We start from the raw sequence: 113,722 nt of genomic DNA, 5'->3' as shown, positions 1-113,722 counted from the left end.
GGGGATGAAGCCGCTGGCACCGAACTCCCGGGCGCGTTGCACCACGGCCGGTTCTTCTTGGGCCGAGATCATCACCACGGGCACCTGGGGATACTGGCCCCGCAGGAGGACCAGTCCGGAAAAGCCATAGGCGCCAGGCATGTTGAGATCGAGCAGGACCAGATCCCAGTCGGTGCGCTCGGCCAGGCAGGCCTGGAGTTCGGCGATGTCGGCCACTTCGGTGAGCCGCGCCTGGGCGCCCAGGCCCAGGGTGAGCGCCTGCTGCAGCGCGCTGCGAAACAGCGGATGATCATCGGCGATCAATATCTGATAGGCAGCCACCATGGTGTAGCCTTCCTTGTTGTCGTGAGAGCCTGCTCAACGCTTGCTGCGCGTTGGCCAAACGGCGGTGGACATGACCTCGGGACGCTTATCTACCCTGCGCAAACGTCGCGCCCTCGGTCATCTTCACCTGGTTCGTCTCCAGCTCGTGAGCCTTGGAACAGCCTCCGAGGTCCGCGCAGACCAGCAGCCTGGCGTGCCGGCTGCATGCGAGATCGCGCCAGCATGCCGAACGGCGCGGACGGGGGCAAGGGCGAGTGGACCACAGACGGTAGGCAAGGCCCGGCGGTTGCGGCACAGTTGCGCTTTTTTGCCCAAGAGACACCCGATGCCCAGCGCCGCCCTGCGTGCCGACCTGCTCATGCTGCTCACCGCCATCATCTGGGGCAGCGCCTTCATCGCCCAGACCGGTGGCATGGAGCACATCGGTCCCTTCCTCTACACCGGCCTGAGATTCGCCCTGGGTGCCCTCACCCTGCTGCCGCTGCTGCTGTTCCTGCGCCGCCGCGGTCGCCAGCAACGCCTGACCCGCGACACCTTCAAGGGCGGACTGCTGATGGGCCTGGTGCTGACCCTGGGGATCAATCTGCAACAGGTCGGCCTGCTGTTCACCAGCGTGACCAATTCCGGCTTCATCACCGGGCTCTATGTCATCGTGGTGCCACTGCTGGGCCTGCTGCTGGGCCAGCGCAGCCATCTGGGGACCTGGATCGGTGCCAGCCTGGCGGTGGTCGGCATGGGGCTGCTGAGCATCGGCGACAACTTCCACATCGCTTCGGGCGATCTGCTGCAACTGGCTGGCGCCCTGGCCTGGGGTATCCACGTCCTGCTCGTGGGCCACTACTCCAGCCGCCACGACGCCACCGTACTGTCGATCCTGCAATTTATGGTCTGCGCCGTGCTGAGCCTGCTGCTGGCGCTGGCCTTCGAGCCGCTTCAGCCGGCCCGGATCGCCCTTGCCCTGCCTGACCTGCTCTATGGCGGCGTGATCGCCGCCGGCATCGGCTACACCCTGCAGGTCTTCGCGCAGCGCGGCGCCATTGCCTCCCACGCGGCGGTCATCTTTTCCCTGGAAGCGGTGTTCGCTGCCGGCTTTGGCGCCTGGCTGCTGGGTGAGGCCCTCAGCGACCGTGGCTACCTCGGCTGCGCCCTGATGTTCGCCGGCATGCTGGCGGCCCAGCTCTGGCCACGCCAGGCGCCGGTCGAGGTCAAGCCGGTCAACTAGCGCGCAGCGCCTTCAGCTGCTGGCTCGCCGGGCTGTCCGCCGCCAATGGCAGATGATGCTTGGCGTCCAGATAGCGCTCACTGAAGACATCCAGATAGGCCTCCAGCAGCCGCCCGGCAGGCGCCTCCCCGGCCAGCTCCAGGCACAGGGCCGCGACCTCGGCGGTGCACAGGTGCTCGCCGCGGGTGGAGCGCCGCAGACCGTAGCGGGACAGGGCGGTGGGCTGGAAGCTCAGCACCGGCAGGCTGTCCAGGTACGGACTCTTGCGGAACATCTTGCGCGCCTCGGTCCAGGTGGCATCCAGCAGCACGAACAGTGGTCGCTGGCCGGGGGCCAGTGGCAGGCTTTCGACTACCCGACCCGGGTCGGCGTATTCGCCGGGAAATACCAGCAATGGCTGCCACTCGGGCTGCCTGAGCAGCTCAGGCAACGCCGGATCCACTGCCGTGCGACTCCAGCCGAAGGCATGGGTATCGGCCACCACGTCGGCGATCAGCCAACCGGTGTTGCTTGGCTTGAGCGGCTCCACGTCATGCATCAGCAGGCACATCCCGGCGCGGGTCTGACGCAAGGGGCGCAGGTCGCAGAGGCAATGGGTGGGCGCCAGCCGGCACGCCGGACAGCGTGCCATGCGCGAGCCGCGGGCGATGAAGGGCTTGATGCTGCGCGCCAGGCGCTCCTGGCGCAGGCGGGCCACGGCATGGGGAGGGTTGTCGCTGATCGGGGTCATGCCGGGCTCACGGGAAAAAGCGCAGTTTACCAGAGCGATCGGGATGCCCGCGGCGGCCAGGCGGGTTACCCTGCGTAGACGCCTTGCGAACCCCCGCCCGCGACCACGGTCGAAACGGGCTCCTCTACGCTGGAGAACACGATGCCTCGTTTTGCTTTGCTCGCCCTGACCCTCGCCCTGCCCTTCGCCGCCCAGGCGGCTGAGTCGCTCAAGGACCACGAGCTTAACCAGATGCTGCGCAAGGTCGCCACCGAGAGCAGCCAGGGCACCCCGCGCGCCATCAACGAAGACATCCTCGACCGCGGCTACACCGTGCAGGGCAAGCAGCTGATCAATAGTCTCAGCGTCCGTCCGGCCCATGCCGCCCGCATGCGCGAGAATCCGGCCACGGTACGGGTGCAGCTCGCCGAGAGCGTCTGCCAGAACAACGGCTATCGCCAGTTGCTGGCGCGCGGCGCCACCCTGGTCTACGACTTCACCGAATACCAGACCAACAAGCCAGTCATGGTCGAGCGCTTCCAGGCCGCCGACTGCGGCCTGGGCAAGTAAGCGGAGGGTCGCAGCATGACCGAGGACAGCGACGACAGCTACCTGGCCCGTCACGTGGAGCCCAGCGCCGCGGATCTCGGTCAGCGTATCGACGAATTGCTGGAACATGCCCTGCCCGGCGGCAGCCCAAATCTGGGCCTGTACCGCGAGATGCTGGTGACGGTGGTGCGCATGGCGCAGACCAACCCGGCACGCTGGGACGCCAAGATCATGCTGCAGACGCTGAAGGAATTGGAGCAGGCCTTCCGCACCCTGGAGCGCTTCCGCCGGCGGCGCAAGGTCACGGTGTTCGGCTCAGCGCGGACCCGGATCGATCACGGCCTCTACGCCCTCGCCCGCGAATTGGGTAGCGCCCTGGCCCGCCGCGACATGATGGTCATCACCGGCGGCGGTGCCGGCATCATGGGTGCGGCCCACGAGGGCGCCGGGCCCGAAGCCAGCCTGGGTTTCAACATCACCCTGCCCTTCGAGCAACGTGCCAATCCGACCATCGAAGGCACGGATCACCTGCTGTCCTTCCACTTCTTCTATGTGCGCAAGCTGTTCTTCCTCAAGGAGGCGGACGCGCTGGTGCTCTGCCCCGGAGGCTTCGGCACCCTGGACGAGACCTTCGAGGTACTCACCCTGATCCAGACCGGCAAGAGCCCGCTGGTGCCGCTGGTGTTGCTGGATACGCCCGACGGCCACTTCTGGGACGACGCCCTGGCCTATCTGGAGCGCAATCTGCTGGAGGAAGGCTACATCCTGCCCGCCGATCTCAAGCTGGTGCGCCTGGTGCGCTCGCCCGAGGCGGCCGCCGCCGAGATCGAGCACTTCTATGGCAACTATCATTCCACGCGCCGACGCGACGGCCATTTCCATATCCGCCTCAAGCACCCCGTGACCCCCGCCTGCCTGCAACGCCTGGCCGCCGACTTCGGTGATCTGTGCCGCACCCCGGGCTTCACCCAGCTGTCGCCGGGTGAAGGCGAGGCCGACGAGGCGGAATTCTCCCACCTGACGCGCCTCACCTTCGACTTCCACGGCCGCCACTACGGCCGCCTGCATGAACTGGTGGACGAGCTCAATCGGCCGGAGCATTGGGTGGCCTGAGGTGAAAATGTAGGTTGGCGCTGAGCACAGCGAAGCCCAACGAACCCAGGCCTCCAAGTGAATGTTGGGCTTCGACGATAAAGCCGTCTCAACCCAACCTACGTCACCAGCCCGCAGATTGGCGCTAAGTACAGCGAAGCCTAACGTTCCCTGGTACCAGAGCCGAGATGGTCTGCAATGTGCCCACCGCGAACCTGCGCGACCGAAGTTGATCGTTGCTATCGCGGCCACGGGCCGCTCCTACAGTCAAATCAGGGCCTGTAGGAGCGGCCCATGGCCGCGATGGCTCTGAACTCGATGCGTTTCCTGGCAAGCGCACGGGAATGGCGAATCCTTTTCCCCTCGGGCATGACCGCGAAGCGCGCCCTCACCCCAACCCTCTCCCTGAGTGAGAGAGGGTTAGCCGTTTTCCGCAATCAGCCGCTCACCGGGGGGCGGAATGGACCTGCAGGCTGGCGCTGAGCGTAGCGAAGCCCAACAGCACTAGCCACAACCCACTATCGCCGACTCAACACCCGATTGATCCCATCCATGGCGTAACCACGGTAGGCCAGAAAGCGGCCCTGCTTGGCGCGCTCCTTGGCATTGGCGGGGGGCGTACCAAATTTCCTGCGCCAGACGTCTTCCAGTTGCGCCTGCCAGTCGACGTCCGCCTCGCGCAGCGCGGCTTCCACCTGATCCCGTTTCAAGCCGCGTTGCCCTAGCTCTTCGCGAATGCGCATGGGGCCATAGCCGGCGCGAGCACGGCTGGCGATATAGCTCTCCAGATAGCGGCTCTCATCGAGCAGACCGTCCTCGGCCAGCCGCTCCAGTACCGGACCGAGCAGACTTTCCTCGGCTCCGCGCCGACGCAGCTTGCGCGATAGCTCTTCGCGGCCATGCTCGCGGCGTGCCAGCAGGTCCATGGCCGCGAAGCGGATGGCAGCGGTGGTGTCCAGCGGATTGCCCACGAGTAATCTCCCCTATGCAAAAACCCCCGCACGGGGCGGGGGTCGTTTCAAGCGTGGTACCTGATCACAGATCGATATCAGCGTCTTCTTCAGCAGCCACTTCGGCCTTCTGATTGGTCGGCTGGCTCAGCAGCTTCTCGCGGATCGCCTTGTCCACGGCGCCCTTGATCTCGGGATTGTCTTCCAGGAACTTGGCGGCGTTGCCCTTGCCCTGGCCGATCTTGCTGCCCTGGTAGCTGTACCAGGCGCCCGACTTCTCGATCAGACCCAACTGCACACCCAGGTCGATGATCTCGCCGTTCAGGTAGATACCCTTGCCGTAGAGGATCTGGAACTCGGCCTGGCGGAACGGCGGGGCCACCTTGTTCTTGACCACCTTGACGCGGGTTTCGCTACCGATCACCTCGTCGCCTTCCTTCACCGCGCCGATCCGGCGGATGTCCAGACGGACCGACGAGTAGAACTTCAGGGCATTACCGCCAGTGGTGGTTTCGGGGTTGCCGAACATCACGCCGATCTTCATGCGGATCTGGTTGATGAAGATGACCAGGCAGTTGGCGTTCTTGATGTTACCGGTGATCTTGCGCAGCGCCTGGGACATCAGACGTGCCTGCAGACCCACGTGCATGTCACCCATCTCGCCTTCGATCTCGGCCTTGGGCACCAGGGCCGCCACTGAGTCGACGATAATCACGTCTACCGCGTTGGAGCGCACCAGCATGTCGGTGATTTCCAGCGCCTGCTCACCGGTGTCCGGCTGGGACACCAGCAGGTCGTCGACGTTGACACCCAGCTTGCCGGCGTAATCCGGATCCAGCGCGTGTTCGGCGTCGACGAAGGCGCAGGTGGCACCCTGCTTCTGGGCCTGAGCGATGACCGACAGGGTCAGCGTGGTCTTACCCGAGGATTCGGGACCGTAGATCTCGACGATCCGGCCCTTGGGCAGACCACCGATGCCAAGGGCGATGTCCAGCCCCAGGGAGCCGGTGGAAATCGCCGGAATAGCCTGACGCTCGTGATCGCCCATGCGCATCACGGTGCCCTTGCCGAATTGCTTTTCAATTTGTCCCAAGGCCGCGGCCAGGGCGCGCTTTTTGTTGTCGTCCATTAGATTCCTCTCGGAGAAAGAAGGGCCAGACGGCCGTGGATACCTGTATAAGTGAACAGTATTAAACCATAGTCGCCTCTCGGTTGCTACACCTGAGAGGCTTTTTCCTCGGCCAATAACACCAGTAAAACCTGTAGCGCGCGGACCTGGGTCTGCTGACGCACGGCAGCGCGATCGCCGGCAAAGACCTGGCGTTCGGTGCGCAGTTTTTCCCCATCCAACCAGGCCAGCCAGACCGTTCCGACCGGCTTGCCGGGCACCGCGCCACCCGGCCCGGCGATGCCGCTCACCGCCACGGCGAAGCGCGCCTCGGCGCGCCGCTGGGCGCCATGGACCATGGCCGTCACCACCTCTTCGCTGACTGCGCCAACTTGTTCGAACAGGGCGTCGGGTACGTCCAGCTGCAGGGTCTTCTGCCGGTTGGAATAGGTGACGAAGCCGGCCTCGAACCAGGCGGAGCTACCAGCGACCCGGGTGATCGCCTCGGCGATGCCACCACCGGTGCAGGATTCGGCGGTGGTCACCTGGGCGCCGGCCGCCTGCAAGGCTTCGCCCAGTTGCAGGGCCAGACTGTCGAGGGAATCCATCAAGACCTTCCTTTGCGAAAAAGACATAAAAGGTGACCGCGGCAAGCGACTGCCTACGGCGACCACTGGTCGGCCTGCACCTTAGACCGGCTTGCCGGCCCGCGTGAGAAAAGATTTACTGAAACCGGTTTCAGGCACCTACAAAATCCTAACAGCGGTACGCCATGAACGATGTCTATCTCCCCGGTCCGCGCGCCACCCGCGCGACCATCGCCGAAGTGGCCAGCGCTGCCGGCGTATCCAAGGCCAGCGTGTCACGCTACATCAGCGGTGATCGTCGCCTGCTGTCAGATTCCCTCGCCGCCCGCATCGAGCAGGCCGTGGTCGCCCTCGATTTCCAGCCCAACCAGATGGCCCGTGGCCTCAAGCGCGGACGCAGCCGACTGATCGGCATGCTGGTGGCCGACCTGCTCAACCCCTACTCCACCGCCGTGATGCACGGCGTCGAGACGGCCTGCCGCCAGCAGGGCTATTCGCTGCTGATCTGCAACACCGACCAGGATGCCCGCCAAGAGCGCCAGCAGCTGGCCGCCCTGCAGTCCTACAGTATCGAAGGCCTGATCGTGAATACCTTCGGCCAGCATGCCGCCGACCTGCAGCACCTGGGCAGCCGTCTGCCGCTGGTGCTGCTGGACCGCGAGTTGCCGGGCGTCGAGGCCGATCTGGTCGGCCTCGACAACCACCAGGCCATCGAACTGGGGGTGGCACACCTGCGCGAGCAGGGCTATCGCGACCTGCTGCTGGTGAGCGAGCCCTTGGACGGGACCAGCTCGCGCCTTCAGCGCCTGGGCGCCTTCGATGCGGCCCTGGCCGAGCACCCTGACTGTCGTGGCGGACACTGTGGCGAGGCCGACAACGCCCTGGCGCTGCAAGCCGCCCTGGCCGCCTTCCTCGCCAGCCCCGGCCCCGGCCCCAAGGCCCTGCTCACCGCCAATGGCGTGGCGACCCTGGCGACGACCCTGGCCCTGCAGGCCCTGGGTGAGCCCTTGTTCGAACGCCTTGGCCTGCTGGCTCTGGATGATCTGGATTGGTTTCCCCTGGTTGGTGGTGGCATCAGCGCCCTGGCCCAGCCTACCCATGCCCTGGGCGTAGCCGCCTTCGAGCGCCTGCAGCGACGCATCGACGGTGACCGCAGCGCGCCATTCCAGCAGACCTTCGGCGCGGAGTTGCGCGTCCGCCAGTCGACTCGCGCCAGGGCCTGAGGGCACCTTTCGCATTTTTATCCGTCATTTGTTGAAACCGGTTTCAGGAGAATAACAATGCTACCGGAGATCGCCATCACCACCTCGGCCTTTGGCGCCGACGGGGTCCGTACCCAGGGTCAGGCCGCCTGGCTCGACCTGATCGCCGCCGCGGGGGCCAGCCATGTGGAAATCCGCGCCGAGCTGTTCACCGATACCCCCGATTTCACCGCCCTGGGCGCGGCCATCAAGGCCGCCGGCCTGGGCTGCGTCTACTCCGTTCCCCTGGAGCTCTGGCCCGAAGCCGGAGCGGCCCTGTCGCCGCGCCTGCCCACGGCACTCGCCGAAGCGCGTCAGCTGGGCGCCGATACCCTCAAGGTGTCCCTCGGTCACTATCGCACCGCGGCAGACCTGCAGTCCCTGGCCGAACAGCTGGCGGGCGACGGTCCGCAGTTGCTGGTGGAAAACGACCAGACCGCCCAGGGAGGACGGGTCGAGCCGCTGCGCGCCTTCATCCAGGCCGCCCGTGCCAAGGGCCTGCCGGTCGGGCTGACCTTCGATGTCGGCAACTGGCGCTGGCAGGACGAAGACCCCCTCCAGGCCGCACGGCTGCTCGGCCGGGACGTCCGCTACCTGCACTGCAAGGCGGTGCGCCGACGTGCTGGCGGCCTGCATGCCGTGCCCCCGGAAGCGGCCGATCTGCTGGCCTGGCAGAGCCTGATGGTCCACTTCCCCGCCGGCCTGCGGCGCGCCATCGAGTTTCCCCTCATGGGGGCCGATCTGCTGGCCGAGACCCGCCGCCAGGTAGCGGCCCTGCGCACCTTCGATAGCCAGCAGCGGGAGGAGCGCCAGCATGGCTGACTTCGACATCCTCGCCTTTGGCGAAACCATGACCATGTTCGTCGCCGAGACCCCTGGCGAGCTCGCCACGGTCGGCCAGTTCGGCAAACGTATCGCCGGCGCCGACAACAACGTGGCGATCGGCCTGAGCCGCCTGGGCTTCAAGGTCGCCTGGCTGTCGCGGGTCGGTGACGACTCCTTCGGCCGCTTCGTGCGCGCCAGCCTCGAAGCCGAGGGCCTGGACTGCAGCCGCCTGAAGGTCGATCCGCAGCATCCCACCGGTTTCCAGCTCAAATCCCGCGTTTCCGATGGCAGCGACCCGGTCGTCGAGTACTTCCGCCGTGGCTCGGCGGCCAGTCACCTCAACATCGAGGAAGATTTCGACCCCAGCCTGCTGCGGGCGCGCCATCTGCACGCCACCGGCATTCCCCCGGCCCTGTCGCCCAGCGTCCGCGCCTTCAGCCGCCATCTGCTGGAAGCCATGCGGGGTGCCGGACGCAGCATCTCCTTCGATCCCAATCTGCGGCCTTCGCTGTGGGACAGCGAGGCACAGATGCGCCGCGAACTCAACGAACTCGCGGCGCTGGCCGACTGGGTGCTGCCCGGACTGGCCGAGGGCCGCCTACTGACCGGCTATGACACCCCGGCGGACATCGCTGCCTTCTATCTCGACCGCGGGGTCAAGGCCGTGGCCATCAAGCTCGGCCCCGAGGGCGGCTACTGGCGCACACCCGAGGCCGAGGGTGAGGTACCCGGCGTCGCCGTGGCCGAGGTGGTCGACACCGTCGGCGCCGGCGATGGCTTCGCCACCGGCTTCGTCAGCGGCCTGCTCGACGGCCTCGACGTCGCCGCCGCCGTCGCCCGGGGCAACTGGATCGGCGCGCGCGCCGTGCAGGTCGTCGGCGACATGGAAGGACTGCCCCACCGTCACGAACTACCCTGATCTACACCCCTACAAGAACAATCAAGCAGGTGACCTCATGAACGCCTCTTCTCTCGCTCCACGCCGCTGGTGGTATCTGATGCCAGTGGTCTTCATCACCTACAGCCTGGCCTACCTCGACCGGGCCAACTACGGTTTCGCCGCCGCCTCGGGCATGGCCGATGACCTGGGCATCACCCCGGCGATGTCCTCCCTGCTCGGCGCCTTGTTCTTTCTCGGCTATTTCTTCTTCCAGGTGCCCGGCGCCATCTATGCCGAAAAGCGCAGCGTCAAGCGACTGATCTTCTGGAGCCTGATCGCCTGGGGCGGCCTCGCTACCCTGACGGGCATGGTGCCCAACGTCACCCTGCTCATCGCCATCCGCTTCCTGCTCGGCGTCGTCGAAGCGGCGGTGATGCCGGCGATGCTGGTCTATCTCTGCCACTGGTTCACCAAGCGTGAGCGCTCGCGGGCCAATACCTTCCTGATCCTCGGCAACCCGGTGACCATTCTCTGGATGTCGGTGGTCTCGGGCTATCTGATCCATGCCCTGGACTGGCGCTGGATGTTCATCATCGAAGGCCTGCCGGCGGTGATCTGGGCCTTCATCTGGTGGCGCCTGGCCGCCGAGCGGCCCAAGGATGCCAAGTGGCTCGCCGCTGAGGAAAAGGCCCGCCTGGAAGAGGCGCTGAAGGCCGAGCAGCAGGGCATGAAGCCGGTCAAGAACTACGCCGAAGCCTTCCGCTCGCCCAAGGTCATCCTGCTGTCGCTGCAGTACTTCTGCTGGAGCATCGGCGTCTATGGCTTCGTCATCTGGCTGCCATCGATCCTGCGCCAGGGCGCCCACCTGGACATCGTCCAGGCCGGCTGGCTGTCCTCCCTGCCCTATCTGGCTGCCGTGCTGGCCATGCTCGGGGTGTCCTGGGCCTCGGACCGCATGCAGAATCGCAAGCTGTTCGTCTGGCCGCCGCTGCTGATCGCCGCCCTGGCCTTCCTGGGTTCCTTCGCCCTCGGCACCCAGCACTTCTGGTGGTCCTATGCCCTGCTGGTGGTCGCCGGGGCCTGCATGTACGCCCCCTACGGCCCCTTCTTCGCCATCGTCCCCGAGATCCTGCCGGGCAACGTCGCCGGCGGCGCCATGGCGCTGATCAACAGCATGGGCGCCCTGGGCTCCTTTGCCGGCTCCTATCTGGTGGGCTACCTCAATGGTGTGACCGGGGGTCCCGGGGCCTCCTTCGGCTTCATGGGCGGCGCCCTGCTGGTAGCGGTGGTCCTTACCCTGCTGCTGCGTCAGGAACCAGCCAGCCGCACCGCGGCGCTCAAGCCCGCCACCAGTCACTAGAGGAATACCCTGCGCATGAAAAAGAAGGTGATCCATTACAAGGCCCTCTCGCCCGCCCTGACCGCACGGCTGAGCGAGGCCTTCGACCTGGAGTACATCGACGTCAAGGCACCGGGCGGCGAAGCCCGGCTGCGTGAGCGTCTGCCCGACGCCCAGGGCCTGCTCGGCTCCAGCTTCAAGCTGACCCCCGAGCTGCTGGACCTGGCACCCCGACTGGAGGCCATCGCCAGCGTCTCGGTCGGCTTCGACAGCTATGACCTGCCCTATCTGCAACGCCGCGGCATCCTGCTGTGCAACACGCCGGACGTCCTGACCGAAAGCGTGGCCGACGCCGCCTTCGCCCTGCTGCTCGCCACAGCGCGGCGCATCGTCGAGCTGGCGGACTGGGTACGTGCCGGCCAGTGGCAGGCCAGTCTGGGCGAAGCGCATTTCGGCTGCGACGTCCATGGCAAGACCCTGGGCCTGGTCGGCATGGGCCGCATAGGCCAGGCCATTGCCCGCCGCGCCCACCTGGGCTTCGGCATGCAGGTCAACTACACCGCCCATGCCGCCAAGCCCGAGGTGGACGAGCGCTACGCTGCGCGTTTCCTGCCGCTGCCCGAGCTGCTGGCGAGTTGCGACTTCCTCTGCGTCACCGTGCCCCTGAGCGACGAGACCCATCACCTGCTGGGTGCCACCGAACTCGCTCGGCTGCCGGCGCACGCCATCCTGATCAATGTCTCGCGCGGCCCGGTGATCGACGAAGCCGCCCTGATCGCCGCCCTGCAGGAAGGCCGACTGCGCGGCGCGGGGCTGGATGTCTTCGACCGCGAGCCGGTGGCGCCGGACTCGCCCCTGCTGCAACTGCCCAATGTGGTGCCGACACCGCACCTGGGCTCGGCGACCCACGAGACCCGCGAAGCCATGGCTCGCTGTGCTGTGGACAATCTGCTAACCGCCCTCGCCGGTCAGCGCCCGGCCAACCTGGTCAATCCGGAGGTCTGGCAGGGCCGCGAGTGAGTCTTGGCCGTCATTTGCGGTCAGATGAACATCAACCCCCCACGGAGAACGCCCATGACTGCCTTCGACGATCCCCAAGCCTTCGTCAACCGCGTGCGCGAGCAAGCCGCCGATGCCGAGCGCAGCGGCGACATCCCGCGCTTGCTGCAACTAGTCAACGAACTGGCCACCGCCTTCGAACGCCAGGCCCATAGTACGGCGCAGGACAACGCCGGCGTGGTCCGGGCGGTGGAGGAATTCGAACGGCACGAAGGCACCTGATTTCGCCTTCTACCCAAGAGCCCGGCTGTTCGCCCTTCAGGTACCGTGACGGACCAGCGCCCCGAGGCCTAGCATCCAGTGCCTATCGCGACCCACTCCCTGCTTGGCCGGCTGCTGCAGCTGGTCCCGCGGGACACCCCTGCTCCCTTGCGCTACCTGGGCGCAGCCGTGCTTATTGCCATCGCAGCAGGCATCCGGCTGAGCCTGGGAATCGACAGCCTGCCCTATCTGGTCTTCATTCCCTTCATCATGACGGCCGCCTTCTGGTTCGGCCTAGGCCCCGGCCTCTTCGCCACCCTGCTCTCGGTCCTGCTGGCCGAGACACTGTTCGTCAAGGCGCCCGCCTACTTCGCTTTGTTTGGCGAGCGCTGGGTGTCCCATGCCCTGTTCGTGCTGGTGAACGTCACGATGGCGGTGGTCTGCGTCGCCCAACGCCGTAGTCTGGAATCCCTCTATCGCGTTGCCGGCAACCTCGGTGAAGAAGTCACCCTGCGTACTCGCCAACGCGACCTCATCTGGCAGGCCAGCCCCGACCTGCTCTGCACGGCGACCCTGGAGGGTGAGCTGCTGGATCTCAATCCGGCCTGGACCAACACCCTGGGCTGGAGCGAGGAGCAGCTGCACCAGGAACCCTTCATGGCCTTCGTCCATGCCGAGGACCGCGCGCCTACCGAAGCCGCCCTCGCACGCCTGAAGCTGGGTGAGCCGGTCTTCGGCTTCGAGAATCGCTATCGGCATCGCGAGGGCGGCTATCGCTGGCTGTCATGGAATTCGGTAGTGCAGGATGGCCTCATCTATTCCACGGTGCGCGAGGTCACCGCCATCCGCGAGCAGCAGGAAGCCTTGCGCCAGGCCGAGGAACAGCTGCGCCAAAGTCAGAAGATGGACGCCGTGGGCCAGCTCACCGGCGGTATCGCCCATGACTTCAACAACCTGCTGACCGGCGTAATCGGCAGCCTCGACATGCTCACTCTGCGGATCAACCAAGGTCGTTTCGCCGATCTCGAACGCTATACCGGTGCAGCCAAGGGCTCCGCCGAACGCGCCGCGGCCCTCACCCATCGGCTACTGGCCTTTTCGCGGCGCCAGGCATTGGACCCTAGCGCCACCCAGACCAACGATCTGGTGCTGGGCATGGAAGAACTCATACGCCGTTCGGTCGGCACCCAGGTGGAGATCCACATCGAACTCGCCGAGGCGCTCAACCTCATCCTCTGCGACCCCCACCAGCTGGAAAACGCCCTGCTCAATCTCTGCATCAATGCGCGGGATGCCATGCCCGAAGGCGGCACGCTGCGCATCGTCACCGCCAATCGCCGCCTGACCGACACCCAGGCAGCCGCCCTGGAGCTGCCACCTGGCGACTACGTGACCCTGGCCGTGCTCGACACCGGCTCGGGGATGCCACCCGAAGTCCTGGCCCGCGCCTTCGATCCCTTCTTCACCACCAAGCCGGTCGGCATGGGCACTGGTCTTGGCCTGTCGATGATCTACGGTTTCGCCAAGCAATCCGGGGGCGTTGCCCACATTGCCTCGGCGCCAGGCGTGGGCACTACCGTCACCCTCTACCTGCCGCGCCTGGTGGCGGCGCCCGCCCTGCCGGTCGAAACGCCGCCATCGCCGCAGGCGCGCTATCCCGAGGGGATGACGGTTCTGGTGGTGGACGACGAGCCCATGGTGCGGATGCTGGTGGACGAAGCGCTGCGCGAACACCAGATCCGCACGCTGGAGGCGAAGGATGGCGCCACTGCCTTGCAGGTGCTGGAATCCGATACGCCCCTGGATCTGCTGATCACCGACGTCGGCCTGCCGGGCGGTCTGAACGGCTGCCAGCTCGCCGCCCTAGCCCGCGAGCGTCGCCCCGGTCTGATGACCCTGCTGATCACCGGCTACGCCGAGACCGACCTGCCGGGCGACCCCCTGCCCACCCCAGACGTCCAGGTGCTGGTCAAGCCTTTCACCCTGGACAGACTCCTGACCCAGATCGATCTGTTGCTGGCTTCCCGCGAGCAGCCGCCGTCGGCGTGACGGCGCGCCTCTGAGCCGAGCGGGGCCGACAAACGCCGCGAGTTGTTGGACAATACCCGGCTATTCAACGGCAACCGGATCGAAACACCCGCATGAGCGATCTCTCCGCGCACACGCCCATGATGCAGCAGTACCTCAAGATCAAGCATCAACATCCCGAGCAGCTGCTGTTCTATCGCATGGGCGATTTCTACGAGCTGTTCTATGACGACGCCCGGCGTGCCGCCAAGTTGCTCGACATCACCCTGACCGCGCGCGGCGCCTCGGCCGGCAAGTCCATCCCCATGGCCGGCATTCCCTTCCACTCCGCCGAAGGCTACCTGGCCAAGCTGGTCAAGCTCGGCGAATCGGTGGTGATCTGCGAGCAGATCGGCGATCCGGCCACCAGCAAGGGGCCGGTGGAACGTCAGGTGGTGCGCATCATCACCCCGGGCACCGTCAGCGACGAGGCCCTGCTCGACGAGCGCCGCGACAACCTGCTGACTGCCGTGCTGGGCGACGAGCGTCTGTTCGGCCTGGCCGTGCTCGACATCGCCAGCGGCCGCTTCACCGTGCAGGAACTGGCCGGCTGGGAGACTCTGCTGGCGGAGCTGGATCGCCTCAACCCCGCGGAACTGCTGATTCCCGACGACTGGCCTGCAGACCTGCCCGCCGAGAAGCGGCGTGGCGTACGCCGCCGGGCGCCCTGGGACTTCGATTGCGACTCGGCGCTCAAGAGCCTCTGCCAGCAATTCGGTACCGGCGACCTCAAGGGCTTCGGCTGCGACAAGCTGGGCCTGGCCATCGGCGCCGCTGGCTGCCTGCTGGCCTATGCCAAGGAGACCCAGCGCACCGCCCTGCCCCACCTGCGCAGCCTCAGGCACGAGCGCCTGGACGACACCGTCATCCTCGACGGCGCCAGTCGCCGCAACCTGGAGCTGGACGTCAACCTGGCCGGTGGCCGCGACAACACCCTTCAGTCGGTGGTGGATCGTTGCCAGACCGCCATGGGCAGTCGCCTGCTGACCCGCTGGTTGAATCGTCCCCTGCGCAATCGTGCGGTGATCGAAGCCCGCCAGGACGCCATCACCTGCCTGCTGGAAGGCTATCGCTTCGAAACGCTGCAGCCGCAGCTCAAGGACATCGGCGACCTGGAGCGCATCCTCGCCCGCATCGGCCTGCGCAACGCCCGCCCGCGCGACCTCGCCCGCCTGCGCGATGCCCTGGCCGCGCTGCCGACGCTGCAGGAAGGGCTGACGCAGATGATCGCGCCGCACCTGCTCGACCTCGCGCGCAGCATCCAGACCTATCCGGAACTGGCCGCCACCCTGGCCCGCGCCATCATCGACAACCCGCCTGCGGTGATCCGCGACGGCGGCGTCATCAAGCGTGGCTACGACAGTGAGCTGGACGAACTGCAGACCCTGAGCGAGAACGCCGGCCAGTTCCTCATGGACCTGGAGGCCCGCGAAAAGGCCCGCACCGGCCTGCAAGGTCTCAAGGTCGGCTACAATCGCGTCCACGGCTACTTCATCGAGATTCCCAGCCGGCAAGCCGAATCGGCGCCGGCCGACTACATCCGTCGCCAGACCCTCAAGGGCGCCGAGCGCTTCATCACTCCCGAGCTCAAGGCCTTCGAAGACAAGGCCCTGTCGGCCCAGAGTCGCGCCCTGGCGCGGGAAAAGGCCCTTTACGAGACGCTGCTGGACGAGCTCATCGGCCACCTGGCGCCCTTGCAGGACAGCGCCGCGGCTCTGGCCGAGCTGGACGTCCTGGCCAACTTCGCCGAGCGCGCCCTCAACCTGGACCTGAACAAGCCGCGCTTCGTCGAGGAGCCCTGCCTGAAGATCGGCCAGGGTCGCCACCCGGTGGTGGAACAGGTGCTGGAAACGCCCTTCGTCGCCAACGACGTCACCCTCGACAACGACACCCGCATGCTGGTGATCACCGGCCCGAACATGGGCGGTAAATCCACCTACATGCGCCAGACGGCGCTGATCGTGCTGCTGGCCCATGTCGGCAGCTTCGTCCCGGCGGCCAGCTGCGAGCTGTCCCTGGTCGACCGCATCTTCACCCGTATCGGCTCCAGCGATGACCTGGCTGGCGGCCGCTCCACCTTCATGGTGGAGATGAGCGAGACCGCCAACATCCTGCACAACGCCAGCGAACACAGCCTGGTGCTGATGGACGAGGTAGGACGCGGCACCAGCACCTTCGATGGCCTGTCCCTCGCCTGGGCTGCGGCCGAACAGCTGGCACGGCTGCGTGCCTGGACGCTGTTCGCCACCCACTACTTCGAGCTGACGGTCCTGCCGGACGGCCAGCCGAGTGTGGCCAACGTGCATCTCAACGCCACCGAGCACAACGACCGCATCGTCTTCCTGCACCATGTGCTGCCCGGTCCGGCCAGCCAGAGCTACGGCCTGGCCGTGGCGCAACTGGCGGGCGTTCCGGAAGACGTCATCCTGCGGGCGCGCGAACACCTCGCTCGCCTGGAAGCGGCCAGTTTCAATGGAGAGGTGGGTACGCCGCTGCCGGTGAGCGCGCCGGCCAAGGGCCGCCCGCTGCAGGCCGATCTGTTCGCCAGCGCCATCCATCCTCTCATCGAGGAACTGGAACGCCTGCAGCCGGACGACATCACACCCAGACGGGCCTTGGAGCTTATCTACGAATGGAAAAAGCGTATCTGAGTTAACGGATACGAGGGTTCCGGCAATGCTGCTAGAATCCGCCGCCTTAGCCTGAGGAGAACGAGCAGATGACCTTCGTCGTCACTGACAACTGCATCAAATGCAAATATACCGACTGCGTGGAAGTCTGCCCGGTGGACTGCTTCTACGAAGGCCCCAACTTCCTGGTGATCCACCCGGACGAGTGCATCGACTGCGCCCTGTGCGAACCCGAGTGCCCGGCCCAGGCGATCTTCTCGGAAGACGAGGTTCCGGCCGGCCAGGAAGCCTTCATCGAACTCAACAGTGAGCTGGCCAACATCTGGCCGAACATCACGGAGAAGAAGGAAGCCCTGCCCGACGCCGCGGAGTGGGACGGCAAGACCGGCAAGCTCGCCCAGCTGGAACGCTAGGTCCTGCGGGAAAAGCCCCGGCAATAAAAAAGGGGGCGGATCACTCCGCCCCCTTCGTCCCTGTCCCTGAATTCCTGTCACCGTCCTGGTGAACCTCGTCCTGAGGTGTTCCCGATCCGCTTCCTGCCGATCCGTGTCGTCCCAGACACAGCGCCGATAGTACTCCTCTCCCGAACGCTGGCAATCTGCCACAATTTGACCTTCCACACCGCTTCGCTGCCGCGCTGGTAACGAAAAATCGTTATGCAGTAAGCACTTGAAGATCGTTCGTGTGGGCCAAGCGATGCTTTCCGGCAGGCCCAAGCGACTCCTGCTTACGTGCGCTGTAAGCCACGACTTACAGCAGCGCACAGAAAAAAGCCCGGAATAATCCGGGCTCCGTTTGGCTGACATTCAGCTAGGGATGATCAGAACAACGAATCACTCGACAGGCCGTTGCGCTCGAAGATTTCCCGCAGCCGCTTGAGGGCCTCGACCTGGATCTGCCGTACCCGCTCGCGGGTAAGGCTGATTTCCTGCCCCACCTCTTCCAGGGTGCAGGCCTCGTGACCACGCAGGCCAAAGCGGCGCACCACCACTTCACGCTGCTTCTCCGGCAGCTCCAGCAGCCACTGGTCGATGCTCTGGTTGAGATCCGAGTCCTGCAGCAATTCGCAAGGGTCGGTGGGACGATCATCGGTCAGGGTATCGAGCAGAGTCTTGTCGGAATCCGGCCCCAGCACCATGTCCACCGAGCTGATCCGCTCGTTCAGGCCCATTACCCGCTTGACGTCCGCCACCGGTTTTTCCAGCAACGCCGCGATTTCCTCGGGCGAAGGCTCGTGGTCGAGCTTCTGGGTCAGTTCCCGTGCTGCACGCAGGTGCAGGTTGAGCTCCTTGACCACATGGATCGGCAGGCGAATGGTACGGGTTTGATTCATGATCGCCCGTTCGATGGTCTGCCGGATCCACCAGGTGGCATAGGTGGAGAAGCGGAAGCCCCGCTCGGGGTCGAATTTCTCCACGGCGCGAATCAGACCCAGGTTGCCCTCCTCAATCAGATCGAGCAGCGACAGCCCACGGTTGATATAGCGCCGCGCGATCTTCACCACCAGGCGCAGGTTGCTTTCGATCATGCGCTTGCGACCGGCGGGATCACCGCGTTGCGCGAGCCGCGCGAAATGCACCTCTTCCGCCGGCGAGAGCAGTGGCGAGAAGCCGATTTCATTGAGATAGAGCTGCGTGGCGTCGAGCGCTCGGCCATAGTCGGCCAGCTTCGCCCCACGCAAGACCTGATTACCGCGCCCGGAGAGCGCCTTGGTCATGGCGGAATCGGCGGATTCCTCATCGAAGGGATTGGAATCGAGAAGCAGGACATCATCTCCGAGATCGTACTCGGTTTCTTGTTTGTTCTGGATCATCTTGAGTAACCCTTGCTCGTCTGTGCTTCGAGCCCGGGCGTATCGATACGTTGCCGATGCGCCATGACTCGCCCCCAAAGAGCTGCGGGAACGAGTCGGCACCTAGCGAATCAGCGATTGGGCAGGAATTGCAAAGGATCCACCGGTTTGCCCTGACGGCGAATCTCGAAATGGAGCTTGACCCGGTCGGTCCCGGTCGACCCCATTTCGGCAATGGTCTGTCCTATCTTGACACGCTCACCTTCCCGAACCAGCAACCTACGATTGTGACCGTAGGCACTGACGTAGGTTTCGCTGTGTTTGACGATAACCAGTTCACCATAACCGCGTAAACCATTTCCCGCATAGACAACGGTACCGTCGGCGGCGGCCATCACGGGCTGGCCTTCCTGTCCGGCGATGTCTATTCCCTTGTTTAGACTGCTGCTGGCGGAGAAGCGACTGATGAGGGTACCTTTCGTCGGCCAGGCCCAACCGGACGCGGATTGCGGGACGTCGCGGGTAGGTGTCTGGGCCGGTGTGACCGGCGTCGGGGGCGGTGCAGCAGGCAGATTGGGCGTCACCACCGGGGTAGCGGCAGTGGGATTGGAGGTCACCGGCGGCGGAATGGGCACCGGGGTCGCGACGGGAGTGCCTGGCGCCGGATTGGAGGCTGCCGGGACGGGGCGGCGGATGACGCGACTGGAACTGCTGGCGCTGGATCCGTTGCCAAAGCGGATCACCTGACCGACATGGATGACAAAGGGCGCACTGATCCCGTTCTGGGCGGCCAGGGCGCGCCATTCCCAGCCGTTGCGAGAGGCAATGGAAAACAGGGTGTCGCCGCGCTTGACGCGATACTGACCGGAGGTGACCTGGAGAACGCTGCCACGGCCATCGCCGCGGTCGATCACCGGCGCTCGTGAACCGTTGCTCGAACAGCCCGTCAGCAGCAGGGCGACGAGCACCGCCGCCAGCCAGCCTGACCGCCCTCGTCCTGGAAATCCTTGCGCTCGGGCCTTCACCCGTTCCTCCCGCAGAGTCTGATCATCTAGCGTCCGGCCATCCTGCCGGCCTCAAGCGGCCGTAGCCGTCAAGCTGCCTTGGAGCGCGGTACCGGGGTAACGTTCCCTGTCGCTCACTGGGCCAGGGGTCCGTTGAGCAGCGGTACGAAGCGTACGGCATTGAGTTCGTGGCGTACGAAGCCTTCGTCTTCGCGCACGATCAGCAAGAGCTTCTGCTCCTCATCGGCGCCGACCGGGATCACCAGGCGGCCGCCGGGTGCCAGCTGGTCGAGCAGTGCCTGGGGGATCTCCCGCGCAGCCGCCGTGACGATGATGCCATTGTAGGGCGCTAGCGCCGGCCAGCCTTCCCAGCCATCGCCCCAGCGGAACACCACGTTGCGCAGGTTGAGTTCGAGCAGGCGTTCCTTGGCCCGGTCCTGCAGCGACTGGATACGCTCGACGGAAAATACCCGCTCCACCGTCTGCGCCAGGATGGCGGTCTGATAGCCGGAACCGGTACCGATCTCCATGACCTTGTCCAGGGGGCCGCCGGCGAGCAGGAGCTCGGTCATGCGTGCCACCATGAAAGGCTGGGAAATGGTCTGGTTGTGGCCGATGGGCAGTGCCGTGTCCTCGTAGGCCCGATGGGCCAGGGCCTCGTCGACGAACAGGTGACGCGGCGTGCGGCGAATCACCTCCAGCACCTGGGCGTTGGACAGCCCCTCTTCGTAGAGGCGCTGGATGAGCCGCTCCCGGGTGCGCTGGGACGTCATGCCGATGCCGTGTCTTTGCATATGCTCTTGCCCCTGAGTCATGCCAGCAGCTCCGTCAGTGCCGACAGGCCGGCGAAGCCCTCGCGGAAGGTGCGATCGAACTGTAGCGGCGTCACCGACACATAGCCTTCCAGCACCGCATGGAAGTCGGTTCCCGGCCCGCCATCCACCGCATCGCCCGACACCGAGATCCAGTAGCCAGCCTTGCCGCGCGGATTGATCTCGCGCACCGGCGGCTTGGCCTGGGCTCTGTGACCCAGGCGGGTCAGCTGCAGGCCCTTGATCTGCTCCAGCGGCAGATCCGGGATATTGACGTTGAGCACGGTGCGCGGCGGCAGGTCGAAGCTTTCGTGCAGGGCGACGATACGGGCAGCGATCTCCGCTGCCACCGCCATGTTGTCGGGGCTGCGTGAAACCAGTGAAAAGGCCAGGGCCGGGCGAGCGAGAAAACGCCCTTCCATGGCCGCGGCCACGGTGCCGGAATAGAGGACGTCGTCGCCCAGGTTCGCGCCGAGATTGATACCGGCCACCACCATGTCGGGCGTTTCCTCCAGCAGGCCATTGAGGCCGAGGTGGACGCAATCGGTAGGCGTGCCGTTGACGCCCAGGTAGCCATTGGGCAGGCGCTGCGGATGCAGGGGGCGGTCCAGCGTCAGGGCACTGCTCACACCGCTCATGTCATAAAGCGGCGCGACCACCTGGCACTCGTAGTCCGCATGGGCGGCGAGCGCGGCATGCAGCGCGGCGATACCGGGGGCCAGCACCCCATCGTCGTTGGCGATCAGAAGTCGCATGGATGTTCCGTCTGCCCTGCCTCGCCAAGCGTTACCAGCTCGCGAACCACTGCGGTGGCAAAACAGCCGGCCGGCAGGACGAATTCGAGTTGCAGAATGTCAGGAGCCGGATAATGCCACGTCAGGCCGCCGATGGGGAGGCGCAGGATGCGCCGTTCATGCGAGAGGCCGGCACCGGCCAGCCAGGCGGGCAGCTCTCCAGCGGCCCTCGCCACCTCCTGTTCCAGGGCGGCGGCAGGGCCCTGCACGGGCGATTCGCCGGCGCCCCAGAGCGGGCCGGTGGGGTGCAGATCGAGCGCTGCCAGGCGCGGGTCCGTCAGATCGGCGGCGGTCGCCGGGAAGTGGCTGCGGCTGTCGGTAAAGGCCAGCAGATCCCCCCCCTGCGCCCGATTCCAGGAGCCTTCGGCGACGCGCCCGGCCAGCACCTGATTGAACAGCCAGCTGCGCGCGGCGGACAGCGTACGCGAACGCCGGTTGCGCTGCTCGGGTAGGCGCTGTTCACGGGCGCATTGCTGGGCGTCGACCAGATTGCCGCCCTCATAGCCAAAACGTTGCGGACCGAAATAGTTGGGCACGCCTTCGGCGGCGATGGCCTGCAGCCGAGCCTCCAGCGCCGCGGGATCGGCCTTGAGTCCGGTCAGGCGCAGGCGGAAGCCATTGGCGGCATGGGCGCCGCGTTGCAGCTTGCGCCGGTGCCTACCCTGCTGGAGGATCACCAGCGTCTCGTCGCAGGCGGCCGCAAGATCCGGATCGGCCTTGCCGGGCAGGTGCAGGCTGAACCACTGGCGGGTCAGCGCCTGGCGATCCTTGAGGCCGGCGTAGCTGATCGCCCGCTGCGGCACGCCGGCCGCCCGCGCCAGGCGGCGCACCGCCTCTTCGGTATTGAGGCCACGCTTCTCGACCCACAGCCAGAGGTGCTCGCCATCACCGCTCAGCGGGATGTCCAGTACCTCGTCCACCTGGAAGTCCTCGGCGCTGGCCTTGAGAATCGCCTGGCCACAGGGCTCGCCATGGGCGCGCGGCCCGAGTAGCTGGTCTTCGGTCATAGCGGCAGCAACAGGGCCACGGCGTGTACGGCGATGCCCTCTTCGCGCCCGACGAAACCCAGGCGCTCGGTGGTGGTGGCCTTGACGTTGACCTGGCCCAGCTCGACCTGCAGGTCCTCGGCGATGGCCTGGCGCATGGCCTCGATGTGCGGCGCCATCTTCGGCGCCTGGGCCGCGATGGTGCCGTCGACGTTGCCGACCTTCCAGCCCTGCTCGCGCACCAGGCCGACTACATGGCGCAGAAGCACCCGGCTGTCGGCACCCTTGAAGCGCGGATCGGTATCGGGGAAATGCTTGCCGATGTCGCCCAGGGCCGCGGCGCCCAACAGGGCGTCGGCCAGGGCATGCAACAGCACGTCGCCATCGGAGTGGGCGACCAGGCCATGGTGGTGGGGAATACGAATGCCACCAAGGGTAATGAAGTCGCCCTCGCCGAAGGCGTGAACGTCGAAACCGTGACCTATGCGCATGAAGAAAGACGCCCTGGAAAATGACAGGGCGTCGATTCTACCGGCTGGGGACGGCTCCCGTCGCCCTCAGGGGGTCGACAGGGCCGCCGCATGATGCCGCAGATGGTCGTCGATGAAGCTGGCGACGAAGAAATAGCTGTGGTCGTAGCCCGGCTGCAGGCGCAGTTCGAGGGGATGGCCGACGGCACCCGCCGCCCGTTGCAGGGCCTGGGGCTTGAGCTGTTCGGCAAGGAAGCTGTCCTGCTCGCCCTGGTCGACCAGCAACGGCAGACGCTCCTCGGCCTTTTCCAGTAGCGCACAGGCGTCCCACTCCGCCCAGGTGCTGCGATCCTCGCCCAGATAGTTGGAGAAGGCCTTGTGGCCCCAGGGGCAATCCAGCGGATTGACGATGGGCGAGAAGGCCGACACCGAGCGATAGCGGCCCGGATGACGCAGGGCGCAGATCAGGGCGCCATGGCCGCCCATGGAATGCCCGCTGACGCCACGGCGATCCGAGACCGGGAAGTTGGCCTCGATCAGCGCCGGCAGTTCCTCGACCACGTAGTCGTGCATGCGGTAGTGCCTGGCCCAGGGCTGCTGGGTGGCGTTGATGTAGAAACCGGCACCCAGGCCGAAGTCCCAGGCCTTGTCGGGGTCGTCCGGCACGCCCTCGCCACGCGGACTGGTGTCCGGCGCCACCAGCACCAGACCCAGTTCGGCCGCCAGGCGCTGCGCCCCGGCCTTTTGCATGAAGTTCTCGTCGGTACAGGTCAGCCCGGACAGCCAGTAGAGCACCGGCAGATCGCTACGAGCTTCCGCCTGGGGCGGCAGATAGACGGCGAAGGTCATGTCGCAGTCGAGACTGCGGGCACGGTGGCGATAGCGTTTGTGCCAACCGCCGAAACTCTTGTTGCTGGAGAGCAGTTCGAGACTCATGGTCATCTCCCTCGGAAAGAAGGCGCCCGTGGGCGCCCTCTCGGCGATCAGTAGTGGACGACGGTGCGGATGCTCTTGCCTTCGTGCATCAGCTCGAAGGCTTCGTTGATCTGCTCCAGGCCCATCGTGTGGGTGATGAAGGTATCCAGCGGAATCTCGCCGCTCTGCGCCTTGCGCACATAGCCGGGCAGCTCGCTACGGCCCTTGACGCCACCGAAGGCGCTGCCGCGCCAGACGCGACCGGTCACCAGCTGGAACGGCCGGGTGCTGATCTCCTGGCCGGCACCGGCCACGCCGATGATCACCGACTCGCCCCAGCCCTTGTGGCAGCACTCCAGGGCCGCACGCATCAGGTTGACGTTGCCGACGCACTCGAAGCTGTAGTCGACGCCGCCGTCGGTCAGCTCGACGATGACTTCCTGGATCGGCTTCTGGTGATCCTTGGGATTGACGAAGTCGGTGGCGCCCAGTTCACGGGCGATGTCGAACTTGGAGGGGTTGATGTCGATCGCGATGATGCGGCTGGCCTTGGCCATCTTGGCGCCGATGATGGCGGCCAGGCCGATGCCGCCCAGACCGAAGACGGCGACGGTGGCGCCCTCTTCCACCTTGGCGGTGTTGAGCACGGCACCGATGCCGGTGGTGACGCCACAGCCCAGCAGGCAGACCTTTTCCAGCGGCGCCTCGGCGGGGATCTTGGCTACCGACACCTCTGGCAGCACGGTGTACTCGGAGAAGGTCGAGCAGCCCATGTAGTGGTAGATCGGCTCGCCGTTGTAGGAGAAGCGGGTAGTGCCATCGGGCATCAGGCCCTTGCCCTGGGTCGCGCGTACCGAGCTGCAAAGGTTGGTCTTGCCGGATTTGCAGAATTTGCACTGGCCGCACTCGGCGGTATACAGCGGGATGACGTGATCGCCGACGGCGACCGAAGTCACGCCCTCGCCCACTGCTTCGACGATGCCACCGCCTTCGTGACCCAGGATGCAGGGAAAGACGCCCTCGGAATCCTGGCCGGACAGGGTGTAGGCATCGGTATGGCAGACGCCGGTGGCGACGATGCGGATGAGCACCTCGCCGGCCTTGGGCGGCTCGACGTCCACTTCGACGATCTTCAGAGGCTCATTGGGCGCGAAGGCTACAGCGGCGCGGGACTTGATCATGCTCGACTCCAGTCAGACGAAAAAACGAGGTGACCAGTTTAGACGCCAGAAATCCTGGAACAATCGGGCATACTGGAATTCATTTTTGCCACAGGGAAACAATCATGGGCTGGGAAGGCATCGATGAGTTCGTCGCGGTGGCAAATACCCTGCACTTTGGCCAGGCCGCCGATCGCCTGGGCACCTCCACTTCCCACGTCAGTCGCCAGGTGGCACGGCTGGAGGAGCGCCTGCAGGCTCGGCTGCTCTACCGCAGCACCCGCAGCGTGGCCCTCACCGAGGCCGGCCACACCTTCCTGCAACACTGCCGTCGCCTGCAGGAGGCCCGCGACGAAGCCCTGCGCGAGGTCAGCGACCTCTCCAGCCAGCCCAAGGGGCTGATCCGCATGACCTGCGCCGTGACCTATGGCGAGCGTTTCGTCGTGCCGCTGGTCAATGACTTCCTTGCCCGTCATCCCGAGGTGAGCCTGGAGCTGGACCTGACCAATCGCACCGTCGACCTGCTCCACGAGGGTTACGACCTGGCCATCCGCCTGGGTCGCTTGGCCGATTCCCGCCTGGTGGCGACGCGGCTGGCGCCGCGGGAGCTCTACCTGTGCGCCGCCCCCAGCTATCTGGAGCGCTTCGGGGCGCCCCATACCCTGTCGGAACTGAGCCGCCATCGCTGCCTGGTCGGCACCAGCGACATCTGGAGCTTTCGCGAAAACGAGCGCGAGGTGTTGCACCGCGTCCAGGGCTCCTGGCGCTGCAACAGCGGCCAGGCGGTATTGGACGCCGCGCTGCGTGGCTTCGGTCTGTGCCAGCTGCCGGACTACTACGTGCAGCCGCATCTGGCGCGCGGCGAGCTGCGCGCGCTGTTGGACAACCGTCAGCCGCCCAATAGCGCGGTATGGGCCCTGTATCCGCAGCGGCGCTTTCTCTCGCCGAAGATTCGCCTGCTGGTGGAGCACCTCAAACAGGGACTGGGCGCGGAGCGCCTGGGCGGCCGCTCCCTATCCAGGGGGTGAGCATCGCTGGCTCGCTTTCTGATCGAGGCGTTGCTGCAGGCCTGAGTCCTAGGCCTCGGCGAAGACAACCTGCAGTCGCTGCAGGTCTTCGGGGGTGGTGACCTTGATGTTGTCCACCCGGCCCTCGACCAGACGCGGCGCATGGCCGGCCCATTCCATGGCCGAGGCCTCGTCGGTGATGGCGGCGCCCGCCGCCAGGCCGGCGCAGAGGGCATCACGCAGAGCGCCGAGGCGGAACATCTGCGGTGTGTAGGCTAGCCACACCTGGCTGCGATCCACGGTTTCGCTCACCCGGCCATCACGTCCGACACGCTTGAGGGTATCCCGCGCCGGCACGCCCAGCAGGCCACCCACCGGATCCTGGGCCAGTTCGGCCAGCAGCCGATCCAGGTCATCACGTCGCAGATTGGGCCGCGCCGCGTCATGCACCAGCACCCAGTCGCCGTCGGTGGCACCCTGCTCGGCTAGCAGCAGCAGGCCGCCGAGTACCGAGTCGGCGCGCTCGCGACCGCCCGGTGCACGAAGGATACGGGCATCGGTGGCGCAGGGTAGCGTCGGCCACCAGGGATCTTCCGGCGCCAGGCTCACCGCCAGCCCGCGTAGACGGGGATGATCGAGAAAACAGTCGAGGGTGCGCTCCAGCAGGCTGCGGCCGCACAGGTCGAGGTATTGCTTGGGCCGGTCGGCACGCATTCGCGCGCCCACACCCGCGGCGGGAATGACCGCCCAGAAGGAAGGCAGAAGGGACATTATTTGGATTGCAGGAAGAGGGTTTCGCCTTGTTTGACCATGCCGAGTTCGTGGCGGGCACGCTCCTCGACGGTCTCCATGCCTTTCTTGAGCTCGACGACCTCGGCTTCGAGGATCTCGTTGCGCTCCAGCAGGCGTTTATTCTCGCCATTCTGGTCGGCGATCTGCTGCTTGAGTTCGTGCACCTGGGCGAAGCTGCCATCACCAACCCACAGGCGATACTGAAGACCGCCAAGCAGCAGGAGCAGGAAGGGGAACAGCCAGTAGGGACTTCGCATGGGTGGTAACGGATTCGCGGGCGGCAGATGCCGCAAAGGCGGCGGCAGAAACGAAAACAGGATAGAAGCCCGGCTCTACGCTTGTAAACTGGGCATCTATCCTGTGGTCCGGCAGACGAGCCAGGAGGCAACGACCTGAATCGTCGCCTCCACGTTCACGCAGCTCTTAGCTACGGAACTCGGCACGGCCGCGGTACGGTGCCTTGGCACCCAGTTGCTCTTCGATACGCAGCAGCTGGTTGTACTTGGAAACGCGGTCGGAACGGCACAGCGAGCCGGTCTTGATCTGACCGGCGGCGGTACCTACGGCCAGGTCGGCGATGGTGGAGTCTTCGGTCTCGCCGCTGCGGTGGGAGATCACTGCGGTGTAGCCGGCGGCCTTGGCCATCTGGATGGCTTCCAGGGTCTCGGTCAGGGAGCCGATCTGGTTGAACTTGATCAGGATCGAGTTACCGATTCCCTTCTCGATGCCTTCCTTGAGGATCTTGGTGTTGGTGACGAACAGATCGTCGCCCACCAGCTGTACCTTGCTGCCGATCTTGTCGGTCAGGGCCTTCCAGCCCGCCCAGTCGGACTCGTCCATGCCGTCTTCGATCGAGATGATCGGGAACTTCTCGGTCAGCCCGGCCAGGTAGTCGGCGAAACCGTTGGCGTCGAAGGCCTTGCCTTCACCGGACAGGTCGTACTGGCCGTCCTTGTAGAACTCGCTGGAGGCGCAATCCAGGGCCAGGGTCACGTCGGTGCCCAGCTCGTAGCCGGCGTTCTTCACCGCTTCGGCGATGGCAGCCAGGGCATCGGCGTTGGAGGCCAGGTTCGGTGCGAAGCCGCCTTCGTCACCCACGGAAGTGCTCAGGCCACGGGCCTTGAGCACGGCTTTCAGGTGATGGAAGATCTCGGCACCCACGCGCAGGGCGTCGGCGAAGCTCTTGGCCCCGACCGGCTGGACCATGAATTCCTGGATGTCGACGTTGTTGTCGGCATGCTCGCCGCCATTGATGATGTTCATCATCGGCACCGGCATGGAGTACTGGCCAGGGGTGCCGTTCAGGTTGGCGATGTGGGCGTAGAGCGGCAGGTCCTGGTCTTCGGCGGCGGCCTTGGCAGCTGCCAGGGACACGGCCAGGATGGCGTTGGCGCCCAGCTTGGCCTTGTTGTCGGTACCGTCCAGCTCGATCATGGCGCGGTCCAGCGCCTTCTGGTCGCTCGGATCCTTGCCCAGCAGTAGGTCGCGGATCGGCCCGTTGATGTTGCCTACGGCCTTCAGCACGCCCTTGCCTAGATAACGGCTCTTGTCGCCGTCGCGCAGCTCCAGTGCCTCGCGCGAACCGGTGGACGCGCCGGACGGCGCGGTAGCGCGACCGACGATACCGTTGTCCAGGATTACGTCCGCTTCAACGGTGGGGTTGCCGCGGGAATCCAGGACCTCACGTCCCTTGATGTCGACGATGTTAGCCATTTTTGTATCGATCTCCATGTTACCGGTCATTGACGGATCAGCCTTCGGCTGCGCGCGGGCCTTTTGGTTCAGCCGCCGCTTAGGCAGTTTCGATCGGCGTGAACGACTTCACCAGCTCGTCCAGTGCCTTGAGCTGGGCCAGGAAGGGCTCCAGCTTGTCCAGGCGCAAGGCACAGGGGCCGTCGCACTTGGCGTGTTCGGGATCCGGATGGGCTTCGAGGAACAGACCGGCCAGGCCCTGGCTCATACCGGCCTTGGCCAGGTCGGTGACCTGGGCACGGCGGCCGCCGGCGGAGTCGGAGCGCCCGCCCGGCATCTGCAGGGCATGGGTCACGTCGAAGAACACCGGGTAGCCAAAGCTCTTCATGATGCCGAAGCCGAGCATGTCGACCACCAGGTTGTTGTAGCCGAAGGAGGAACCACGCTCGCAGAGGATCAGCTGGTCGTTACCGGCTTCTTCGCACTTGGCGAGGATGTGCTTCATCTCCTGGGGCGCGAGGAACTGGGCCTTCTTGATGTTGATCACGGCATCGGTCTTGGCCATGGCCACGACCAGATCGGTCTGCCGCGAGAGGAAGGCCGGCAGCTGGATGATGTCGCACACCGCCGCCACCGGGGCAGCCTGGTAGGGCTCGTGGACGTCGGTGATCACCGGCATGCCGAAGGTGGCCTTGAGCTCTTCGAAGATGCGCAGGCCAGCCTCCATGCCGGGACCACGGTAGCTGGTTACCGATGAGCGGTTGGCCTTGTCGAAGCTGGCCTTGAAGACATAGGGGATACCCAGCTTCTCGGTCACCTTGACGTATTGCTCGCACACCTGCATGGCCAGGTCACGGGATTCCAGCACGTTCATGCCGCCGAAAAGCACGAAGGGCTTGTCGTTGGCGATCTCGATGTTGCCGACGCGGACGATCTTCTGAGCGGTCATGATCAATCCTTCTTGGCGTAGCGCAGGGCGGCGTTGACGAAGCCGCTGAACAGCGGATGGCCATCACGCGGGGTGGAGGTGAACTCTGGGTGGAACTGGCAGGCGACGAACCAGGGATGATCCGGGGCTTCCACCACTTCCACCAGGGCACCGTCGCCCGAACGACCGGAGATCTTCAGGCCGGCGGCCTGGATCTGCGGCAGCAGGTTGTTGTTGACCTCGTAGCGATGACGATGGCGCTCGACGATAACGTCCTGGCCATAGCAGTCATGTACCTGAGTGCCGCTGATCAGCTGACATTCCTGAGCGCCCAGGCGCATGGTGCCGCCCAGATCGGAGCCTTCGGTGCGGATCTCGGTGGCGCCGGTGGAATCCTGCCATTCGGTGATCAGGCCGACCACGGGGTGACCGCTGGCCTTGTCGAATTCGGTGGAGTTGGCGTCTTTCCAGCCCAGCACGTTACGGGCGAATTCAATGACCGCCACCTGCATTCCCAGGCAGATGCCCAAATAGGGAATCTTGTTCTCGCGGGCGTACTGCACGGTGGCGATCTTGCCTTCCACGCCGCGCAGGCCGAAGCCGCCGGGAACGAGGATGGCATCGACGCCCTTGAGCAGATGGGTACCCTGCTGCTCGATGTGCTCGGAATCGATGTAGCGCAGGTTGACCTTGGTGCGGCTCTGGATGCCGGCGTGGTTCATGGCCTCGATCAGCGACTTGTAGGCGTCGAGCAGCTCCATGTACTTGCCGACCATGGCGATGGTGACTTCCTGCTCGGGATTGAGCTTGGCATCCACCACGCGATCCCACTCGGACAGATCGGCCGGCTGGCACTCCAGGCCGAAGCGCTCGATGACGAATTCGTCCAGACCCTGGGCGTGCAGCACCGAAGGGATGCGGTAGATGGTGTCGACGTCTTCCAGGGAGATGACCGCGCGCTCTTCGACGTTGGTGAAGAGGGCGATCTTGCGACGGGAGGAGCTGTCGACAGTGTGGTCGGAACGGCAGATCAGCACATCGGGCTGCAGGCCGATGGAGCGCAGTTCCTTGACCGAATGCTGGGTCGGCTTGGTCTTGGTCTCGCCGGCGGTAGCGATGTAGGGCACCAGGGTCAGGTGCATCAGCATGGCGCGACGCGCCCCGATCTCTACCCGCAGCTGGCGGATGGCTTCGAGGAAGGGCTGCGACTCGATGTCGCCGACGGTACCGCCGATCTCCACCAGGGCCACGTCGGCATCGCCAGCGCCCTTGATGATGCGCCGCTTGATCTCGTCGGTGATGTGCGGGATCACCTGCACGGTGGCGCCCAGGTAGTCGCCGCGGCGCTCCTTGCGCAGCACGTCCATGTAGATGCGACCGGTGGTGAAGTTGTTGTTCTGGGTCACGGTGGTGCGGATGAACCGCTCGTAGTGGCCCAGGTCCAGGTCGGTTTCGGCGCCGTCATGGGTGACGAACACCTCGCCGTGCTGGAAGGGGCTCATGGTGCCGGGATCCACGTTGATGTACGGATCCAGCTTGAGCATGGTGACCTTCAGCCCTCTCGCTTCCAGAATGGCGCCCAGGGAGGCCGAGGCGATGCCTTTCCCCAAAGAAGAAACAACACCGCCCGTGACGAAAATAAAGCGCGTCATGAAAATTCCTAGAATCTGCGTTGAGGCGGAGAGCCGCCGATGAAAGCGAGAGCGGTCGGCCTGGCGCCGGACCAATGCACACCGTCCACTCGGGGCGAGCGGAAAATGCGGTATAAGACGGGAGCGTAGTCTAGCCTAAAGGTCATCTCAGCTCAAACCCACCCATGCCGTCTGCGGGCTGCCACTCAAGCCGCCCTCCCCCTGGCAGAGCACTCAGACCAGGCAGATTGGCCACGGCCAGCAGTTCGTCGCCTCGCCAGAGCAGCGGCAAACGGCCGCGCAGGAACGGCGGCACCGCCTGCTCATTGAGCAATCGCTTGAGATCACGGGCGCCCCGACCAGGGATCCGCAGCCGCTCGCCCCCCTGTCGATAGCCGATCCGCCAGCCGGATTCGGCAGGCCGACCGACGAATATCAGCCGGCCATTGCCCCCGAGCTCCAGGGTGGTTTCCTGTCCGTTTAAGGCCGCAGGTAGCGGCTCGGCCTGCCAGGCATCCGGCACCCACCAGATCCGCCCAGCGCCACGGCGCACGCTGCCGCCTTCCAGACGCCAGCAGGGATCGCTGGCCTCCCCTCCCTCGCGCAGCGCCTGCCAGCCGGCCCAATGGGCGCTGTCAGGCTGGCGCGTCAGACGTTCCAGCCAGGCGCGCAAGGCATTGCGCTGGCGTGCCTCGCTCAGGGCCTGCAGGGGCGCCAGAGCCAGGCTTGGCAGCGGCACCCAGGCAAAGGGCTGCTCCCCTCGCCGAGCCCGAAGCAGATCCAGGCTGGCCAGCTCGCCCAGCAGCTCATCGGCCTCGGCCAGATGCCGAGCGCTGCGCGCCATGACCTGGTCGATACCTGGCCAGCGAGTGCGCAGCCGGGGCAGCACCTCGTGTCTCAGATAATTGCGATCCAGCTGGATGTCGGCGTTGCTGGGATCCTCGATCCAGTCCAGCTTTTCGTTCCGGGCATAGGCCAGCAGCGCGGCCCGTGGCTCGTCCAGCAAGGGGCGCCAGAGGCGACCGGCAGCCAGCGGCCGCGCATCCGGCATGCCGGTCAGCCCCTTCACACCCGCGCCACGCACCAGGCGATGCAGCAGCGTCTCCAACTGATCGTCGCGGTGCTGGCCGAGCACCAGACAGCCCTCCGCGGGCAGGACCCGTGCGAAGGCGGCATAGCGCGCCTCGCGCGCGGCACGTTCGAGACTGGCTGCCTGATCGGTGCGCACGTGCAAGATATCGAGGGGAACCGCCAATGCCTGACAGACCTGGGCGCAGTGACTGACCCAGGTATCCGCGACGGCTTGCAGGCCATGGTGCACGTGTATCGCCTGCAGCTCGACGAGCAGGCCACGCTCGCGCAGGCGCGCGAACAGGTGCAGCAGGACGGTGGAGTCGAGTCCGCCAGAGAAACCCACCCGCCAGTGACGAGTGGGCGGCTGCCGCTCCAGCCGGGCGTGCAGCCGATCCAGCAGACTCATGGAGGCGGGATCAGGAAATGCCGTAGCTCATCAGGCGCTCGTAACGACGCTCCAGCAGTGCCGGCAGATCGTAGCCCTTGAGTTCGTCCAGCTGTTCCAGCAGCGCGGTGCGCAGGCTGGCGGCCATGGCCTGGGGATCGCGATGGGCACCGCCCAGGGGCTCGTCGATCACTTGGTCGACGATGTTCAGGCTCTTCAGCCGCTCGGCGGTGATGCCCATGGCCTCGGCGGCATCGGGGGCCTTCTCGGCGGTCTTCCACAGGATGGAGGCGCAGCCTTCCGGCGAAATCACCGAGTAGGTGGAGTGCTGGAGCATGTTGAGCTGATCGCAGACGCCAATGGCCAGGGCGCCACCGGAACCACCTTCGCCGATCACGGTGGCGATGATGGGAGTCTTCAGACGCGCCATGACGCGCAGGTTCCAGGCGATGGCCTCGCTCTGGCCACGCTCTTCGGCGTCGATGCCCGGGTAGGCACCGGGGGTATCGATGAAGGTCAGGATCGGCATCTTGAAACGCTCGGCCATTTCCATCAGACGGCAAGCCTTGCGATAGCCTTCCGGACGCGGCATGCCGAAGTTGCGCCGCACCTTCTCGCGCACTTCGCGGCCCTTCTGGTGGCCGATGATCATTACCGGACGGTCTTCCAGGCGGGCGACGCCACCCACGATGGCCGGATCGTCGGCGAAGTGACGGTCGCCATGCAGCTCTTCGAAATCGCTGAAGAGGTAGCTGATGTAGTCCAGGGTGTAGGGACGCAGCGGATGACGCGCCAGACGGGCCACCTGCCAACTCGACAGGTCGCTGAAGATGCTCTTGGTGAGCGCCTGGCTCTTCTCCTGCAACCGGGCGATCTCGTCACTGATGTTCAGCGCATTGTCGTTACCGACCAGTCGAAGTTCTTCGATCTTGGCCTGGAGATCGGCGATGGGCTGTTCGAAATCGAGATAGTTCGGGTTCATGGGCATCCGTTATTGCAATCTAGAGCCAGGGGCCGGGGCGCCTACCTTAAGGGATCGGACGAGACAGGTCGAGACTCCTGCCGCGTCACTGGCACCCGCCGCTGGCGAGGGTTGGGACGGAACGCACGAGGCGCTCGGGCTTAACGATAGTTGAGAAAGACGTTCTCCCTGCCGAACTGGTCACGCAGGGTTTGAATCAGGCCATCAGCCGGGTCGATCCGGTAATTCTCGCCGAACTGCAGCAAGGCACGCGCGGTGGGGCCCTGGTAGTCGATGGTGACCGGACAGGCACCACGGTGACGACCGCAGAGTTCACCCAGCCAGCGTAGCCGGTCACCGGCCAGGGACTCGCTGCGCACGGCGATCCTCAGGCTTTCCGCCAGGGCGGTACGGGCCTCCTCCAGGCCCAGCACCCGCTTGGCGCGCAGCCGCAGGCCGCCGGAGAAATCGTCCTGGCTGACCTCGCCCTCGACGATCACCAGGGCATCGGTCTGCAAGAGCGCCTGGGCCGCGTTGAAAGCCTCGGCGAACAGCGAGGCCTCGATGCGCCCGGAACGGTCGTCCAGGGTGACGAAGCCCATTTTGTCACCACGCTTGTTCTTCATCACCCGCAGGTTGACGATCAGCCCGGCCACGGTCTGGGTCTCGCGCGAGGGCTTGAGGTCGACGATGCGCTGACGCGCCAGCCGGCGCACCTCGCCTTCGTATTCCTCGATGGGGTGGCCGGTCAGGTACAGCCCCAGGGTTTCCTTTTCTCCGCGCAGGCGCTCCTTGAGATTGAGCTCCCGGGCGCGCCGGTGATTGGCATAGACATCGGCCTCGGGTTCGGCGAAGACGCCACCGAAGAGGTCGACATGACCGCTGTTGTGACTGCGGGCGGTCTGCTCGGCCGAGGCGATGGCCTCTTCCATGGCCGCCAGCAGCACGGCGCGGTTCTGGTCGATGGTCGCCTGATAGGCCTTGATCTCGTCATGGTAGTGCGGCCCCAGGCGATCCAGTGCGCCAGAGCGGATCAGGGCTTCCAGGGTGCGCTTGTTGATGCGTTTGAGGTCCACCCGCGCGCAGAAGTCGAACAGGTCCTTGAAGGGTCCTTCGGCACGTGCCTCGACGATGGCCTCCACCGGCCCCTCGCCCACACCCTTGATGGCGCCCAGGCCGTAGACGATGCGCCCGCCCTCGTTCACGGTGAACTTGAACTCGGAGATGTTCACGTCCGGCGTGTCGATGCGCAGCTTCATGTGGCGGCATTCCTCGATGAGGATCACCACCTTGTCGGTGTTGTGCATGTCCGCCGACAGCACCGCGGCCATGAAGGGTGCCGGATAGTGGGTCTTCAGCCAGGCGGTCTGGTAGGAGACCAGACCATAGGCGGCCGAGTGGGACTTGTTGAAGCCGTAACCGGCGAATTTCTCCACCAGGTCGAAGATATTGCCCGCCAGCTCACCATCGATGCCGTTATTGGCGCAGCCCTCGATGAAGCCGCCGCGCTGCTTGGCCATCTCCTCGGGCTTCTTCTTGCCCATGGCCCGGCGCAGCATGTCCGCCTGGCCCAGGGTGTAGCCGCCCATGACCTGGGCGATCTGCATCACCTGTTCTTGATAGAGGATGATGCCATAGGTCGGCGCCAGCACCGGCTGCAGGCCATCATACTGGTAGTCCGGATGCGGATAGGCCAGCTCGGCGCGACCGTGCTTGCGGTTGATGAAGTCGTCCACCATGCCCGACTGCAGCGGACCGGGTCGGAACAGCGCCACCAGGGCGATGAGGTCTTCCAGGCAGTCCGGCTTGAGCTTCTTGATCAGCTCCTTCATGCCGCGGGATTCCAGCTGGAAGACGGCAGTGGTCTCGGCCTTCTGCAGCAGGGCGTAGGTAGGCTTGTCGTCCAGCGGGATGAAGTCGATGTTGAGCGGCTCGCGCCCCTCCTCTACTTCCGTGCGGTTGATGGTCTCCAGCGCCCACTTGATGATGGTCAGGGTGCGCAGGCCGAGGAAGTCGAACTTGACCAGGCCGGCCTGCTCGACGTCGTCCTTGTCGAACTGGGTCACCAGGCCGTTGCCGTCCTCGTCGCAGGCGATGGGTGAGAAGTCGGTCAGCTTGGTCGGGGCGATCACCACGCCCCCGGCGTGCTTGCCGGTACCGCGGGTAATGCCTTCCAGCTTCAGGGCCATGTCCCAGATTTCCTTGGCGTCCTCGTCGGTCGCCAGGAAGTCGCGCAGCGGCTCCTCCTGCTCGAAGGCCTTCTGCAGGGTCATGCCCACTTCGAAGGGGATCATCTTCGACAGGCGATCGGCCAGGCCATAGGACTTGCCCTGCACCCGCGCCACGTCGCGCACCACCGCCTTGGCCGCCATGGTGCCAAAGGTGATGATCTGGCTCACCGCCTCGCGGCCGTACAGGTCGGCCACGTATTCGATCACCCGGTCACGACCGTCCATGCAAAAGTCGACGTCGAAGTCGGGCATGGAGATCCGCTCGGGGTTCAGGAAGCGCTCGAACAGCAGGTCGTAGGCCAGCGGATCCAGGTCGGTGATCTTGAGCACATAGGCCACCAGGGAGCCGGCACCCGAGCCCCGGCCGGGACCGACCGGTACGCCGTTGTTCTTCGCCCACTTGATGAAGTCCATCACGATGAGGAAGTAACCGGGGAAGCCCATCTGGATGATGATGTCGAGCTCGAAGTTGAGCCGGTCGACGTACTCCTGGCGCTTTTCCTCGTAGTTCGGCGTGGTCTCGCGCGGCCAGAGCACGGCCAGGCGCTCCTCCAGGCCCTCGAAGGACACATGGCGCAGGTAGTCGTTGATGGTCATCCCGTTGGGAATCGGGAAGTTGGGCAGAAAGTACTTGCCCAACTGGATTTCGATGTTGCAGCGCTTGGCGATCTCGACGGTGTTTTCCAGCGCCTCGGGCAGGTCGCTGAACAGCTCGGCCATCTCGGCCGCCGACTTCAGGTACTGCTGGTCGCTGTACTTGCGCTCGCGCCGGGGATCGTCCAGCGGACGGCCCTCGCCGATGCAGACGCGGGTCTCGTGGGCTTCGAAGTCCTCGGCCTTGAGAAAGCGCACGTCGTTGGTCGCCACCAGGGCGCCACCGCAACGATCGGCCAGGGCCACCGCCGCATGCAGATGCTCTTCGTCACCCGCTCTTTCGGTGCGCTGGATCTCCAGATAGAAGCGATCCTGGAAGACCTGCTGCCATTCCTCGAAGAGCTGATCGGCTAGGGCCAGATCGCCTTCGAGCAGCGCCAGACCGATCTCGCCCTCCTTGGAACCGGACAAGGCGATCAGCCCCTCGCTGGCCTCCTTCACCCAATCGCGCTGGATGACGATCTGCCCGTCTTGCTGGCCTTCCTGAAAACCGCGAGACAGCAGTTCGGTAAGGTTGCGATAGCCCTTGGCGTTCATGACCAGCAGGGTCATGCGGCTCAGGGGGGCGTCGCCATCGCGACCGGCCATCCAGATGTCGGCGCCAGCGATAGGCTTGATCCCGGCGCCCATGGCGGCCTTGTAGAACTTGACCAGCGAACAGAGGTTACCCTGGTCGGTCACCGCCACCGCCGGCATCCCGGCTGCTTCAGCGGCCTTGACCAACCCCTTCACTCGCACGATCCCGTCGACCAGGGAGTATTCCGTGTGTAGACGCAGGTGGACGAAGGATGCGGACATGGCAGAGACCCCTTGATGCATGAGGCGCGGGATTGTACTGGATTGTCGACCTGGGGTCAGACCGCCGCGACGGCCGTCAGTAGGTCGCGACGATCTGGGTCGAGGCCTGGGTCTCGAGAACGAGCCAGGCCTCGCGTACCGGTGCGAAGGAGCGCCGATGGATGGGCGTGGGGCCCAGGCGCCTGAGCGCGTCGAGGTGCTCGGCGGTGGGATAGCCCTTGTGTCCGGCCAGGCCATAGCCCGGATAAAGGACATCGAGCGCCTGCATTTCGCGGTCGCGGCTGACCTTGGCCAGAATGGACGCCGCGGCGATTGCCGGGACCTGGCTATCGCCCTTCACCACCGGTGCACTGGGCACCGCCAGTTTGGGGCAGCGATTGCCGTCGATCAGCGCCAGACGCGGCTGGACTTGGAGGCCCTCCACCGCCCGCTGCATGGCCAGCATGGTGGCATGCAGGATGTTCAGGCGATCGATCTCGGCGACCTCGGCGCGGGCCACGCACCAGGCCAGGGCCTTTTCCTGGATCTCGTCGAACAGGGCTTCGCGGCGCGTCAGCGACAGCCTCTTCGAATCGTTCAGGCCCAGGATGGGCTTGCCCGGATCGAGGATCACCGCAGCGGTGACCACGGCGCCACACAGCGGACCGCGACCGACCTCGTCGACCCCGGCGACCAGCGCCTCGACCAGATTGAAATCCAGGCCCAGCTGCATCAGCTGCGCGCCCGCAGGAGATCCAACACGGCGCCGGCCGCCTGGACCGAGGCATCGCGCCGCAGGCTGTGATGAATGGTTTCGAAGCTGTCGGTCTGCTGCTGCGGCCGCTCCAGCAGCGGCAGGAGTTCAGCCACCAGCCGCTCCGGCGATGCCTCGTGCTGGATCAGCTCAGGCACCAGCTTGCGTCCTGCCAGCAGGTTGGGCAGCGAAATGTAGGGGCTTTTCACCAGCTGCTTGAGAATCAGATAGGTCAGGGGCGCCACCCGATAGGCCACCACCATGGGCCGTTTGAACAGCAGTGTCTCCAAGGTCGCGGTGCCCGAGGCGATCAGCACGCCATCACAGGCGGCCAGCACTTCATGGGAACGTCCATCGGTCAGCAGCAGCGGCAAGGGCGGTCGACCTTCCAGCAATTGCTCCACCTGAGCCCGTCGTGCGGCGTTGGCACAGGGTAAGACGAAACGCACACCAGGACTCACGGCCAGCAACTGGGCGGCGGCGTCGAGGAACAGCGCACCGAGGCGCCCTACTTCGCCACCGCGACTGCCGGGCAACAGAGCCACGACCTGCCCCTGTTCCGGCAAACCCAGGGCCTGCCTGGCGGCCGCGCGGTCGTTATCCAGCGGGATGGTGTCGGCCAGTGGATGCCCGACGAAACGCACCGGCACCTGCTGCTCTTCGTAGAAACGGGCTTCGAAGGGAAACAGGGTCAGCATCAGGTCGCAGCCATCGCGAATCTTCAGCACCCGCTTCTGTCGCCAGGCCCAGACCGAGGGACTGACGTAATGCACCGCTGGAATGCCTGCGCGGTGCAGCTGGGCCTCGATCTCGAGGACGAAATCCGGGGCATCGATACCGATGAAGACGTCGGGGCGGGCATCGAGCAACTGGGCGATCAGCGCCTTGCGCCGGCCCAGCAGTTCGCGCAGCCGGCCGAGCACCTCGACCAGCCCCATGACCGCCAGGCGCTCCATGGGAAACTCGGACACCAGCCCTTCGGCTTCCATCCGCGGACCACCGACGCCCATGAAGGAGATATGCGGATGCTGCTCGCGCAGCGCCTGCATCAGGCCAGCGCCCAGCAGATCGCCCGACGCCTCCCCTGCCACCAGCGCCACACGCAGCGGGCGCTGGGCGAACTCAGCGGGTGATGCCACGCGTCGCACTCAGGATGGAGTCACGGAATACCGCCACCTCGGGAAACTGCTGGGCCACCGGCTCCAGCTCTCGCATGGCGTCATCGACGGTCAGCCCCTGGCGATAGACTACCTTGTAGGCGCGGCGCAATTCCTTGATGGCCTCGGCCGAGAAGCCGCGCCGCCGCATGCCTTCGAAATTCATGCTACGGGCTTCGGCCGGGTTACCGAACACCGTGACATAGGCCGGTACATCCTTGCCGATGGCCGTGCCCATGCCGGAAAAGCTGTGGGCGCCAATACGGCAGAATTGATGGACCAGGGTATAGCCGGAGAGAATCGCCCAATCGTCGACATGCACGTGCCCGGCGAGGGCCGTGTTGTTGACCAGGATGCAGTGATTGCCGATCACGCTGTCATGGCCGATGTGCACATAGGCCATCAGCAGATTGTGATCGCCAATGGTGGTCTCTTCCCGATCCTGCACGGTACCGCGATGGATGGTGACCCCTTCGCGGATGGTGTTGTGATCGCCGATGCGCAACCGGGTCGGTTCGCCCTGATACTTGAGGTCAGGCGTATCCTCGCCGATGGACGAGAACTGGAAGATGCGATTGTGACGTCCGATCATGGTCGGACCCTTGAGGATGACGTGAGGCCCGATGACGGTACCCTCGCCTACCTCCACATCTGGCCCGATGATCGACCAGGGGCCGACCTGGACATCGGCAGCGAGCCGTGCCTTGGGGTCGACGATAGCCCTGGGGTCAATCAACGTCATAGCTTGCGTTCCGCGCAGATGATCTCGGCCGAGCAGACCGGCTTGTCGTCCACACTGGCCCGACATTCGAATTTCCAGATGCCGCGCTTGGTGCTGATGAAGCGAGCGTCGAGCATCAGCTGATCACCCGGCGTCACCGGCTGGCGAAAACGCAGCTTATCCGATCCGACGAAGTAGTACAGGGTGCCGTCGGCCGGCGAGGAATTCATCATCTTGAAGCCAAGGACACCGGCTGCCTGCGCCATGGCCTCGACGATCAGCACGCCCGGCATGATCGGGTGCTGGGGAAAGTGGCCGGTAAAGAACGGCTCATTGATGCTGACGTTCTTGTAGGCACGAATGCGCTTGGCTTCGATATCCAGCTCCAGCACGCGATCCACTAACAGAAAGGGATAGCGATGCGGGAGATATTCACGGATCTCGTTGATGTCCATCATGGTCGGGGAAGGCCTGTTCAGAAAGGGGAAACATCCGATGCAGAATCAAGCATCAGAAGCAGCGTCATCCCGCGAGGTCACGGTAGCAACGATTTTTTCCAGATGTTGCAGACGGCGAGCCATGTCGTCGAGGTGACGAATCCGCGCGGCGCTTTTCTTCCACTCACCGGCCGGCTGCATGGCCGTACCGGAGGAATAGGCACCGGGCTCGGTAATCGAGCGAGTCACCATGGTCATACCGGTGACGAACACGTTGTCGCACACCTCGATATGACCGACCATGCCCACGCCGCCGGCGATGGTGCAGTGTTTGCCGATCTTGGTACTGCCAGAGATGCCGACACAGGCGGCCATGGCGGTGTGCTCACCGACCTGGACGTTGTGCGCGATCATGATCTGGTTGTCGAGCTTGACGCCATTACTGATGATCGTGTTCGCCAGGGCGCCACGGTCGATGGTGGTATTGGCCCCGATCTCGACGTCGTCGCCGATCAGCACCCCACCCAGCTGGGCGATTTTTTGCCACTGGCCGCGCTCGCTGGCGAAGCCGAAGCCTTCCGCGCCGATCACGGCGCCGGATTGCACCACTGCTCGTTCGCCGATGATCACGTCGTGATAGAGCGTGACCCGTGGCGCCAGCCAGCTGTCTGCACCAATGACGCTGCGCGCACCCACTACGCAGTGAGCTCCCAGACTCACGCCAGCACCGATGTGCGCCTGTGCCTCAATCACCACATAGGGGCCAATGGCCGCCGTCGGATCGACCTGGGCATCCGCAGCGACGAGCGCCGTAGGATGGATGCCGGCCGCGCTACGTGGCTTGCGGTCGAACAGATGGGACAGCCGTGCATAGGCCAGATAGGGATTGGCCAGGATAAGGGAATCGCCGGCATAGCCGTCGGCGTCCTTTTCCGTGAGCAGCACCGCCCCAGCCTGGGTGTCGGCCAGATAGCGGCGATACTGCGGATTGGCAAGAAAACTCAGCTGGTCAGCACCGGCCTCTGGCAGGGTAGCCAGGCCGGTTACCAGGCGCTCGGGCGAACCGCGTAATTCCACGGTCAACTGGCGGCTTTCCAGCCATTGCGCCAGCTCGCCCAGCGTAAAGGTCGTATGGCTCATTAACGACCCGCGTTCATGCGCTCGATGACTTGGCGCGTGATGTCGTACTGCGGCTTCACGTCCACCACGGCACCGCGCTCGAGCACCAGATCGTAATCACCCTTCTTCAGCACCTCTTCCACGGCTTTGTCCAGGCGCGGCTTGAGCAGCTTGAGCATGTCTCGGTCGGACGCGGCCTTGGCATCGTTGAGTTCCTTGGACTGGAACTGGAAATCCCGGGCTTTCTGGCGGAAATCATTTTCCAGACGGGTGCGCTCAGCCTGGGCCATCTTGTCACCGCCCTTGTTGAGCTTGTCCTGGATGTCCTTGGCCGAGCCTTCCAGATTCTTCAGCTTGTTCAGCTGAGGACCGAATTTCTTTTCGGAATCGACCGCGTACTTCTTGGCGGCGTCCGACTCCAGCAGGGCCATCTGGTAGTTCAGCACGGCGATCTTGGTGTCGGCGAAAACCGGAGCGGCAACGAGAACGGCAGCGAACAGAGCGTAACGGGTGTACTTGTGCACAGTTGACTCCTGCGTAAAGCGCAAAGGTGTAACCTGGGTCAGAACGTCTGACCCAGCGAGAACTGGAAGACCTGCGGATCGGAGTTGGTCGGCTTCTTGACTGGAACGCCGAGGCTGAAGCTCAGCGGACCCAAGGCAGTAACCCAGGTCACACCGACGCCGACGGAGCTGGCCATGTTGGAGAAGCTGACGTCGCCGCAGTTTTGTGTCGAGTTCAGGTAGCACTTGGTGCTGAACACGTTACCCACGTCCCAGAACAGCACGGTTCGCAGGGACTTCTGATCCTTCACGAAGGGCAAGGGGAAAAGGTATTCCACACCACCGGTGATCAGGACATTGCCACCGAAGGCCTCATCGTTCTCCCGATCGCGGTAGCCCTGACCTTGATCAGCGTAAGTCGCCGGGTTCCTCGGTGGCGTGGTCCGCGGACCCAGACTGCTGTCCTCGAAACCCCGTACAGAGTTGAAGCCGCCCGCGTAATAGTTCTCGTAGAACGGTAGGCCGTCGGTACTGCCATAGCCGTCACCATAGCCCAGCTCGGTATGGAAGCGCAGCGCCGTATTGTCGGTCAACGGAGTGAACAGCTGGCCGCGGTAGTCGAGTTTGTAGAAGCTCAGGTCGCTGCCCGGGATGGTGATCTGACCGGTCAGGCTCTGGGAAGCACCCCGGGTCGGCAGGACACCGCGGTTCAGGGTCGAGCTCGACCAGCCGATGCTGGCCTTGAAGTTGGTGAAGTTATCCCCTTCGCGCTGGACGAAATCGTAGATCTCGTCGGCACTGTATGTACCAGGATTGATCTCGTCTTTCTGCACGCTCAGACCATAGGTCAGACGCGAGGTCTCGCTGATCGGATAGCCCAGGGTGACACCGCTACCCAGGCTGTTGATCGAGTAGTAGGAGACGTCACTGTCGTACAGTTTGCTGTAGTCGGTGCTGCGATAGAAGATGTTGTAACCCAGGCTCACGCCGTCCGGGGTGAAGTACGGGTCGGTGAAGCTGAAGTTGTAGCGACTCTGGTACTGGGAACGGGTCAGACCGATGCTGACCTGGTTGCCGGTACCCAGGAAGTTGTTCTGGCTGATGGAGCCACCGAGGATCAGACCGGCGCTCTGGGCGAAGCCGATGCTGGCTGTGATGGAGCCCGACGGCTGCTCTTCGACGTTGTAATTGACGTCGACCATGTCGTCGGTGCCAGGCACCTGGGGCGTCTCGACCTTGACTTCCTTGAAGTAGCCCAGGCGCTCGAGGCGGGTCTTGGACTGGTCGATGAGGTAGGTGGAAGCCCAACCGCCCTCCATCTGACGCATCTCGCGACGCAGCACCTCGTCCTCGGTCTTGGTGTTGCCGCGGAAGTTGATGCGGTTGACGTAGGCACGCTTGCCCGGGTCGACCACATAGGTCAGAGAAACGCTGTGGTCGTCGTCATGGGGCTCGGGCAAGCCGTTGACGTTGGCGAAGGTATAGCCTTCGTTGCCGAGTCGACGAGTGATCAGATCCGAAGTGCTGGTCATGACCTTGCGCGAGAAGACCTGGCCCGGCTGGACCAGCATCAGTTTGCGCAGTTCGTCTTCCGGCACCTTGAGGTCGCCGGACAGCTTGACTTCACGAACGGTGTACTTCTGCCCTTCGTTGACGTTAACCGTGATGTAGACGTGCTTCTTGTCGGGCGTGATGGACACCTGGGTCGAGGTGATGTCCATGTTGATGTAGCCGCGATCCAGGTAATAGGAACGCAGACGCTCGAGGTCACCCGCCAACTTTTCCCGGGAGTATTTGTCATCGTTACGGAAGAAGGACAACCAGTTGCTCGGCTTGAGCTCGAACAGCGAGGTGAGATCGTCTTCGGCAAAGACCGTGTTGCCCACCACGTTGACGTGGGAGATGGTCGCGACCTCGCCCTCGTTGATGGTGATCTTCAGCTGCACCCGGTTGCGAGGCTGGGGCACCACTTCGGCATCGATGCTGGCGGAATAACGGCCCTGGGCGACGTACTGGCGCAGCAGTTCATTACGCACCCCTTCCAGCGTCGCACGCTGGAAGATCTCACCCTCGGCGAGACCAGCCTGCTTGAGACCCTTCATCAGGTCGTCGCTGGAGATCGCCTTGTTGCCTTCCAGGGTGATACTGGAAATGGAAGGACGCTCGACCAGGTTAACGACCAGGACGTTACCGTCACGACCCAGCTGGATATCCTGGAAGAATCCGGTACGGAAGAGGGAACGGGAAGCCTCGGCCAATTTGTTGTCGTCAACGGCCTCGCCCACGTTCAGCGGCAAGGCGCCAAAGACGCTGCCGGACGATACACGTTGCAATCCGTTGACGCGGATATCGGAGATGGTGAAGGACTCGGCGTGTACCTCGCCGATCATCAGCGCGGCTATTACCGCAGGTAGCAGCAGGCGTTTCATGAGTCCCTTTTATTCCAACTGGCAAATAAAGAATCTGCCGCACTGGGCGGCAGATTCGGCAATCAGCAGAGTGTCAGAGGCGACCGAGGTCATTGACCAAGGCCAGCAGCATCACACCCACGACGAGGCTAATACCGATCTGCATGCCCCATGTCTGCACACGCTCGGACAAGGGCCGCCCGCGAATCCACTCGACGAAGTAGAACACCAGGTGACCACCGTCGAGCACAGGGATAGGCAACAGATTCAGAACCCCCAGGCTTATGCTCAGGTACGCCAGAAAATTGAGGAAATCCCCCAGGCCTGACTGAGCCGAAGCGCCCGCCACTTTAGCAATGGTTATCGGCCCGCTCAAGTTTTTTACCGACAGCTCTCCCAAGAGCATCTTCTTCAGGGAAACCAGCGTGAGCACGCTCATCTGCCAGGTTCGGCCGATGCCTTCACCCACGGCGGCCACCGGTCCATAGCTAATTTCGCGAACCATGTCCGCTGGCCATTTGACCGGCGCCACACCGGCGCCCAGATAGCCGGACTCGGTAGCATCGACATGGCGCGCCCCAAGGCGAAGGGAAACGTCCTGCTGCCGACCCTGGCGTTCGTAAGTCACCTTGACCTGCTGATTGGGATGGGCTCGCACCCAGTCCACCGCCTGCTGCCAGTCCTTGATGGCCGTCTCGTTCAACGCGAGCAGACGGTCGTCGGTCCGCAGGCCAGCGGCCTGGGCAGGACCCGCCGGATCCAGTTCGGCGAAGACAGCAGGGATTTCTGGCCGCCAGGGTTTCAGGCCCAACGCCTGAATCGGATCGGGATCTTCCGCACCGCGTAGCCAGGAGTGGAGTTCGATGACGCTATTCTGCTCCGCGGTGGTCCCTGGAAGCGTATAGCGGATGCGCAGCGGACCGCTTTCACCCAGACGATCGACCAGACGCAGGTTGACGGCGGACCAGCTGTCCACGGCAGCGTCATCGATCGCGGTCAGCTCCGCCCCGACCGGGATGCCGGCAGTCGCAGCCGGTGTATCGGCTGCTATCGCCCCCACGACCGGACGCGGTTGCTGGGAGCCCAGCATGGCCAGCAACCAGAAGAACAGGATGGCTAGCAGGAAATTGGCGATCGGACCAGCGGCCACGATGGCGATGCGCTGGCGCACCGTCTTGCGGTTGAAGGCGGCATGCTGCTCTTCGGGCGGGACGGGTGCTTCGCGCTCGTCCAGCATCTTCACGTAGCCACCCAGGGGGATGGCCGCCACCACGAATTCGGTACCGTACCGGTCGTGCCAGCGCAGCAGTGGCTTGCCGAAGCCTACGGAAAAGCGCAGGACCTTGACGCCGCACCGACGCGCGGTCCAGAAATGGCCATACTCGTGAATGGTCACCAAGACGCCCAGGGCGATCAGGGTTCCCAGTATCGTATAAAGGATGGACATTGGCTGCCTCCGCTACCTCAGTGTGCAGATTCTGCGGACTCGCAGGCCAGGTGTCGAGGCGCGGGATCAGCGCCTCGACAACCACTCCTGGGCCAGCTGCCGAGCGGTATTGTCGGCCGCGAAGACCGCTTCCAGATCGGCGGCCGGACAGGGCTCGACCCCCTTGAGCACCGACTCGATCAGTTGCGGGATCTCGGTAAAACCGAGTTGACCCGCGAGAAAGGCCTCGACGGCGACCTCGTTGGCGGCATTGAGCGTCGCCGGCATGCAACCGCCCGCCTGAGCGGCTTCGCGCGCCAAGCGCAGACAGGGAAAGCGCGCTTCATCGGGCCGCTCGAATTCAAGCCGGCCGATGTCGAACAGGTCCAGGGGCGCCACCCCGGAACCGATACGCTCCGGCCATGCCAGGGCATGGGCGATGGGAGTGCGCATGTCGGGGTTGCCGAGCTGAGCCAGCACCGAACCGTCTACATAGTCCACCAGAGAGTGGATGACGCTCTGGGGGTGGATGACCACCTCGACCTGATCCGGTATCGCCTCGAACAGCCAGCAGGCTTCGATCAGCTCCAGCCCCTTGTTCATCAGGGTGGCCGAATCCACCGAAATCTTGCGCCCCATCGACCACTTGGGGTGAGCGCAGGCCTGATCCGGTGTCACTCCGATCAACTCTTCGGCCGGTGTCTCACGGAACGGGCCGCCTGAGGCCGTGAGCAAGATTCGGCGCACGCCCTTGCGGGCCAACCCCGGCGTCGCCGGATCGGCCAGGCACTGGAAAATCGCATTGTGCTCGCTGTCGATGGGCAACAGGGTCGCGCCGCTGGCCTGCACCGCCTCAATGAAGAGGGCGCCACTCATGACCAGGGCTTCCTTGTTGGCGAGCAGCACGCGCTTGCCGGCCTTGACCGCGGCCAATGTCGGCTTGAGTCCCGCCGCCCCGACAATCGCCGCCATGACGGTGTCGACCTCGGGATGGGCAGCGATGAACTCCAGACCCGCCTCCCCTACCAAGATCTCAGGGAGCGCCTGGGCGCCCTGCAGCAGACCGGCCAGCCGGTCGGCGGAGGCCTGGTCCGGCACGGCGGCGTAGACCGGCTGGAAGCGACGGCAGAGCTCGGCCAGCTCGTTCAGACGGCGATGGCCGCTGAGGGCAAGGATCTGATAACGGTCAGGATGCTGCGCCACGACATCCAAGGTGCTGGCGCCGATGGATCCCGTGGCACCCAGGACGCAGAGCCGCTGGACGTTCACTGGACACCCCAGCCAGCCCACCAGAGCAGCAAGGCGAACAGCGGGACGGCGGCGGTAAGGCTGTCGATACGATCCAGCACGCCGCCGTGCCCTGGCAGCAGCTGACTACTGTCCTTGAGTCCGGCCTGACGCTTGAACATGCTTTCGGTGAGGTCACCCACCACGGAGATCAGCACCACGCAGGCGGCGCCAAGGAGCGCCTGCAGCAGGTCACCAAAACCCCAGCCGCGGACCAAGCCCAGCACCAGAGTGGCCACCAGCGCGGCGGCCAAGCCACCATAGAGCCCTTCCCAGCTCTTGCCCGGACTTACGGCTGGCGCCAGCTTGCGCTTGCCAAAGGCCCGTCCGGAAAAATAGGCGAAGATGTCGGCGAGCCACACCAGCATCATCACTTCGAGAATCAGCAGATTGCCGCCCGGCGCTGCCTTGAGCAGCATCAGTCCTTGCCAGGCCGGCACCAGCACTACCAGCCCGATCAGCAGACGTCGCCAGGAAGCCTGCCAGGCCCGAGCGCTATCGGGATAGGTCAGTACCAACACGGTCGCGTACAGCCACCAGGCGAGACTGATGAACAGCAGGCCGTGCGCGCCGGCAGGCATCCACCAGCAAAGCAGCAAGGCCAGGGCGACCACGGCGGCATAGGCGCAACGCAGTGGCTGAGCCTCCAGCCCCGCCAAGCGCGCCCATTCCCAGGCACCCAAGACAACGACCGCACCGATGAACAGAGCGAAGGCTGCTCCTTCCAGCCAGAAGAATCCGGCCAGCGCGATGGGCAGGAGCACCATCGCCGTGATAACTCGCTGCTTCAGCATTAGGCGCGTAGCTCCGCTTCCACCTGTTCGCAGGTCCTGCCGAACCGCCGTTGGCGGGTGGCAAAGTCGGCCAGGGCGGCGTGCATGGCCTCGTGCTTGAAGTCCGGCCAGAACAGGTCGGAGAAATACAGCTCGGCATAGGCGATCTGCCAGAGCAGGAAGTTGCTCACCCGCCGTTCTCCGCCAGTACGGATGCAGAGGTCGGGCAAAGGTAGATCGGCGGTCGCCAGGCAACCCTGCAACAGTTCCGGCGTGATGGCCGCGGGCTGTAGAGTGCCCTGCTGAACCTGCAGCGCCAGTTGCTGGGCAGCCTGGGTGATATCCCATTGCCCGCCATAATTGGCCGCGATCTGCAGCACGAATCGGGTGTGGTGGGCGGTGAGCGCCTCGACTTCCGCCATGGCAGCCTGCAGTTCCGGATGGAACAGCGAGCGATCGCCAACGATGCGCAGCCGAATGCCGTTCTGGTGCAGCTTCTTGGCTTCCCGCCGCAAGGCGGAAAGGAAAAGCTCCATCAGGGCGCCAACCTCGTCGGCCGGACGCCGCCAGTTCTCGCTGGAAAAGGCGAACAGCGTCAGCACCTCGACGCCCGCATCGCCGCAGACCTCGATCACCGCCCGAACAGCGTCCACTCCGGCTTTGTGACCGGCGACCCCCGGCAGCAACCGACGGCGCGCCCAGCGATTGTTCCCATCCATGATGATCGCCACATGACGTGGCACCACCTTGCCTGGCTTGCTCATGCCCATGCTACATCCCAACCGTTGTCAAACAGCCATCAAGTCGGCTTCCTTGGCCTCCAGAGCCTTGTCCACCTCGGCGACGAATTTATCAGTCAGCTTCTGGACTTCATCCTGAGCACGACGATCCTCGTCTTCACTGATTTCTTTTTCCTTGAGCAGGTCCTTGAGCTGAGCCAGGGCATCGCGACGGATGTTGCGCACGGAGACCCGTGCCTGTTCGGCTTCGGCACGCGCCTGCTTGGTGAAGCCCTTGCGCGTCTCTTCGGTCAGCGCCGGCATCGGCACGCGAATGGTGGTGCCCGCAGTGGCCGGATTGAGGCCCAGGTCCGAGGTCATGATCGCCTTTTCCACGGCCTGGATCATGCTCTTGTCGAACACGTTCAAGGCCAGGGTCCGCGAATCCTCGACGTTGACGTTGGCGACCTGACGCAGCGGGGTATCGCTGCCGTAGTAAGACACCATGACGCTGTCCAGGATGCTCGGGTGAGCACGCCCGGTACGGATCTTGGCAAAGGCGTGGCCCAGGGCTTCCAGGGTCTTGGTCATGCGCGCCTGCGCATCCTTCTTGATCTCGTCAATCATGCTGCTCCCTCCTCGATCAGGGTACCCTCGCCACCACCCACCACGATGTTGAGCAGGGCGCCGGGCTTGTTCATGTTGAAAACCCGCAGGGGCATGTTGTGATCACGGCAGAGACAGATAGCCGTGAGATCCATGACGCCCAGCTTGCGGTCGAGCACCTCGTCGTAGGTCAAGCGCTCGAACTTTTCGGCATTGGGATCCTTGAAGGGATCAGCCGTGTATACACCATCCACCTTGGTGGCCTTGAGCACCAGATCGGCTTCCACCTCGATCGCACGCAGGCAGGCGGCGGAATCGGTGGTGAAGAACGGATTGCCGGTACCGGCGGAGAAGATGACCACTTCGCCACCCTTCAACTGACGCAATGCCTTGCGGCGATCGTACTGGTCAGTCACGCCGACCATGGAGATGGCGGACATCACCGTGGCGGGAATGTTGGAGCGCTCCAGGGCGTCGCGCATGGCCAGGGCGTTCATCACGGTAGCCAGCATGCCCATGTGGTCGCCGGTCACCCGGTCCATGCCCACGGCGGACAGCGCCGCACCGCGGAACAGGTTGCCACCGCCGATCACCAGACCGACCTGGACACCAATGCCCACCAGCTGGCCGATTTCCAGCGACATGCGATCCAGCACCTTCGGATCGATCCCGAAGTCTTCACTTCCCATCAGGGCTTCGCCACTGAGCTTCAGCAGAATACGCTTGTAACGGGGTTGGCGACCACTCATCTGCTGTGCCATTCACTCTCTCCTGTGGCGATGAACATGTGCGGGGGATTTTGATCCTGCGATAGGAAAGCGCAACCGCAGTTGCGTTCACTCCAATCGGCAAAAAACTCCTTGGGAGGCGAGAAACTAGACCTGCCTACCAATTTGACAAAGAGGCCGCGCGCTCGAAGCGGGCGGCCTCCTGGTCAACGGCGGATGCCGAGCTTACTGCTTGCTGGCAGCCAGCTGGGCAGCCACTTCGGCAGCGAAGTCGACTTCGGCCTTCTCGATGCCTTCGCCCACTTCGTAGCGCACGAAGGAGACGATCTCGGCGCCGGCTTTCTTGGCCAGTTCACCGACCTTGACTTCCGGATCCTTGATGAAGGGCTGCTCAACCAGGCTGGCTTCGGCCAGGAACTTGTTGATACGACCCTTGACCATGTTCTCCACGATGTTTTCCGGCTTGCCGGCGATCTTGTCGGCGTTCAGCGCCAGGAAAATTTCCTTTTCCTTGGCGACAGCTTCTTCGGAAACCTGGGAGGGATTCAGGAACTGGGGGTTGCTCGCCGCGACGTGCATGGCGATTTCCTTGGCCAGTTCGGCGGTGCCACCCTGCAGGGTAACGACCACACCGATGCGGTGACCGTGCAGGTAGGCGCCAACGACATCACCTTCGACACGGGTCAGGCGACGGATGTTGACGTTCTCGCCACACTTGGCGACCAGCGCCTCACGAGCAGCTTCCTGAGCGGCGATCAGCGGAGCGGCATCGCTCATCTTCTCGGCAAAGGCCTTGTCCAGGCTGGCGGCGACGAAACCCTTGAAGTCGTCCTGCAGAGCCAGGAAATCGGTCTGGGAGTTGACTTCGATGATGACGGCAGCCTTGTGGTCATCAGCGACCTTGACCGCGATGGAGCCTTCGGCAGCCACGTTACCGGCCTTCTTGGCAGCCTTGATGGCGCCAGCGGCACGCATGTCGTCGATGGCTTTCTCGATGTCGCCACCGGCAGCGGCCAGGGCCTTCTTGCAATCCATCATGCCTTGGCCGGTGCGCTCGCGCAGTTCTTTGACCAGGGCTGCAGTGATTTCTGCCATGTTTGAAATCCTCTTGAATCGGTTTCGAGGTCACTCCGCACGCAGGCGGAGCCAATGAAACGCCAGTAGGCAAAAAGGGGGCTAGGCCCCCTTCTCGCACGTCGAACCGCTCGACCCTAGGGTCGAAATGCTCAGCCCTCGACGGCTTCGGCAGCGGGTTCTTCGACGAATTGCTCGTTGGCACCGCCGTTGCTGCCGCCACGGATCACGGCATCGGCAACGCTGCTCAGGTACAGAGTAACGGCGCGGAAGGCGTCATCGTTGCCGGGGATGATGTAGTCAACACCTTCCGGGCTGCTGTTGGTATCGACGACGCCGATGACCGGGATGCCCAGCTTGTTGGCTTCGGTGATGGCGATGCGCTCGTGGTCAACGTCGACCACGAACAGGGCATCCGGCAGACCGCCCATGTCCTTGATACCACCCAGGCTGCGCTCGAGCTTTTCGAGGTCGCGGGTACGCATCAGGGCTTCTTTCTTGGTCAGCTTGTCGAAAGTACCGTCCTGGGACTGGACTTCCAGATCACGCAGACGCTTGATCGAGGCACGGATGGTCTTGTAGTTGGTCAGCATGCCGCCCAACCAGCGATGATCGACGAAGGGCTGACCGCAACGCGCGGCTTCTTCGCGAACGATCTTGCCGGCGGCGCGCTTGGTGCCGACGAACAGGATCTTGTTCTTGCCGGACGCCAGGCGCTCAACGAAGGTTAGGGCCTCGTTGAACATCGGCAGGGTTTTTTCGAGGTTGATGATGTGGATCTTGTTGCGCGCACCGAAGATGTATTTGCCCATCTTCGGGTTCCAGTAACGGGTTTGGTGGCCGAAATGCACGCCGGCTTTCAGCATGTCACGCATGGAGACTTGAGACATTTAGATGTTCCTCGTAGTCGGGTTGGGCCTCCACGCATCCCAATGACCAACTTCCCTTGGGAAGCACCCAGGTCATCGTGTCGATGCGTGTGTGGGGTTAGGAGCGCTAAAGGGCAGAGCCCCGAAAAAGCGCGCGACTTTATATCACGCCTTATCGGATACCACCAGCGGCGATTGGTGGACACCGGAGATCCGGGGTGCCGCCGGTGGCCACAGCAAGGGCACCAGCTCTGATAGAATAACGGATCGAAAGCTAACACCCGGCGTGATACCTAGAGATTTCCGATGACCGTCATCCTCAAGACCCCTGAAGACATCGCCAAGATGCGCGTCGCCGGCCAATTGGCCGCCGAGGTGCTCGAAATGCTGGACGAACACGTGCGTCCCGGCATCACTACCGAAGAACTGGATCGACTGGCCCACGACTATATCGTCAACGTGCAGCAGGCCATTCCCGCCCCGCTGAACTACAAGGGCTACCCCAAATCCATCTGCACCTCGCTGAACCACGTGGTCTGCCATGGCATTCCCAATGACAAGCCACTCAAGAGCGGCGACATCATGAACGTGGACATTACCGTGATCAAAGATGGCTATCACGGGGATACCAGCAAGATGTACCTGGTAGGTGACGTTCCCGAGTGGGCCGACCGCCTCTGCCAGGTCACCCAGGAGTGTCTCTACAAGGGCATCGAGCTCGTCCGTCCCGGCGCTCGTCTGGGCGACATCGGCGAGGTCATCCAGAAATATGCCGAGAAGAACGGCTTCTCGGTGGTCCGCGAATACTGCGGTCACGGCATCGGCAAGGGTTTCCACGAGGAGCCGCAGGTGGTGCATTACGGCCGCGCCGGCACTGGCCTCGAGCTGCAGGCCGGGATGATCTTCACCATCGAGCCGATGATCAATCAGGGCCGCTACGAGACCCGCCTGCTGGGCGATGGCTGGACCGCCATCACCAAGGACCGCAAGCTGTCCGCGCAGTGGGAACACACGGTGCTGGTCACCGAAGAGGGTTACGAGATCCTGACCCTGAGAAAGGACGAAACCTTTCCCCGCGTTTCTGCGTGAGTGAGCACCCATGCCCCAGGTCGATTCGGAGTTGTTCGACGCCGGCCAGTTCCAGGCTGAGCTTTCGCTGAAAGCCAGCCCTCTCGCGGCCTTCAAGAAATTCATCCGTGCCGCAAACGCCACCCTGGATGCTCGTTTCCTGGCCGGACGCAGCGTGCGTCGCCTGGTCGAGGATCGCGCCTGGTTCATCGATCAGTTACTCACGGCGGCCTGGAATCGCTTCAGTTGGCCGTCTGACGGCATCGCCCTGCTCGCCGTAGGCGGCTATGGCCGCGGCGAACTGCATCCACACTCGGATATCGACCTGCTCATCCTGCTCGCCGAAGAAGAGCAGGAGCGCTTCCGCGCATCCATCGAAGGCTTCCTGACCCTGCTATGGGACGTGGGCCTGGCCGTGGGGCAAAGCGTCCGGTCCCTGCGCGAATGCACCACCGAGGCCCTGGCCGACCTGACGGTGATCACCAACCTGATGGAAAGCCGCACCCTCGCCGGCCCCGAGCACCTGCGCCAGGCGATGCTGGCGGCGACAGGCGTCGAGCATCTCTGGCCCGGACGCGCCTTCTACCTAGCCAAGCGTGCCGAACAGAGCGCGCGGCACGCGAAGTACAACGACACCGAATACAACCTGGAACCCAATGTGAAGGGTTCACCGGGTGGTCTGCGCGATATCCAGACACTGCTGTGGATCGCCCGGCGCCAGTTCGGCACCCTCAATCTACAGGCGCTGGTAGGCCAGGGCTTTCTGACCGAAAGCGAATGCGGCCTGCTGACCTCGGCACAGGAGTACCTGTGGAAGGTCCGCTATGCCCTGCACATGCTCGCCGGTCGCGCCGAGGACCGCCTGCTGTTCGACCACCAGCGGCGCATCGCCAATCTGCTCGGTTACGAGGACAACGACGCCAAGCTCGCGGTAGAACGCTTCATGCAGAAGTACTACCGGGTGGTGATGGACGTCTCCCAGCTCAGCGACGTGGTGATGCAGCACTTCGAGGAAGTGAATCTACGCGACGAGCAGGTGCCTGCCGCGGTCACCCCGCTCAACAACAGGTTCCAGATCCGTAACGGCTATCTCGAGGTGGTGCATCCCCAGGTCTTCCTGCGCACCCCTTTCGCCCTGATGGAGCTGTTCGTCCTGCTGGCGCAGAACCCTGCGATCAAGGGACCGAGCGCCGGTACCATCCGCCTGCTACGCGACAGCCGTCACCTGATCGATGACGCCTTCCGCCAGGACATTCGCAACACCAGCCTGTTCATCGAGCTGCTCAAGAGCGAATCCGGCATCCACCGCAATCTGCGGCGCATGAATCGTTATGGCCTGCTGGGGCTCTACCTGCCCGAATTCGGCCAGATCGTCGGGCAGATGCAGCACGACCTCTTCCACATCTATACGGTCGACGCCCACACCCTCAATCTCATCAAGCATCTGCGCAAGATGAGCTACGACGTCCTCGCCGAGAAGTATCCGCTGGCGACGCGGGTGATCCACAAGCTGCCCAAGCCGGAGCTGATCTATGTCGCCGGCCTCTACCACGACATCGCCAAGGGTCGTGGTGGCGATCACTCGGAGCTGGGCGCGGAAGACGTGGAAGCTTTCGGTCGCCGCCACCAGTTGCCGGAGTGGGACACCCGCCTGGTCAGCTGGCTGGTACGCAACCACTTGGTGATGTCCACCACCGCCCAGCGCAAGGATCTCTCCGATCCCCAAGTCATCCACGACTTCGCCCTGACCGTTGGCGACCACACCCACCTGGACTATCTGTATGTCCTGACCGTGGCCGACATCACCGCGACCAATCCGTCGCTATGGAACTCCTGGCGCGCCACCCTGCTTCGCCAGCTATACACCGAGACCAAGCGTGCCCTGCGTCGGGGCCTGGAGAATCCGGTCAACCGCGAGGAGCAGATCCGCAGTACCCAGCAATCGGCGCTGGACACCCTGATGCGCCGCGGCATCGATGCCGATGACGCCGAGCAGCTCTGGTCGCAGCTGGGTGATACCTATTTCCTGCGCCACACCGCACTGGACGTCGCCTGGCACACCGAGGCCATCCTCGGCCATGGCGATACCGCCGAGCCTTTGGTGCTGATCCGCGAGACCACCCAACGTGACTCCGAGGGCGGCACCCAGATCTTCATCTATGCCGCGGACCAGCACGACTTCTTCGCGGTTACCGTGGCGGTGATGGACCAGCTCAACCTGAACATTCAGGACGCACGCATCATCACCTCCAGCAGCCAGTTCACCCTGGACACCTACATCGTGCTGGATACCGATGGCGGCTCGATTGGCAACAATCCCGCGCGTATCGCCCAGATCCGCGCCGGCCTGATCGAGGCGCTCAAGCATCCGGAAGAATACCCGAGCATCATCAATCGGCGCGTGACCCGCCAGCTCAAGCATTTCGCCTTCTCGCCCCAGGTGAACATCTATACCGACACGACGCGCTCGGCGAGTCTCATCGAACTGACGGCGCCCGACCGACCCGGTCTGCTGGCGCGGGTGGGACGGATCTTCCTCGATTTCGACCTGTCCGTGCTCAACGCCAAGATCGCCACCCTCGGCGAACGCGTGGAAGACGTCTTCTACGTGACCGACGCCGACGGTCGCCCGCTCTCGGACCCCAGACTCTGCGCCGCGCTGCAGCAAGCCCTGATCAAGCAGCTGGGCGAGCGGGACAGCCAGACGCCACTCAGTCGCATCAGCATCTAGTCTCGAACGAAGGACCACCCGACGATGAATCCCACCCTCGACCTGCTGCAGCCCTATCCGTTCGAGAAACTGCGTGCCCTGCTCGCCACCGTCACCCCGCCGGCTTCGATCAGGCCCATCCCGCTGTCGATCGGCGAGCCCAAGCACCCGGCACCGGCCTTCGTCGCCGAGGCGCTGACTGCGAATCTGGATCAGCTGGCGGTCTATCCCACCACACTGGGAATCGCCGACCTGCGTGAGGCCATCGCCGACTGGGCCGGCCGGCGCTTCGCCGTGCCAGCGGGCTGGCTGGATCCGGCTCGCCACGTGCTGCCAGTCACTGGTACCCGGGAAGCCCTGTTCTCCTTTACCCAGGCAGTGGTGGATCGCAGCAAGCACGGTCTGGTGCTGAGCCCCAATCCCTTCTATCAGATCTACGAAGGGGCGGCCCTGCTGGCCGGCGCCGAGCCGCATTATCTGCCCTGCCTGGCGGACAACGGCTTCAACCCCGATTTCGATAGCGTTCCGGATACGGTCTGGCAGCGGTGCCAGCTGCTCTTCCTCTGCTCCCCGGGTAATCCCACGGGCGCCCTGCTGCCCCTGGAAACGCTGAAGAAGCTCATCGAACTCGCCGACCGCCACGATTTCGTGATCGCCGCCGACGAATGCTACAGCGAACTCTACTTCGATGAAGCCAGCCCGCCGCCCGGCCTGCTGACCGCCTGCGCCGAACTGGGTCGCAGCGACTTCGCCCGCTGCGTGGTCTTCCACAGCCTGTCCAAGCGTTCCAACCTGCCGGGCATGAGATCCGGCTTCGTCGCCGGCGATGCCACCATCCTCAAGCGCTTCCTGCTCTATCGCACCTATCACGGCTGCGCCATGCCGGTGCAGGTGCAGAAGGCCAGTGCCGTAGCCTGGCGCGACGAAGCCCATGTCCGTGAGAACCGCACGCTCTACCGGCAGAAATTCGCCGCCGTACTGGACATTCTGCAGGGCAGTCTGGACGTCTCCCTGCCGGACGGCGGCTTCTATCTCTGGGCCAAGACCCCCGGCGATGACGAAGCCTTCGCCCGCGACCTCTTCGCTCGCGAGCACGTGACGGTCGTACCGGGCTCCTACCTCTCGCGCGAGGTGGAGGGCACCAACCCAGGTGCCGGACGGGTACGCATGGCGCTGGTCGCCCCCCTGGCCGAGTGTGTGGAAGCTGCGGAGCGCATCCGCCGCTTCTGCAAGGGCTAGCGGTTGCCCTGATCGCGCATCAGCGCGGTCTCCTGGATGTCCAGTTCGCGCAGGAATTCGCTGACCACCAGGTCATCGATCACGCCGGCGATGCGCAGCCGATAGAGTTCGCGACGCTGGGCGCGGATGGCGAGCAGACGCAGCTCGCCATCCAGGGTGTCCCGCAGACGCGCCAAGGAACGGGCGTCCTCGCTGTCATCGGCGGAACTCAACTCGTCGCGAAACTCGGCAATGATGCCGGCCTTGATCTCCGCCTGCAGCGCTGCCCGGGCTGGTTCGTCCGCATCGTCTGACTCCACGTCCTCCAAGGCCCCGATGGCCGCCCGGGCGGCATTGATCCGCACCTCGCAGCGTTCACGCTCCAGCAGGTCGTTGGACTGCTCCGGCAAACGCGCCAGGAGCAGCGGAATGCCGACGCTCGCCACCACCAGTGACAGCAGGATCACGCCGGCGGCGATGAATACCAGGACATCACGCAGGGGAAAAGGCGTGCCATCCGACAGCATCAGCGGCAGCGACAGCACACCCGCCAGGGTCACGGCGCCGCGTACCCCGCTGAGGGAAGCGATGGCGGCGATGCAGCGGGGATCGCCAGCGATGGTGATAGGGCCGCTGCCGGGCTGGGTCAGGTGCCAATAGCCCAGGATGACCCCGAAGCGAATGGCCATGATCACCAGATAGGCCCCCACCACGTAGAGCGTCAGCCAGCCCGCGGCCGGCCAGAGCGCCTGGGAAGCTGGCAGCGCGGCCGCCAGGATGTCAGGCAGCTGCAGGCCAAGGATGAGAAATACCAGGCCGTTGAAAGCGAACTCCACCAGCCCCCAGACGCTGTGATTGAGCAGCCGGGTGGCGGTCTGCCGAGGCAGCATGTCGACCCGGCTCTGCATCATCCCGGCGGCCACCGCCGAGAGGATGCCCGAGACGCCCAGTCGCTCCGCCAGCACATAGGCGGCGAAAGGCAGCAACAGCATGAAGACGACATGGGGTGCGGCATCGCTCCAGCCTCGCCGGATCACCATCCAGGCCCGGGCACGACCGACAAGCCAGCTCAACACCCCGCCAACCAGCGCCCCACCCACGGCGACGATGACGAAATCCAGGCTGGCCTGGCTGAGCGAAAAGGCGCCGGTCAGGGCTGCCGCCACGGCAAACTTGAAGGTCACCAGGCCCGAGGCATCGTTGAGCAGGGCCTCGCCCTGGATCACATGCAGCAGCGCACTGGGCAGCCGTCCGCGGACGATGCTGGAAACGGCCACGGCATCGGTTGGTGACAACACAGCAGCCAGGGCGAAGGCCACTGCCCAGGGCAGCTTGAGCATCCAGTGCAGGAACCAGCCGGCGCCCAGCACCGTGAGGAACACCAGGCCGAAGGCCAGTACGAAGATGGGGCGCCGCAGCACCAGAATTCGCGCTTGGGCATGCGCCAGCCATCGGAGAACAGCAGCGCCGGTATGAACAGCAACAGAAAGAGTTCGGGATCCAGGGCGACATGCAACCCCAGCGTGGGCCAGGCGAGCAAGGCGCCCACCACCACCTGGATCAGTGGCAGCGGAATGGGAATGAGGTGGGCGCTGAGACGGGTGGCGCCCACCATCAGCAAGAGGATCAGAGCGGTATAGAGAATCTGCACAGTGGTCTCGTGGTCGGGGCACTGGTCGCGGTACCAGATACAGAAGATGCGTCCCGCGAGGCTGGGGACACGTCGACCTCAGGTTGTTGGGACTGATGTCGAAGTATTTGGTTTACCCAAACTTTACCCCGGGCTGCCTAGGCGAGCGGCCATCGTTGCGGTCTGATAGAGATGCCCGGTTTCATCACCCCGGGTCGCAGGAGAATCATCATGCTACGTCGCATCACTCAAGCTGTGGTGCTTGCCGGTTGCCTCGCCATCGCCGGTCAGGCGTCCGCCCACGGTCGTGGTCCCGGCCCGGCCTTTCTTGGTGCAGTGGTTGGCGCCGTGGTTGGCGGAGCCATCGTCTCCCACTCCTATGCCCGCGAGCCGGTCTACATCGAGGGGCCACCGCCGCCGCCACCGCCGCGCGTGGTCTACTACGAGCCGGCACCGGTCTACGAGTATCGCGTGGTTGAGCCGCGCCCCGTGTACTACGGCCCGCCACCTGGCGCCTACTACTATGGCCCGCCCCCACGCTGGTAAAGGCCCATGAAAAACCCGCCGAAAGGCGGGTTTTTTCTATCGCTGCAGGCCTTAGATCACCTGGCGTCGCCGCAGGACGTCGAGGATCTGCTGGACCCCCTCCTCCACCGACAGCTGTTCGGTATCCAGTACCAGATCGGCGTCTTCGGGCGCATCGTAGGCAAAGGAGATGCCCGGGATATTGTCGCCACCGGCGGTGTAGAGTCCCTGGGGATCCCGCTCGGCGCAAGCCGCTGGCGAAGCCTTGACGTGTACCGTCAGCAGGCGCTCGGCACCGATCAGTGCCTGGGCCTGGGCCCGACCCTCGGCATCCGGCGCGACGAACGCAGCCAGGGCGATCAGGCCCGCCTCGTTGAACTGACGGGCCACCTGGGCGGCGCGCAACCAGTTCTCGCGACGACCCGCGCGATCCTGCGGCAGGCCCTTGTTCAGGTCGTGGCGCAGATTCTGGCCATCCAGCACGAAGACCGCGCGACCGGCGTCGAACAGGCGCCGCTCCAGGGCATAGGCCAGGGTGGTCTTGCCGGCACCGGAAAGGCCAGTGAAGAGCACCGTGGTGGGCTGCTGACCGAAACGGGCAGCCCGCTCGCTGGTGGCGACGTGCAGCTGATGCGCGCTCTGGCCATGGCCAGCGCTACCTACCGGGTCGGCGATGATCATGCCGGCACCTACGGTGCCATTGGTCAGGCGATCGATGACGATGAAGGCGCCGGTGGTGCGGTTGACGCCATAGCCGTCCAGGGCGATGGGGGAATCCAGGGCCACCTTGACCCGGGCGATCTCGTTGAGCTTGAGCTCGCTGGTGGCGCCGCGTTCCAGGGTATTGACGTCCACCGTGTGCACGATGCTCGGCAGCGAACCCGGCACATAGCTAGTGGCGCGCTTGATGTCGTACTTCTTGCCCGGGCGCATGGGCTCTTCGGCCATCCACACCAGCATGGCCTCGAAGCTGTCGGTCACCTGGGGACGGTTGTCGGCATGCACCAGGACGTCGCCCCGGGAGATGTCGATCTCGTCTTCCATGGTCAGGGTCACCGCCTGGCCCGGACCGGCCTGCTCCAGCTCGCCTTCGTAGGTGACGATGGACTTGACCCGACTGCCCTTGCCCGACGGCAGGACCACCACGGCATCGCCCTTGGTGACGACACCCGATGCCAGGGTCCCGGCGAAGCCACGGAAGTTGAGGTTGGGCCGATTGACGTACTGCACCGGAAAGCGCAGGTCGTCGAGATTGCGATCCGCGGCGATCTCCACGGTCTCGAGGATTTCCATCAGCGACTTGCCGCTGTACCAGGGCGTCTGCTCGCTGCGATTCACCACGTTGTCGCCCTTGAGCGCCGACATGGGGACGAAGTGGATGTCCTTGGCGCCCAGCTCGATGCGCTGGGCGAAGGCCAGGTAGTCGTCCTTGATGCGTTCGAACACCGCCTGGTCGAAGCCCAGCAGGTCCATCTTGTTGATGGCGACCACGATGTGCTTGATGCCCAGCAGCGAAGCGATGTAGCTGTGCCGGCGCGTCTGGGTCTGGATGCCGTGACGGGCATCGACCAGGATGATCGCCAGGTCGCAGGTGGAGGCCCCGGTGGCCATGTTGCGGGTGTACTGCTCATGGCCGGGGGTGTCGGCGATGATGAACTTGCGCTTGGCCGTGGAGAAGTAGCGATAGGCCACGTCGATGGTGATGCCCTGCTCGCGCTCGGCCTGCAGACCGTCCACCAGCAGCGCCAGGTCGACCTCCTCGCCGGTGGTGCCCACCTTCTTGGAGTCGCGGGTTATGGCTTCCAGGTGATCCTCGTAGATCATCTTGGAGTCGTGCAGCAGGCGCCCGATCAGGGTGCTCTTGCCGTCGTCGACGTTGCCGCAGGTGAGGAAGCGCAGCAGCTCCTTGCGTTCGTGCTGCGCGAGGTAGGCCAGGATGTCCTGGCCGATCAGATCGGATTGGTGCGACATCTTAGAAATACCCCTGACGTTTCTTCTCTTCCATGGATCCGGCGCCATCGTGGTCGATGACCCGGCCCTGGCGTTCGGAGGTGCGGGTGAGCAGCATCTCCTGGATGATGTCCGTCAGCGTCGTCGCCTGGGACTCCACCGCGCCGGTCAGGGGGTAGCAGCCGAGGGTACGGAAGCGCACCTGGCGCTTGTGGATACGCGCCTTTTCCTCGGGCGAGAGGTGCTCGAGGATACGGTCGTCGTCGATCATGAGCAGGGTGCCGTTCTTCTCGATCACCTCGCGCTCGGCAGCGAAGTACAGCGGCACGATCGGGATGCCTTCGAGATAGATGTATTGCCAGATGTCCAGCTCGGTCCAGTTGGACAGCGGGAAGACCCGGATCGACTCGCCCTTGTTGGTCTTGCCGTTGTAGATGTTCCACAGTTCGGGACGCTGGTTCTTGGGATCCCAGCGGTGCTTGCTGTCGCGGAAGGAGTAGACGCGCTCCTTGGCGCGGGACTTCTCTTCATCACGGCGGGCCCCGCCGAAGGCTGCGTCGAAGCCGTACTTGTCCAGCGCCTGCTTGAGGCCCTGGGTCTTCATGATGTCGGTGTGCTTGGCGCTGCCATGGGTGAAGGGGTTGATGCCTTGGGCGATCCCCTCCGGATTCTTGTGCACCAACAGATCGAGCCCCATGTCCTCAACCATGCGATCGCGGAATTCGTACATGGCCTGGAATTTCCAGCCGGTGTCCACGTGGAGTACCGGGAACGGCAGCTTGCCGGGAAAGAAGGCCTTGCGGGCCAGGTGCAGCATCACGGCCGAATCCTTGCCGATGGAATACAGCATGACCGGATTGTCGAACTCGGCGGCCACTTCACGGATGATGTGGATGCTTTCCGCCTCAAGCTGTTTGAGGTGCGTCTGTTTGTCGAGCATGGCTACTCACGATTGCAGAAAGGTGGCCTAGGAGATGTCCGTTGCGGCATCCAGTCGACTGGACACACCGGACAGAGCGGGCCGTGGACGAACCTCAACCTTATCATAGGCAATGGTTATGTCCCGACAGCCCTTCTAGAACTAGAAGCTATATGCTTATGACGCTCAGGCCGGGTTGTCGCAGTCGATGAATAGATGCTGCACGCCCAGTTGAGTGGCCAGATAGTCGCCCAGCGCCTGTACCCCATAGCGCTCGGTAGCATGGTGGCCGGCAGCGAAGAAACTGACCCCGTTTTCGCGGGCACTGTGCACCGTCTGCTCGGATACCTCACCGGTCAGGTAGGCGTCCACGCCCGCCGCGATGGCCTGATCGATATAGCCCTGGGCGCCTCCGGTGCACCAGGCCAGGCGCCGGATCGATCGTCCGCCATCGACCACCAGCGGCTGGCGCTGCAGGGTATCCGCTACCCGCCGACCAAAATCCGTCGCGGACAACGGCTCGGCCAGCTCGCCCTCCCAGATCAGCCCCCTGGCATCGCCCGGCAGCGGACGAATGTTCTGCACGCCAAGGCGGCGTCCCAGCTGAACGTTGTTGCCCACTTCGGGATGGACGTCCAGCGGCAGGTGATAGGCTAGCAGGCTGATGTCGTGGCTCAGCAAGGTCTTGATCCGGCGGTGCTTCATGCCGATGAGACGGGCATCCTCATTTTTCCAGAAGTAGCCGTGGTGCACGAGGATGGCATCGGCACCGGCCGCTACAGCGGCATCCAGCAACTGCTGGGAGGCCGTGACGCCACTGACCAGCAGGCGAAGCTGCCCACGGCCCTGGACCTGCAGACCATTGGGGCAATAATCCTGGATACGGGCCGTCTCCAGGTAACGGTCGGCGGTTTCTACCAGTAGATCAAGGGACAGGGTCACGGACGGCTTACCTCCTCTGTGGCGGCGCCCCGGCATGTCATCGAGCGGCGCCGCTCCTTATAATGCCGCCAGCTTATCCGCCGCACTCCGGGCGGACAAATTCAAGGATGTGATCGATGTACAAGGCTTTGCGTTATCTCGGCTGGCCCGTGCTGTGCGGTCTGCTCGTTGCAGCCCTGATCATGCAGCACTATCCCCAGTGGCTCGGGCTACCGGTCCAGCCGCCGCTGTTCGAGGCCGCCCAGGCGCCCTCGCCTGGGCGCCAGCAGGGGCCGGTCTCCTACGCCGATGCGGCGAGTCGGGCAGCACCGGCGGTGGTGTCGCTGCGCTCGACCAAGGCAGCCAAGCCGGGCAAGGCCGGCGACACGGCCAACGACCGCAAGAGCCCGGCCAAGCCGGTGGAAGAGCTGAGCCTCGGCTCGGCGGTGCTGATGAGTCATGATGGCTACCTGCTGACCAACAACCATGTGACGCTCGATGCCGAATCCATCGTGGTCGCGCTCGCCGACGGTCGCCAGACTCTGGCCAAGCTGATCGGCAACGATCCGGCCACCGACCTCGCCGTGCTCAAGATCGACCTGCCCAATCTGCCAGCCATCTCGGTAGGCGATTCGACCGCCATCCGCATCGGCGACGTGGTGCTGGCCATCGGCAACCCCTTCGGCGTCGGCCAGACCGTGACCATGGGCATCATCAGCGCCACCGGCCGCAATCAGCTGGGTCTCAACACCTACGAGGACTTCATCCAGACCGATGCGGCGATCAACCTGGGCAATTCAGGCGGGGCGCTGGTGGATGCCAATGGCAACCTGATCGGCATCAACACCGCCATCCTCTCCGGCGGCTCCCAGGGCATCGGCTTCGCCATCCCGATCAAGCTGGCCATGGAGGTCATGCGGTCGATCATCCAGCATGGTCAGGTCATCCGGGGCTGGCTGGGCGTGGCGGTGGAGGTGATCACCCCGGAACTGATCAAGACCTACGGCCTCAAGGTCGACCAGGGCATCGTGGTGACGGACATCGATCCCGATGGGCCGGCGCACAAGGCCGGTCTGCGCGCTGGCGACGTGCTGGTCAAGCTGGCTGGGCAGCCGATCAAGGATGGTCGACTGGCGATGAATCAGATCGCCCGCAAGCAGCCGGGCGACAGCATACCCATCGAGGTGCGGCGGCAGGACAAGACCCTGCAACTCAAGGTCACTGTCGGTCTGCGTCCCCTGATGGAGAAGGCGCGCTAGCCGCCCGCGGCGCTCAGAGCCTGCTAAAGGCTCTGAGCTAAAGCCAAACAAGGCATTTTCAATGCCGTCTGACCGACACGCCGCGGTCTTTGACAAGCTCTCAGAGAGCGTCGAGGGCCGTGATCAGCGCCTGATTCTGTGCCGGCGTGCCGATGGTGATGCGCAGGAAGTCGGCGATGCGTTCGGGTCGGCTGAAGTGGCGCACGATGACGCCGTGCTCACGCAACCCCGCCGCCAGCGCCGCCCCACCCTTCTGCACATGACGGGCGAAGATGAAGTTGGCCGCCGAGGGCAATACTTCGAAGCCCCGCTCCAGCAACTGGGCCACCAGGCTTTCACGGCTTTCGACCACCTGCCGGCAGGTCTCGTCGAAATAGGCGCGATCCTCAAAGGCGGCCACCGCCCCGGCCAACGCCAGGCGGTCCAGCGGATAGGAGTTGAAGCTGTTCTTGATTCGTTCCAGGGCTTCCATCAGCGGCGCCTGGCCCATGGCCAGACCCACTCGCAGACCGGCCAGGGAGCGGGACTTGGACAGCGTCTGGGTCACCACCAGATTGGGATGGCGCCCGATCAGGGCGACCGCCGACTCTGCACCGAAATCGACGTAGGCTTCATCCACCACCACCACGGACGTCGGGTTGCCAACGACGATACGCTCGATAGCTTCCAGCGCCAGGGCGCTGCCAGTGGGCGCATTGGGATTGGGGAAGATGATGCCGCCATTGGGCCGGAAATAGTCTTCGACGACGATCTGGAAATCCTCATCCAGCGCCGGGGTCTCGAAGGCGATGTCGTAGAGGCCGCAGTACACCGGATAGAAGCTGTAGCTGATGTCCGGGAACAGGACCGGCCGCCCGTGACCGAACAGGCCCAGGAAGATGTGCGCCAGGACTTCGTCCGAGCCATTGCCGACAAAGACCTGATCGCTCTGGATGCCGTAATACTGAGCGACGGCATCCTTGAGCGCCTGACCGTTGGGGTCGGGATAGAGACGCAGGTCGTCGGTGGCCGCGGCGCGGATGGCGTCCAGCGCCCGCGGCGAAGGCCCATAGGGATTCTCGTTGGTGTTGAGCTTGACCAGATTGGTCAGCTTGGGCTGCTCGCCTGGCACATAGGGCACCAGATTCTTGACGAAGGGACTCCAGAGCTCGCTCATGCCTGCTCCTCCTGAATACGGTATTCAGCGCTGCGGGCGTGGGCGGTCAGAGACTCGCCACGGGCCAGGACCGACGCGACCCGGCCCAGCGCCGAGGCACCGGCGGCCGAGCAGTGGATGATCGAGGAGCGCTTCTGGAAGTCGTACACACCCAGGGGCGAGGAGAAGCGCGCGGTGCCCGAGGTCGGCAGCACGTGGTTGGGACCGGCGCAGTAGTCGCCCAGGGCTTCGGCGGTATAGCGCCCCATGAAGATGGCGCCAGCGTGGCGGATCTTGGGCAGCCATTGCTCCGGCTCGGCGACCGACAGCTCCAGGTGTTCCGGCGCGATGCGGTTGGCCACCTCGATGGCCTGGGCCATGTCGGCGACCTGGATCAGCGCACCGCGCCCCTCCAGGGAGGCGCGGATGATGTCGGCGCGCTCCATCTCCGGCAGCAGCCGGGCGATGCTGGCCGCCACGGCGTCGAGGAAGGCGGCGTCCGGACTCACCAGGATGGCCTGGGCGTCCTCGTCGTGCTCGGCCTGGGAAAACAGATCCATGGCGATCCAGTCGGGATCGGTCTGGCCGTCACAAACCACCAAGATCTCGGACGGGCCGGCGATCATGTCGATGCCGACCTTGCCGAACACGTGGCGTTTGGCGGTGGCGACATAGATGTTGCCGGGACCGACGATCTTGTCCACCGGCGGCACGCTTTCGGTGCCATAGGCCAGGGCGGCCACCGCCTGGGCACCACCTATGGTGAAGACGCGATCAACGCCGGCCAGGGCCGCAGCCGCCAGCACCAGTTCATTGACCTCGCCACGGGGCGTGGGCACCACCATGACCACCTCGGGCACGCCAGCGACCTTGGCCGGGATGGCGTTCATCAGCACCGAAGAGGGATAGGAGGCCTTGCCACCCGGCACATAGAGACCAGCCCTATCCAGCGGCGTGACCTGCTGGCCGAGCACCGTGCCGTCGGCCTCCTGGTACTGCCAGGAATCCTGGCGCTGCTTCTCGTGATAGCTGCGCACCCGTTCAGCAGCGGCTTCCAGCGCCGTGCGCTGCTTCGGGGTGATCCGGGTCAGGGCTTCCTCAAGGCGTGCTCGCGGCAGGATGAGATCGCTCATGGAGGTCGTCTCGATGCCATCGAAGCGGCGGGTGTACTCGAGTAGCGCCTGGTCACCCTGATGGCGGACATCGGCGATGATCGCCAGGACCCGCTGGTTGATATCGGCGTCGGACACCCCTTCCCAGCTCAGCAGATGATCCAGATGCTCGGCGAAATCCGGAGCGGCGGCGACGAGTCGGCGGATGGCGAGCGGAGCGGTCATGGCGGGTCCTCTTCAGGATAGCGAAAGGGGCGCCCGAGAGTAACAGCCGGCTCCGTGTGGGCGCCCGACAATTTGGCTATGGCACGGATAGGCGACGGTAGAGAGATGGAATCAGCCTTGGCCGGCTACCAGCGTGCCGGCCTGAGTCTCAGGCGCCGCGCGCCTCGACGGCATGGCGCAGGGTCTCGATGAGGGCCTGGATGCGGCCGTGCTGCATCTTCATCGAGGCCTTGTTGACGATCAAGCGCGAGCTGATGTGGGCGATCAGCTCCTGGGGCTCGAGGCCATTGGCCTTGAGCGTATTGCCCGTGTCGACCACGTCGATGATCTTGTCGGCCAGACCCACCAGCGGTGCCAGCTCCATGGAGCCGTACAGCTTGATGATGTCGACCTGGCGGCCCTGCTCGGCATAGTAGCGCTTGGCGACGTTGACGAACTTGGTCGCCACCCGCAGTCGGCCGCGCGGCGCCGGAGCGCCTACGGCGCCTGCGGTCATCAGCTTGCAACGGGCGATGCGCAGGTCGAGCGGCTCATAGAGACCATCGCCGCCGTATTCCATCAGCACGTCCTTGCCGGCCACGCCCAGGTCCGCGGCGCCATGCTCCACATAGGTGGGCACGTCGGTGGCGCGAACGATGAGCAGGCGCACATCGTCCTGGGTGGTCGGGATGATGAGCTTGCGGCTCTTGTCCGGATTCTCGGTCGGAGCGATCCCCGCCGCCGCCAGCAGCGGCAGGGTGTCGTCGAGGATACGGCCCTTAGACAGGGCGATGGTCAGCATCGGAGGTCCTTACTTGGGCGTGCGACGGATCTTGGCGCCGAGCAGCTGGAATTTCTCCTCGATGCATTCGTAGCCGCGATCTATGTGGTAGATGCGATCGATCAGGGTGTCGCCTTCGGCCACCAGGGCGGCGATGACCAGGCTCGCCGAGGCGCGCAGATCGGTCGCCATGACCGGGGCGGCCTTGAGGCTGGGCACGCCGGTGACGATGGCGGCATTGCCTTCGATAGCGATGTTGGCGCCCATGCGCACCATCTCGTGAACGTGCATGAAGCGGTTCTCGAAGATGGTTTCCACCACGGTGCCAGTGCCTTCGGCGACGGCGTTCATGGAGATGAACTGGGCCTGCATGTCGGTGGGGAACGCCGGGTAAGGCGCCGTGCGGATGTTTACCGCGCGGGGGCGATTGCCCTTCATGTCCAGCTCGATCCAGTTGCTGCCGGTGGAGATGTGGGCACCCGCCTCTTCCAGCTTGGCCAGCACGGCCTCGAGGATGGTCGGATCGGTGTCCTTGAGCTTGACGCGGCCACGGGTGGCAGCGGCGGCAACCAGGTAGCTGCCGGTCTCGATGCGGTCGGGCAGGACCGAATAGGTGGCGCCGCCCAGGCGCTCGACGCCTTCCACGGTGATGGTGTCGGTACCGGCGCCCTGGATGTTGGCACCCATGGCGATCAGGCAGTTGGCCAGATCCACCACCTCGGGCTCACGGGCGGCGTTCTGGATGACGCTGCGGCCCTTGGCCAGGGTGGCGGCCATCAGCACGTTCTCGGTACCGGTCACGCTGACGGTATCGAAATAGTAGTGAGCGCCGCGCAGGCCGCCAGCCGGAGCCTTGGCCTTGATGTAGCCGCCTTCGACGGTGATCTTGGCGCCCATGGCTTCCAGACCGCGCAGGTGCAGGTCGACCGGACGCGAGCCGATGGCGCAACCGCCGGGCAGGGCGACTTCCGCCTCGCCGAAGCGGGCGACCATCGGCCCCAGCACCAGAATGGAAGCGCGCATGGTCTTGACCAGCTCATAGGGCGCGACCAGGGTCTTGATGCTGGAGGCATCCACCTCGACATTGAGCTTTTCACCGATTACCGGCTGGACGCCCATGCGGCCGAACAGCTCGATCATGGTGGTGATGTCGTGCAGGTGCGGCAGGTTGGCGACGGTCACCGGGGTATCGGCGAGCAGGGTCGCGGCCAGAATCGGCAGGGCGGAGTTCTTGGCCCCGGAAATGCGAATTTCACCGTTCAGGCAGTTGCCGCCGGTAATGATCAGTTTGTCCATAGCGAGTTCTCGGCGCTGCGAATCAGGCGCGTTCGGCCCAGGCAGCACGGGTGAAGAATTTCATGGTGACAGCATGGATGCTGCCATCGGCGATCTGCGGCTGGAGATGGGAGTAGACCTGCTGCTGACGCTTGACCGGGCTGAGCGCCTGGAGCTCGTCGCTGATCAGGTAGAGCTGGAAATTGCAGCCCTCGCCTTCCACTTCGACCTGGGTATCGGTCAGTTTTGCCTCCAGGAGGCTTTTGACTTCTTGGGCCTGCATGGCGGCACCTCGGCAATCTAGTACAGCCGGCGATCATACAAAAAAACCGGCTGCACGGCGACTGCGATGACTGCCAGGGCTCGTTTGCAAGGTCGCCAAGCCAAGGTCAGGAAAGGCGAAAGCCAGCGAGGAAGCGGCGTTTACCAGGGGTAAGGGAGCATTCCACGCTGAGTTCCAAGGCCAACTGGTGGTGCCCAGGTGTTTTCTAGACACAACCTAGCTGTGAGCCTGCTCGGCCAGAGGTAGCAACTCCAGGGCATTCGAAACGTCGGCGATCTGCCGCAACTCGGACGGCAGGCCGGCGATGGTCAGCGGGCGACTCGCCGCCTGGGCATCGCGCAGCCAGGCCAGCAACAGCGCCAGACCGGCGCTGTTGGAGTGTTCGACACCTGCGCAGTCCAGCACCAGTGGACCGCTGCCCTGAGCGATCAGGGTTCGACCCTGCTCGCGCAGGACCGGCACACTGGCGTGATCGAGTACGCCCGACAGTTGCAGCCGGGCGCCCTCGCGGGTGATGGTTGCGCGACTCACGAACCGACCTTGGCCTTCTGGGCCTCGGGAGAGTCCTTGGCCTTGGCCACGGTGCCCGCCCAGTTGTTGATGGTCTTGTCCAGGTCGTTGCCGTTTTCCTGCATCGCCTGGGCGAATTGGTCACGGAACAGCTTGCCCAGGTTCAGGCCGTTGATGATGACGTTGCGGACTTTCCATTCCTCGCCCTGCTTGACCATGCTGTACTGCACGGGATACACGGCGCCATTGTTACCCTTGACCTCCATGCCCACGCTGGTGCGGTCGGGGCCGTCGGACGGGCCTTCGGGCAGGACGCGGATACCCTGGTTGTTGTACTCCAGCAGCGCATTGCCATAGAACTGCATCAGGCTGCGCTTGAAGTTTTCCTGGAAGCGCGCCATCTGCTCGGGCGAAGCGCTGCGGCTATAGCGCACGGTCATGATGCTGCGCGAGATGCCCTCGGCATCCACTACCGGCCCGAGAATGCTGTTGAGCGACTCGTAGAAGGCGTCCGGGTTGCTGCGATACTTGTCGCGATTGGCCTCGAGATCGCTGAGCAGGGTACTGGTGGTCTGCTGGATCACGTCATGGGCCGAGGGCGCCGCCTGGGACACCAGCGGCAGCAGGGCCAGGATCGCGATCACTCCGTGACGAATTAGCTTGAGCATGAAGAAGCCTCTCATCATTTGTTGGCGGAAGAGTCTTTATTGACCGAGTTGAGCAGGAATTTACCGATCAGATCCTCGAGAACCAGCGAGGATTGTGTATCTCGAATAGTCGAGCCTTCCTTGAGCACCTGCTCGTCGCCCCCGACGCTGATGCCGATGTATTTCTCACCAAGCAGGCCAGCGGTCAGGATGGAGGCGATGGAGTCAGTGGGCAGGTTGTCCACCTGCTTGTCGATCTGCATGGTGACCCGGCCGCGATAGCTGTTGCGGTCGAGATCGATGGCGGTGACCTTGCCAATGGTCACGCCGGACATGGTCACTCGCGATCTCACGGTGAGACCGGCGATGTTGTCGAAGTAGGCATAGACCTTGTAGGTATCGTGATGGTCGCTCATCGTCAGACCGCTTACCCGCAGCGCCAGCAGCAGCAGTGCGAGCACGCCGGCCAGCAGGAAGAGTCCGACACCGATTTCCTGGGTGCGGGTTTGCATCAGAGATCTCCAAACATCAGGGCGGTAAGAATGAAGTCGAGGCCGAGCACGGCAAGCGACGCATAGACGACGGTACGGGTAGTAGCGCGACCGATGCCTTCGGAGGTCGGCTCGCAGTCATACCCCTGGAAAACGGCGACCCAGGTCACCACGAAGGCGAACACCAGGCTCTTGATCACGCCATTGAGCACGTCGCTGAGCATCACGCTGTTCTGCATGGTGGCCCAGAAGGAGCCGTCGTAGACGCCGAGCCAATCGATGGCGACCATGGCCGCGCCCCAGATACCCACCACGTTGAACATGGCGGCCAGCAGGGGCATGGAAATGAAGCCGGCCCAGAAGCGCGGCGCGACGATGTACTTGAGCGGGTCCACGCCGATCATTTCCAGGCTGGACAACTGCTCGGTAGATTTCATGTTGCCGATCTCGGCGGTCAGCGCGGAGCCGGCCCGACCGGCGAACAGCAGGGCGGTCACCACTGGCCCCAGCTCGCGCAGCAGAGTCAGGGCCACCATCTGCCCCACGGCCTGCTCGGAGCCGTACTTGACCAGGATGTTGTAGCCCTGCAGGGCGATCACCATGCCGATGAAGAAACCCGAGACCACGATGATGGGCAGTGACATCACGCCCACCGAATAGAGTTGCTTACCCAGCAGCTGTAGGCCGCTGCCCACGCCACCACGACCGAACACCGCCAGCAGCAGGACGATGACGGAGCGGCCAATGGCCGCCACGACGTCCAGCCCGGCCTTGCCCAGCCGACGAATCCGCTCCACGGCGGAGACCTTACGCATCAGTGTTTCCCCAGCAAGGCATCGCGCAGATCAGGCGCGGCGTAGTGGAAGGGTACGGGGCCATCAGGGATGCCCTGCATGAACTGGCGAACCCGAGGATCCGGCGATTCGCGCAGTTCCTTTGGCGTGCCCTGCCCCAGCACCTTGGTATCGCCGACCACATAGAGGTAGTCGGCGATACTGGCCGTCTCGGCCAGGTCGTGGGAGACCACGATGCTGGTCAGCCCAAGGGCCTGGTTGAGCAGCCGGATCAGCCGTACCAGAACGCCCATGGCGATGGGGTCCTGGCCAACGAAGGGCTCGTCGTACATGAGGATTTGTGGATCCAGGGCGATGGCCCGCGCCAGGGCGACCCGGCGCTTCATGCCGCCGGAGAGTTCGTCCGGCATCAGTTCGACTGCCCCGCGCAGGCCTACTGCCTGCAGTTTGAGCAGGACGATGTCGCGGATCATCTCCTCGGGCAGCTTGGTGTGCACCCGCAGCGGGAAGGCCACGTTCTCGAAGACATCGAGATCGGTGAACAGCGCCCCGCTCTGGAACAGCACCCCCATCTGTCGGCGCATCTCGAACAGCTCGCCACGGGACAGCTGCGGCAGATTGGCGCCATTGACCCAGATCTCGCCACTGCTCGGCCGCAGCTGGGCAGCGATGAGGCGCAACAGGGTGGTCTTGCCACTGCCGGACGGCCCCATGATCCCGGTGACCTTGCCCCGCGGGATACGGATATCGACACGGTCGTAGATGAGACGCGTGCCGCGCTTGAAGGAAACGCCCTTTAGCTCCACGGCGTACGGGCTATCGACGGTCATCAAGACTCCTAAGGTTCAACTCTGTGCAGGGAGACGCCGCTCCGCCGCGTCAGGGCACGCGGCTTTCGCGCTCGATGGCCCCGGCAAAAGGGCGGCACTATACCATTCGTTGCCGCTGAGACCTCTGACCTGCGGGCGACGTTGCTGAGTGTCGCGGCTTTGCGCATATAATTTCCGATTGTCCCGTCACCTGCCTTCTGACCCATGTCCGACTCAATAGATTTCATCGCGTCCGCCAAGCGCACCATAGATGTAGAGCGAGCGGCAGTGGCCGCCCTGGGTGACCGCGTCGACGCGAGCTTTGCCCAGGCCTGCCGCCTGCTGCTCGCCTGCCGTGGTCGCATCGTGGTGCTGGGCATGGGCAAGTCCGGCCATGTCGGCAACAAGATCGCCGCCACCCTGGCCAGTACCGGCAGCCCGGCGTTCTTCGTGCATCCAGCCGAAGCCAGCCATGGTGACATGGGCATGATCACCCGCGACGACGTCATCATCGCCATCTCCCAATCGGGCACCTCCAGCGAGATCCTGACGCTGCTGCCACTGATCAAGCGCCTGGGCGTTCCCCTGATCAGCCTCGCCGGCAATCCCACCTCGCCCCTGGCGAAGGCGGCGGACGTCAACCTGGACACCAGCGTCGCCACCGAGGCCTGCCCGCTCAACCTGGCACCCACCTCCTCCACCACCGTCGCCCTGGTCCTGGGCGACGCCCTGGCCATCGCCCTGCTCGAAGCCCGCGGCTTCACCGCCGAGGACTTCGCCTTTTCCCATCCAGGCGGAGCCCTGGGTCGCCGCCTGTTGCTGAAGGTGGAAGACGTCATGCATGCCGGCGTCGATCTGCCACAGGTCAGCGAGGACACCCTGGTATCCGACGCCCTGCTGGAGATGTCGCGCAAGGGGCTGGGCATGACCAGTGTGCTGGGCGCCGATGGCCGCCTCGCCGGCATCTTCACCGATGGCGATCTGCGGCGCGCCCTGGATCGCGGTATCGATGTCCGGACCACGCCCATCGCAACCGTGATGACCCGCGGCGGTCGAACCGCCAGGGCCCAGATGCTCGCGGCGGAGGCGCTGAAGATCATGGAAGAGCACAAGATCAATGCGCTGGTGGTGATCGATGACGAGCGGCGCCCGGTCGGCGCGCTCAACATGGGTGACCTGCTACGCGCCGGGGTGCTGTAGGCCAGGTTATACTGACCGACTAAATACGCCCACAATTCGTGTTCAACCCGCCGCCCCGTGCGGCCCACCACAGGTACCCTCATGTTTCGCAGCTTGCGCCGACCCGTGCTGTTGGTCCTGATCGCCGCCGCGCTCATCGCGATCGGCTACTGGAACATCCTGCCGCAGCGCTTCGTCGATGCTCCAGCGTCATCGACCCCGCAAGACAGTGCCATCGACGGTTATGCTCTCAATACCCGGACGATTCAGTATCGCCTGGACGGCAAGATCCAGTACGAACTCAAGGCCGAGCGCAGCGAACACGTCAAGGCCACCGACGTCACCCTGGTGACCCGGCCCGACATGCTGGCCTTTCGTGGCACCGACTTTCCCTGGCACATTCGCAGTGCCCGCGCCGAGGTCGCCCCCGGTGGCAGTCAGGCGGAGCTGATCGATGACGTGCGTGTGGAACGTACCGACGCGAAAGGCCGCCCGGTGGTATTGACCACCACCCGCATGACCGTCTTTCCTGACAAACAATATGCGCAAACCGAGCAAGCCGTTAGAATCGAGGCCGCCAATGGGGTGACCACGGCCAATGGCATGAAAGCGTATCTAGAAGACGGCAGAATGCTCCTGCTGTCCAACGTAAGAGGCCAGCATGAGGTTCGTTAAAACCCTCCCCTTCCTGTTCACCCTCGGCGCCACCTTGGGCAGTGCCGCGGCTTGGGCCCTGCCGACCGATCGCACCCAGCCGATCCGCGTGCAGGCCGACAGCGCCGAGCTCGATGACAAGCAGGGCGTGGCCGTGTATCGCGGAGACGTGGTCATCACCCAGGGCAGCATGAAGATCACCGGCAATACCGTGACCTTGACCCAGGACAACCAGGGCAATATCAAGGTCGCCACCGCAGTGGGCAAACCGGCCTACTACGAGCAGAAACCCTCGGCGGACAAGGACATCGTCAAGGCCTATGGCCTGACCATCCAATACTTCGCCCAGGAAAACCGCATCATCCTGATCGACCAGGCCAAGGTGGTCCAACAGGGCAACACCTTCGAAGGCGAGAAGATCGTCTACGACACCCAGCGCCAGATCGTCAATGCGGGACGGGCCAACGGCAGCAAGGTCACCACGCCGCGGCCGCGGATCGACATGGTCATCCAGCCCAAGGATCAGCAGCAGTCGGGGCAGAAACAATGACGGTCACGCTCAAAGCCCAGCATCTGGCCAAGAGCTACAAGGGTCGTCAGGTCGTTCGTGATGTCAGCGTCAGCATCGACAGCGGCCAGATCGTCGGCCTGCTCGGCCCGAACGGCGCCGGCAAGACCACCTGCTTCTACATGATCGTCGGCCTGGTCAAGGCGGATCAGGGTCGCGTGCTGATCGACGACCAGGATGTCACCGCGCTGCCCATGCATGGCCGCGCCCGTGCCGGGATCGGCTATCTGCCCCAGGAAGCCTCGATCTTTCGCAAGCTGACCGTGGCCGACAACATCCTTGGCATCCTGGAAACCCGCAAGGACCTGGACAAGGCCGGACGACTGCGCGAGCTGGAAAGCCTGCTGCAGGAATTCCACATCACCCACATCCGCGACAACCGGGGCATGAGCCTGTCTGGCGGTGAAAGACGCCGTGTCGAGATCGCCCGCGCCCTCGCCACCGCGCCCAAGTTCATCCTGCTTGACGAACCCTTCGCGGGCGTGGACCCCATCTCGGTGGGCGATATCAAGCAGATCATCCGCCACCTCAAGGCCAAGGGCATCGGTGTGCTCATCACCGATCACAACGTGCGGGAAACCCTGACCATCTGCGAAACGGCCTATATCGTCAATGACGGCCAGCTCATCGCCGAAGGCACCGCCGAAGAAGTCCTTGCCAACGACCTGGTGAAGGAAGTCTATCTGGGCCACGAATTCCGCCTCTAGGCAAACCCGGGGAAACAAGGCATATAATTTGCTAACGCTCGCAGGGTTCGCGAGGTTCGGTGGCGCTGTTCGCGTCGGTAGACAAGGTGTATTTCCGCAGCCATGAAACCATCGCTAGTCCTCAAGATGGGCCAGCAGCTGACGATGACGCCGCAGCTGCAACAAGCCATACGTCTGCTCCAGCTCTCGACGCTCGATTTGCAGCAGGAAATCCAGGAAGCCCTGGAATCCAATCCGATGCTGGAACGCCAGGAAGACGGGGAAGACTTCGACCAGAGCGAAGCCTCGGGCGAAAGCGACGAGCACGCGAACTCCGGCAACATGGAAACCACCTTCAAGGAAACCTCGGTCGCCACCAACGAGCTGGCCGACGAATCCGAGTGGAGCGAGCGCATCCCCAGCGACAGCGAGCTGCCGGTCGACACGGCCTGGGAAGACATCTACCAGACCAGCGCCAGCAGCCTGCCCAGCAGTGACGACGACGAGTGGGACTTCACCACTCGCACCTCGGCGGGCGAGAGCCTGCAGACGCATCTGCTCTGGCAGCTCAACCTGGCACCCATGTCGGACCTCGATCGGCTGATCGCGCTGGCCATCATCGATGGCATCGATACCGACGGTTACCTGCAGGAAAGCCTCGAAGACATCCATGCCTCGCTCGACCCGGACCTGGAAGTCGATCTCGACGAAGTCGAGGTGGTGCTCCGACGGGTCCAGCAATTCGAGCCCGCCGGCGTCGCCGCTCGCAATCTGCGCGAATGCCTGCTGATCCAGCTGGCGCAACTGCCGGCCACCCTCCCCTTGCTCGGCGAGGCCAAGCGCCTGGTCGGTGACTACCTGGATCTGCTCGGCAGCCGCGACTACGCGCAGCTGATGCGGCGCATGAAGATCAAGGAAGAGGAACTCAAGCCGATCATCGAGCTGATCCAGACGCTGCATCCGCGGCCTGGCTCCCAGATCGAGTCCGGCGAAGCCGAATACGTGGTACCGGACGTCATCGTGCGCAAGCACAACGAGCGCTGGCTGGTGGAGCTCAATCAGGAATCCATGCCGCGCCTACGGGTGAATCCCCAGTATGCGGGCTTCGTCAAACGCGCCGACAGCAGCGCCGACAATACCTACATGCGCAATCAGCTGCAGGAAGCGCGCTGGTTCATCAAGAGCCTGCAGAGCCGCAACGAGACCCTGATGAAGGTGGCGACCCAGATCGTCGAGCACCAGCGGGGTTTTCTCGAATACGGCGAAGAGGCCATGAAGCCGTTGGTCCTGCACGACATCGCCGAGGCGGTGGGCATGCACGAGTCGACCATCTCCCGGGTGACCACCCAGAAGTTCATGCACACCCCGCGTGGCATCTACGAACTCAAGTATTTCTTCTCCAGTCACGTCAGCACCGCCGAAGGGGGCGAATGCTCCTCCACCGCGATCCGCGCGATCATCAAGAAATTGGTGGCGGCGGAAAACGCGAAAAAGCCGTTGAGTGACAGCAAGATCGCTGGTTTACTGGAATCGCAAGGTATACAAGTCGCTCGTCGCACGGTGGCTAAGTATCGGGAATCCCTGGGTATCGCTCCGTCCAGCGAACGCAAGCGTCTCCTCTGACGCGTCCTGATGTGACCGTGCCTCGATCGACCCGTGTCATGTCGGCGAGCAGCTTCGCCGATCGCAGCCCGGCAATAAGGAGAAGCGGTATGCAAGTCAACATCAGTGGCCATCAGCTTGAAGTGACAGAAGCCCTGCGTGACTACATCGGCGAGAAACTCGCCCGCCTCGAACGGCACTTCGACCGTATTACCAACGTCCAGGTCATTCTGGAAGTGGACAAGCTCAAGCAGAAAGCCGAAGCCACCCTGCACGTCGCTGGCGCCGCGGTGGTCGCCAACGCCGAGCATGATGACATGTATGCCGCCATTGATCTCCTGGCCGACAAGCTCGACCGCCAACTGATTAAACACAAGGAAAAATCGATCGAACGCCAGCAGGGCGTCGGCGTCCGCTGAGGTTTCGATCGCCGCTTTATGATCAGACTCGAAAATATTCTGACCCCCGGCCGCACCCAGACGGGTGCGCCGGGTGGCAGCAAAGCCGCCGTACTGGAACGTATCGCCGAACTGGCCGCGCAGGAATTGCCTGGCCATGACGCGGCGCACATCCATGAATGCCTGATGGCGCGCGAGCGCCTGGGCTCCACTGGCTTCGGCAATGGCATCGCCATTCCCCACTGTCGCCTGGCGGGCCTGCAACAGCCGCTATGCGTCCTCTTCCACCTGCAGCAACCCGTGGACTTCGACTCCCTGGATGGCGCACCGGTAGACCTGGTGTTCGTGCTGCTGGTACCCGAAGCCGCTACCGAACAGCACCTGACCCTGCTGCGCCAGATCGCCGGCATCCTGGACCGCGCGGACATCCGCGAACGGCTACGCAAGGCCAAGGACAGCCAGGCGCTCTATCAGATCGTCGTCGAGGCCCAGAGCGGACACTGACATGCACCTCATCATCGTGAGCGGACGTTCCGGGTCGGGCAAGAGTACGGCGCTCAACGTGCTTGAGGACAATGGCTTCTACTGCATCGACAACCTGCCGGCCAGCCTTCTGCCCGAACTGGCCCAGCACGCCCTCACCGACATGGAACGACCTCAGCCCAAGGTCGCCCTGTCCATCGATGCACGCAATCTGCCCAGCCAGCTGCAGCGCTTTCCCGAATTGCTCGAACAGGTGCGCAGCCGCAACATCCGCTGCGACATCCTCTATCTGGACGCCGATGACCAGACCTTGCTCAAGCGCTTTTCCGAGACGCGCCGCCGGCATCCGCTGTCCAATCAGGAAAGATCGCTGGCCGAGGCCATCCACGATGAGCAGGTGCTGCTGTCGCCCATCGCCGATCTGTCCGATCTTAAGATCGACACCACTCACCTGAATCTCTATCAGCTGCGTGACATCCTCAAGTTGCGTCTGCTGAACGCGCCCGAGCCCGGCACCGCCTACCTGGTGGAATCCTTCGGCTTCAAGCGGGGCCTGCCGGTGGATGCGGACATGGTCTTCGATGTACGTTTCCTGCCCAATCCCTACTGGAAACCGGACCTGCGCGACTTTTCCGGACTCGATGCCCAGGTGCGCGATTATCTCGAGCAACAGCCCGAGGTAGAGACCCTGTACAATGACATCCGCGATTACCTGGTGAAGTGGCTGCCGCGCTTCGCGGCCAACAACAGGTCCTATGTGACCGTGGCCATTGGCTGTACCGGCGGTCATCACCGTTCGGTCTACCTGGCCGACCGCCTGGGTCGCGAACTCAAAGACCTGCTCAAGAACGTTCAGATCCGCCATCGCGATCTCTGACGCCCGTTTTGTTTCGACAAGGACAGACTCAATGCCTGCCCAACAGATCACCATCATCAACAAGCTGGGCCTGCACGCCCGCGCGGCCGCCAAGTTCGTCGGCGTGGCCGGCCGTTATCCTGCCAGCGTCCGCGTAGGCCGCAGTGGCGAGCCGCCAGTCGATGGCAAGAGCATCATGGCGGTCATGATGCTGGCCGCCGGCAAGGGCACGGTGCTGCAACTGGAAACCGAGGGTGAGCAGAGCGACGAGGCCATGCGCGCCCTGATCGAACTGATCAACAACTACTTCGACGAGGGTGAGTGATCGGCCCTGCTCCAGCTTCGTCCAATAAAAAAAGCCGCCCGAGGGCGGCTTTTTTTATTGGACGTCAACTCAGGCGTTCAGCGCCGCTTCGTAGCGACGGGACACTTCCGGCCAGTTGATGACGTTGAAGAAGGCACCGATGTATTCGGGACGACGGTTCTGGTAGCGCAGGTAGTAGGCGTGCTCCCAGACGTCCAGGCCGAGGATCGGGGTATTGCCGGTCATCAGCGGGCTGTCCTGGTTGCCGGTGCTCTCGACCACCAGCTTCTTCTCGGGGGTGACGCTCAGCCAGGCCCAGCCGCTGCCGAAGCGGGTCAGGGCAGCCTTGGTGAAGGCCTCCTTGAAGGCATCGAAGCCGCCCAGCTGGGACTCGATGGCTTCAGCCAGGGCGCCTTCGGGCTTGCCGCCGGCATTGGGGGCCATCACGGTCCAGAACAGGCTGTGGTTGGCATGGCCGCCACCGTTGTTCTGCACGGCACCGCGCTTGTCCTGGGGCAGCTTGTCCAGCTGACGAACCACTTCTTCGGCCGACAAATTGGCGAACTCGGTGCCTTCCAGCGCAGCGTTCAGGTTGTTGATGTAGGTCTGGTGGTGCTTGGTGTGGTGGATTTCCATGGTCTGGGCATCGACGTGCGGTTCCAGCGCGTCGTAGGCGTAGGGCAGCTGAGGCAGAGTATGCGGCATGCGGAATGTCTCCATGGTGGTTTTGGTATGGACCCACTGCCCTGGGGCAGCGGGGAGTACGGCTGGTGCGCCACGGCGCACCGTCTGAATCTGGGCCGTCCGGTCACGGAATTCGACCGCACGGCTATGTCCTAGTGCATTGCTAGGATACTAACGACTAACGGGGTGGGCTGTCTCCCGTTCGACGGGATTTTCCTCACCGCGACACTTCCGGCATCTTTTCTAGCTACCCGCCAGGGTCATGCCGTCGATCAGCACCGAGCCGGTGCGCAGGCTGCCGCGGCGTTCCACGTCGCTGCCCACGGCCAGGATCTGGCGGAACATGTCACCGAGGCGACCGGCGATGGTGACCTCCTGGACCGGAAACTGGATCTCGCCATTCTCGATCCAGAAACCACCGGCGCCCCGGGAGTAGTCGCCGGTGACCAGGTTGGTACCCTGCCCCATCATTTCCGTGACCAGGAAGCCTGTGCCCATCTGCCGGATCAACTCGGCCTGGTCGGCCGTGCCATGACTGACATGCAGGTTGTGCACGCCACCGGCATTGGCGGTGCTCTGCATACCCAGCTTACGCGCGGAATAGCTGCCGAGCACATAGGACACCAGCTGGCCGTTCTCCACGAAGGGCTTGGCGTAGGTGGCCAGGCCTTCACCATCGAAGGCGGCACTGCCCAGGGCGCGCGGCACGTGCGGCCGTTCATCCAGGGTCAGCCAGTCGGGAAACACCTGCTGCCCGAGGGCGCCTTCAAGAAAGGACGACTTGCGATAGAGGTTGCCGCCGGAAATGGCAGCGAGGAAGGTGCCGAACAGGCCGGCGGCCATTTCCGGGGAGAAGAGCACTGGAACCTTGGCGGTGGGCACCGGCCTGGCGCCCAGACGGCTCACGGCGCGTTCAGTGGCGCGCCGACCGATTTCCTCGGCGCTCATCAGTTCGCTGCCGAGGCGGTTGACGTCGTAATAGTAGTCGCGCTGCATGGCCTCGCCGCTGCCGGCGATCATCACGCAGCTCAGGCTGTGGCGGGTGCTGGCGTAGCCGCCGACGAAACCGTGGCTGTTGCCGTAGACCCGGCAGCTCTGGTGGGTATTGAGGGTGGTACCTTCGGCATTGCCGATGCGGCTGTCGGCGGCATAGGCGGCGGCTTCACAGGCCAGGGCCTGCTCGATGGCCTGCTCCGGGGTGATGTCCCAGGGATGATAGAGGTCGAGATCGGGCAGCTCGCCACGTGCCATCAGCTCGGCGTCGGCGAGGCCGGCACAGGGATCCTCGGAGGTGTGCTTGGCGATGGCCAGGGCCGCGGCCACGGTCTCGCGGATCGCCTCGGGGCCGGTAGCGGAGGTACTGGCCGAGCCCTTGCGCTGACCGGCATAGAGGGTGATGCCAAAGCCCTGGTCGCGATTGAACTCGACCGTTTCCACCTCACCCTTGCGGACCGAGGTGGACAGCCCCTGGTCGATCGAGACGGCCACTTCACCGGCACTGGCGCCCTGGCGACGGGCCTCGGCCAGGATGGCTTCGACCTGTTCGCGCAATTCGGGTAGCGCGGCGGGACCCACGGCGGCGTTGCGATTCATGACGTTCTCCTTACGGACGGCGCCGGCCAGGCCGGACAACCGTGCGGCAACTCGTTATGATGGCGCCCATTCTTAGCTGGACCCCATAGTTCATGGTTGATTCTTACGACGACGACGCGCCGCTGGGCGAAAAGAGCAAGACACAGGTCAAGCGTGAGCTGCACGCGCTGCAGGAGCTGGGCGAACGCCTGGCCGGGTTGCCGGCTGAGCAGCTGGACCGCCTGCCCCTGACCGATCCGCTGCGCAAGGCCCTGGCCGAGGCGCCCAAGCACAAGACGCATATCGCGCGCAAAAGGCATGTCCAGTACCTGGGTAAGCTGATGCGTGACCAGGATCTGGAGGCCATTCTGGCGCTGGTCGACCAGATGGACAGCTCGACGCGGCAGTACAACGAGCGCTTCCATGCCCTCGAGCGCTGGCGCGATCGCCTGATCGCCGAGGGCGACCAGGCGCTGGAAGCCTTCGTGGCGCTGTATCCGGAAACCGACCGCCAGCACCTGCGCGGCCTGGTGCGCCATGCCCAGCACGAGGCCGCGCACAACAAGCCGCCCGCGGCGGCGCGCAAGGTCTTCAAGTACATCCGCACCCTCGACGAAACCCAGCGCGGTCTGCGCTAGGTTTCTGTCCGCTACGGCCACAGCCGGTGCCGGCATCAGGCGCCGGTGCCGCCCACGGTGATGGCGTCGATCTTCAGGGTCGGCTGACCCACGCCCACCGGCAATGACTGGCCATCCTTGCCGCAGGTCCCTACCCCCGCATCCAGCGCCAGGTCGTTGCCGACCATGGATACCCGGTTCATGACCTCGGGACCATTGCCGATCAGGGTGGCGCCCTTCACCGGGCGACCGAGCTTGCCGTTCTCGATCAGGTAGGCCTCGTTGGTGGTGAAGACGAACTTGCCACTGGTGATGTCCACCTGACCGCCGCCCAGGCTGGCGCAATAGATGCCCTTCTCCACCGAGGCGATGATCTCGGCCGGATCGCTCTGGCCGGCGAGCATGTAGGTGTTGGTCATGCGCGGCATGGGCAGGTGGGCATAGGACTCGCGCCGGCCATTGCCGGTGGGGGCCACCCCCATCAGCCGGGCGTTGAGCTTGTCCTGCATGTAGCCCTTGAGGATGCCGTTCTCGATCAGCACGTTGTAGCCGCTGGGGGTACCCTCATCGTCAATGGACAGGGAGCCACGGCGATCCGGCAGGGTGCCGTCGTCGACGATGGTGCACAGCGACGAGGCTACCTGTCGGCCAAGCTGACCGCTGTAGTTGGAGCTGCCCTTGCGGTTGAAGTCGCCTTCCAGACCATGGCCGACCGCTTCGTGCAGGAGCACGCCGGACCAGCCGGCGCCCAGCACTACCGGCAGGGTACCGGCCGGGGCCGCCGTGGCTTCCAGATTGACCAGCGCCTGGCGGACCGCTTCGCGGGCATAGCCCAGGGCGCGGTCGTCGCTCTGGAAATAGCGGTAGTCGCAACGGCCACCGCCACCGCTGTTGCCGCGCTCGCGACGACCGTTCTGCTCGACGATGACGCTGACGCCCAGGCGCACCAGCGGGCGCACGTCGGCGGCGAGGGTGCCGTCGACCGCGGCCACCAGGGTGCGCTCCCAGACGCCGGCCAGGCTGATGGTGACCTGCTGGATGCGCGGATCCAAGGCCCGGGTGGCCTCGTCCAGTTGCTGCAGGAAGGTCACCTTGGTCGCGCGATCCAGCACATCGAGGGGGTTGTCCTGGCCATAGAGGCGCTGCGCGGGTTCCACCGCACGAAATGCCTGGACCTGGCCCTCGACGCCACTGCGGGAGATGGAGCGCGCGGCCTGGGCGGCGAGATCCAGCGCCTCGCCGGTGATGGCGTTGCTGTAGGCGAAGCCGGTCTTCTCGCCGGACAGCGCCCGCACCCCGACGCCTTGGTCGAGGTGGAAACCGCCTTCCTTGACGATGCCGTCTTCCAGCAGCCAGGACTCGGAGACGATGCTCTGGAAGTACAGGTCCGCGGCGTCGATGCCGGGGCCGGCCAGGCGCTGCAGCACGGGCTGCAGATCGTCCAGCGCGAGTCCGCCCGGCCCCAGCAGGGCCGCGCCGACGCTATTCAGGTAATCACTCATGGAAACTCCAGACGACGCCACCCCGGGCGTCGGAACGATGAAAGGGGCGCGAGGTGGCCTCTAGCCTACTCGCGGAAGTGACTGATCCCTGATGCAAATGACCAATGGGCGCCATTGCCGTTCGGCTCCTAGTGGCCAGCCAGGCGCGCCGGTGCGAAGCGGCGGTGCTGGGTGACGGGCATTCGCTGGCGCAACTGGGCCTGGCGCTCGGCATCGCGCTCGATGAGCAGGACCGCCTCGCCGTGGGCCTGGACGGCAAGCACCTCGCCCCAGGGATCCACGGCCATGGCGTGGCCCCAGGTCGTGCGGCCATTGGCGTGGACACCGCCCTGGGCGGCGCCCAGCAGATAGCTCTGGGTCTCCACCGCCCGGGCGCGCAGCAGCAACTCCCAGTGGGCGTGGCCGGTCGGCACGGTAAAGGCCGATGGGGCGCTGATCAGCTCCGCACCGGCAGCGCGCAGGGCGCCATAGAGTTCGGGAAAGCGCAGGTCGTAACAGACGGTCAGGCCCAGGCGGCCGACCGGGGTATCCACCACCGTGAGGGTCTCACCGGCGGCATAGTGATCGGATTCGCGATAGCTGCCCTGGCTGTCGCTGACGTCGGCATCGAAGAGATGCAGCTTGTCATAGCGGGCGACGCGGCGACCCTGGTCGTCGAACAGCAGCGAACAGGCGCAGGGCTTGCCCTCGGTGGCGCCGTCGGGCAGCAGCGGCAAGGTGCCGGCCAGCAGCCAGAGGCCCAGCTCGCGCGCCCGGCTGGACAGCCAGGGCAGGATCTCCCCCTCGCCGAACGCCTCCGCCCGGGCCAGTTCGGCGGGGGCCGGATGCCCGATGGCGACGAAGTTTTCCGGCAGCACCGCCAGTTGCGCACCGGCGTTGGCGGCACTTTCGAGCAGCCGCTCGGCGGCGTGCAGGTTGGCCGCCACTGCGGGGCCGCTGACCATCTGCAGGATGGCTATGGACATGCAGGCACTCCAGAAGGGATCGCCCATCCTAAGCAGTGGCGTGGCCGCAGGGCAACGCTCAATCGCGCTTGCCCGTGGTCATGGTCGGATTCTGCCAGGGGCCTTCGATGTGGTAGTTGATGCTGGCCATGCGGGTGATGCGGTCGCCAATCAGCCGATCGACGATGAACAGCGCGCCGCCGATGGCCGGCGCCCCGGCGATCAGCGCGGCCAGCGGCAGGGAGTTGCTGACCGGCAGCCCGACCTTGAGGTTGGCGTCGATGCGATTGCTGGCCATGTCCAGCAGGCCCTGCAGACTCATCTCGGCACCCGGCCCGCTCAGACTGATGGGCTTGCGGGTACGGAAGGCGCCCTGCTGGGCGTCGAGTACCCCAGTAATGCTGTCGTAGCTCAAGCCCTTGCCGAACAGATCGGAGAAGTCAAGCCGCAGGCGGCGGCGGATGGATTCGAAGTTGAGCAGGCCGAAGATACGCAGCGCCGAAGCCGTTCCTTCCACCTGGCGCAACTGGCCATCGTTGAAGCGCGCATCGAGATTGCCATTGAGCCGCGCCAGGGCGACATGGGCAGGCGAGCCGGGCCAGTCGACCCGGGCATCCAGCCGGAAATCGCGACTGGTCACGCTGGAGGCGAAATTCCAGCCCAGCAGGATGTCGGCGATGTTGCCGCCGGACAGACGTCCCTGGTAATAACTGTGGGTCGCACCCGGCGCTCCTTCCCAACGCAGGGAGCCCATGACCTTGAGGCCGCGCAGGTCGAGATCCAGGGCATTGAAGTTGGCGCCGGATGGCGACGGCCTGAGCTGCAGGCGCTGGGCACCGACCAGGCGCCCACCCAGTTCGAAACGGTCGATGACCAGATTCAGCGCTGGCAGGGTGCGCGGATCGACGTCAGCCAGCGGATCGGGACGGGGCGCGTCGCTTTCCACCGAGGGATCTGCCGGGGTCTGGGGAATGCGCAGGTGCTGCAGGTTGATGTCGATCGGCTGGCCAGTCTGCCGGGGGATACGCACTTGGCCAGCTACAGTCTGGCTGGCCAGTCCCAGTTGCCAGGCATTGCCCTGGGGCGCGTAGGTGAGGCGCAGGTTGTCGATTTCCTGGCCGAACGCCAGAAAGCGCCCGAAGCTGAGATCGCCGCGTCCGAGGCTGGAGATATCGACCGCGTTGCCGCCCCCCTGCCCCGCCCCGCCACTGCCGCTGGCCTTGCCATAACGCTGATAGACGTCCTGCCAGGCCGCCAGATCGAACTCCGCGAGTTGGCCGCGCAGGTCGTAACCGGCCGTGGTGGGCAGATTGGCGGTCCCGCCACCCAGCACGATCTCGCCGCGCCCCTTGTCCATGGCCTTGGGATCGAGCATCAGCACGGCGTCGGCAAGCCCCTTGTAGGTCGCTTCCACCCGGCGCTCACCCTCGTTGAGCGCCAGGCTGAAGAAGGCCTCACGGCTCTGCTCCGCGCTTTTGCCGAAGGGCGCCGGCAGATCGATGGCTACCCCGCGCAGGTCGGAGGTAACGGCCAGCTCGCTGTGCTCGGCAAGGGTCAGACCGAGGCGATAGCCAAGCAGGCCCCGCGCCGGAAGGGGTCGCCCCTCGCTGCCCAGCCAGCGTGCCAGCTGGTCCACGTCCACACGGCCGTCCACTACCAGGCGGGTACGGGGCTCGTTGACCTTGCCTTCGGCCAGGGCCTGACCGCGAATGGGTTGATCGAAGACACGCGCCTGGATGTCGGGTGCACTGAGGCCGCTACGAGTGTCGTAGCGGAAGGTGCCGCGCAGGTCGGTGAGAGTCAGCTGGGGATCCGCCAGCTCCAGGCGCGCCTTGTCCGGCGTCAGCTCGACCACCACGACGGGTGGCTGTCCCTTGGCCAGGGGAATGTCCAGATTCAGGCTGCTGTTGTTGAGCGCCCCCTCCCCCTTCCAGCCGGCGAAGACCTTAGCGGTCGGTAGCGGCGTGTCCTGGAGGATCTTCAGGCCGTCGCGCACGCTGCTGTCGAGTCGTGCGGTAAGACGCAGGTGCGGCGCGCTGCCATCGTGCAGCAACGGGATACGGGCCTCGACGTCCCTGACCCGGGTGTCGAGGATGCGCCCCTCGGGTACCTGAACCTTGACCCCATCGCTCTCGATGAAGACATCACCCCGGGCTTCGCGCAGCGCGGGCCAGCCGGGCTGATAGGCCAGCTGAGCATCGTGCACCCGGAAGAACAGACTCATGGTGCGCGAGTGCGGAGGCGAGCCATGGCGCAGGGAGCCCTGGTACTGGTAGATGGCCTCGTCGATCCGGCCGCCGACGATGGCGGTGGTCAGCCACTGGGCCAGTTCCGGACTGAAGTCCGTCGCCGGCAGCTTGGTGGGCAGGTACTTGCGGGTGTAGCTCGCGTCGCCGTCCTTGAGGCCGACACGCAGGTCCATGTAGCTGTCCACCTCGGGGTGCAGACCGAGCTGGATGTGCATGTCGCCACTGGCCGCACCCTCCGGCCCAGTGACCTGCATCAGGGCACTGCCAAGGGTGAAGCGCTGATCGTCGAGGCTCCAGGTCAATCGCGCCTTGGCGGTGCGATAGCGCCAGGGCTCGGGAAAGAGGTCACTCAGGTGCAGCATGAAGTCGCTGGTGTCCAGGCGCAATTCGCCGCCGCCCAGACTGCCGCTCAGGCTGCCGGTGACACCCTCGACGGCAGGCGCCCCCCGATAGGCGGAAACGCCCACCCGCTCCAGGTTGGCTGCATAGGAGAGCCGCTCGCGCAGGGGCTTCTGCGGATAGAAGTCGGCGTTGAGATTGCGCAGCTGACCATGGGGCGCCAAGGCCTGCACGGCCTGGGCGACAGGCGCCGGCAAGGGTGCCATGTCCCGCGCCAGCTGGGCAGCCTGCTTGAGATCCAGCTGGTCGCTACGTACCTGCAGGTGCTGGGCGGTGCTGTCGTAGGCCAGGGCGTAGCGCGCTTCAAGCGGCTTGCCGTCGAGCTGCGCCTTGAGCGCCAGCGCTCCGCTGTACTGGCCGGCAGCGTCGGCCTGCTGGTCGCTGTCCAGCGCCAGGGCCTGCAGCCGCACCGGGGGGTGATCGGCATAGGCGAGCGTCAGCTCATCCGCCTTCAGGCGCAGATGGGAACGCTGCAACCGCCCTTCGGCCCAGGCGAACCAGAGCTCGCCTTCCGCCTGGGCACGGCGCAATTGCCATTGCCGGGTGAGGGTTCCCGGGATCCAGCGGGACCAGTCGCTGGCGGGCAGGCTGACATAGCCTTCCAGCCCACTGGCGCGCCAGTCCTCGGGCCGTGGCCTGGCGATGAAATGCGCCGCCACCGTGCCGCCATCGGGCAGTCGGAAACGCGTTGCCAGTTCCAGGGCACCGTTCAACTGCCGGGACAGGCTGGCCTCGGCATACCTGAGGGTCACCGGGGAACCCTGCTGGGGGATCAGACTGAGCTGGCTGTCCAGCAGGCTGGCATGGCCCAGGCGCGCCAGGGCATCGAGCAGCGGACCCGGATCGAAGGGCTTGGCGTCCGGCGCCCGCGGCGGCAGGCCGCGCAATTGCCAGTGGCCCTGGGCATCCTCCTCCAGGACCAGATGGACGCCATCGATCTGCACCGACTTGAGCCGCAGCTGGCGATGCCAGAGACTGCCGAGCACATCCGGCACCACCTTGAGATGATCCAGCTGTACGCTGCTTTCGCCGCGCCCCAGGCTCAGATCGCGCAGGATCAGCACCGGATTCCAGGTGGCCCAGCGTCCTTCGAGTCGGCCCAGGCGCACCGGCTCGCCCAACGCGGCGGTAGCCCGTCCCTCAACCTCGCTGCGGTATTCGCCGACCCAGGGCATGAGCAGCCGCCCCAGGCCCATATAGAGGGTCACCAGGGCCAGCAGTAGCAGCGCCAAGCCAAGCGCGCCGCGTTTGAGCAGGGACATCAAGGCACGAACCTAGAGCAGCACGACATCGTACTGCTCCTGGGAATACATGGTCTCCACCTGGAACTTGACGGTGCGGCCGATGAAGGCTTCGAGATCGGCGACATTGCCCGACTCCTCATCCAGCAGCCGATCCACCACCTTCTGATTGGCCAGCACCAGATAGGAATTGGCCTGGTAGGCCCGCGCCTCGCGCAGGATTTCACGAAAGATCTCGTAGCAAATGGTCTCGGCGGTGCGCAGGATGCCGCGTCCCTGACAATTGCCGCAGGGTTCGCAGAGCACCTGGGACAGGCTCTCGCGGGTGCGCTTGCGGGTCATCTGCAGGAGGCCCAGCTCGGTGATGCCGATGATATTGGTCTTGGCATGGTCGCGTTCGAGCTGCTTTTCCAGGGTACGGATCACCTGGCGCTGATGCTCCTCGTCTTCCATGTCGATGAAATCGATGATGATGATGCCGCCGAGATTGCGCAGCCGCAGCTGACGGGCAATGGCGGTAGCGGCCTCCAGGTTGGTCTTGAAGATGGTCTCTTCCAGATTGCGATGGCCGACGAAGGCGCCGGTATTGACGTCGATGGTGGTCATCGCCTCGGTGGGATCTATCACCAGATAGCCGCCGGACTTGAGCAGTACCTTGCGCTCCAGGGCCTTCTGGATCTCGTCTTCCACGCCATACAGATCGAAGATCGGCCGCTCGCCCGGATAATGCTCCAGCCGCGCCGCGACCTCGGGCATCAACTCCTCGACGAACTGACCGATGCGCTGGAAGTTCTCGCGGCTGTCGACGCGGATCTTTTCCGTACGCGGCCCGACCAGATCGCGCAGGGCACGCAGGGCCAGGGTCAGGTCTTCATAGATGGGCGCCGGCGTCGGTCCCTGCAGATTGCTGGAGATCTGCTGCCAGAGGCGGCGCAGATAGCGGATGTCGGCCAGGATGTCTTCCTCGCGCGCCGCCTCGGCGGCGGTGCGCAGGATGAAACCGCCCTCGTGCTCGATGCCCTCGCTTTCCACGCAGCGCGCCATGATCGCCTTGAGGCGCTCGCGTTCGGCTTCGTCCTCGATCTTCAGCGAGATGCCGACATGGGAGGTACGCGGCATATAGACCAGATAGCGCGAGGGAATCGACAGATGGGTGGTAAGGCGCGCGCCCTTGGTGCCGATGGGGTCCTTGGTGACCTGCACCACCAGCGTCTGGCCCTCGCGCACCAGCGCGCTGATGCTCTCCACCGCCGCCCCTTCACGCTGGGATATCTCGGCGGCGTGGATGAAGGCCGCACGGGCCAGGCCGATGTCGATGAAGGCCGCCTGCATGCCCGGCAGTACCCGCACTACCCGGCCGCGATAGATGTTGCCGACGATGCCGCGACGCAACGTGCGCTCGACGTGCACCTCCTGCAGCACACCGTTTTCCACGACGGCGACACGGGACTCCATGGGAGTGATGTTGATGAGGATCTCTTCGCTCATGGAGGACTCTTGGACGACGTGGAAGGGCGGAATGAGGACCGGGATACCAGGGACCTCAAGACTGAGCGGTCGGCCGTCCGACAGGCCGCCAACAAGGGATGGCGAAAGCGCTCAGCAGTTCCGCGGTTTCGCACAGCGGCAGCCCTACGACGGCGCTGTAGCTGCCTTGCAGTCCGCGAACGAAGACCGCACCGGCACCCTGGATGGCATAGCTGCCGGCCTTGTCGGCCGGCTCGCCGGTGTCCCAGTAGCGTTCGGCTTCACCGGGGGCCAGGGGACGAAACTCCACCTCCGCAGCGACCACGCGACTCAGACAGCGCTCGCCATCGGCCACGGCGACGCCGGTCACCACCCGATGCCGTCGACCACCCAAAGCGTTGAGCATGGCCAGCGCCTCGGCGCGATCGCGGGGCTTGCCGAGCAGTTGGTCATCGAGCACCACGCAGGTGTCGGCGCCCAGGACACAGCCATCGGAGGCGCCGGCCAGTACTTGCCGGCCCATGGCCGCCTTGGCCCGGGCCAGGCGCTCGACATAGGCGTCCGCCGCCTCCCCCGGATGAGGGGTTTCGTCCACCGTCGCGGCGACTTTCTGGAAGGCGACGCCGATCTGTTCGAGCAGTTCGGCACGCCGTGGCGAGGCGGAGGCGAGATAGAGCTGAGGCATCGACAACAACCAGATGACGAGGGGATGACGGGAGAATGCCAGCCCATCGCCGGTGAAACCAGCTTAGGCTTTGCGGGAAAAGAGCCTGCGCTCGGTCATGCGGCGTTGAACATCCCTTCGGAAGGCTCGTTCATCACTGGTAAACGCCGTGTCCTCAGAGAGTCTTGCCTGCCTTGCCTGCGCCCAGCGGTGGTTCAGACCGCCTCAGGTGACACCAAATCTGAGGCGCAGCCCGCGCAGCAGCAGATAGATCCACGGCCAGAGCAGCGCGCTGACCAGCGAGGGGGTGAGAAACACCAGGGTCGGTGGCCGGCTGCCGGCCAGGGCGTTGAGCCACAGCGCCAGCAGCTGGGCGATACCGTAGACCACCAGCAGCACGAAACTCTGTTGCCAGACGGGAAAGGCGCGCAGCCGCTGCGCCAGGGAGCGGACCAGGAAGACGACCAGGCTCAGCACCAGGGCGGTCTGCCCCAGCAGGCTGCCATAGAGCACGTCCTCGGCGATGCCCATCACCCAGGCGGTGAGCAGCCCGACGCGGTGCGGCAGGGCCAGGGTCCAGAAGGTCAGCAGCATGGCCAGCCACAGCGGCCGACCGATCTCCATGAATTCCGGCATGGGCACGATGGAGAGCAGCAGCCCGACCAGCAGGGTGAGCCAGATCACCCACCCGTTATGGCCGATGCGCAGCGCCATCAACGATCACCCTCGTCGGGCAATTCCGCGGCTGGCTGCTGGGCCCGACGTGGTGCCTGGGTACCGGTCGTGGCCGGTTGGGCGGGCGACCTGGCTGGCGTGGCAGGATGCGCCGCGGCGCCATTCGCACCCGCAGGTGGCTTGGTCGGCGTGGCCGGATGAGCCCCAGTGTTACCCTGGGTCGCCGGAGGCTTGGTCGGGGTCGCGGCGCGACTGCTGGCGGCGGCGCTCGGCGCTGGCGTAGCAGGAGCTGGCGGCTGCGCGGCGGAGGCTCCGGCGGGGGCCGGATTCGCGGCGGCGGCCGGGCGCTGGGCGGCATGGCGATCCGCCGCCTCCTGGGCCTCGGCGGCATCGTTGGCCCGTTGCTCCGGGGTACGGGTATCGCTGAACACCAGCAGCATGTAGCGACTGCGATTGAGCTTGGCGGTAGGAATGGCGCGCACCACGGCGAAGGGTTGCCCCGAGTCGTGGATCACCTTGGACACCGTGGCCACCGGATAACCGGCCGGGAAACGCTGCCCCAACCCGGAGCTCACCAGCAGGTCGCCTTCCTTGATGTCGGCGGTATCGGCCACATAGCGCAGCTCCAGGCGCTCGGGGTTACCGGTGCCGGCGGCAATGGCGCGCAAGCCGTTGCGATTGACTTGCACCGGAATGCTGTGGGTCACGTCGGTCAGCAGCAGGACGCGCGCCGAATAGGGCATCACCTCCACCACCTGCCCCATCAGGCCACTGGCGTCGAGCACCGGTTGGCCGACGAAGACACCGTCCTTCGCGCCCTTGTCGATGATGATGCGATGGGTATAGGGATTGGGATCGACGCCGATCAGCTCACCGACCAGCACCTTGTCGTCCACCAGGGCGGCGGAATTGAGCAGCTCGCGCAGGCGTACGTTCTGTTCGGTGAGCGCGGCCAGCTTCTGCAGTCGCCGTTGCAGCAGGAGCTGCTCGGCCTTGAGTCTTTCGTTTTCCGCCATCAACTCGGTACGGCTGGAAAACTGGTCGCTGACAACTTCCCAGGCGCGCACGGGAAAGCCCGCCACCTGATAGAGGGGCGAGAGTACCAGCGCCAGTTCGCTGCGCACCGGCTTCAGATAGTCGAAACGCGCGTCGGTGACCATGACACCCACCGAAAGGGCGGCCAGGATCAGCAGACGAATGCCCAGCGCTGGGCCTTTGCTGAAAATCGGCTTGATGGTGAGTTCCTCGCAGAACGCGCCCGGCACTCCGGTAGCCTGGGGCGACCGGAGCGGGGCCTGTAGCCTGGAACTGCCTTATTCGGTGGACAGCAGGTCCATGGCGTGGCGATCCATCATTTCCAGCGCCTTGCCGCCGCCCCGGGCCACGCAGGTCAGCGGATCTTCGGCGACGATCACCGGCAGGCCGGTTTCCAGCGCCAGCAGCTTGTCCAGGTCGCGCAGCAGAGCGCCACCACCGGTGAGCACCAGGCCACGCTCGGCGATGTCGGACGCCAGCTCCGGCGGTGACTGCTCCAGGCAGCTCTTGACCGCCTGGACGATGGTCGCCAGGGATTCCTGCATGGCTTCAAGCACCTCGTTGGAATTGAGGGTGAAGCTGCGCGGGACGCCTTCGGCCAGGTTGCGACCCCGGACATCGATCTCACGGACCTCGCCGCCCGGGTAGGCGGTACCGATTTCCTGCTTGATGCGCTCGGCGGTGGATTCGCCGATCAGGCTGCCGTAGTTGCGGCGCACGTAGGTGACGATGGCTTCGTCGAAGCGATCACCGCCGACGCGGACGGACTCGGCATAGACCACACCGTTAAGGGAGATCAGCGCGATCTCGGTGGTGCCACCACCGATGTCGACGACCATGGAACCATGGGCTTCCTCGACCGGCAGACCGGCGCCAATGGCTGCGGCCATCGGCTCCTCGATCAGGAACACCTCACGGGCACCCGCGCCGAGCGCGGATTCACGGATGGCGCGGCGCTCGACCTGGGTCGACTTGCAGGGCACGCAGATCAGCACCCGCGGACTGGGCTGCAGGAAGCTGTTCTCGTGCACCTTGTTGATAAAGTATTGCAACATCTTTTCGCAGACGCTGAAGTCGGCAATGACGCCGTCCTTCATCGGACGGATGGCGGCAATGTTGCCCGGGGTGCGACCCAGCATGCGCTTGGCGTCGGTACCGACGGCGACCACGCTTTTCTGGTTGCTACTGCCGTGGGTGCGGATGGCGACCACCGACGGCTCGTTCAGCACGATGCCGCGCTCGCGGACGTAAATCAGAGTGTTGGCGGTCCCCAGGTCGATCGACAGATCGCTGGAGAACATGCCACGCAATTTCTTGAACATGAGGTGACCCTAGGCGGTGACAAGCAGGCACGCGACAGGACAAACGTGCGGGTAAAAAAGTGCGGCAGACTCTAACAATCGCGGGGATTTAGGGCAAGGCGCCGATATGCTAGATTGAGAGCTTTTCCGGGCCGTTAAGCCCCCGTTCAACGCGGCGCCCGACCCGCCAGCCCGTCTCCAGCATACGCGGCCGCCAACTGGGTCACGCCGCCTTCCTGCTTGGAGAAGCCGATGGCGCTCGAACGCACCGACGTCGAAAAGATCGCTCACCTGGCCCGCCTGGGTCTCGACGAGGCGGATCTCGCCGCTACCACCGCTACCCTCAACGACATCCTCGGCCTCGTCGACCAGATGCAGGCCGTGGACACCGCGGACATCACCCCCCTTGCCCACCCGCTGGAAGCCACCCAGCGCCTGCGGCCCGACCAGGCTACCGAAGGCGACCGGCGCGCGACCTACCAGGCCATCGCCCCGGCCGTGGAAGCCGGGCTGTACCTGGTTCCCAAGGTGATCGAGTGAGACACGACATGCATCAGCTGACCCTGACCGAGATCGCCGCCGCCCTGGCCGCGAAGGACTTTTCCGCCGAAGAACTGACCGGCGAGCTGCTGCAGCGGATCGAGCAGCTCGATCCCCAGCTCAACAGTTTCATCACCGTGACCGCCGAGCAGGCCTTGGAACAGGCGCGCGCTGCCGATGCCCGCCGCGCCGCCGGCGAGACGGGCGCCCTGCTGGGCGCGCCCCTCGCCCACAAGGACCTGTTCTGCACCCAGGGCGTGCTGACCAGCTGCGGCTCGAAGATCCTCACTGGCTTCAAGGCACCCTACGACGCCACCGTGGTGGAGAGGCTGGCCGCGGCCGGCACCGTCTCCCTCGGCAAGCTGAACATGGACGAATTCGCCATGGGTTCGGCCAACGAATCCAGCCATTACGGCCCGGTGAAGAATCCCTGGGACGTCACCCGGGTGCCTGGCGGCTCTTCCGGCGGCTCCGCCGCTGCCGTGGCCGCGCGGCTGTTGCCGGCTGCCACCGGCACCGACACCGGCGGCTCGATCCGCCAGCCGGCGGCCCTGACCAACCTCACCGGCATCAAGCCTACCTATGGCCGTGTCTCGCGCTGGGGCATGATCGCCTACGCCTCCAGCCTCGACCAGGGCGGTCCGCTGGCACGCACCGCCGAAGACTGCGCCCTGCTCTTGCAGGCCATGGCCGGCTTCGACCCCAAGGATTCCACCAGCGTCGACCAGCCGGTGGACGACTACCGTGCCGCCCTGCAGCAGCCGCTGACCGGCCTGCGCATCGGCCTGCCAAGGGAATACTTCGGCGCCGGTCTCGATGCCCGCATCGGTGAGAAGGTACTGGCCGTGGTCGAGGAGCTGAAGAAGCTCGGTGCCACCGTCAAGGACATTTCCCTGCCCAACCTGCAGCACGCCATCCCGGCCTACTACGTCATCGCCCCGGCCGAGGCCAGCTCCAACCTGTCGCGCTTCGACGGCGTGCGCTTCGGCTATCGCTGCGAAAATCCGGTCAACCTGGAAGATCTCTACAAGAGATCCCGTGGTGAAGGCTTCGGCGCCGAGGTGAAGCGCCGCATCATGGTCGGCACCTACGCCCTGTCGGCTGGCTACTACGACGCCTATTACCTCAAGGCGCAGCGCATCCGCCGGCTGATCAAGAACGACTTTGTCGCGGCCTTCGCCGAGGTCGACGTCATCCTCGGCCCGACCACGCCGAACCTGGCCTGGAAGCTCGGCGAAAAGGGTGGTGACCCGGTCTCCGCCTATCTCGAAGACATCTACACCATCACCGCCAACCTCGCCGGCATCCCCGGCCTGTCGATGCCGGCCGGCTTCGTCGATGGCCTGCCGGTGGGCGTGCAACTGCTCGGCAACTATTTCCAGGAAGGCCGTCTACTCAACGTCGCCCACCAGTACCAGCAGGTCAGCGACTGGCATCGCCAGGCGCCGAGCGGCTTCTGAGGAAGGATAGAGACATGCAATGGGAAACCGTGATCGGGCTTGAGATCCACGCTCAGCTCAGCACCCAATCGAAGATTTTCTCCGGCAGCGCCACCAGCTTCGGCGCCGAGCCCAACGCCCACGCCAGCCTGGTCGACCTGGGCATGCCCGGCACCCTGCCGGTGCTCAACGCCGAGGCCGTGCGCATGGCCTGCAAGTTCGGTCTGGCCATCGATGCCGAGATCGCCGAGCGCAACGTCTTCGCGCGCAAGAACTACTTCTACCCGGACCTGCCCAAGGGCTACCAGACCAGCCAGATGGATCATCCCATCGTCGGCAAGGGCCATCTGGACATCACCCTGGAAGACGGCACCGTCAAGCGTATCGGCATCACCCGCGCGCACCTGGAAGAGGACGCCGGCAAGAGCCTGCACGAAGACTTCCACGGCATGAGCGGCATCGACCTGAACCGCGCCGGCACCCCCCTGCTGGAGATCGTCTCCGAGCCGGACATCCGCAGCGCCAAGGAAGCCGTGGCCTACGTCAAGGCCATCCACGCCCTGGTGCGCTACCTGGGTATCTGCGACGGCAACATGGCCGAGGGCTCGCTGCGTTGCGACTGCAACGTCTCGGTGCGCCCCAAGGGTCAGGAAGCCTTCGGCACCCGCGCCGAGATCAAGAACGTCAACTCCTTTCGCTTCATCGAGAAGGCCATCAACCACGAGGTTCAGCGCCAGATCGAACTCATCGAGGACGGTGGCAAGGTGGTGCAGGAAACCCGCCTGTACGATCCCAACAAGGACGAGACCCGCTCCATGCGGAGCAAGGAAGAAGCCAACGACTACCGTTACTTCCCCTGCCCCGACCTGCTGCCGGTCGTGATCGAGCCAGCCTTCCTCGCCGAGGTGCGCAGCCAGTTGCCTGAGCTGCCGACCGAAAAGCGCGACCGCTTCCAGCGTGAGTACGGCCTGTCGGTCTATGACGCCAGCGTGTTGTCCGCCAGCCGCGAGCTGGCCGACTACTTCGAGGAAGTCCAGCGGGTGAGCGGCGATGCCAAGCTGGCCGCCAACTGGGTGATGGGCGACCTGTCCAGCCTGCTCAACAAGCAGGACCTGGAGATCGGCCAGGCACCGGTGAGCGCGGCCCAGCTGGGCGGCCTGATCCTGCGCATCAAGGACGACACCATCTCCGGCAAGATCGCCAAGATGGTGTTCGAAGCCCTGGCCGCCGGCGAAGGCGAGAGCGCCGATGCCATCATCGAAGCCAAGGGCCTCAAGCAGGTCACCGACAGCGGCGCCATCGAGGCCATGCTGGACGAGGTCCTGGCCGCCAATGCCGCCCAGGTCGAGCAATACCGCGCCAGCGACGAAGCCAAGCGCGGCAAGATGTTCGGCTTCTTCGTCGGCCAAGCGATGAAGGCTTCCAAGGGCAAGGCCAACCCCGGCCAGGTCAACCAGTTGCTCAAGCAGAAACTGGAAGGCTGACGGCAGTTGCACGGGGTAACGGACCGGGGCTGACAGCCTCGGTTCGAGCCCTTAAGCTGCTGCCGGTCGTTTTGCCAGGAGGCATCGAGATGCATCGGATCCACCGCGTTGGACTGCTGTCGCTGGTCCTGCTGTTCGCCGGTTGCGCCAGTCATGAGAGCTTCCCGCCACCGCTGTCCTCCAGCGCGGCCCATGACTATCAGGACACCGGCATGGCGTCCTTCTACTCCAAGTGGCACGCCGGCCGCCGTACCGCCAGCGGCGAGAAGTACGACCCCAACGCCCTGACCGCCGCCCATCGCACCCTGCCTTTCGGTACCCGCGTCCAGGTCACCAACCTAGCCAACGGTCGCAGCGTGGTGGTCCGCATCAATGATCGCGGCCCGACGGTGCGCCGGCGGGTGATCGACCTGTCGCGCAGCGCGGCCGATCGGCTCGATATGGTGGCCGACGGGACCTCCAGGGTCAGCATCCGCAGCCTGGACTGAGACTCTCAGGTCGGGCTAGCCCTGACAGGCCGGGGCATAGGCCCACAGCATCCGCGGTGGCGCGGCAGCAAGCTTCTGGGCGATGGCTACGTAGCGCGGGTCAAGCAGACTGGCCGACCAGTACAGCGTCCTGGCGCCTTTCGGATCCCAGACCCCCGCATAGCCTGGCAGCCCGGCCTCGGCCCGCTGCACATCGAAGCGCACCGTCGTATGGCGGAATTCTTCATGACTGCGCTGGCCTTGCGCATAGGGCAGCAGCCAGTCGAGCGCCGCGGCCAGGGTCTGCCCTTCACGGCCCGGCAGCCGTAGCCAGTCCTCGCCACGCCCCCGGGCCACTGCGGCAGCCAGCACCAGCGGTTCGAGATCGTAGACGACATAGTGCAAGGCATCGCGCTCGCTGAAGTCGAGCACCTCGCCATCGGGTTTGATGTTAACCGCCAGCTGGGTGACGAAGGCCGCCCGCGCCCGGGCAAACAGTGCCCGGTCATCCAGGGCGCTGGCCGCCAGGGTCACCAGCTTGATCCTGTGGCTCTGCCAGTTGTTGCTCCAGACGCCCCGGTCTTCGCCGCGGTGCGCCTCCATTTGCTGCAGATACCCCTGAGCCAGTGCCTCGATGAAGGCGCGGGTGCGCCGGGCCGTTGGCGCCGGAAGGTTCGTCGCGGTCAACCGATAGGCCGCGATGAGCATGCCCAGGTTGGTCTCGTCGATGGGTTGGAAGCTGGGCCGATATAGCGGTATCCAGGCATCGAGATAGCCTGCCAGCCGCGCCAGGGCCGCGGCATCGTGGTTATCTCGCCAGGCCAGCGCCAAGTCGAGCATATAGCCGAAATCGCGCACGGCCGCCGTGGACTGATCGTGGATGCCCGTATGAGGCAGCGTCCCCGCGGTATGGATGATCGGCAGCGCCTGAGGCGTGGGAGCTGGAGGGTTGCCGACCGACCGCGTCAGCGCAGCGGCCGAGGGCGGCTTGGCGGCCAGGCAGGTCGCATGCCCGGGTGTCGCGGCGAGGGCGATAAACAGCAGGGCGGCACTCATGACAGGGACCCTCTGGCTGGACGTTGCTCAAGAAGCGCCTGCACCAAGGCACCAGCTCCCCTACCCTAACGGCTTCGCGACCCAGGCGCGGCGTGCAATCCAGTCTGCCCACCCGCCCTTAGGATCGCCTTAAGCCAGGCGAGCCTCGCCGCCTCAGGGCCTTGAGCGCTCTACCAGCGCCTTGAGACGCGGACAGAAAAAAGCCCGCGACCAGACAACTGGTCGCGGGCAAGCAACTGAGGAGAGGTGCTTGATAGCCCTCTCAGGCGCTGGACCTTACTGCGGGCCGAGCTTGTCCATCAGTGCAGCCAGCTGCTCGTACTCGTCCTGCTTGAGATCGGTCAGCGGGGTGCGTACGGGACCGGCATCGTAACCGGCGATCTTGGCGCCCGCCTTGACGATGCTCACGGCGTAACCGGCGCAGCGGTTGCGGATCTCCAGGTACGGCAGGAAGAAGTCGTCGATCAGCTTGCCGACAGCCTCGTGGTCGTCACGGGCGATGGCTTCGTAGAACTGCACGGCGGTCTTGGGCACGAAGTTGAATACGGCCGACGAATAGACCGGTACGCCCAGCGCCTTGTAGGCGGCGGCATAGACTTCGGCGGTGGGCAGACCGCCCAGGTAGCTGAAGCGATCACCCAGACGGCGGCGGATGGCGACCATCAGCTCGATGTCACCCAGGCCGTCCTTGTAGCCGATCAGGTTAGGGCAACGCTCGGCCAGCTGCTCCAGATGATGGGGCTGCAGGCGGCAGACGTTGCGATTGTAGACCACTACGCCGATCTTGACCGATTTGCAGACGGCCTCGACATGGGCGGCGACGCCGTCCTGACTGGCTTCGGTCAGGTAGTGCGGCAGCAGCAACAGACCCTTGGCACCCAGGCGCTCGGCTTCCTGGGCATAGGCGATGGCCTGGCGAGTGGAGCCGCCGACGCCAGCGAGAATCGGCACGCTGCCCTGGCAGGTGTCCACGGCGGTCTTGATGATGCCGCTGTATTCGCTGGCTTCCAGCGAGAAGAATTCACCAGTGCCGCCAGCCGCGAACAGCGCGGTAGCGCCGTAGGGGGCCAGCCACTCCAGGCGCTTGGCATAGGTATCGGGACGGAAGTCGCCATTGGCATCGAAGTCGGTCAGCGGGAAGGACAGCAGACCGGAAGAGAGGACGTGTTTGAGTTCTTGTGGAGTCATCTTGAGTGCCTCGGCGTAGGTTGGACTGAGGTGCGGCGCGTCCGCTACCTGTTGTAAGTCATCGTACAACCTCTCTTGTGGAAGGGGCAAGCCCCTACCATGAAAATGCGTATCGCCAGATTAATGCCTGGTTTCACGCCCCTTCCGCCTGACGCTCCATCTCTTCATGAGCGCGTCTCAGGCGCTCGCGACTGTTGCTCAGGTGCAGACGCATGGCCGAACGAGCCGCCTCCAGATCACCGTCTTCGATGGCCTGGACGATGGCTTCATGCTCGGCGTCCAGCCGGCTCTGGTAGCGCTGCTGGTCATCGTGGGCGAGATAGGCGGAATTGAGTCGGGTACGGGGAATCAGCACCGTGCCGAGGTAACCCATGATGTCGCTGAAATAGCGATTGCCGGTGGAGCTGGCGATCAACAGGTGCAACTCCAGGTCGGCGCTTACCGCGCGGTCGGGCTGCTCGACACCGGTGCGCATGTTTTCCAGCAAGGTCCACATCGTCTGCAATTGCTCGGCGGAACGACGTTGGGCCGCGAGGCCGGCTGCCTCGACTTCCAGGCTGATGCGCAATTCGAGCATTGCCAGGACGTCCTTGAGGGTGGTGATGGTCGCCAGATCGATTGGCAGCGGCGACTCGGGGCGTCGCTCCAGCACGAAGGTGCCTATGCCGTGACGGGTCTCCACATAGCCGCCGGCCTGCAGTCGGGAGATGGCCTCGCGTACCACGGTGCGGCTCACGCCTTGGGCCTGCATGATGGCCGATTCCGTGGGGAGCTTGTCGCCTGGCTGAAACTGGCCATCGCCGATCTGCTGGATCAGCACCGCGACGACCTCTTCTGCCAGGCTACGGGGTCTTTTTCGGGGGCGGGATACGGTGGGGGCTGACATGGATTCTCGTACCGATTGAAGGGACTCTGGAATCATAGCACCCACCTCCTCCCAAACGCCCTATTTAGACCGCTCGGTCCATATCAAGACACGTCCACTACCGCTCTAGGGCGCAGCTCTTGGTCCTCCAGCAGCAAATGGCGACGGTGGTAGGCCCTCAGGCTGGGCCGGTGCCCGACGCTGACCAAGGTAAGGCCAGGATTCTCGGCCAGCAGCCGCTCATAGAGAAGGCGCTCGTCCGCCTCGTTCAGCGCCGAGCTGGCCTCGTCGAGGAACAGCCACTCGGGGGCATAGAGCAGCGCCCGCGCCAGGGCCACCCGCTGCTGCTCGCCGGGCGACAGGGTCCGCTCCCAATGACAGGTTTCGTCCAGATGCTCAAGAAGGTGCTCCAGGCGGCACAGTTGCAACACCTCCGTCAGACGTGCGTCGGAGTAGGCATCGGCGGCTTGCGGATAGGCCAGCGCCTCGCGCAGGGAGCCGATGGGCAGATAGGGTTGCTGTGGCAGGAAGAGCTGGCGTCCGGCCGGCACGGCGATATCGCCCTGCCCCTGCCGCCAGAGTCCGGCCAGGGCGCGCAGCAGGGTGCTCTTGCCGCTGCCCGAGGCGCCTTCGATCAGCAGGTGCTCGCCACGGGCGATGCGCAGATCGGTGGGGTGTAGCAGCAGCCGGCCGGCGGCGCTCAGGGTAAGGCTCTCCAGCAGCAGGTCCTGGTCGCCGGTACGCGGCACCAGCACTTCGGATTCCTGGCCCAGTTCGGCCATGGTTTCGCGGAAGGTGAGCAGGCGATCGGAGATGGCGCGCCAGGATGCCAGGCTGACGTAGGCGTCGACGAACCAGCTGAGACTTTCCTGAACGTTGCCGAAGGCCGAGTTGATCTGCATCAGGTCGCCCAGCTGGATCTTGCCCGAGAAATAGCGCGGCGCCGCCAGCACGAAGCCGGCAACGATGGCGATCTGGCTGTAGCCGGCGGTAAAGAAGGTCAGGCGCTTGGTGTAGTTCATCAGCAGGTGGTAGTTGCCCCAGACATAGCCGAAACGCTCCAGCAGGCGTTGCTGCTCGTTGGCCTCGCCACGGAACAAGGCCACGCTTTCGGCCTTCTCGCGAACCCTGATCAGACCGAAACGCAGATCGGCTTCGTAGCGCTGCTGCTGGTTGTACAGGCCGATCAGCCGTCGACCGATGAGATGGGTCAGCCAGGTGCCGATGGTGGCGTAGATCAGCGCGGCCCAGAACATGTAGGCCGGAATGGTGATGCCAAACAGGGTGATGTCGCCGGAAATGCCGAACAGGATGACGCTGAAGGACACCAGGCTGACCACGGTACGGATGAAACCAAGTCCTAGGGTCAGGGTGGTTTCGGCGAAGTCGCGGATGTCTTCGGTGAGGCGCTGGTCGGGGTTGTCCGCGCCGCCTTCGCGTTCGAGATGATAGTAGTTGCGATCGGACAGCCAGAGCCCGAAGTGCTTTTCGGTCAGCCAGCGGCGCCAGTTGATGGTCAGCGCCTGGGTCAGGTACAGCCGGTACACCGCCAGCAGGATGGCCGTGGTCGCCAGGCCGCAGAAATACAGCATCAGGCGGATGAAGGCGGCGAGATCACGATTCTGCAGGGCATCGTAAAAATAGCGATACCAGGTATTGAGGGCTACCGACAGGCCTACTCCGGCCAGGGACAGGGCGATGACCACGGACAGCAGAAGCCAGGCCTTGCCCTTCTCCTCACTGCGCCAGTAGGGGGTGATCAGGGCCCAGACACGGGCAAGAAAATGCCCGCGGGAAGCTCCATAGACGGAGGGTACGGGTACGGCGGATTCGGACATGCTCGGACTCTCAAGGACTGCTCAACGAGACGCTTGCACAGCCTATGCCGAGATTCCTGAACGGAGTCTGACTGAAACAATGTAACACTCATCGCCCCCGGCCCGTGGACGATGAGGCTCGCTCAGCGGCGTACGGGGCGCTTCTGCAGCTTGCGCTGCAGGGTCCGGCGGTGCATGCCCAGGGCACGGGCAGTCGCCGAGATGTTGCCTTCGTGCTCGGCCAGCACCCGCTGGATGTGCTCCCACTGCAGGCGGTCCACCGACATGGGATTGTCCGGCACCAGGGTGTCGAGGTCGGCGTGCTGGGCGAGCAAGGCGGCCAGGACATCGTCGGCATCGGCCGGCTTGCACAGGTAGTTGGTGGCGCCGCGCTTGATGGCTTCCACGGCGGTGGCGATGCTGGAATAGCCGGTCAGCAAGACCACGCGCATCTCCGGATGCAGTTCCAACAGCTTGGGCAGCAGCACCAGGCCGGAGTCGCCTTCCATCTTCAGGTCGAGCACCGCGTAGTCCGGCAGGTCGTCCTTGGCCAATTGCAGGCCTTCCTCGGCGCTGTCGGCGATGGATACCCGCAGACCACGGCGATCCATGGCCCGGGCCATGACCCGGGTGAAGGTGGGGTCATCGTCCACCAGCAGGATGTGGGGCTGGTCGTCGAAACCACTGTTGAGGTCGTCAGTCATAGAATTCTCCAGGCATTCACGCCAAGGCGTAGTGCCGCGGCAGGCGCAATTCGGTCAGGGTGCCGCCTTCTTCGTGATTGTAGAGCTTCACCGTGCCACCAGCACGGGTGACGCTGGCCTGGCTGAGGAACAGCCCCAGCCCGAAGCCCTTGCCCTTGGTGGTGAAGAAGGGCTTGCCAAGCTGCTCGGCGATGGCAAGGGGCACTCCGGCCCCGTGGTCACGAATCGACAGGCACAGCTCGCGAGCATCCCAGTGCAGGCGGATGGCCAGGTCTTCCGGGCAAGCATCGGCGGCATTGTTGAGTAGATTCAGCAGTGCCTGGGTAAGTTCGACCGGCGGCGTCAGGCGTGGCGGCGTGCCCAGGCTGACCACCTCGAAGCGATAGGTGGCTTCCGGCCGCATCAGGTGCCAGCGATCCATGGTCGCCTCCAGCCATTCCACCGCGGTCTGCTCCTGCACGGTCTGGCGCCGGTCGGCCTCGGCGGCGCGCACCAGTTGCTGCAGGGTCTGCTTGCATTGCCCGACCTGCACCTGCAACAGCGCCAGGTCCTCGCTCAGGGTCGGCTGATCGGCGTGCTCCTGCTGCAATTCCTTGAGCAGCACGCTCATGGTGGACAGCGGGGTACCCAGTTCATGGGCGGCACCGGCTGCCTGGGTGGCGACCGCCAGCAACTGCTGGTCGCGCATGGCCTGCTCGCGGCGTTGGGCCTGCAGGTTCTCCTGCTCACGCAGGGCAGTGGCCATCCGCGCGACGAACAGGGTGATGACGGCGGCGGACAGCGCGAAGCTCAGCCACATGCCGTAGCTCAGCACCGCGCCATCGTTGGCCACCAGCAGATGCAGCGGCTCATAGGAGAGCAGCATCAGCGAGAAGACCACCAGGGTCAGGGCCGCCAATACCAGGGTGTAGAGCCAGGGCAATGTGGCCGCGGCGATGGTCAGGGGCACCAGGTAATAGGAGGCGAAGGGGTTGGTCGGCCCGCCGGCGAAATACAGCAGCGCACTGTGGATGGCCAGGTCACAGCCCAGGTGCGCGGCATATTCCTGCTCGGTGACCGGCCAGGGGCGGGTCAGTCGCAGGGCGGCGAACAGGCAGAGTACCGCGGAGACGCCCAGGGTGATGGCCAGGGCCGTCCAGGGCAGCTGGACGATGCCCGACAGCCGAGCGATGCCCACCGAGCCAGCCTGGGCGGCCAGCACCAGCACGCGGATGAGAACCAGGCGCCCGAGATTCTGGCGATTGGCAGACAACCATTGAACGGGCAAGGAGAACATGCGAGGTTCCAGGCGCAAGAAACGATCGAGACGGCGGGTCCCAGAGGGGCGTGTCCGTCAGAGCAGACCCGGCATTATAGCGAGCCCCGCCCGCCTTCAGCCGCTGACGCGGCAATGCGACGCACCATCCGCCGGGCCTGAGGTCCCAAGGCTTTCGTACTGCCAATCAGGAGAACACCATGACCTTTTCCCTACGCCCACTCGTGCTGGGCGCCGCCCTGTTCAGCGCCGCGCTCGCCACCGGCGCCCAGGCCGACGAGCCGCGTTACAACCAGATCAGCCTGAGGGCCGAGGTCAGTCGCGAAGTGCCGCGTGATCGCATGCAGGTCATGCTCTATACCGAGAGCCAGGGCCAGGATCCGGCCGCTCTGGCCAGCGACACCACCAAGACTCTCAATGCAGCCCTGGAAGAAGCCCGCAAGGTCAAAGGCGTGGATGTCTCCCTGGGCAATCGCAACACCTACCCGGTCTACGAAGACCAGGGCCGTGCCATCAATGCCTGGCGCGAGCGCGGCGAGCTGCGCCTGGAAAGCACGGATTTCGCCGCCCTGTCCAAGCTGACCGGCGAGCTGCTGGGCACGCTGAAGATGGGCAACCTGCAATTCACCATCGCCGATGGCACCCGCAAGCAGCAGGAGGATGCCCTGTTCAAGGACGCCGTGGCCGCCTTCAAGGCCCGCGCCCAGTTGGCGACCGACGCCCTGGGGGGCTCGGGCTATCGCATCGTCAATCTGGATCTGGGCACCAGTGGCGTTCCCCAGCCGCTGCCGATGCTGCGCATGTCGGCGATGAAGGCCGCCAGTGATGCCGTGACTCCGGACGTTGCCCCCGGTACCACCACCGTCGAAGTGACTGCGGGCGGTACCATCGAGGTACAGATGCCCTGATCTAGGGCAGAAAAGTAACAACGCTGTTTCGGTGCGCACTTTTGGTGCGCACTGCCTTCCCGTCGTGATACCTCGTCTTACATCTTTGCGACATCTGTTTCCTGTTTGGGTCGCTCAGGGTCAATAGCTCGCCTGAGCTATGGACATGGGCATAAGCTGTGCATGTGGGCTCATCTGTCCACAAGACATCGGCATTCTGTTTCGCAACGCCACATCGTGTTGCGCCGTCCCCGACATGAGGTCTCCATGCACAAGAACGTACTCGCTGCCCTCTTCGCTTCCGGTCTGCTGGCCGGCGCACCCCTGGCACAGGCAACCAACCTGGTGTTCTGCTCCGAAGGCAGCCCGGCCGGTTTCGATCCGGCGCAATACACCACTGGCACCGATTTCGATGCGTCGGCGGAAACCATCTTCAACAAGCTGACCCAGTTCGAGCGCGGCGGTACCCAGGTCAAGCCGGGTCTGGCGGAGAGCTGGGACATCAGCGAAGACGGCAAGGTGTACACCTTCCACCTGCGCAAGGGCGTGAAATTCCACACCACGGACTACTTCAAGCCGACCCGCGACTTCGATGCCGATGACGTCCTCTTCACCTTCCAGCGCATGCTGGACAAGGACAATCCGTTCCGTAAGGCCTACCCCACCGAATTCCCCTACTTCACCGACATGGGCCTGGACCAGAACATCGCCAAGGTGGAAAAGGTCGACGACTACACGGTGCGCATGACCCTCAACGAAGTGGACGCCGCCTTCCTGCAGAACCTGGCGATGCCCTTCCCGTCGATCCAGTCGGCCGAATACGCCGACAAGCTGCTCAAGGCCGGCAAGGCTGCCGAGATCAACCAAAAGCCGATCGGCACCGGTCCCTTCGTCTTCAGCCGCTACCAGAAGGATGCGGTGATCCGCTACAAGGCCAACCCGGACTACTGGGACAAGGTCGATGGGCCCAAGGTGGACAACCTGATCTTCTCCATCAACACCGATCCTTCGGTACGGATGCAGAAGCTCAAGGCCGGCGAGTGCCAGATCACCGTCTATCCGCGTCCGGCGGACCTGGACGGCCTGAAGAAGGACCCGAATCTCAAGCTGCCGTCGCAGCCGGGCTTCAACCTGGGCTACATCTCCTACAACGTCGAACATGGCGATCTGGCGAAGCTCAAGGTGCGCCAGGCGATGGACATGGCCGTCAACAAGGAGGCCATCATCAACGCCGTCTACCAAGGCGCCGGCCAGGTGGCGGTCAACGCCATGCCGCCGACCCAGTGGTCCTACGACAAGTCCATCAAGGACGCGCCCTACGATCCGGAAAAGGCCAAGGCCCTGCTCAAGGAAGCCGGCTTTAAGGAAGGCACCGAACTCACCCTCTGGGCCATGCCGGTGCAGCGTCCCTATAATCCCAATGCGCGCCTGATGGCAGAGATGCTGCAGCAGGACTGGGCCAAGATCGGCGTTAAGACCAAGATCGTCAGCTACGAATGGGGCGAGTACATCAAGCGCTCCAAGAGCGGCGAGCAGGACATCATGCTGATCGGCTGGAGCGGCGACAACGGCGACCCGGACAACTGGCTGGCGACCCTCTTCGGCTGCAAGGCCATCGGTGGCAACAACTTCTCCCGCTGGTGCTACCAGCCGTTCGAGGACCTGGTGGTCAAGGCCAAGCGCGTGACCGACCAGGGCGAGCGCACCAAGCTCTACGAACAGGCCCAGCAGGTGCTCAAGCAGCAGGTACCCATGACGCCCATCGCGCATTCCACGGTCTACATGCCGATGCGCAAGGAAGTCCAGGACTACAAGATCAGCCCCTTCGGGTTGAACGAGTTCTACGGCGTCAGCGTCAGCAAGTGAAGCCTCTTGGCCAGGGTCGGGAGCCAGACTCCCGGCCCTGGCCGTTCATTTGACTGATGGAGTGAGACCCATGCGCCTTCCCTACGCCTACTCGTTGCTGGCGGCGAGCCTGCTCGCCTGTGCTCCGCTCGCCCAGGCGGCGAGCAATCTCGTCTATTGCTCGGAAGCCAGCCCGGCCGGTTTCGATCCAGCGCAATACACCTCGGGCACCGAATTCGATGCCTCCGCGGAAACCGTCTTCAACCGCCTGGTGCAGTTCCAGCGTGGCGGCACCACCCTGGAGCCGGGCCTGGCGACCAAATGGGACGTAAGCGCGGATGGCAAGACCTATACCTTCCACCTGCGCCAGGGCGTGAAATTCCACACCACCGACTACTTCAAGCCCACGCGCGACTTCAACGCCGACGACGTGGTCTTCACCTTCCAGCGCATGCTGGACAAGAACCAGCCGTTCCGTAGGGCCTATCCCACCGAATTCCCCTACTTCACCGACATGGGGCTGGACCAGAACATCGCCAAGGTGGCCAAGGTCGACGACCACACCGTGGTCTTCACCCTGAACAAGGTGGACGCCGCCTTCGCCGCCGACCTGGCAATGAGCTTCGCCTCCATTCAATCGGCCGAATACGCCGATCAGTTGCTCAAGGAAGGCAAGCCCGAGCTGCTCAACCAGCAGCCCATCGGCACCGGTCCCTTCGTCTTCAGTCGCTACCAGAAGGATGCGGTGATCCGCTTCAAGGGTAATCCGGACTACTGGAAGCCCGAGGACGTCAAGCTCGACAACCTGATCTTCGCCATCACTCCCGATGCCGCTACCCGCCTGCAGAAGCTCAAGGCCAACGAGTGCCAGGTCAGCGGCTATGCGCGCCCGGCGGATCTGCTGGAGATGAAGCAGGATCCTCACCTCAAGGTGCTGCAGCAGCCGGGTTTCAACGTCGGCTTCCTCGCCTACAACGTCCAGCATCCGCCGCTGGACAAGCCCGAGGTGCGGCGCGCCCTGGACATGGCCATCAACAAGCAGGCCATCGTCGATACCGTGTTCCAGGGGGCCGGCCAGGTGGCGCAGAACGTGATCCCGCCCAACCAGTGGTCCTACGACAAAAGCATCAAGGGCGCGCCCTATGATCCGACCAAGGCCCGCGCCCTGCTCAAGCAGGCCGGGATCAAGGACGGCACCGAAATCGCTCTCTGGGCCATGACCGTGCAGCGCTCTTCCAACCCCAACGCTCGCCAGTCGGCGCAGATGATCCAGCAGGACTGGGCCAAGGTCGGCATCAAGGCCAAGATCGTCAGCTACGAATGGGGCGAGTACATCAAGAGAGCCAAGGCCGGCGAGCACGATGTCCTGACCTATGGCTGGACCGGTGACAACGGCGATCCGGACAACTGGCTGGGCGTGCTCTACGGCTGCAGCGCCATCGGTGGCAGCAACTATGCGCGCTGGTGCGACAAGGACTACGACGCCCTCATCCAGCAGGCCAAGACCAGCAACGATCGCGCCCAGCGCACCCGTCTCTACGAGCAGGCGCAACAGATTATTCGCCAGCAGATGCCGGTGAGTCCCATGGCCCATTCGGTGGTGTCCCAGCCCATGCGCAAAGAGGTGCAGGGCTTCAAGATCAACCCCTTCGGCGTCACCGGTTTCTATGGCGTAAGCCTCGACCGCTGATCCTGTCCGGCTCGCCCCGCGGGCCTTTCACAAGGAGCCTTCCGTGTCCAAACCACTCTTCTCGCTGTCCCTCGCCGCCCTCCTCTGCCTGACGGCCAATGCCGCCCTGGCGCGGCCCCTGGTGGTCTGCACCGAGGCCAACCCGGAAGGCTTCGACCCGGGTCGCTACACCTCCGGCTACACCTTCAACGCCTCGGCCACGCCGCTGTACGACCGCCTGGTGGAATTCAAGCAGGGCAGCGCGGAACTGGAGCCGGGCCTGGCGGAAAGCTGGGAGATCTCCCCTGACGGCCTGCAGTACACCTTCGCCCTGCGCCAAGGCGTGAAATTCCACACCACCGAGTACTTCAAGCCCAGCCGCGACTTCAACGCCGACGACGTGGTGTTCAGCTTCGAGCGCATGCTCGACAAGAACAACCCCTGGTACAACCTCTCCCCCAGCGGCTATCCCTATGCCGCGGCCATGGAGATGGGCAGCCTGATCAAGTCCATCGAGAAGGTGGACGACAGCCATGTGCGCTTCACCCTCAACCAGCCCGAGGCGCCCTTCCTCGCCGACCTCGCCATGGCCTTCGGCTCCATCCTGTCCAAGGAATACGCCGACAGCCTGCTAGCCAGCAAGAAGACCGATGACATCAACCAGAAGCCCATCGGCACCGGTCCCTACGTCTTCCAGCGCTATGCCAAGGATTCCAATACTCGCTACAAGGTCAACCCGGACTACTTCGGCCAGAAGCCGCCGATGGATGGCCTGGTGCTGGCGGTGACCCTGGATCCCAACGTGCGTATCCAGCGGGTACGCAACAACGAGTGCCAGATCGGCCTGACGGTCAAACCGCAGGACGTGCCGATGCTCAAGCAGGACAAGCACCTCAAGCTGGCCCAGGTGGAAAGCCAGACCACCTCCTACCTGGCGATGAACACCAGGCACAAGCCGCTGAGCGATGTGCGGGTGCGCCAGGCCATCGCCATGGCCTTCGATCAGCAGAACTACCTGAAGACGGTGTTCGGCGAGGGCGGCGCCAAGGCGGCGATCAACCCCTACCCCTCCTCGCTGCTGGGCTATGCCAAGGACATCAAGCCCTGGCCCCACGACGTGGAGAAGGCCAAGGCGCTGCTCAAGGACGCCGGCTACGCCAATGGCTTCACCCTCAAGTACTACATCAGCACCGGCAGCGGTCCTGGTGGCAGTCCGGCCCTGGTGGCCCAGCTGATCCAAGGCGACCTGGCCAAGATCGGCATCAAGGCCGAGATCACCCAGTTCGAGTGGGGTGAGTTCGTCAAGCGTACCAAAGCCGGCGAGCACGACCTGATGATGATGAGCTGGACCGGCGACAATGGCGATCCGGACAACTTCCTCACCACCAACCTGAGTTGCGCGGCCGTGCAGGGTGGCGAGAACCGTTCCTTCTGGTGCGACAAGGCGTTCAACGACGCCATCGAGAAGGCCAAGCGCATCAACGATCCCGCCCAGCGCGCGGCCCTCTACGAGCAGGCCCAGCAGATCTTCCACCAGCAGATGCCCTGGATTCCGCTGGCGCACCCGCTGTTCACCGACGTCCTGCAACCCAAGGTGCAGGGCTATGTGCAGAGCCCGTTGGGGGTCTACGACTTCTCCACGGTGACCCTCGACTGATCGGCGCCTGACGCCGCAACAAACCGGGCCCGGGCGGCCCGCCCCACGACCTTACCCACCTCGCGCCAGCCTCTGGCGCGACGGGTCCGGTCGTGCCGGAAAACGCCCAGATAACAGCAAAAACAACTGCTTTGGAGCACAACCGATGACCAACCTGCACCGTGGAGGCCTTGCCCTCTCCCTGCTCACCCTGGCGCTGACCGCCCACGCCCAGTCCCCGGCGCCGGAAGATCCCAGCTACGCCAACGAGGTCCAGACCCTGCCCAACGTGCAGAAGCCGGTGAAGGGCCAGGCAGGCGCAAAGGGTTTTCTGGCCGACGACAGCCTGACCCTGACCACGCGCAACTTCTTCGCCCGCGAGACCAGCTCCGATCCGATCTTCAGCTACAGCAAGAACGGCACCCGGGTGCGCACCCATTCGCGCAACACCTGGGTCCAGGCCACGGCGCTCAAGTACAGCTCCGGCTACACCCAGGGCCCGGTGGGCTTCGGCATCGACGTGGCGGGCTACCAGGCCACCAACCTGGAACGCGGCAAGGGCCGCATCGGTGGCGGCGGCAACCGCACCCTGGCCAACGCCGAGGGCGAGGGCCATGCGGAATGGTCCAAGCTGGGCATCGCCGATGCCCGCTTCCGCGTCTCCAACACCGAACTCAAGATCGGCCGTTTCATGCTCGACACCCCGGTGATCAGCTACAACGACAACCGGCCCTTCCCCTCCGGCTTCGACGGCTTCGCGCTGACCAGCGATGAGTGGGACAACCTCTCGCTGCAGGGCGGCAGCTTCACCCGCGTCAGCCCGCGGACCGGCGCCGGCGACGAGAAGTGGACCACCGAGTACGGCACCCGCGAGGTCACCGCCGACCGCCTGAGCTTTCTCGGCGGCAACTACAAGCTGCCCCAGGGCTGGGAAGTCAGCGTCTATGGCGCCAACTTCGAAGACGTCTGGAACCAGTACTTCCTGAGCGTCACCCAGGCCGGCGGCACCCTCGACACCTTCGCCTGGAAGGCGGTGGCCAACGCCTATCGCACCGTCGACGCCGGCAGCGCCAAGGCCGGCAACATCGACAACACCGCCTGGAGCCTGGCGTTCACCGGCAGCCACCAGGCCCACAGCCTGACCCTGGCCTACCAGCAGATCGACGGCAACGAGTACTTCGACTACGCCCACGAGACCGCGGCCATCTACCTGGCCAACTCCCTGGTCTCGGACTACAACGGCCCCAACGAGAAGTCACTGCAGATCCGCTACGAGACTGACTGGAGCTACTTTGGCGTGCCCGGTCTGAGCACCGGCGTCTGGTACGCCAAGGGCTGGGACATCGACGGCACCCACTACGACGCCGGCGCCGGCAAGTACGCCAACTATGCCGAGGTCCTGCAGCAGGATGGCGAGAAGCACCGCGAGATCGGCCTGGTCACCACCTACAAGGTGCAACAGGGCACGCTCAAGGACAGCCGCTTCCGCCTGCTGCTGACCGATCACCGCGCCAGCCAGAACCAGGTCGACGGCAACGTCAAGGAACTGCGCCTGGTGTCCACCCTGCCGTTCAACCTGCTGTGATGACCGAACCCGGCAGATTTCGCGCAGCACCCGGCACTTGGCCGGGATCGCGTGGCGAACACCGGCGAAGCCCTGGCCATGTCGAAGATATCGACGCCCGTGGCAACGTGGTAGTCTGCCGGGTTTGGAGCACTGGTTCAGAGCGCTCTTCGAACCTATTCGTAGGACCGAACGAGCCTGCTGCCCGCAGGTGTCGTTCGTTGCGGACCAGGATGGTCTTTTCAGGGATGAATCCAGGCCCACAAGGTCTGAGAGTCAGATCAAAAGCTCATTAGCTTTTGCGCGCTCTCACTTAAAAACGCGGCCGGGCATGTACTCGCGCCGTCTTGATCAGCCTCAAGAGGAGATACCCCCTCCGATGCTCGCCTTCATCGCCCGTCGCTTCGGGCTGCTGATACCGACGTTCTTTGGCGTCACCCTGCTGACCTTCGCCCTGATCCGCCTCATCCCCGGCGATCCGGTGGAAGTCATGATGGGCGAACGCCGCGTCGATCCGCAGATGCACGCCGAAGCCATGCACCGCCTGGGCCTCGACAAGCCCCTGTACCAGCAGTATTTCGACTACATCGGTAATCTCGCCCAGGGCAACCTCGGCGAATCCCTGCGCAGCCGCGTCGGGGTCTGGGACGAATTCCTGACCCTGTTCCCAGCCACCCTGGAGCTTTCGGTGGCGGCCATGCTGTTCGCCACGGTGTTCGGCGTGCTGGCCGGCATCCTCGCCGCCCTGAGGCGCGGCTCCACGGTGGACCACGGGGTGATGGGCGTGGCCCTGACCGGCTACTCCATGCCGATCTTCTGGTGGGGCCTGCTACTGATCATGCTGTTCTCGGTGCAGCTCGGCTGGACCCCGGTTTCCGGCCGCCTGGACCTGCTCTACGACATTCCGCCGCGCACCGGCTTCATGCTCATCGACACCCTGCTCTCCGACGAGCCCGGCGCCTTCATCGACGCCCTCAAGCACCTGATCCTGCCGGCCATCGTGGTGGGGACCATTCCCCTGGCGGTAATCGCCCGCATGACCCGCTCGGCCATGCTCGAAGTCCTGCGCGAAGACTATGTGCGGACCGCCCGGGCAAAGGGCCTGTCGCCCAAGCGCGTGGTCTTCGTCCACGCCCTGCGCAACGCCCTGATCCCGGTCCTGACGGTGCTCGGCCTGCAGGTGGGCAGCCTGCTCTCCGGCGCGGTGCTCACCGAGACCATCTTTTCCTGGCCCGGCATCGGCAAGTGGCTGATCGAGGCCATCGGCGCCCGGGACTACCCGGTGGTGCAGAACGGCATCCTGCTGATCGCCACCCTGGTCATCCTGGTCAATTTCGTCGTGGACATCCTCTACGGCCTGGTCAATCCGCGCATCCGCCACCAGCGTTGATGCGCCCATACGGACAGAGCCTATGACAACGGTAAACACCCCGGCCGCTCAAGACCCGAGCGCCCTCTACCCCTCCCCCTTCAAGGAGTTCTGGCACGCCTTCGCCCGCAACAAGGGCGCCCTGGGCGGGCTGATCTTCATGGTCATCGTGGTCTTCTGCGCGCTCTTCGCGCCCTGGGTCGCACCCCATGCGCCCAGCGAGCAGTTCCGCGACTTCATGCTCACCCCGCCGCTGTGGCTGGACGGTGGCACCAGTCAGTTCCCCCTGGGCACCGACGAGTTGGGCCGTGACCTGCTCAGCCGGCTGATCCATGGTGCCCGGCTGTCGCTGCTGATCGGCCTGGCCTCGGTGGTCTTCTCGCTGATCCCCGGCATCCTGCTCGGGCTGATCGCCGGCTTCTCGCCCAACCGCGCCGGTCCGGTGATCATGCGCCTGATGGACATCATGCTGGCGCTGCCCTCGCTGCTGCTGGCCGTGGCCATCGTCGCCATCCTCGGCCCAGGCCTGATCAACACCGTGGTGGCCATCGCCATCGTCTCGCTGCCCTCCTATGTCCGCCTGACCCGCGCCGCGGTGATGGGCGAACTGCACCGCGACTATGTCACCGCCTCGCGGCTGGCGGGCGCCGGTACCCTGCGCCTGATGTTCGTCAGTGTGCTACCCAACTGCATGGCGCCGCTGATCGTCCAGGCCACCCTGAGCTTCTCCTCGGCGATTCTCGATGCCGCCGCCCTGGGCTTCCTCGGCCTCGGCGTGCAGCCGCCCACTCCGGAGTGGGGCACCATGCTGGCCTCGGCCCGCGACTACATCGAGCGCGCCTGGTGGGTGGTGACCCTGCCGGGTCTCGCCATCCTCTTCACCGTGCTGGCCATCAACCTGATGGGCGACGGCCTGCGCGATGCCCTCGATCCGCGTCTGAAGGTGCAGTCATGAGCCTCCTCGAAATCCAGAACCTCTCGGTCCGCTTCGGCGGCGCCGACGCCCCGCCGGTGGTGGAAGGCCTCGATCTCACGGTGGATCAGGGCGAGATCGTCGCCATCGTCGGTGAATCCGGCTCCGGCAAATCGGTGACCATGATGGCCGTGATGGGCCTGATCGATCACCCTGGCCGTATCACCGCCGACCGCCTGACCTTCGATGGCCAGGACCTGCTCAGCCTCAAGGG

105 protein-coding genes and 1 pseudogene (2 of these 106 running past the window's edge) are annotated in these 113,722 nt (G+C 64.6%); 40 read left to right on the top strand and 66 right to left on the bottom strand.

Annotated elements, in window-relative coordinates; genetic code table 11:
- On the bottom strand, positions 1-321 hold the start of the coding sequence (erdR, locus tag ACUCV0_RS01535; RefSeq protein WP_482212244.1) for a response regulator transcription factor ErdR. Its footprint begins 327 nt before the window's first position; only the first 321 of its 648 coding nucleotides appear in the window; the start codon lies at positions 319-321; its stop codon lies beyond the left edge, outside the window.
- 328 nt (positions 322-649) lie between these two features.
- On the opposite strand from erdR, the gene ACUCV0_RS01530 reads away from it, so the two are divergent.
- The gene (locus tag ACUCV0_RS01530; RefSeq protein WP_482211836.1) at positions 650-1,546 is read left to right on the top strand and encodes a DMT family transporter; all 897 of its coding nucleotides are present in this window, start codon (positions 650-652) and stop codon (positions 1,544-1,546) included.
- Here the strand turns inward: ACUCV0_RS01530 and ACUCV0_RS01525 are convergent.
- Positions 1,539-2,276 (bottom strand): tRNA-uridine aminocarboxypropyltransferase, encoded by a 738-nt coding sequence (locus ACUCV0_RS01525; RefSeq protein ID WP_482211835.1) that lies wholly within the window; start codon positions 2,274-2,276, stop codon positions 1,539-1,541. The genes ACUCV0_RS01530 and ACUCV0_RS01525 overlap by 8 nt on opposite strands.
- Positions 2,277-2,417: 141 nt before the next feature.
- On the opposite strand from ACUCV0_RS01525, the gene ACUCV0_RS01520 reads away from it, so the two are divergent.
- Complete coding sequence (locus ACUCV0_RS01520; protein ID WP_482211834.1) at positions 2,418-2,825, top strand: quorum-sensing-regulated virulence factor family protein; 408 nt, start codon at positions 2,418-2,420, stop codon at positions 2,823-2,825.
- A gap of 15 nt (positions 2,826-2,840) precedes the next feature.
- A complete protein-coding gene (locus ACUCV0_RS01515) occupies positions 2,841-3,917 on the top strand; it encodes an LOG family protein (protein ID WP_482211833.1) in 1,077 nt (358 codons plus the stop codon).
- Between the two features lie 497 nt (positions 3,918-4,414).
- Here ACUCV0_RS01515 and recX read toward each other — a convergent pair whose 3' ends face one another.
- The 3 genes from recX to ACUCV0_RS01500 all read right to left on the bottom strand — a co-directional run bounded on the left by recX (position 4,415) and on the right by ACUCV0_RS01500 (position 6,562).
- Entirely contained in the window at positions 4,415-4,867 is a 453-nt protein-coding gene (gene recX / locus ACUCV0_RS01510; protein WP_482211832.1) for a recombination regulator RecX, read from the bottom strand.
- Positions 4,868-4,931: 64 nt separating this feature from the next.
- On the bottom strand, positions 4,932-5,975 hold the full coding sequence (gene recA / locus ACUCV0_RS01505; protein WP_017639019.1) for a recombinase RecA: 1,044 nt from the start codon (positions 5,973-5,975) through the stop codon (positions 4,932-4,934).
- Between the two features lie 86 nt (positions 5,976-6,061).
- Positions 6,062-6,562, bottom strand: a complete 501-nt coding sequence (locus ACUCV0_RS01500; protein ID WP_482211831.1) for a CinA family protein — start codon at positions 6,560-6,562, stop codon at positions 6,062-6,064.
- Positions 6,563-6,726: 164 nt separating this feature from the next.
- On the opposite strand from ACUCV0_RS01500, the gene ACUCV0_RS01495 reads away from it, so the two are divergent.
- The 9 genes from ACUCV0_RS01495 to fdxA all read left to right on the top strand — a co-directional run bounded on the left by ACUCV0_RS01495 (position 6,727) and on the right by fdxA (position 17,196).
- Positions 6,727-7,764, top strand: a complete 1,038-nt coding sequence (locus tag ACUCV0_RS01495) for a LacI family DNA-binding transcriptional regulator (RefSeq protein WP_271654230.1) — start codon at positions 6,727-6,729, stop codon at positions 7,762-7,764.
- 57 nt (positions 7,765-7,821) lie between these two features.
- Entirely contained in the window at positions 7,822-8,604 is a 783-nt protein-coding gene (locus ACUCV0_RS01490; RefSeq protein WP_482211830.1) for a sugar phosphate isomerase/epimerase family protein, read from the top strand.
- Positions 8,597-9,526 (top strand): sugar kinase, encoded by a 930-nt coding sequence (locus ACUCV0_RS01485; RefSeq protein ID WP_271654228.1) that lies wholly within the window; start codon positions 8,597-8,599, stop codon positions 9,524-9,526. Before ACUCV0_RS01490 ends, ACUCV0_RS01485 begins: the two co-directional genes overlap by 8 nt.
- A gap of 37 nt (positions 9,527-9,563) precedes the next feature.
- Positions 9,564-10,847 (top strand): MFS transporter, encoded by a 1,284-nt coding sequence (locus ACUCV0_RS01480; protein ID WP_271654227.1) that lies wholly within the window; start codon positions 9,564-9,566, stop codon positions 10,845-10,847.
- Positions 10,848-10,862: 15 nt separating this feature from the next.
- Positions 10,863-11,846, top strand: a complete 984-nt coding sequence (locus tag ACUCV0_RS01475; protein WP_482211829.1) for a 2-hydroxyacid dehydrogenase — start codon at positions 10,863-10,865, stop codon at positions 11,844-11,846.
- 54 nt (positions 11,847-11,900) lie between these two features.
- Positions 11,901-12,107 carry a hypothetical protein gene (locus tag ACUCV0_RS01470; protein ID WP_482211828.1) on the top strand — a complete coding sequence of 69 codons (207 nt, stop codon included), beginning with the start codon at positions 11,901-11,903 and terminating at the stop codon, positions 12,105-12,107.
- A gap of 78 nt (positions 12,108-12,185) precedes the next feature.
- Positions 12,186-14,135, top strand: a complete 1,950-nt coding sequence (locus ACUCV0_RS01465; protein WP_482211827.1) for an ATP-binding protein — start codon at positions 12,186-12,188, stop codon at positions 14,133-14,135.
- Between the two features lie 92 nt (positions 14,136-14,227).
- The gene (gene mutS, locus ACUCV0_RS01460; protein ID WP_482211826.1) at positions 14,228-16,804 is read left to right on the top strand and encodes a DNA mismatch repair protein MutS; all 2,577 of its coding nucleotides are present in this window, start codon (positions 14,228-14,230) and stop codon (positions 16,802-16,804) included.
- A 68-nt stretch (positions 16,805-16,872) separates the two neighbouring features.
- Positions 16,873-17,196 (top strand): ferredoxin FdxA, encoded by a 324-nt coding sequence (gene fdxA, locus ACUCV0_RS01455; RefSeq protein WP_059314069.1) that lies wholly within the window; start codon positions 16,873-16,875, stop codon positions 17,194-17,196.
- Positions 17,197-17,603: 407 nt separating this feature from the next.
- Here the strand turns inward: fdxA and rpoS are convergent, their stop codons facing one another.
- The 8 genes from rpoS to ACUCV0_RS01415 form a co-directional block, all read right to left on the bottom strand.
- Positions 17,604-18,596 carry an RNA polymerase sigma factor RpoS gene (gene rpoS, locus ACUCV0_RS01450; RefSeq protein ID WP_482211825.1) on the bottom strand — a complete coding sequence of 331 codons (993 nt, stop codon included), beginning with the start codon at positions 18,594-18,596 and terminating at the stop codon, positions 17,604-17,606.
- Positions 18,597-18,706: 110 nt separating this feature from the next.
- The gene (locus ACUCV0_RS01445) at positions 18,707-19,543 is read right to left on the bottom strand and encodes a peptidoglycan DD-metalloendopeptidase family protein (protein ID WP_482211824.1); all 837 of its coding nucleotides are present in this window, start codon (positions 19,541-19,543) and stop codon (positions 18,707-18,709) included.
- Between the two features lie 170 nt (positions 19,544-19,713).
- On the bottom strand, positions 19,714-20,352 hold the full coding sequence (locus ACUCV0_RS01440; protein ID WP_167348579.1) for a protein-L-isoaspartate(D-aspartate) O-methyltransferase: 639 nt from the start codon (positions 20,350-20,352) through the stop codon (positions 19,714-19,716).
- Between the two features lie 38 nt (positions 20,353-20,390).
- A complete protein-coding gene (surE, locus tag ACUCV0_RS01435) occupies positions 20,391-21,146 on the bottom strand; it encodes a 5'/3'-nucleotidase SurE (protein WP_482211823.1) in 756 nt (251 codons plus the stop codon).
- Positions 21,134-22,192, bottom strand: a complete 1,059-nt coding sequence (gene truD, locus ACUCV0_RS01430; protein ID WP_482211822.1) for a tRNA pseudouridine(13) synthase TruD — start codon at positions 22,190-22,192, stop codon at positions 21,134-21,136. Before truD ends, surE begins: the two co-directional genes overlap by 13 nt.
- Positions 22,189-22,662, bottom strand: a complete 474-nt coding sequence (gene ispF / locus ACUCV0_RS01425) for a 2-C-methyl-D-erythritol 2,4-cyclodiphosphate synthase (RefSeq protein WP_058766625.1) — start codon at positions 22,660-22,662, stop codon at positions 22,189-22,191. The genes truD and ispF overlap by 4 nt, the downstream gene beginning before the upstream one ends.
- Positions 22,663-22,728: 66 nt before the next feature.
- The gene (fghA, locus tag ACUCV0_RS01420; RefSeq protein WP_434776053.1) at positions 22,729-23,583 is read right to left on the bottom strand and encodes an S-formylglutathione hydrolase; all 855 of its coding nucleotides are present in this window, start codon (positions 23,581-23,583) and stop codon (positions 22,729-22,731) included.
- A gap of 41 nt (positions 23,584-23,624) precedes the next feature.
- Positions 23,625-24,737, bottom strand: coding sequence for an S-(hydroxymethyl)glutathione dehydrogenase/class III alcohol dehydrogenase (locus tag ACUCV0_RS01415; protein WP_017639036.1), 1,113 nt, complete (start codon positions 24,735-24,737; stop codon positions 23,625-23,627).
- Between the two features lie 101 nt (positions 24,738-24,838).
- On the opposite strand from ACUCV0_RS01415, the gene ACUCV0_RS01410 reads away from it, so the two are divergent.
- Complete coding sequence (locus ACUCV0_RS01410) at positions 24,839-25,744, top strand: LysR substrate-binding domain-containing protein (RefSeq protein WP_156428993.1); 906 nt, start codon at positions 24,839-24,841, stop codon at positions 25,742-25,744.
- 48 nt (positions 25,745-25,792) lie between these two features.
- On the opposite strand, the gene ispD is transcribed toward ACUCV0_RS01410, so the two are convergent.
- The 23 genes from ispD to rpsB form a co-directional block, all read right to left on the bottom strand.
- Entirely contained in the window at positions 25,793-26,494 is a 702-nt protein-coding gene (gene ispD, locus ACUCV0_RS01405; protein WP_059314062.1) for a 2-C-methyl-D-erythritol 4-phosphate cytidylyltransferase, read from the bottom strand.
- Positions 26,494-26,772, bottom strand: coding sequence for a septum formation initiator family protein (locus ACUCV0_RS01400; protein WP_482211821.1), 279 nt, complete (start codon positions 26,770-26,772; stop codon positions 26,494-26,496). The genes ispD and ACUCV0_RS01400 overlap by 1 nt, the downstream gene beginning before the upstream one ends.
- Positions 26,773-26,938: 166 nt before the next feature.
- Entirely contained in the window at positions 26,939-28,228 is a 1,290-nt protein-coding gene (gene eno, locus ACUCV0_RS01395; protein ID WP_482211820.1) for a phosphopyruvate hydratase, read from the bottom strand.
- 79 nt (positions 28,229-28,307) lie between these two features.
- Entirely contained in the window at positions 28,308-29,156 is an 849-nt protein-coding gene (kdsA, locus tag ACUCV0_RS01390; RefSeq protein ID WP_313647832.1) for a 3-deoxy-8-phosphooctulonate synthase, read from the bottom strand.
- A gap of 2 nt (positions 29,157-29,158) precedes the next feature.
- The gene (gene pyrG, locus ACUCV0_RS01385) at positions 29,159-30,787 is read right to left on the bottom strand and encodes a CTP synthase (protein WP_059314060.1); all 1,629 of its coding nucleotides are present in this window, start codon (positions 30,785-30,787) and stop codon (positions 29,159-29,161) included.
- 142 nt (positions 30,788-30,929) lie between these two features.
- On the bottom strand, positions 30,930-32,246 hold the full coding sequence (gene tilS / locus ACUCV0_RS01380; RefSeq protein ID WP_482211819.1) for a tRNA lysidine(34) synthetase TilS: 1,317 nt from the start codon (positions 32,244-32,246) through the stop codon (positions 30,930-30,932).
- Between the two features lie 10 nt (positions 32,247-32,256).
- Positions 32,257-33,207 carry an acetyl-CoA carboxylase carboxyltransferase subunit alpha gene (locus ACUCV0_RS01375; protein WP_059314058.1) on the bottom strand — a complete coding sequence of 317 codons (951 nt, stop codon included), beginning with the start codon at positions 33,205-33,207 and terminating at the stop codon, positions 32,257-32,259.
- Positions 33,208-33,347: 140 nt separating this feature from the next.
- Entirely contained in the window at positions 33,348-36,869 is a 3,522-nt protein-coding gene (gene dnaE / locus ACUCV0_RS01370) for a DNA polymerase III subunit alpha (RefSeq protein WP_482211818.1), read from the bottom strand.
- 76 nt (positions 36,870-36,945) lie between these two features.
- On the bottom strand, positions 36,946-37,581 hold the full coding sequence (rnhB, locus tag ACUCV0_RS01365; protein WP_482211817.1) for a ribonuclease HII: 636 nt from the start codon (positions 37,579-37,581) through the stop codon (positions 36,946-36,948).
- On the bottom strand, positions 37,581-38,708 hold the full coding sequence (gene lpxB / locus ACUCV0_RS01360; protein ID WP_323148232.1) for a lipid-A-disaccharide synthase: 1,128 nt from the start codon (positions 38,706-38,708) through the stop codon (positions 37,581-37,583). The genes rnhB and lpxB overlap by 1 nt, the downstream gene beginning before the upstream one ends.
- Before the next feature lie 16 nt (positions 38,709-38,724).
- Positions 38,725-39,501 (bottom strand): acyl-ACP--UDP-N-acetylglucosamine O-acyltransferase, encoded by a 777-nt coding sequence (lpxA, locus tag ACUCV0_RS01355; RefSeq protein ID WP_059314054.1) that lies wholly within the window; start codon positions 39,499-39,501, stop codon positions 38,725-38,727.
- On the bottom strand, positions 39,498-39,938 hold the full coding sequence (gene fabZ, locus ACUCV0_RS01350) for a 3-hydroxyacyl-ACP dehydratase FabZ (protein ID WP_059314053.1): 441 nt from the start codon (positions 39,936-39,938) through the stop codon (positions 39,498-39,500). The genes lpxA and fabZ overlap by 4 nt, the downstream gene beginning before the upstream one ends.
- A gap of 45 nt (positions 39,939-39,983) precedes the next feature.
- A complete protein-coding gene (lpxD, locus tag ACUCV0_RS01345; protein ID WP_482211816.1) occupies positions 39,984-41,057 on the bottom strand; it encodes a UDP-3-O-(3-hydroxymyristoyl)glucosamine N-acyltransferase in 1,074 nt (357 codons plus the stop codon).
- Positions 41,057-41,560 (bottom strand): OmpH/Skp family outer membrane protein, encoded by a 504-nt coding sequence (locus ACUCV0_RS01340; protein WP_059314051.1) that lies wholly within the window; start codon positions 41,558-41,560, stop codon positions 41,057-41,059. The genes lpxD and ACUCV0_RS01340 overlap by 1 nt, the downstream gene beginning before the upstream one ends.
- Positions 41,561-41,598: 38 nt before the next feature.
- A complete protein-coding gene (gene bamA / locus ACUCV0_RS01335; protein WP_059314050.1) occupies positions 41,599-43,968 on the bottom strand; it encodes an outer membrane protein assembly factor BamA in 2,370 nt (789 codons plus the stop codon).
- Between the two features lie 73 nt (positions 43,969-44,041).
- Positions 44,042-45,394, bottom strand: coding sequence for an RIP metalloprotease RseP (gene rseP / locus ACUCV0_RS01330; RefSeq protein ID WP_482211815.1), 1,353 nt, complete (start codon positions 45,392-45,394; stop codon positions 44,042-44,044).
- 66 nt (positions 45,395-45,460) lie between these two features.
- Positions 45,461-46,642, bottom strand: a complete 1,182-nt coding sequence (gene ispC, locus ACUCV0_RS01325; RefSeq protein WP_059314048.1) for a 1-deoxy-D-xylulose-5-phosphate reductoisomerase — start codon at positions 46,640-46,642, stop codon at positions 45,461-45,463.
- Positions 46,639-47,454: a phosphatidate cytidylyltransferase gene (locus ACUCV0_RS01320; RefSeq protein WP_059314047.1), complete on the bottom strand. Its 816-nt coding sequence runs from the start codon at positions 47,452-47,454 to the stop codon at positions 46,639-46,641. Before ACUCV0_RS01320 ends, ispC begins: the two co-directional genes overlap by 4 nt.
- Positions 47,454-48,203 carry a polyprenyl diphosphate synthase gene (uppS, locus tag ACUCV0_RS01315; protein ID WP_167348558.1) on the bottom strand — a complete coding sequence of 250 codons (750 nt, stop codon included), beginning with the start codon at positions 48,201-48,203 and terminating at the stop codon, positions 47,454-47,456. The genes ACUCV0_RS01320 and uppS overlap by 1 nt, the downstream gene beginning before the upstream one ends.
- An 18-nt stretch (positions 48,204-48,221) precedes the next feature.
- Complete coding sequence (gene frr, locus ACUCV0_RS01310; protein WP_059314046.1) at positions 48,222-48,779, bottom strand: ribosome recycling factor; 558 nt, start codon at positions 48,777-48,779, stop codon at positions 48,222-48,224.
- Entirely contained in the window at positions 48,776-49,519 is a 744-nt protein-coding gene (gene pyrH, locus ACUCV0_RS01305; RefSeq protein WP_059314045.1) for a UMP kinase, read from the bottom strand. Before pyrH ends, frr begins: the two co-directional genes overlap by 4 nt.
- A 192-nt stretch (positions 49,520-49,711) precedes the next feature.
- Positions 49,712-50,581, bottom strand: a complete 870-nt coding sequence (tsf, locus tag ACUCV0_RS01300; protein WP_007159493.1) for a translation elongation factor Ts — start codon at positions 50,579-50,581, stop codon at positions 49,712-49,714.
- Between the two features lie 131 nt (positions 50,582-50,712).
- A complete protein-coding gene (rpsB, locus tag ACUCV0_RS01295) occupies positions 50,713-51,450 on the bottom strand; it encodes a 30S ribosomal protein S2 (RefSeq protein ID WP_133859821.1) in 738 nt (245 codons plus the stop codon).
- A gap of 285 nt (positions 51,451-51,735) precedes the next feature.
- Here rpsB and map point away from each other — a divergent pair, with 285 nt between their 5' ends.
- Genes map through dapC form a run of 3 tightly spaced genes read left to right on the top strand, consistent with a single transcriptional unit; the run spans position 51,736 to position 56,446 of the window.
- Positions 51,736-52,518, top strand: a complete 783-nt coding sequence (map, locus tag ACUCV0_RS01290; RefSeq protein ID WP_482211814.1) for a type I methionyl aminopeptidase — start codon at positions 51,736-51,738, stop codon at positions 52,516-52,518.
- 10 nt (positions 52,519-52,528) lie between these two features.
- Entirely contained in the window at positions 52,529-55,228 is a 2,700-nt protein-coding gene (locus tag ACUCV0_RS01285) for a [protein-PII] uridylyltransferase (protein WP_482211813.1), read from the top strand.
- 24 nt (positions 55,229-55,252) lie between these two features.
- Positions 55,253-56,446 (top strand): succinyldiaminopimelate transaminase, encoded by a 1,194-nt coding sequence (dapC, locus tag ACUCV0_RS01280; protein ID WP_482211812.1) that lies wholly within the window; start codon positions 55,253-55,255, stop codon positions 56,444-56,446.
- Here dapC and ACUCV0_RS01275 read toward each other — a convergent pair.
- Positions 56,443-58,076: pseudogene (locus tag ACUCV0_RS01275) on the bottom strand (Na+/H+ antiporter). The gene dapC and the pseudogene ACUCV0_RS01275 overlap by 4 nt on opposite strands.
- Positions 58,077-58,286: 210 nt before the next feature.
- Between ACUCV0_RS01275 and ACUCV0_RS01270 the strand changes: the two are divergent.
- Positions 58,287-58,601, top strand: a complete 315-nt coding sequence (locus ACUCV0_RS01270) for a hypothetical protein (protein ID WP_059314039.1) — start codon at positions 58,287-58,289, stop codon at positions 58,599-58,601.
- A 51-nt stretch (positions 58,602-58,652) separates the two neighbouring features.
- Here ACUCV0_RS01270 and cysN read toward each other — a convergent pair whose 3' ends face one another.
- The 3 genes from cysN to ACUCV0_RS01255 form a co-directional block, all read right to left on the bottom strand.
- Positions 58,653-60,551, bottom strand: coding sequence for a sulfate adenylyltransferase subunit CysN (gene cysN / locus ACUCV0_RS01265; protein ID WP_059314038.1), 1,899 nt, complete (start codon positions 60,549-60,551; stop codon positions 58,653-58,655).
- A 1-nt stretch (position 60,552) separates the two neighbouring features.
- Positions 60,553-61,470, bottom strand: coding sequence for a sulfate adenylyltransferase subunit CysD (cysD, locus tag ACUCV0_RS01260; protein WP_313647864.1), 918 nt, complete (start codon positions 61,468-61,470; stop codon positions 60,553-60,555).
- Between the two features lie 165 nt (positions 61,471-61,635).
- Positions 61,636-62,427 (bottom strand): Nif3-like dinuclear metal center hexameric protein, encoded by a 792-nt coding sequence (locus ACUCV0_RS01255; protein WP_323148218.1) that lies wholly within the window; start codon positions 62,425-62,427, stop codon positions 61,636-61,638.
- An 80-nt stretch (positions 62,428-62,507) separates the two neighbouring features.
- Here ACUCV0_RS01255 and ACUCV0_RS01250 point away from each other — a divergent pair, with 80 nt between their 5' ends.
- A complete protein-coding gene (locus tag ACUCV0_RS01250; protein WP_482211811.1) occupies positions 62,508-63,629 on the top strand; it encodes a S1C family serine protease in 1,122 nt (373 codons plus the stop codon).
- Positions 63,630-63,729: 100 nt separating this feature from the next.
- On the opposite strand, the gene hisC is transcribed toward ACUCV0_RS01250, so the two are convergent.
- The 10 genes from hisC to ACUCV0_RS01200 all read right to left on the bottom strand — a co-directional run bounded on the left by hisC (position 63,730) and on the right by ACUCV0_RS01200 (position 71,691).
- On the bottom strand, positions 63,730-64,785 hold the full coding sequence (hisC, locus tag ACUCV0_RS01245) for a histidinol-phosphate transaminase (protein WP_271654201.1): 1,056 nt from the start codon (positions 64,783-64,785) through the stop codon (positions 63,730-63,732).
- The gene (gene hisD / locus ACUCV0_RS01240; RefSeq protein WP_482211810.1) at positions 64,782-66,101 is read right to left on the bottom strand and encodes a histidinol dehydrogenase; all 1,320 of its coding nucleotides are present in this window, start codon (positions 66,099-66,101) and stop codon (positions 64,782-64,784) included. The genes hisC and hisD overlap by 4 nt, the downstream gene beginning before the upstream one ends.
- 148 nt (positions 66,102-66,249) lie before the next feature.
- The gene (gene hisG / locus ACUCV0_RS01235; RefSeq protein ID WP_007159506.1) at positions 66,250-66,882 is read right to left on the bottom strand and encodes an ATP phosphoribosyltransferase; all 633 of its coding nucleotides are present in this window, start codon (positions 66,880-66,882) and stop codon (positions 66,250-66,252) included.
- 9 nt (positions 66,883-66,891) lie between these two features.
- Positions 66,892-68,157, bottom strand: coding sequence for a UDP-N-acetylglucosamine 1-carboxyvinyltransferase (murA, locus tag ACUCV0_RS01230; RefSeq protein ID WP_059314031.1), 1,266 nt, complete (start codon positions 68,155-68,157; stop codon positions 66,892-66,894).
- A gap of 22 nt (positions 68,158-68,179) precedes the next feature.
- Positions 68,180-68,419 (bottom strand): BolA family protein, encoded by a 240-nt coding sequence (locus ACUCV0_RS01225; RefSeq protein WP_059314030.1) that lies wholly within the window; start codon positions 68,417-68,419, stop codon positions 68,180-68,182.
- 216 nt (positions 68,420-68,635) lie between these two features.
- Complete coding sequence (locus ACUCV0_RS01220; RefSeq protein WP_482211809.1) at positions 68,636-68,950, bottom strand: STAS domain-containing protein; 315 nt, start codon at positions 68,948-68,950, stop codon at positions 68,636-68,638.
- A complete protein-coding gene (locus ACUCV0_RS01215) occupies positions 68,947-69,597 on the bottom strand; it encodes an MlaC/ttg2D family ABC transporter substrate-binding protein (protein WP_059316835.1) in 651 nt (216 codons plus the stop codon). The genes ACUCV0_RS01220 and ACUCV0_RS01215 overlap by 4 nt, the downstream gene beginning before the upstream one ends.
- Before the next feature lie 14 nt (positions 69,598-69,611).
- Positions 69,612-70,088, bottom strand: a complete 477-nt coding sequence (gene mlaD / locus ACUCV0_RS01210; RefSeq protein ID WP_007159511.1) for an outer membrane lipid asymmetry maintenance protein MlaD — start codon at positions 70,086-70,088, stop codon at positions 69,612-69,614.
- Positions 70,088-70,882 (bottom strand): lipid asymmetry maintenance ABC transporter permease subunit MlaE, encoded by a 795-nt coding sequence (mlaE, locus tag ACUCV0_RS01205; protein WP_059314028.1) that lies wholly within the window; start codon positions 70,880-70,882, stop codon positions 70,088-70,090. The genes mlaD and mlaE overlap by 1 nt, the downstream gene beginning before the upstream one ends.
- Positions 70,882-71,691: an ATP-binding cassette domain-containing protein gene (locus ACUCV0_RS01200; protein WP_017640057.1), complete on the bottom strand. Its 810-nt coding sequence runs from the start codon at positions 71,689-71,691 to the stop codon at positions 70,882-70,884. Before ACUCV0_RS01200 ends, mlaE begins: the two co-directional genes overlap by 1 nt.
- A gap of 204 nt (positions 71,692-71,895) precedes the next feature.
- Here ACUCV0_RS01200 and ACUCV0_RS01195 point away from each other — a divergent pair, with 204 nt between their 5' ends.
- From ACUCV0_RS01195 to ACUCV0_RS01155, 9 genes are all read left to right on the top strand, one after another.
- A complete protein-coding gene (locus tag ACUCV0_RS01195; RefSeq protein ID WP_482211808.1) occupies positions 71,896-72,870 on the top strand; it encodes a KpsF/GutQ family sugar-phosphate isomerase in 975 nt (324 codons plus the stop codon).
- A gap of 81 nt (positions 72,871-72,951) precedes the next feature.
- Complete coding sequence (gene lptC / locus ACUCV0_RS01190) at positions 72,952-73,524, top strand: LPS export ABC transporter periplasmic protein LptC (RefSeq protein ID WP_059314026.1); 573 nt, start codon at positions 72,952-72,954, stop codon at positions 73,522-73,524.
- A complete protein-coding gene (lptA, locus tag ACUCV0_RS01185; RefSeq protein WP_059314025.1) occupies positions 73,511-74,053 on the top strand; it encodes a lipopolysaccharide transport periplasmic protein LptA in 543 nt (180 codons plus the stop codon). The genes lptC and lptA overlap by 14 nt, the downstream gene beginning before the upstream one ends.
- Positions 74,050-74,778: an LPS export ABC transporter ATP-binding protein gene (lptB, locus tag ACUCV0_RS01180; RefSeq protein ID WP_017640054.1), complete on the top strand. Its 729-nt coding sequence runs from the start codon at positions 74,050-74,052 to the stop codon at positions 74,776-74,778. Before lptA ends, lptB begins: the two co-directional genes overlap by 4 nt.
- Before the next feature lie 102 nt (positions 74,779-74,880).
- The gene (locus ACUCV0_RS01175; protein WP_482211807.1) at positions 74,881-76,380 is read left to right on the top strand and encodes an RNA polymerase factor sigma-54; all 1,500 of its coding nucleotides are present in this window, start codon (positions 74,881-74,883) and stop codon (positions 76,378-76,380) included.
- An 89-nt stretch (positions 76,381-76,469) separates the two neighbouring features.
- A complete protein-coding gene (hpf, locus tag ACUCV0_RS01170) occupies positions 76,470-76,778 on the top strand; it encodes a ribosome hibernation-promoting factor, HPF/YfiA family (protein WP_007159519.1) in 309 nt (102 codons plus the stop codon).
- 18 nt (positions 76,779-76,796) lie between these two features.
- Positions 76,797-77,261 carry a PTS IIA-like nitrogen regulatory protein PtsN gene (gene ptsN / locus ACUCV0_RS01165; protein ID WP_007159520.1) on the top strand — a complete coding sequence of 155 codons (465 nt, stop codon included), beginning with the start codon at positions 76,797-76,799 and terminating at the stop codon, positions 77,259-77,261.
- 1 nt (position 77,262) lies between these two features.
- A complete protein-coding gene (gene rapZ / locus ACUCV0_RS01160; protein WP_059314023.1) occupies positions 77,263-78,117 on the top strand; it encodes an RNase adapter RapZ in 855 nt (284 codons plus the stop codon).
- 31 nt (positions 78,118-78,148) lie between these two features.
- Positions 78,149-78,421 carry an HPr family phosphocarrier protein gene (locus ACUCV0_RS01155; RefSeq protein ID WP_059314022.1) on the top strand — a complete coding sequence of 91 codons (273 nt, stop codon included), beginning with the start codon at positions 78,149-78,151 and terminating at the stop codon, positions 78,419-78,421.
- Between the two features lie 69 nt (positions 78,422-78,490).
- Here the strand turns inward: ACUCV0_RS01155 and ACUCV0_RS01150 are convergent, their stop codons facing one another.
- The gene (locus ACUCV0_RS01150) at positions 78,491-79,105 is read right to left on the bottom strand and encodes a superoxide dismutase (protein ID WP_059314021.1); all 615 of its coding nucleotides are present in this window, start codon (positions 79,103-79,105) and stop codon (positions 78,491-78,493) included.
- Between the two features lie 222 nt (positions 79,106-79,327).
- Complete coding sequence (pmbA, locus tag ACUCV0_RS01145; RefSeq protein WP_482211806.1) at positions 79,328-80,677, bottom strand: metalloprotease PmbA; 1,350 nt, start codon at positions 80,675-80,677, stop codon at positions 79,328-79,330.
- A gap of 92 nt (positions 80,678-80,769) precedes the next feature.
- On the opposite strand from pmbA, the gene yjgA reads away from it, so the two are divergent.
- Complete coding sequence (yjgA, locus tag ACUCV0_RS01140; RefSeq protein WP_059314019.1) at positions 80,770-81,294, top strand: ribosome biogenesis factor YjgA; 525 nt, start codon at positions 80,770-80,772, stop codon at positions 81,292-81,294.
- A 35-nt stretch (positions 81,295-81,329) separates the two neighbouring features.
- Here yjgA and tldD read toward each other — a convergent pair whose 3' ends face one another.
- The 8 genes from tldD to mreB all read right to left on the bottom strand — a co-directional run bounded on the left by tldD (position 81,330) and on the right by mreB (position 92,771).
- On the bottom strand, positions 81,330-82,775 hold the full coding sequence (gene tldD, locus ACUCV0_RS01135) for a metalloprotease TldD (protein WP_059314018.1): 1,446 nt from the start codon (positions 82,773-82,775) through the stop codon (positions 81,330-81,332).
- A gap of 128 nt (positions 82,776-82,903) precedes the next feature.
- Entirely contained in the window at positions 82,904-83,740 is an 837-nt protein-coding gene (locus tag ACUCV0_RS01130) for a carbon-nitrogen hydrolase family protein (RefSeq protein ID WP_482211805.1), read from the bottom strand.
- A 58-nt stretch (positions 83,741-83,798) separates the two neighbouring features.
- Positions 83,799-87,629: a YhdP family protein gene (locus ACUCV0_RS01125; RefSeq protein WP_482211804.1), complete on the bottom strand. Its 3,831-nt coding sequence runs from the start codon at positions 87,627-87,629 to the stop codon at positions 83,799-83,801.
- 12 nt (positions 87,630-87,641) lie between these two features.
- The gene (gene rng / locus ACUCV0_RS01120) at positions 87,642-89,096 is read right to left on the bottom strand and encodes a ribonuclease G (RefSeq protein ID WP_059314016.1); all 1,455 of its coding nucleotides are present in this window, start codon (positions 89,094-89,096) and stop codon (positions 87,642-87,644) included.
- Positions 89,097-89,151: 55 nt separating this feature from the next.
- Positions 89,152-89,760, bottom strand: coding sequence for a Maf family protein (locus ACUCV0_RS01115; protein ID WP_271654193.1), 609 nt, complete (start codon positions 89,758-89,760; stop codon positions 89,152-89,154).
- A 204-nt stretch (positions 89,761-89,964) separates the two neighbouring features.
- Positions 89,965-90,453 carry a rod shape-determining protein MreD gene (mreD, locus tag ACUCV0_RS01110; RefSeq protein ID WP_059314014.1) on the bottom strand — a complete coding sequence of 163 codons (489 nt, stop codon included), beginning with the start codon at positions 90,451-90,453 and terminating at the stop codon, positions 89,965-89,967.
- A complete protein-coding gene (mreC, locus tag ACUCV0_RS01105) occupies positions 90,453-91,640 on the bottom strand; it encodes a rod shape-determining protein MreC (RefSeq protein WP_156428992.1) in 1,188 nt (395 codons plus the stop codon). The genes mreD and mreC overlap by 1 nt, the downstream gene beginning before the upstream one ends.
- A gap of 87 nt (positions 91,641-91,727) precedes the next feature.
- The gene (mreB, locus tag ACUCV0_RS01100) at positions 91,728-92,771 is read right to left on the bottom strand and encodes a rod shape-determining protein MreB (protein ID WP_059314013.1); all 1,044 of its coding nucleotides are present in this window, start codon (positions 92,769-92,771) and stop codon (positions 91,728-91,730) included.
- A gap of 231 nt (positions 92,772-93,002) precedes the next feature.
- On the opposite strand from mreB, the gene gatC reads away from it, so the two are divergent.
- The 4 genes from gatC (at position 93,003) to ACUCV0_RS01080 (ending at position 96,701) form a co-directional block, all read left to right on the top strand.
- The gene (gene gatC, locus ACUCV0_RS01095; RefSeq protein WP_482211803.1) at positions 93,003-93,290 is read left to right on the top strand and encodes an Asp-tRNA(Asn)/Glu-tRNA(Gln) amidotransferase subunit GatC; all 288 of its coding nucleotides are present in this window, start codon (positions 93,003-93,005) and stop codon (positions 93,288-93,290) included.
- An 8-nt stretch (positions 93,291-93,298) separates the two neighbouring features.
- Positions 93,299-94,750: an Asp-tRNA(Asn)/Glu-tRNA(Gln) amidotransferase subunit GatA gene (gene gatA, locus ACUCV0_RS01090; RefSeq protein ID WP_059314011.1), complete on the top strand. Its 1,452-nt coding sequence runs from the start codon at positions 93,299-93,301 to the stop codon at positions 94,748-94,750.
- Between the two features lie 14 nt (positions 94,751-94,764).
- Positions 94,765-96,213: an Asp-tRNA(Asn)/Glu-tRNA(Gln) amidotransferase subunit GatB gene (gene gatB, locus ACUCV0_RS01085; RefSeq protein ID WP_323148912.1), complete on the top strand. Its 1,449-nt coding sequence runs from the start codon at positions 94,765-94,767 to the stop codon at positions 96,211-96,213.
- A gap of 89 nt (positions 96,214-96,302) precedes the next feature.
- Entirely contained in the window at positions 96,303-96,701 is a 399-nt protein-coding gene (locus ACUCV0_RS01080) for a septal ring lytic transglycosylase RlpA family protein (protein WP_271654189.1), read from the top strand.
- A gap of 15 nt (positions 96,702-96,716) precedes the next feature.
- Here the strand turns inward: ACUCV0_RS01080 and ACUCV0_RS01075 are convergent, their stop codons facing one another.
- The 6 genes from ACUCV0_RS01075 to ACUCV0_RS01050 form a co-directional block, all read right to left on the bottom strand.
- A complete protein-coding gene (locus tag ACUCV0_RS01075; protein WP_059314008.1) occupies positions 96,717-97,736 on the bottom strand; it encodes an alginate lyase family protein in 1,020 nt (339 codons plus the stop codon).
- Positions 97,737-98,012: 276 nt separating this feature from the next.
- Entirely contained in the window at positions 98,013-98,924 is a 912-nt protein-coding gene (gene kdgD, locus ACUCV0_RS01070) for a 5-dehydro-4-deoxyglucarate dehydratase (protein WP_017642389.1), read from the bottom strand.
- 133 nt (positions 98,925-99,057) lie between these two features.
- The gene (locus tag ACUCV0_RS01065; RefSeq protein ID WP_174523129.1) at positions 99,058-99,810 is read right to left on the bottom strand and encodes a FadR/GntR family transcriptional regulator; all 753 of its coding nucleotides are present in this window, start codon (positions 99,808-99,810) and stop codon (positions 99,058-99,060) included.
- 83 nt (positions 99,811-99,893) lie between these two features.
- Positions 99,894-101,627, bottom strand: coding sequence for an ABC transporter ATP-binding protein/permease (locus ACUCV0_RS01060; protein ID WP_482211802.1), 1,734 nt, complete (start codon positions 101,625-101,627; stop codon positions 99,894-99,896).
- A gap of 122 nt (positions 101,628-101,749) precedes the next feature.
- Positions 101,750-102,310, bottom strand: coding sequence for a response regulator transcription factor (locus ACUCV0_RS01055; RefSeq protein ID WP_059314005.1), 561 nt, complete (start codon positions 102,308-102,310; stop codon positions 101,750-101,752).
- A 16-nt stretch (positions 102,311-102,326) separates the two neighbouring features.
- Positions 102,327-103,586 (bottom strand): ATP-binding protein, encoded by a 1,260-nt coding sequence (locus ACUCV0_RS01050; protein ID WP_059314004.1) that lies wholly within the window; start codon positions 103,584-103,586, stop codon positions 102,327-102,329.
- Positions 103,587-103,765: 179 nt separating this feature from the next.
- Here ACUCV0_RS01050 and ACUCV0_RS01045 point away from each other — a divergent pair, with 179 nt between their 5' ends.
- The 8 genes from ACUCV0_RS01045 to ACUCV0_RS01010 form a co-directional block, all read left to right on the top strand.
- Positions 103,766-104,473, top strand: coding sequence for an SIMPL domain-containing protein (locus ACUCV0_RS01045; protein ID WP_059314003.1), 708 nt, complete (start codon positions 103,766-103,768; stop codon positions 104,471-104,473).
- A 246-nt stretch (positions 104,474-104,719) separates the two neighbouring features.
- Positions 104,720-106,318 (top strand): ABC transporter substrate-binding protein, encoded by a 1,599-nt coding sequence (locus tag ACUCV0_RS01040; RefSeq protein ID WP_059314002.1) that lies wholly within the window; start codon positions 104,720-104,722, stop codon positions 106,316-106,318.
- A 70-nt stretch (positions 106,319-106,388) separates the two neighbouring features.
- Positions 106,389-107,987 carry an ABC transporter substrate-binding protein gene (locus ACUCV0_RS01035; RefSeq protein ID WP_059314001.1) on the top strand — a complete coding sequence of 533 codons (1,599 nt, stop codon included), beginning with the start codon at positions 106,389-106,391 and terminating at the stop codon, positions 107,985-107,987.
- 43 nt (positions 107,988-108,030) lie between these two features.
- On the top strand, positions 108,031-109,623 hold the full coding sequence (locus ACUCV0_RS01030; protein ID WP_059314000.1) for an ABC transporter substrate-binding protein: 1,593 nt from the start codon (positions 108,031-108,033) through the stop codon (positions 109,621-109,623).
- A gap of 145 nt (positions 109,624-109,768) precedes the next feature.
- Positions 109,769-111,187, top strand: a complete 1,419-nt coding sequence (locus ACUCV0_RS01025; RefSeq protein ID WP_059313999.1) for an OprD family outer membrane porin — start codon at positions 109,769-109,771, stop codon at positions 111,185-111,187.
- A 358-nt stretch (positions 111,188-111,545) separates the two neighbouring features.
- Positions 111,546-112,556 carry an ABC transporter permease subunit gene (locus tag ACUCV0_RS01020; RefSeq protein WP_323148904.1) on the top strand — a complete coding sequence of 337 codons (1,011 nt, stop codon included), beginning with the start codon at positions 111,546-111,548 and terminating at the stop codon, positions 112,554-112,556.
- A 22-nt stretch (positions 112,557-112,578) separates the two neighbouring features.
- A complete protein-coding gene (locus ACUCV0_RS01015; protein ID WP_059313997.1) occupies positions 112,579-113,490 on the top strand; it encodes an ABC transporter permease subunit in 912 nt (303 codons plus the stop codon).
- On the top strand, positions 113,487-113,722 hold the 5' end (the start) of the coding sequence (locus tag ACUCV0_RS01010; protein ID WP_059313996.1) for an ABC transporter ATP-binding protein. 796 nt of this gene lie beyond the right edge of the window; only the first 236 of its 1,032 coding nucleotides appear in the window; the start codon lies at positions 113,487-113,489; the stop codon falls past the right edge of the window. Before ACUCV0_RS01015 ends, ACUCV0_RS01010 begins: the two co-directional genes overlap by 4 nt.

The organism is Pseudomonas sp. VMV1 (assembly GCF_056790235.1).
This window is presented reverse-complemented; position numbering and strand designations above follow the sequence as displayed.

Excerpts from the sequence above, each read along its gene's own strand:
- ACUCV0_RS01050 (WP_059314004.1), bottom strand. The coding sequence starts at position 103,586 with ATGTTCTCCTTGCCCGTTCAATGGTTGTCTGCCAATCGCCAGAATCTC.
- ACUCV0_RS01470 (WP_482211828.1), top strand. The coding sequence starts at position 11,901 with ATGACTGCCTTCGACGATCCCCAAGCCTTCGTCAACCGCGTGCGCGAG.
- ACUCV0_RS01175 (WP_482211807.1), top strand. The coding sequence starts at position 74,881 with ATGAAACCATCGCTAGTCCTCAAGATGGGCCAGCAGCTGACGATGACG.
- ispD (WP_059314062.1), bottom strand. The coding sequence starts at position 26,494 with ATGTCCCTTCTGCCTTCCTTCTGGGCGGTCATTCCCGCCGCGGGTGTG.
- tilS (WP_482211819.1), bottom strand. The coding sequence starts at position 32,246 with ATGAGTCTGCTGGATCGGCTGCACGCCCGGCTGGAGCGGCAGCCGCCC.
- map (WP_482211814.1), top strand. The coding sequence starts at position 51,736 with ATGACCGTCATCCTCAAGACCCCTGAAGACATCGCCAAGATGCGCGTC.
- ACUCV0_RS01375 (WP_059314058.1), bottom strand. The coding sequence starts at position 33,207 with ATGAACCCGAACTATCTCGATTTCGAACAGCCCATCGCCGATCTCCAG.
- yjgA (WP_059314019.1), top strand. The coding sequence starts at position 80,770 with ATGGTTGATTCTTACGACGACGACGCGCCGCTGGGCGAAAAGAGCAAG.
- ACUCV0_RS01440 (WP_167348579.1), bottom strand. The coding sequence starts at position 20,352 with ATGACGTCCCAGCGCACCCGGGAGCGGCTCATCCAGCGCCTCTACGAA.
- ACUCV0_RS01045 (WP_059314003.1), top strand. The coding sequence starts at position 103,766 with ATGACCTTTTCCCTACGCCCACTCGTGCTGGGCGCCGCCCTGTTCAGC.
- kdgD (WP_017642389.1), bottom strand. The coding sequence starts at position 98,924 with ATGACTCCACAAGAACTCAAACACGTCCTCTCTTCCGGTCTGCTGTCC.
- ACUCV0_RS01025 (WP_059313999.1), top strand. The coding sequence starts at position 109,769 with ATGACCAACCTGCACCGTGGAGGCCTTGCCCTCTCCCTGCTCACCCTG.
- mlaD (WP_007159511.1), bottom strand. The coding sequence starts at position 70,088 with ATGCAAACCCGCACCCAGGAAATCGGTGTCGGACTCTTCCTGCTGGCC.
- mutS (WP_482211826.1), top strand. The coding sequence starts at position 14,228 with ATGAGCGATCTCTCCGCGCACACGCCCATGATGCAGCAGTACCTCAAG.
- ACUCV0_RS01415 (WP_017639036.1), bottom strand. The coding sequence starts at position 24,737 with ATGATCAAGTCCCGCGCCGCTGTAGCCTTCGCGCCCAATGAGCCTCTG.
- ACUCV0_RS01500 (WP_482211831.1), bottom strand. The coding sequence starts at position 6,562 with ATGGATTCCCTCGACAGTCTGGCCCTGCAACTGGGCGAAGCCTTGCAG.
- rseP (WP_482211815.1), bottom strand. The coding sequence starts at position 45,394 with ATGTCCATCCTTTATACGATACTGGGAACCCTGATCGCCCTGGGCGTC.
- ACUCV0_RS01150 (WP_059314021.1), bottom strand. The coding sequence starts at position 79,105 with ATGCCGCATACTCTGCCTCAGCTGCCCTACGCCTACGACGCGCTGGAA.
- mreD (WP_059314014.1), bottom strand. The coding sequence starts at position 90,453 with ATGGCGCTGCGCATCGGCCATAACGGGTGGGTGATCTGGCTCACCCTG.
- ACUCV0_RS01065 (WP_174523129.1), bottom strand. The coding sequence starts at position 99,810 with ATGTCAGCCCCCACCGTATCCCGCCCCCGAAAAAGACCCCGTAGCCTG.
- lptB (WP_017640054.1), top strand. The coding sequence starts at position 74,050 with ATGACGGTCACGCTCAAAGCCCAGCATCTGGCCAAGAGCTACAAGGGT.
- pyrG (WP_059314060.1), bottom strand. The coding sequence starts at position 30,787 with ATGACGCGCTTTATTTTCGTCACGGGCGGTGTTGTTTCTTCTTTGGGG.
- lpxD (WP_482211816.1), bottom strand. The coding sequence starts at position 41,057 with ATGAGCCATACGACCTTTACGCTGGGCGAGCTGGCGCAATGGCTGGAA.
- ispF (WP_058766625.1), bottom strand. The coding sequence starts at position 22,662 with ATGCGCATAGGTCACGGTTTCGACGTTCACGCCTTCGGCGAGGGCGAC.
- lptA (WP_059314025.1), top strand. The coding sequence starts at position 73,511 with ATGAGGTTCGTTAAAACCCTCCCCTTCCTGTTCACCCTCGGCGCCACC.
- cysD (WP_313647864.1), bottom strand. The coding sequence starts at position 61,470 with ATGCTCGACAAACAGACGCACCTCAAACAGCTTGAGGCGGAAAGCATC.
- ACUCV0_RS01270 (WP_059314039.1), top strand. The coding sequence starts at position 58,287 with ATGCTACGTCGCATCACTCAAGCTGTGGTGCTTGCCGGTTGCCTCGCC.
- ACUCV0_RS01255 (WP_323148218.1), bottom strand. The coding sequence starts at position 62,427 with ATGCCGGGGCGCCGCCACAGAGGAGGTAAGCCGTCCGTGACCCTGTCC.
- mlaE (WP_059314028.1), bottom strand. The coding sequence starts at position 70,882 with ATGCGTAAGGTCTCCGCCGTGGAGCGGATTCGTCGGCTGGGCAAGGCC.
- ACUCV0_RS01320 (WP_059314047.1), bottom strand. The coding sequence starts at position 47,454 with ATGCTGAAGCAGCGAGTTATCACGGCGATGGTGCTCCTGCCCATCGCG.
- ACUCV0_RS01475 (WP_482211829.1), top strand. The coding sequence starts at position 10,863 with ATGAAAAAGAAGGTGATCCATTACAAGGCCCTCTCGCCCGCCCTGACC.
- ACUCV0_RS01225 (WP_059314030.1), bottom strand. The coding sequence starts at position 68,419 with ATGCAGGCCCAAGAAGTCAAAAGCCTCCTGGAGGCAAAACTGACCGAT.
- ACUCV0_RS01515 (WP_482211833.1), top strand. The coding sequence starts at position 2,841 with ATGACCGAGGACAGCGACGACAGCTACCTGGCCCGTCACGTGGAGCCC.
- eno (WP_482211820.1), bottom strand. The coding sequence starts at position 28,228 with ATGGCTAACATCGTCGACATCAAGGGACGTGAGGTCCTGGATTCCCGC.
- ACUCV0_RS01060 (WP_482211802.1), bottom strand. The coding sequence starts at position 101,627 with ATGTCCGAATCCGCCGTACCCGTACCCTCCGTCTATGGAGCTTCCCGC.
- cysN (WP_059314038.1), bottom strand. The coding sequence starts at position 60,551 with ATGTCGCACCAATCCGATCTGATCGGCCAGGACATCCTGGCCTACCTC.
- ACUCV0_RS01520 (WP_482211834.1), top strand. The coding sequence starts at position 2,418 with ATGCCTCGTTTTGCTTTGCTCGCCCTGACCCTCGCCCTGCCCTTCGCC.
- hisG (WP_007159506.1), bottom strand. The coding sequence starts at position 66,882 with ATGCTGACCATCGCCCTGTCTAAGGGCCGTATCCTCGACGACACCCTG.
- ACUCV0_RS01195 (WP_482211808.1), top strand. The coding sequence starts at position 71,896 with ATGTCCGACTCAATAGATTTCATCGCGTCCGCCAAGCGCACCATAGAT.
- gatC (WP_482211803.1), top strand. The coding sequence starts at position 93,003 with ATGGCGCTCGAACGCACCGACGTCGAAAAGATCGCTCACCTGGCCCGC.
- ACUCV0_RS01485 (WP_271654228.1), top strand. The coding sequence starts at position 8,597 with ATGGCTGACTTCGACATCCTCGCCTTTGGCGAAACCATGACCATGTTC.
- pyrH (WP_059314045.1), bottom strand. The coding sequence starts at position 49,519 with ATGGCACAGCAGATGAGTGGTCGCCAACCCCGTTACAAGCGTATTCTG.
- ACUCV0_RS01020 (WP_323148904.1), top strand. The coding sequence starts at position 111,546 with ATGCTCGCCTTCATCGCCCGTCGCTTCGGGCTGCTGATACCGACGTTC.
- dnaE (WP_482211818.1), bottom strand. The coding sequence starts at position 36,869 with ATGTCCGCATCCTTCGTCCACCTGCGTCTACACACGGAATACTCCCTG.
- gatA (WP_059314011.1), top strand. The coding sequence starts at position 93,299 with ATGCATCAGCTGACCCTGACCGAGATCGCCGCCGCCCTGGCCGCGAAG.
- ACUCV0_RS01130 (WP_482211805.1), bottom strand. The coding sequence starts at position 83,740 with ATGTCCATAGCCATCCTGCAGATGGTCAGCGGCCCCGCAGTGGCGGCC.
- tldD (WP_059314018.1), bottom strand. The coding sequence starts at position 82,775 with ATGAGTGATTACCTGAATAGCGTCGGCGCGGCCCTGCTGGGGCCGGGC.
- lpxA (WP_059314054.1), bottom strand. The coding sequence starts at position 39,501 with ATGACGTTGATTGACCCCAGGGCTATCGTCGACCCCAAGGCACGGCTC.
- dapC (WP_482211812.1), top strand. The coding sequence starts at position 55,253 with ATGAATCCCACCCTCGACCTGCTGCAGCCCTATCCGTTCGAGAAACTG.
- ACUCV0_RS01080 (WP_271654189.1), top strand. The coding sequence starts at position 96,303 with ATGCATCGGATCCACCGCGTTGGACTGCTGTCGCTGGTCCTGCTGTTC.
- ACUCV0_RS01040 (WP_059314002.1), top strand. The coding sequence starts at position 104,720 with ATGCACAAGAACGTACTCGCTGCCCTCTTCGCTTCCGGTCTGCTGGCC.
- ACUCV0_RS01285 (WP_482211813.1), top strand. The coding sequence starts at position 52,529 with ATGCCCCAGGTCGATTCGGAGTTGTTCGACGCCGGCCAGTTCCAGGCT.
- ACUCV0_RS01400 (WP_482211821.1), bottom strand. The coding sequence starts at position 26,772 with ATGCGAAGTCCCTACTGGCTGTTCCCCTTCCTGCTCCTGCTGCTTGGC.
- ACUCV0_RS01525 (WP_482211835.1), bottom strand. The coding sequence starts at position 2,276 with ATGACCCCGATCAGCGACAACCCTCCCCATGCCGTGGCCCGCCTGCGC.
- rng (WP_059314016.1), bottom strand. The coding sequence starts at position 89,096 with ATGAGCGAAGAGATCCTCATCAACATCACTCCCATGGAGTCCCGTGTC.
- fghA (WP_434776053.1), bottom strand. The coding sequence starts at position 23,583 with ATGACCATGAGTCTCGAACTGCTCTCCAGCAACAAGAGTTTCGGCGGT.
- fdxA (WP_059314069.1), top strand. The coding sequence starts at position 16,873 with ATGACCTTCGTCGTCACTGACAACTGCATCAAATGCAAATATACCGAC.
- gatB (WP_323148912.1), top strand. The coding sequence starts at position 94,765 with ATGCAATGGGAAACCGTGATCGGGCTTGAGATCCACGCTCAGCTCAGC.
- ACUCV0_RS01125 (WP_482211804.1), bottom strand. The coding sequence starts at position 87,629 with ATGTCCCTGCTCAAACGCGGCGCGCTTGGCTTGGCGCTGCTACTGCTG.
- bamA (WP_059314050.1), bottom strand. The coding sequence starts at position 43,968 with ATGAAACGCCTGCTGCTACCTGCGGTAATAGCCGCGCTGATGATCGGC.
- ACUCV0_RS01155 (WP_059314022.1), top strand. The coding sequence starts at position 78,149 with ATGCCTGCCCAACAGATCACCATCATCAACAAGCTGGGCCTGCACGCC.
- uppS (WP_167348558.1), bottom strand. The coding sequence starts at position 48,203 with ATGGGCATGAGCAAGCCAGGCAAGGTGGTGCCACGTCATGTGGCGATC.
- rpoS (WP_482211825.1), bottom strand. The coding sequence starts at position 18,596 with ATGATCCAGAACAAACAAGAAACCGAGTACGATCTCGGAGATGATGTC.
- mreB (WP_059314013.1), bottom strand. The coding sequence starts at position 92,771 with ATGTTCAAGAAATTGCGTGGCATGTTCTCCAGCGATCTGTCGATCGAC.
- pmbA (WP_482211806.1), bottom strand. The coding sequence starts at position 80,677 with ATGAATCGCAACGCCGCCGTGGGTCCCGCCGCGCTACCCGAATTGCGC.
- hisD (WP_482211810.1), bottom strand. The coding sequence starts at position 66,101 with ATGACCGCTCCGCTCGCCATCCGCCGACTCGTCGCCGCCGCTCCGGAT.
- frr (WP_059314046.1), bottom strand. The coding sequence starts at position 48,779 with ATGATTGACGAGATCAAGAAGGATGCGCAGGCGCGCATGACCAAGACC.
- murA (WP_059314031.1), bottom strand. The coding sequence starts at position 68,157 with ATGGACAAACTGATCATTACCGGCGGCAACTGCCTGAACGGTGAAATT.
- ACUCV0_RS01490 (WP_482211830.1), top strand. The coding sequence starts at position 7,822 with ATGCTACCGGAGATCGCCATCACCACCTCGGCCTTTGGCGCCGACGGG.
- lptC (WP_059314026.1), top strand. The coding sequence starts at position 72,952 with ATGTTTCGCAGCTTGCGCCGACCCGTGCTGTTGGTCCTGATCGCCGCC.
- surE (WP_482211823.1), bottom strand. The coding sequence starts at position 21,146 with ATGCGACTTCTGATCGCCAACGACGATGGGGTGCTGGCCCCCGGTATC.
- recA (WP_017639019.1), bottom strand. The coding sequence starts at position 5,975 with ATGGACGACAACAAAAAGCGCGCCCTGGCCGCGGCCTTGGGACAAATT.
- ACUCV0_RS01495 (WP_271654230.1), top strand. The coding sequence starts at position 6,727 with ATGAACGATGTCTATCTCCCCGGTCCGCGCGCCACCCGCGCGACCATC.
- ptsN (WP_007159520.1), top strand. The coding sequence starts at position 76,797 with ATGATCAGACTCGAAAATATTCTGACCCCCGGCCGCACCCAGACGGGT.
- truD (WP_482211822.1), bottom strand. The coding sequence starts at position 22,192 with ATGACCGAAGACCAGCTACTCGGGCCGCGCGCCCATGGCGAGCCCTGT.
- ACUCV0_RS01035 (WP_059314001.1), top strand. The coding sequence starts at position 106,389 with ATGCGCCTTCCCTACGCCTACTCGTTGCTGGCGGCGAGCCTGCTCGCC.
- hisC (WP_271654201.1), bottom strand. The coding sequence starts at position 64,785 with ATGAGCGAGCTCTGGAGTCCCTTCGTCAAGAATCTGGTGCCCTATGTG.
- ACUCV0_RS01250 (WP_482211811.1), top strand. The coding sequence starts at position 62,508 with ATGTACAAGGCTTTGCGTTATCTCGGCTGGCCCGTGCTGTGCGGTCTG.
- ACUCV0_RS01055 (WP_059314005.1), bottom strand. The coding sequence starts at position 102,310 with ATGACTGACGACCTCAACAGTGGTTTCGACGACCAGCCCCACATCCTG.
- hpf (WP_007159519.1), top strand. The coding sequence starts at position 76,470 with ATGCAAGTCAACATCAGTGGCCATCAGCTTGAAGTGACAGAAGCCCTG.
- ACUCV0_RS01530 (WP_482211836.1), top strand. The coding sequence starts at position 650 with ATGCCCAGCGCCGCCCTGCGTGCCGACCTGCTCATGCTGCTCACCGCC.
- rnhB (WP_482211817.1), bottom strand. The coding sequence starts at position 37,581 with ATGCAGCTGGGCCTGGATTTCAATCTGGTCGAGGCGCTGGTCGCCGGG.
- tsf (WP_007159493.1), bottom strand. The coding sequence starts at position 50,581 with ATGGCAGAAATCACTGCAGCCCTGGTCAAAGAACTGCGCGAGCGCACC.
- ACUCV0_RS01200 (WP_017640057.1), bottom strand. The coding sequence starts at position 71,691 with ATGACCGTCGATAGCCCGTACGCCGTGGAGCTAAAGGGCGTTTCCTTC.
- rpsB (WP_133859821.1), bottom strand. The coding sequence starts at position 51,450 with ATGTCTCAAGTCTCCATGCGTGACATGCTGAAAGCCGGCGTGCATTTC.
- ACUCV0_RS01015 (WP_059313997.1), top strand. The coding sequence starts at position 112,579 with ATGACAACGGTAAACACCCCGGCCGCTCAAGACCCGAGCGCCCTCTAC.
- ACUCV0_RS01075 (WP_059314008.1), bottom strand. The coding sequence starts at position 97,736 with ATGAGTGCCGCCCTGCTGTTTATCGCCCTCGCCGCGACACCCGGGCAT.
- fabZ (WP_059314053.1), bottom strand. The coding sequence starts at position 39,938 with ATGATGGACATCAACGAGATCCGTGAATATCTCCCGCATCGCTATCCC.
- ACUCV0_RS01115 (WP_271654193.1), bottom strand. The coding sequence starts at position 89,760 with ATGCCTCAGCTCTATCTCGCCTCCGCCTCGCCACGGCGTGCCGAACTG.
- kdsA (WP_313647832.1), bottom strand. The coding sequence starts at position 29,156 with ATGACCGCTCAGAAGATCGTCCGCGTCGGCAACATCGAGATCGCCAAC.
- rapZ (WP_059314023.1), top strand. The coding sequence starts at position 77,263 with ATGCACCTCATCATCGTGAGCGGACGTTCCGGGTCGGGCAAGAGTACG.
- ACUCV0_RS01480 (WP_271654227.1), top strand. The coding sequence starts at position 9,564 with ATGAACGCCTCTTCTCTCGCTCCACGCCGCTGGTGGTATCTGATGCCA.
- ACUCV0_RS01215 (WP_059316835.1), bottom strand. The coding sequence starts at position 69,597 with ATGCTCAAGCTAATTCGTCACGGAGTGATCGCGATCCTGGCCCTGCTG.